The organism is Nocardiopsis sp. NPDC006139, assembly GCF_040614155.1.
Classification (GTDB): domain Bacteria; phylum Actinomycetota; class Actinomycetes; order Streptosporangiales; family Streptosporangiaceae; genus Nocardiopsis; species Nocardiopsis changdeensis.
Window position 1 is genome coordinate 1 of the sequence record NZ_JBEXTT010000018.1, and the last position, 115,343, is coordinate 115,343.

Sequence of the window (115,343 nt, forward strand, 5' to 3'; positions counted from 1 at the left end):
CTCATGCTGCTCGCCGCGGCCGGGGCCGCCACGCTCCTGAAGACGAACCCGGTCGCCGGGCGCTGAGCGCCCGGCGGGCCGCCGTCGCCGTTCCCGGGCCCGATGGCGCCCCGCCCGGCGACACGGGCCCCGCGCGGAGCGGCCCCGCCCCGTACAGGCCCTACGCTGGTGCACCATGGTCGGCAACGATGCGCACCCGGTGTTCCGCGAACTCCTCCCCTCCCCCGGCGGGGAGGTGGACCTGGCCGCCGCCTACGCCCACCCGGTCGGCCTGGACCGGCCGTGGGTGCGGGCCAACATGGTGGCCAGTGTGGACGGCGGGGCCATCGGCCCCTCCGGGCACAGCCGCGACCTGTCCTCGTCCGCCGACCGCCGGGTGATGGGCGTCCTGCGCGGGCTGTGCGACGTGGTGCTGGTGGGCGCGCGGACCGCCCGGGTGGAGGACTACGGCCCCGTCAAGGACCGGGCCTCCTGGGCCCCGCTGCGCGCCGGGCGCCCGGCGACCCCGGCCGTCGCCGTCGTCTCGCGGACCCTGGACCTGCCCGACCGCCTGCTCACCGACGCGCCCCCGCACGCGCGCACCATCGTCTTCACCGTCGCCTCGGCCCCCGCCGGGCGCCGCGCGCACGTGGCCCGCCACGCCGACCTGGAGGTCGTCGACGGGGAGTCGGTCACCCCGGTGCACATCGTCAACGCGCTGGCGGGCCGGGGCCTGTACCGCGTCCTGACCGAGGGGGGCCCGCACCTGCTGGCGGAGTTCACGGCCTCCGGGCTGCTGGACGAGCTGTGCCTGACGGTGAGTCCGCACCTGCTGGGCGCCGGCGCGCCGCGCATCGTGGCCGGGGGGCCGGGCACCCCCGGGGCCCCCGAGTTCCTCTCCGTGCAGAGCACGCCCGTGCGGATGGCGCACCTGCTGACCGCCGACGACGCCCTGTTCGCGCGCTACGTGCGCTGACGGCGCAGGCCGCGGTCGCTGACCATAACCGGTCGGTTTCGGCCACCACTCAATCACGCATGAACCTTCCCGCAACCGGACATACCCGAGATGTGCCACCCAGTGGTCACAACGCATCAGCGGGGCTGACCGGGCCTGGCCCCCGGCCGAGAGGAAGAACGTGGTGCCGACGTCCGAAAACGGACCCCCTCCACCGGTCTACAGGGAGATAGCCGAGGAACTACGCGAGCAGATCCGCTCCGGGCGGTTCGCCGACGGCGACCGCCTCCCCGGAGAGAACGTCCTCATGGAGCGCCACGGCGTGGCGCGGGCGACCGCGCGCCAAGCGCTCTCCGTGCTCATCAACGAGGGCCTGGCCGTGGCCGTGCGCGGCTCGGGCGTCTACGTCCGCCTGTTCCGCCCGGTGCGAAGACACGGGGCCCGGCGCCTGGCCCGGGAGCTGTGGGGCAACGGACGGGCCATCTGGCAGACCGACAGCGACGACCGCGGCTACGAGGTGGACCGCCTGCGGGTGGAGGAGGCCGCCGCCCGCGACCACGTGGCCCGGGTCCTGGGGCTGGCCGAGGGCGAGCCGGTCCTGGTGCGCTCGCGGCGCTACCTCGTGGACGGCCGCCCCGTGCAGACCGCGGTCTCGCACCTGCCGCTGGCGGCGGTGGGAGACGAGCCCCGGTTCCGCGAACACGACACCGGGCCCGGCGGAATCTACGCGCGGCTGGCCGAACGGGGGCTGGCCCCGGCGCGCTTCACCGAGGAGATCCGGGTCCGCATGCCCACCCCCGAGGAGACCGGCGCCCTGACCCTGGCGCCGGGGACACCGGTGCTGGAGGTGGCGCGCACCGCGCTGACCGCGGAGCACCGCCCCGTGGAGTTCAACGCGATCACGATGGACGGCTCGGCCTACGTCTTGCAGTACGACTTCGAGGCCTGACCGGCCCCCACCCCGGCGGTGGGGCGCTCCCGGAGGCGCCCCACCGGGGTGTTCACTCCCTCTCCCCGGCCCGGGAACGGCGCTGCCGGGAGGCGAACACCACGTAGGCCAGGCAGGCCAGGACCACCCCGACCGCCAGCGCACCCACCCCGACGATGGGCAGCGCGCCCGCCTCCGTCCGCATCCACTCGGCGACCCCGAACCCCAGCAGCAGGGCGAGTGCGAGGGCGACGACGGAGAACGCCGTCAGCCCGACGAAGAGCCTCCGGTCGTCCCAGGGCTCCGCCTCCGCCTTCTCCAGGCCGGCCGGGAGGGCCCCCGCGGTGAGCCCGGCGGCCCGCCGCATCTCCTTGCCCGCTCCCCTGGCCAGGGAGCGGATCCCGCCGCGCGCGCCCGCGGCGGCCTGTTCGAACCACCACAGTCCGTACCGCATCCATCCGACGCGCCGCGGTCGTTTGTTCACTGTGAGTGACTGTTGCGCTGTAGCGGCCATGTCACCTGCCTTGTTGCGCTTCGACCACTGAACCCTGCTCCATGCCCTACCCTCACGGACGGACACCGAACGCGACCGTTGGTGAAGTTAGAGGTATGTCGTGGCTAAGGACGATTTACCGAAAGCGGCGCCCCGACGGCGCGGGGAGACACCGGTGTCCGATTCCGGATAACGTCGAAGACATGGCTGATACAGCGGACAGGGCCCCGCAGGGCGGGACCGGAGACATCCCGAAGACCGACCGGGAGTGGCGCGAGCGGCTGGACGAGCAGGCGTACGCGGTCCTGCGCCTGGGGGCCACCGAACGGCCCTGGACCGGGGAGTACGTGGAAACGAAGACCGAGGGCGTCTACCGCTGCCGCGGCTGCGGGAGCGAGCTGTTCCGGTCCACCGAGAAGTTCGACTCGCACTGCGGGTGGCCGAGCTTCTTCGACCCGGCCGACTCCGACGCCGTCACCCTGGTCGAGGACCGCTCGCTGGGCATGGTCCGGACCGAGGTCCGGTGCGCCACCTGCGACTCGCACCTGGGACACGTGTTCCACGGTGAGGGATACGCCACCCCGACCGATGACCGGTACTGCATCAATTCCGTGGCCCTGACCCTGGAGCCTACGGAGTAGGTTGGCGTAGCATCCTGGTTCCGGGCGTACGCCTGCGGGTCGCCCGAGGGCGGCCCGGTGTTCACCCGATCACCGCCCTCGGCGGATCAGGGATAATCGCATGCAGCGTTCCGGCGGGACGGTCCCCCGCCGCCCCCGGAGCAGAATCACCCGCGACGAAAGCGCTCGATGACCGACGACTCACCTTCCACATCCGTCTCTCACCGGCCCGCGGCCCGTCCGCGCCTGGGCATGGCCCAGGGATCGGCCCCCTGGCTGGTCCCCGCGCTCGGCGCCGCCGGCGTCGCCGCTCTGGCGGCCCGCGGCTCCCGGGCCCGCACGGCCCTGGCCGTGCCGGTGGTGGCCCTCGCCGCCGGGATGGCGTGGTTCTTCCGCGACCCCGAGCGGGGTCCGGCGACCGGGCGTGTGCTGTCCGCGGCCGACGGCGTCGTCCAGAGCATCGACGTCCGTCCCGACGGCCGGACCCGGGTCGCGGTGTTCATGAACCCCCTGAACGTGCACGTGAACCGTGCCCCCCTCGCCGGCGTGGTGACCCGTGTCGAACACCGCCCGGGGGGCTTCCGCCCCGCATTCGACAAGGACAGCGAGCGTAATGAACGCGTCATCTGGACCCTTGAAACCGAGATCGGTGAGATCACGGTCGTTCAAATCGCCGGCGCGATGGTCCGGCGTATCATCCCGTATCTCGCTGCGGGGCAGAAGGTCGAGCAAGGCGAGAGGATCGGGCTCATCCGGTTCGGGTCGCGCGTCGACGTCCATCTTCCGGCCGGGATCACCCCGGCGGTGGAGGTCGGCCAACGCGTCCGCGCCGGGGAAACCCGCCTTGACGCCGACTGACGGCCCGCTCCCCGGCTCCCTCGCCTCCTCCGCCCCCGACACCTCCCGCATCCGGCTGGCCCTGGCCGACTACCTGACCCTGGGCAACGCCCTGTGCGGGTTCCTGGCCGTGTGCGCGCTGGTCGCCGCGCTGTCGACGCACCTGGCCGCCGGGGCCGGCGGGCCGCTGCCGCGCAGCGCCATGGCCACGGTCGTGGGGCTGATGCTGGTGGCGGCCGCGCTGGACCTGCTCGACGGGCGGGTGGCCCGCAAGCTGGGCGGCAGCGGCATGGGCGCCGAGCTGGACAACCTGGCCGACGTCATCAGCTTCGGGTTCACCCCGGCGTTCCTGTTCGTCGTCTGGGGCACCCAGGGCGGCGGCGGGGCGCTGTCGCTGGCGGCCGGCGGCGCGGTGCTGCTGGCGGTGATCGTGCGGCTGGCCCGGTTCTCCCTCCAGACGCCGGGCACCGGCTACTTCACCGGCCTGCCCTGCCCGTTCGGGGCGATGGCGGTGGTGACGGTCGTGCTGCTGGACCCGCCCCCGACGATCGCCGCGGTCGCGGTGCTGTTCATCTCCTGGCTGATGGTGAGCCGCATCGAGTACCCCAAGCCGCGCGGCCGCAAGGCGTACATGGTGCTGGGCATGCTCGGCGCGGGCGTGGCGCTGGTGGTGTCCTGGGGCATGGGCCTGCCCGCCGGGCAGTGGCTGGTGTACCTGGTGAGCGCCCTGGTCCTGCTGTTCATCGTCACCGTCCCCTTCCACGTCCTGGCCACCCGGCGCGCGGCCGCCGAGCCGGTCCCCGCCCCGGCCGAGCCGGTCGAGGAGTAGGAGCGCGTACACGAAGGGCGCCCCGGCGGTCATCCGCCGGGGCGCCCTTCGTTGTACCGGGCCCCTGGGGCGTGTCCGGCGCCCGCGCCGACGGCCGGGATCGGCCGCGGGGCGCTCTCCCGCGAGGCGACGAGCGCGGGTCGGGGTCGGCCGTCCGCGCGCAGGCGGCGCGGAGAGGGGCGGCCGCGCGGCCGCACCCCGGACCGACCCGTCGACCGCGCCCTAGGCCAGGGACTCCACCAGCTGGGCCACGCTCTTGCGGCGGCCCGTGTAGAAGGGGATCTCCTCGCGGGTGTGCAGGCGGGCCTTGGCGCCGCGCAGGTGGCGCATGAGGTCGACGATGCGGTGCAGCTCGTCGGCCTCGAAGGCCAGCAGCCACTCGTAGTCGCTCAGCCCGAACGTGGACACGGTGTTGGCGCGCACGTCCGGGTAGGGGGCGGCCATGCGGCCGTGCTCGGCGAGCATCGCCCGGCGCTCCTCGTCGGCGAGCAGGTACCACTCGTAGGAGCGGACGAAGGGGTACACGCAGATGTTGTCGCGGGGCTCCTCGCCGGCCAGGAACGCGGGCACGTGGCCGCGGTTGAACTCGGCCGGGCGGTGCAGGCCCACCACCGACCACACCGGGGTGGCGGCGCGGCCGACCGCGGTGCGGCGGAACGCGCTGTAGACGTCCTGGAGCCGTTCGTGGGTGTCGGCCACCCACCAGAACATGATGTCGGCGTCGGCGCGGAAGCCCTGCACGTCGTAGCCGCCGCGGGTGGTGACCCCCTGCTCGGCCGCCTTGTCGAGCAGGCCCTGCAGTTCTTCCGCCGCCGCGGCGCGGTCGACGCCCTCCAGGCTCCCGACCTTGAACACCGACCACATGGTGTAGCGGATGAGGGAGTTGAGGTCGACGCCGTCCTCGGCGATGGCTCCGCTGTGCTGGCCCGTCACGGGTTGACTCCTTGCTGTTCGGTGCCGTCGGCTCCGTCGCCGCGGCTGTTACGGCTGTCGGTCTGGAGGGCGGCGGCCAGGTCCCGGGCCTGGCGGTCCGCGTCGGCGATGCAGGCGGGGATGCCCACGCCGCCGTAGGCCGCACCGCACACGGCCGGCCCGCCGTGGCGGGCCAGGGCGTCGCGGATGCGGGTGACGCGGGCGGTGTGCCCGACCGCGTACTGGGGCAGGCCGCCGTCCCAGCGGGTCACCCGGGCCTGGACCGGGCGCCCCGCCAGGCCGGTGACGCGGGAGAGGTCGGCCAGGGCGGCCGCGGTGAGCTCCTCGTCGGAGCGGTCGAGCACCCCGGACTCGCCGAACCGGCCGATGGAGCAGCGCACCACGACCAGGTCCTCGCCCGCCGCGGCCAGCTCCTCGGCGATCCAGGGCCACTTGTTGGAGGAGAAGGTGGCCGCCTTGACGGTGAGCCCTCCCTCCCCCGCCGGGACGAGGAAGCCGGTGCCGGTGAGCGGGGCGGGGAACGCCGAGGCGGGCAGGGCGAGGGTGACCAGGGCCATGCTCGCGTACTCGACGGCGCGCAGCTCGCGGGCGGCCTCGGGAACGTGGTCGGCGAGCAGCCGGGCCGCCTCCGGGGCGGGGCAGGCGAGCAGGACTCCCGCGGCCCCGATCCGGTCGCCGGTGTCGAGGTGGACGCGCCAGCCCTCGGGGAGGCGCTCCAGGGAGCGGACGCGGGTGCCGGTGCGCACGTCCCCGCCGTGGCGTTCGGCCAGCGCGCCGGCGAGCCCGGCGATACCGCCGCGCAGGGAGGCGAACACCGGGCCGCCGGAGGGGCCGCGGGCCCCGGTGGCGGCCCGGACGCCGCGGACCAGCGAGCCGCCCTCGCGGGCCATCGGCGCGATCTGCGGCAGGGCGGCCTCCAGCGAGAGCTCGTCGGCGCGGCCCGCGTAGACGCCGCCCAGCAGCGGCTCCACCAGGCGCTCGACGACCTCGTGCCCCATGCGCACGCCCACGTAGGAGGCGACCGGGAGGTCACCGCGCACCGGCGTGCGCGGGCGCACCAGGTCCAGGGCGGCGCGGGCGGTCCCCCACGGGGAGAGCACGCCGCTGCGGGCCAGCGCCCGCAGGTCCCCGGGCACGCCCATGAGCTGGCCCTTGGGCAGCGGGCGGACGCGGCCGCGGCTGTAGACGGCGGCCGCCCCCGGCCCGGGGTGGACCAGGCGGTCGCCCAGGCCCAGCTCCTCGATGAGGGCGAGCGCCTCGGGGCGGCGGGCCAGGACGGATTCGGCCCCCGCGTCGACGGACACGCCCGCCACCGGCGAGGCGCGCAGCTTGCCCCCGGGCGCGTCGGCGGCCTCGACCACGGTGACGGAGGCGCCGAGCCCGGCCAGGCGGTGCGCGGCGGTGAGTCCGGAGATCCCGCCCCCGACCACGACGACGTGCGGTGCTTCAGGCATACTCCCAGCTTCCCAGATGCCGTGGGTCACAGCGTCCCGCCGTCCCCGTGACGTCCGGCGCACCGCGGCCCTCCCCCTCCAGGATCGCGGACGCGGGGCGCGGGAGCCGCGGGGAACGTCCCGTGTCGGCAGAGTCCTTCCGCCCGATTCGGACCGTTGCCCGGTCGTTACCAGCAGGCCGAAACGCCGGTGACGGGTGCCACGTCCAAGGTGCATGGCTACTTCGGGTTCTTCCCCGGCGCGGCGTGCCGCCGGGGTCTTGCTGTCCACGGGCTTGGCTGCCCTCCTGGTGACCTCCTGTGCGTCACCCATGACCGCCTCCTACGACGCGGGCGGGGGGTCCGCGGGCACCGAGGCGGCGCCCGAGGCCGCCGCCCCGCAGGACTTCGCCGCCGAGGCGGACCGGTCGCAGGAAGAGGCCGCCGAGGAGGGCGGCGGGTCGTCGGTCGTCGACGCCGAGGCGGAGGTGGCCGACCGCAGCCTCATCCACATCGCCGACCTCACGGTCCGTGTGGACGACGTGGCCGAGGCGGCCCAGGAGGCCAAGGAGCTGGCCGCCGCGTCGGGCGGCCACGTCGCCTCCGAGTCGCTGTCCACCCCCACCGGCGGGACGCCCGAGGCGTACCTGACCCTGCGGATCCCCAACGAGGGCTACGAGGGCGCGCTGGAGGACCTGGCCGGGCTGGGCGACCGTTCCGACCTCAACCGGTCGGTGGAGGACGTCACCGGCGAGGTGGCCGACGTCGAGAGCCGCATCGAGTCGGCCGAGACCGCCCTGGAGACCCTGCGCGGGTACCTGCAGGAGGCCGACGACGTCGACGAGCTGCTGCGGGTCGAGCGGGAGATCCAGGACCGCCAGGCCGAGCTGGAGGCCTTCCAGGCGCGCCTGAAGACCCTGGAGGACCAGACGACGCTCTCGACGGTCAATCTCACGCTGGTGCCGCCGCAGACCTACATCGAGGAGCCGTCGGAGGACAGCATCGGCTTCCTGGGCGGTCTGGAGCGCGGCTGGCGGGCGCTGGTCTCGGTGTTCGAGGGCCTCGCCGTCGCCCTGGGCTGGCTGCTGCCCTTCGCCGTGGTGCTGGCCGTGCCGGTCACCGCCCTGGTCTGGTGGCTGCGCCGTCGCCGCCGCTCCGCCGCGCAGGCCCCGCGCGTCCCCGTCCGCGCCGGTGCTCCGGGCGCTCCCACGCCGCCCGCGCCCGGAACCGCCGCCGCTGGGACCCCCGCGCCCGCCGAGGCCGCTGGAACCGGCGAGGCCGCCGAGGACACCGCGCCCGACGAGACCGACGAGGCCTCGGGCACCGGCGAGCCCACTGGTGGCGCCGGGACCACCGGGCCCGCTGATGGCACCGAGGCCACTGGGACCGGCGAGGCCGCCGGTCGCATCGAGGGCCCCGAGGCCACTGGGACAGCCGGATCCGACGAGACCGATGGGTCGGAAGAGGACCCCAAGGACCGGTGACCTCCGCCGATGAACGGGCCCCGGGACCGGTGGCGGTCCCGGGGCCCGGCCGTGTCGGCGGTGCCGCGGAAGGGGGACGGCGCCCGGCCGGGTGGGCCGGGCGCCGTCGACGGGCGCGGGAGCGCGGTCCGGCCGCGCCGCGTCCGCGGATCAGGCGGAGGTCTCCTCGTGGACGAACTCCGTGAGGCGCTGGAGCATGTCCGGGTCGGTCTCCGGCAGGACCCCGTGGCCGAGGTTGAAGATGTGGCCGTCGGCGGTGCGTCCGCGGGACAGGATGTCGCGGGTGCGCTCGGCGACGACCTCCCACGGGGCGAACAGGGTCGCCGGGTCCAGGTTGCCCTGGAGCGCCGTGCCCGGCTGGACGCGCTGCACGGCCTTGTCCAGCGGCACCCGCCAGTCGACGCCCACGACGTCGGCGCCGGCCTCGCTGAGCAGGCCCAGCAGCTCTCCGGTACCCACGCCGAAGTGGATGCGCGGCACCTCGTACTCGCTGAGCTGGCCGAAGATCCAGGACGTGTAGGGCAGCACCGAGGCGCGGTAGTCCTCGGCGCTGAGCGCGCCCACCCAGGAGTCGAACAGCTGGACCGCGCTGGCGCCCGCGTCGATCTGGGTGCGCAGGAAGCCGAGCGTGATGGCCGACAGGCGGCGCATGAGCTCGTCCCACAGCTCCGGCTCGCCGTACATGAGCGCCTTGGTGTGCTCGTGGTTCTTGGAGGGCCCGCCCTCGATGAGGTAGGAGGCCAGCGTGAACGGGGCTCCGGCGAAGCCGATGAGCGGCTTGTCGCCGAGCTCGCCGGTGAGCATGCCCACGGCCTCGGTCACGTAGGGCAGGTCGCCGGGCTCGATGTCGCGCAGCCGCTTGACCCCGTCCGCGTCGCGGATCGGGTCGGCCACCACCGGGCCCACACCGGCCTTGATGTCGAGGTCGATGCCGATCGCCTTGAGCGGGACGACGATGTCGCTGAAGAAGATGGCGGCGTCGACGTCGTACCGGCGGACCGGCTGCATCGTGATCTCGGTGATCATGTCGGGGCGGGCGCACGCCTCCAGCATCGGCACGTCGGCGCGGACCCGTCGGTACTCGGGCAGGGAGCGCCCGGCCTGGCGCATGAACCACACCGGGGTGTGGTCCACGGGCAGGCGCCGGCAGGCGCGAAGGAAAGGAGAATCTTGCAGCGTCACCCTTCGATCGTGCCATGCCCCGGCCGGTGCTCTCACGCGGATCGCCCCGAACGGTGACCGTGCGCAGCGCCCCGGGGGCGGTGCCCGGTCCCAAGATCATCACAAAACCCCGACACGCCGGGGTATCTGCGTCCCGGGGGCGGCGAGTCGTGCCACGGTCGTTGGCGTGCCCACCCTCCTGCGCCGGGGGGAACCGCCCCCTGTCGGGCGACACCCCGCCAGCACGCGATCACACTCAATGAAGGCTGACTTTTCCACCATGCCCGATGTCGGTAGCGCCGCGGACGCCGGCGACACGTTCCGGCGAGCGGTCGAGGCCCTGAACGGCCCCTCCCTCCGGTCAGAGATCACCGTCCGGGAGATCCCCGCCCCGGGACGGCTGGCCCCCCATGCCGCCGCCGTGTCGGCGCAGGTCACCGTGCACGGCGAGGAGATCGCCTGGGGGCGCCTGATCGTCCTGTACGACCCCGAGGGGACCCGGGAGTGGCCCGGCCCGTTCCGGGTCGTCTGCCAGGTCAACTCCGAGCTGGAGTCGGACATCGCCACCGATCCGCTGCTGGGCCCGGTCGCCTGGAGCTGGCTGACCGACGCCCTGGCCTCGTGCGGGGCCTCCCACCACACGCTGAGCGGCACGGTCACCCGTGCCACCACCGAGGGCTTCGGGACCAAGGCGGGCGAGGGGTCCACCACGGAGGTGGAGATGCGCGCCTCCTGGACCCCCGAGGCCGACGACCTGACCGCGCACACGGCGGCCTGGCAGACCCTGCTGGCGTCGGCCGCCGGGCTGCCGCCGGCCGACGTCGCGGACATCGCCCGGCAGCGTGCGCGGCCCTGAGCCCTCCCCCCGCGGGGGTTCGCGGGCTCCGAGAGGTCAGGTCCGGATCCGCGCGCGGTGTCGGCAGCGCATACCGTAGTGGTGTGGCGAACGCGTTGAACTCGAAGACAGAACCCCGTGAACCAGGTGACGACGACGCCGAGATGGCGCCTCTGCTACGGGAACCACGCGAAGGTCTGCCGGAGGTCACCTCCGACGCCGACGCCCTGGCCGGAGTCGTCGCAGCCGTCGCCGCCGGCAGCGGCCCGGTCGCGGTCGACGCCGAGCGGGCCTCGGGCTACCGCTACGGACAGCGCGCCTACCTGGTCCAGCTGCGCCGGGAGGGTTCGGGGTCGGCGCTGATCGACCCGATCGCCTGCCCCGACCTGAGCGGTCTGGACGAGGTCGTCGGCGACGCCGAGGTGGTGCTGCACGCCGCACACCAGGACCTGCCGTGCCTGAGCGAGGTCAACCTGCGCCCGCGGCGGCTGTTCGACACCGAGCTGGCCGGCCGCCTGCTCGGGTACCAGCGGGTGGGCCTGGGCTTCATGGTGGAGCGCATGCTGCACGTGCGCCTGGCCAAGGAGCACTCCGCCGTGGACTGGTCGCAGCGCCCTCTGCCGGAGGACTGGCTGCGGTACGCGGCGCTGGACGTCGAGATCCTCATCGAGCTGCGCGACGCGCTGGAGACGGAGCTGGAGGAGGCCGGGAAGCTGGAGTGGGCGCGCGAGGAGTTCGCGTCCGTGCTGGCCGCGCCGCCCAAGGAGCCGCGCGCCGACCCCTGGCGCCGGACCTCGGGCATCCACCGGGTGCGCAACCAGCGGTCCCTGGCCGCGGTGCGGGAGCTGTGGTACGAGCGGGACCGGATCGCGCAGGAGCGCGACATCTCCCCCGGCCGGGTGCTGCCGGACGCGGCGATCGTGGAGGCCGCGTCCACGATGCCCAAGAACTCCACGGAGCTGAACCGCATCCGCCAGTTCGGGATCAAACTGGCGCGCCGGTACCCGGGGACGTGGATGAAGGCGATCGACCGGGCCCGGGAGATGGCCCAGGCGGACCTGCCCCGGCCCAACGCCCCCGGTGACGGGCCGCCCCCGGTCAACCGGTGGGCCGACCGCGCCCCCGAGGCCGCACGGCGGCTGGAGGCGGCGCGGGCGACGGTCACGGGCATCGCCGAGGACGTCGTGATGCCGACCGAGAACCTGCTGCTGCCGGACACCGTGCGGCGGCTGGCGTGGGCGCCGCCGACGACCGTGGACCCCGACTCGGTGGGGGCGTTCCTGCGCGAGCGCGGAGCCCGGGAGTGGCAGATCGGACTTACCTCGGAACCCCTCGCGACCGCTCTGAGAACAGCCGAAGAAGGGTGAACCTTTACCCCTCTTCCGCGTCCTCAACCCCGGTGTGGCCGAAGTCACCGCACATAGGGGGCCCGGACCGCCTGTTCCATGGCCTCGTGTCCGTTTAAGTTATGGAACTGTGCCTTGGAATTTCAGGGCGCTGTGACCTCTTGACGGTGGAGAGGGAACGTTGCGACGGTGTGGGGGCACACCGCGCGAGGAGCACCGGCGGTCCGGCCCGGTGCGCGCGTGCACGAGGATGCGGTCAGGGAAAAGAGGTGAGTCCGCTGTCGTTCTGGCGTTCGCTGTTCGGTGGAACCGGACGTACGCGTACCGACCGGGTGCGCTCCGTCGACGGAGGTGTCCCCTCCGACGCCACCCCGGTGCGGGCGGACGTCCGGGGTGTGGAGGCCTCCGACGCCCTCCCCTCACGGATCACCGCCCCGACCGCTGTGATCACCGACCCCTCCCGCGAAGCACCCGGCGCCGGGTCCCCGGCCGCCGGCCCGGGCGGGTCCGGGTCCTCCGCACAGCCCGCCCCCACCGCCGGGATGCGCGCCGCCTCGCTGGAGCGCACCCTGCGGTCCCTGGTGGAGCGCCTGGGCACCGAGCACCCCGACACCATCACCGCCCGCAACAACCTGGCGACCAAGTACGCGCAGATGGGCCGCCGCCAGGCCGCCGTGCAGCAGTTCGAGCTGGCCCTGGACGAGGCCGTCGCGGTCTTCGGCACCGAGCACCCGCGCACCGAGATCATCCGGGAGAACCTGGCCTGGGCGTTCGAGGACGCCGGCCGCCCCGCCGACGCGGCCGCCCAGTGGGAGGTGCTGCTGCGGGACCGGGAGAGCGCGTTCGGGCCCAGCGACGAGGACACCGTGGAGGCGCGCAGCCGGCTGGCCGTGTGCTACCGGCGCAGCGGGCGGCTGGACGCCGCGATGGCGCACTACGAGCGGGCGCTGGCGGACGTGCAGGACGCGGAGCGCAGCGAGGACCTGCGGCTGGGGCTGAGCGCCGCGCAGAACATGGCGGGCCGCCACGACGAGGCCGTCCGCCAGCTGCGGATGGTCCTGGCCGGGCGGCGCCGCCGGATGGGCAAGGGCCACCTGGACACCCTGACCGTGCACCACCGGCTGGGCCGCGCCTACACCCAGGCGGGGCGCACCGACGAGGCGGTGGAGACGCTGCGCGACGCCTACCGGGTGGCGCTCAACTCCTCCGGCGACCCGGAGGTGCGCCGGCTGACGCTGCGGCTGCGCCGCGACCTGGCGGGCGCCTACAGCGCCGCGGGCCGCCACCGCGAGGCCGACGCCCTGTTCTGAGCCCGGCCCGCCGCGGCCCCCACGCCATCCACGGCCCCGTGCCCGGCCTCCCGCCGGGCGCGGGGCCTGCGTGTCAGTTCCCCTGGGCGGGGGCCAGCAGCTGTCCGGCGGCCAGGTCGCGGTACAGGTCGTCGCCCTCCAGGAGTTCGGCGTGGGTGCCCACCGCCCGGACCCGGCCGGCGTCCATGACGACGATGCGGTCGGCCCCGGTGACGGTGGAGAGCCGGTGGGCGACCACGATGACGTTGGTGGTGCGGGCGGCGTCCATCATCACCTCCTTGAGCGCCCCCTCGTTGGCGGCGTCCAGCTGCGAGGTGGCCTCGTCCATGAGCAGCAGGCGGGGCCGGCGCAGCAGCGCGCGGGCGATGGCCACCCGCTGGCGCTCGCCGCCGGAGAGGGTCACCCCGCGGTGCCCGATGACGCCGTCCAGTCCGCCGGGCAGCCGGGAGACCAGGTCGGTGAGGCGGGCCCGGGCCACGGCCTCGGCCAGGTCCGCGCCGGTGGCGTCCGGGGCGGCCAGGACCAGGTTCTCCCGCAGGGTGCCCTCCAGCACCGGCGCGTCCTGCTCCACGTACCCGATCCGGGCGCGCAGGTCGCGCAGCGGGAGGTCGCGGACGTCGGTCCCGTCGAGCAGGACGCGTCCCGAGGTGGCGTCGTAGAACCGCTCGATGAGGGAGAAGACGGTGGTCTTGCCCGCGCCGGAGGGGCCGACCAGGGCGGTGAGCCCGGCCCCGGAGGCGGCGAAGGACACGCCGTGGTGCACCGGTGGCAGCTCGGGCCGGTAGCGGAAGACGACGTCCTCGAACACCACCGAGGCGGGCTCCCCGGGAACCTCGGGCGCCCCCGCCGCGCCGCCGCCGGTGTCCTCCCGGTCGAGCCCGGCGACCTCGTCGATGCGCCGGACCGCGGCCAGCCCGGCCTGGAGGTCGGTGAGCGAGGTGACCAGCATCCCGATCGGCTGCATCAGGTAGAAGAGCAGCAGCAGGAACGCGATGAGGGTGGAGACCTCCAGGGCGCCCGCCGCCACCCGGCCGCCGCCCAGCGCCAGCACCACCAGGAAGGCGACGTTGACGGCCAGTCCGGTGAAGGTGCCCGACAGCGCGCTCCAGCCCGCGACCGCGACCCCCTTGCGCCAGGAGTCCACCGCGGCCTCGTCCAGGCGGGCGAGCTCGGTGTCCTCGGCGGAGGACGCCTTGACCGTGCGGAAGGCCCCGAACACCCGCTCCAGGCGGCCGCCCATCGCGCCCAGCGCGGCCTGGGCCTCCTGGGTGGCCCGGCCGATGCGCGGCAGGACCAGGGCCATGAGCACGCCGACCACGAGGATCATGCCCAGGGTGACCAGGAGCAGGACGGGGTCCAGGACCGCCATGACGGCGATGCCGCCCACCAGCAGCACCGCGCCGGTGACCAGGTCGGTGAGGCCGCTGGTGGTGACGGTGCGCAGCAGGGTGGTGTCGGCGGTCAGCCGGGCCACCAGGTCGCCCGGGGTGAGCCGGTCGACCTCGGCGACCCGCAGCCGGACCAGGGAGCCCGCCAGGCCGCGGCGCACGTCCAGCACGACGCCCTGGCCGGTGCGCTCCAGCAGGAAGGAGCCCAGGGCTCCGATCAGGGCCCCGACCACCACCGCGGCGGCCAGCAGCAGCACCGGCGCCAGCAGCGGCCCGCCCGCGCCCAGCGCGTCGATGACGTACCGGGCCGCCAGCGGCTGGGCCAGGCCGACCGCGCCGCCCGCCAGGGTCAGCGAGCCGCCCACCAGCAGGACCCGCAGGTGGGGGCGGGCGTGGGAGAGCAGTCGGTGCAGGGGGGGCGCGCGGTGCGGCGCGCAGCATCTCCCGGTGTTCGCGGTCGTCCGCCAAGGGTCGTCTCCCCGTCCGTGTCGGTTTCCCGTCGCGGCCCCCGAACCGTGCGAAAGTAGGCGCGGCGGGACGTCGCGGGCCGTTCCAGTCAACCGGCCCGGCCCGCCCCGCGCATCGGTCGAAAGTTCGAACCCGGCCCCATCGATCGTCAGTACCGGGCCACCGTCCGGACGTCGGGGAATCCGGCACTCGCACAATTTGTTACCGGCGAGTAGCATGGGCTCGAAAGTCCACCCACACCTTGGAGAAGGAGGGGCCATCGTGCCGCGAACCGCCCGCGATGTCGTATTCGTCGACGGGGTCCGCACCCCGTTCGGCAAGTCAGGCAAGGGCCTCTACGCCGAGACGCGCGCCGACGACATGGTCGTCCGCGTCATTCGCGAACTGATGCGCCGCAACCCGGGCCTGCCCCCGGAGCGCATCGACGAGGTGGCCATCGCCGCCACCACCCAGATCGGCGACCAGGGCCTGACCATCGGGCGCACCGCCGCGATCCTGGCCGGACTCCCGCGCAGCGTCCCCGGCTACGCCATCGACCGCATGTGCGCCGGCGCCCTCACCGCCGTGACCACCTCCGGCGCGGGCATCGCCTTCGGCGCCTACGACGTGGTGATCGCCGGCGGCGTCGAGCACATGGGCCGCCACCCGATGGGCGAGGGCGTCGACCCCAACCCGCGCTTCCTCTCCGAGAAGCTGGTCGACCCGTCCGCGCTGGTCATGGGCAACACCGCCGAGAACCTGCACGACCGGTACCCCTCCATCACCAAGGAGCGTGCCGACGCCTACGCGGTGCGCAGCCAGGAGAAGGTCGCCAAGGCCTACGCCGACGGCAGGATCCAGCCCGACCTGGTCGAGGTCGTCGTCCGCTCCCTGGAGCAGGGGTACGGCCTGGCCACCAAGGACGAGCCGCCGCGGCCGGGCACCACCATGGAGTCCCTGGCCGGGCTCAAGACCCCCTTCCGCGCGCACGGCAACGTGACGCCCGGCAACGCCGCCGGCCTCAACGACGGCGCCACCGGCGCCATCCTGGCCGCCGAGGAGGTCGCGCAGGAGCTGGGCCTGGACGCCAAGATGCGCCTCGTCGACTTCTCCTTCGCCGGTGTCGAGCCCGAGGTCATGGGCGTCGGCCCGGTCCCGGCCACCGAGAAGCTGCTGGCCCGCCAGGGCATCACGATGGACGAGATCGGCCTCATCGAGATCAACGAGGCCTTCGCCGTCCAGGTGCTCGCCTTCCTGGAGCACTTCGGCATCGCCGACGACGACGCCCGCGTCAACCCGTGGGGCGGCGCCATCGCGCTGGGCCACCCGCTGGCCTCCTCCGGCGTGCGGCTGATGATGCAGCTCGCCCGCCAGTTCGCCGAGCGTCCCGACGTCCGCTACGGCATCACCACCATGTGCGTCGGTATGGGCATGGGCGGCACCGTGCTCTGGGAGAACACCAACTACGAGGGGGGCAAGTGAGCACCGCACTGGACGCTGCGCGCGAGCTGTTCAAGGACGAGGTCGTCACCAAGGCGATCTCCCGTGACATCGAGCTCCCCTACGGTGCCGGCACCGCCGTCCTGATCACCCTGGACAACGGCCACGACCACACCCGGCCCAACACCTTCGGCCCCGGCGGCCTGCTCGCCCTGGACGCCGCCATCGAGGCCGCCCGCGCCCGCAAGGACATCGTGGCGGTGGCGATCACCGGCAAGCCGTTCATCTTCGCCGTCGGCGCCGACCTCAGCGGCGTGCCCGCGATCCAGAACCGCGAGCAGGCGCTGGCCATCGGCCGGCTCGGCCACGACGTGTTCCGCAAGCTCGGCGAGCTGGACGTGCCGACCTTCGCGCTCATCAACGGCGCGGCCATGGGCGGCGGGGTCGAGGTGGGCCTGCACTGCACCTACCGCACCATCTCCTCCGGCGTCCCGGCGCTGTCCCTGCCCGAGACCTTCCTGGGCCTGGTGCCCGGCTGGGGCGGCACCTACCTGCTGCCGAACCTGATCGGCGCCGAGAAGGCCCTCAAGGTCATCATCGAGAACCCGCTGGCCCAGAACAAGATGCTCAAGGGCGCGCAGGCGTTCGAGCTGGGCATCGCCGACGCGATGTTCGAGCCCGCCGACTTCGTCGAGGAGTCCCTGCGCTGGGCGGCCCGGGTCGTCAAGGGCGAGGTCACCGTCGAGCGCCCCGCGGTCGACAAGGGCGAGGCCTGGGACAACGCCGTCAACATGGCCCGGTTCGTGGTCGAGGGCAAGCTGCACGGCGCCGCCCCGGCCCCGGCCCGCGCCGTCGAGCTGGTGGCCGAGGCCAGGACCCGCACCCGGGACGAGGGCTTCGCCGCCGAGGACGAGGCGCTGGCCGACCTCATCATGAGCCCCGAGCTCAAGGCCGGCCTGTACGCCTTCGACCTGGTGCAGAAGCGCGCCAAGCGGCCCGCCGGCGCCCCGGACAAGTCGCTGGCCCGCAAGGTCACCAAGGTCGGCGTCGTGGGCGCGGGCCTGATGGCCGGCCAGCTGGCGCTGCTGTTCGCCCGCCGCCTGGACGTGCCGGTCGTCATGACCGACCTGGACCAGGAGCGCCTGGACAAGGGCGTCGCCTACGTCCACGGCGAGGTCGACAAGCTCCTCAAGAAGGGGCGCGTCAACCAGGACAAGGCCAACCACCTCAAGGCCCTGGTCACGGGTTCGCTGACCAAGGACGCCTTCGCGGACGCCGACTTCGTCATCGAGGCCGTGTTCGAGAAGATGGAGGTCAAGCAGCAGGTGTTCGCCGAGGTGGAGGCCGTGGTCTCCCCCGAGGCGATCCTGGCCACCAACACCTCCTCGCTGTCCATCACCGAGATGGCCTCGAAGCTGGAGCACCCCGAGCGGGTCGTCGGCTTCCACTTCTTCAACCCCGTCGCCGTGCTGCCGCTGCTGGAGATCATCCGCGGCGAGAAGACCGACGACGCCGCCCTGGCCACGGCGTTCGCCGTCGCCAAGAAGCTGAAGAAGACCGCCGTCCTGTGCAAGGACGCCCCGGCGTTCGTGGTCAACCGCCTGCTCACCCTGTTCATGGGCGAGGTCCTGAGCGCGGTGTCCGAGGGCACCGAGCCCGAGGTGGCCGACCGCGCGGTGGCCCCGCTGGGCCTGCCGATGTCGCCGCTGATGCTGCTGCAGCTGGTCGGCCCGGCCGTCGCGCTGCACGTGTCGGAGACCCTGCACGAGGCCTTCCCGGACCGCTTCGCGGTGTCGCCGCAGCTGGGCGAGATCGTCAAGGAGGGCAAGACCGCGATCTTCGCCCCCGACTTCAGCATCGACCCCGAGGTGAAGAAGCTGTTCGCGGGCGGGGACGCGCCGTCCACCGAGCCGGAGATCCTGGACCGCGCGCTGCGCGCGCTGGCCCGGGAGATCGGGATCATGCTGGACGAGGGCGTCGTGGCCGAGGCCGCCGACATCGACCTGTGCCTGATCACGGGTGCGGGCTGGCCGTTCCACACCGGCGGCATCACCCCCTACCTGGACAAGGTCGGGGTGTCCGAGGCCGTCAACGGCAAGCGGTTCCACGAGGGCGACCCGAAGGCCGTCTGACCTCCGCGGTGACCGCCCGAGAGATCGGGACGGGCCCGGCCCCGGGAAGGGGCCGGGCCCGTCGTGCGCCCGGGGTCAGCGGACGGATCCGGCGCGCGCCTGTCCGGCGGGCAGCATGCCGTGGGTCCGGTACCAGGCGCCCATGGCGGTGACCGTCTCGGCGACGGGGCGGAACCCCACGCCCAGTTCGCGGCGGGCCAGGTCGGAGCTGATGTTGCGCGCGTCCCCCTCCCGCAGCACCCGGACGCCCTCGCGGGTGGCCGTGGGCTCCCCGCCGCGGAGGCGGGCGCTGAGCTCCATGAGGGCGGCGGCCGCGGTGGCCAGGCCGGCGGGGACCGACCGGGGCGCCCGGGCCCCGGTCTCCGCGGCGACGGTGTCGGTCAGGGCGGGCAGCGACCGCTTCTCCCCGGCCACCACGTAGCGGTCGGCGGTGCCCACCCGGGCGGCGGCGACGCAGGCGTAGGCGACGTCGCGGGCGTCCACCACGTAGTTGTGCAGGCGCGGGATGGCACGGACCCTGCCCTTGGCGACGTCGAGGAAGAGGCGGCCGGCGGAGGTCGGTCCGGCGTCGCCCGGGCCCCACATCCAGCCGGGCAGGACGGTGGCCACCCGGGTGTCCCCGGTCCGGCCGGAGCGGACCATGGCGGCGACCGCCCGGTCGGCGCGCACCTTGCTGGTGGGGTAGGTGTCCGACACCGCGGGCCGCGCGTACTTCTCCGGGGGCGGGGTGGACTCGTCGGCGGGGCGCTCGGGGCCGCGCAGGGCCATGGTGTTGATGGACCCGGTGTGCAGGAACACGGGGACGCCGGAGGTGGCGGCCGCGCTCAGGACCTGCTCGGTACCCTGCACGTTGATCCTCTCCAGGGGCGCCGTGAGGGTGGGGTCCTGGAAGTACTCGCGGAAGTAGGCGGCGGTGTGGAAGACCTCGTCGACCCCGGTCAGGTGCCCCCGGTAGGTGGACGGCTCGGTGACGTCGCCGCGGACCAGGTGGAGGCGGGGGTCGTCGGGCAGCAGGCGGCGCGCCCGATCCATGTCCCGGACCAGGGCGACGACCTCCTGGTCCAGGCCGAGGAGGAGTCGGACGATGTTGCCGCCCAGCAGGCCGGTGGCCCCGGTCACCAGGGAGCGGTCCCGCTTCGGAAGTCGTGGCGTTTCCGTGTCCGCCATGATGTCACATCCCAACTATCATGTAACGAGATAATAATTTCGGCTTATGAATTTCTAAGGCGGTCCGGAATGGAGAACGCGTCGGGTTGGGAGACGCCCCTGTGGCACACGACCGGCTACCGGCTGATCAAGTTGGGCGAACTGGTCCAGGCCGTCACCCTCGACATCTTCGGGCCGCAGGAGATCACCGCCCGCCAGTTCCACGTGCTGGCCGCGGCGGAGGCGATGTCCGACCCCTCCCAGAAGGAGCTGAGCCGGGCCCTGGGGGTGGACCCCAACGTGATGGTCGGCCTCATCGACGACCTGGAGTCCCGCGGGCTGGCCGAGCGCAAGCGCAACCCGAAGGACCGCAGGCGCTACATCGTGACGCCCACCCCCGAGTCCGCCCTGCTGCTGCAGAAGGCCCGTGAGGCGGTGTCCACCGCCGAGGAGGAGTTCTTCGCCCCGCTCTCCCAGGAGGAGCGGACGGTGCTGCACGAGCTGTCGGGGCGGCTACTGGACGCCCACCCCCGGGTCACCAAGCACGAGTGACCCGGGGGTCCGCCGGGGGCCCGGGAGGGGCGGCCCCCGGCGGCACTCCCCCTACTCCGAGATGCCGAACCGGGCGTGCAGCCTCTTGAGCGGTGCGGGCGCCCACCAGTTGGCGTCGCCCGCCAGGCGCATGAACACCGGCACCAGCACACCGCGGATGAGCGTGGCGTCCACGATGATCACCACCGCCATCCCGATCGAGAGCATCATCAGGTAGAGCACGTCGGAGACCGCGTAGGTGGCGAACGACGCGGCCAGGATGACCGCCGCCGCCGTGACCAGCGGACCGCTCCGCTGCAGCCCGGCCGCGACCGCCCGGGTGTTGTCCCCGGTCAGGTCGTACTCCTCCTTGATCCGGGACATCATGAACACCTCGTAGTCCATGGAGAGCCCGAACGCGATGCAGAACATCAGGATCGGGAAGGTCGTCTCCAGGGTCCCGTTGGCGGTGAACCCGAGCAGCCCGGACAGGTTGCCCTCCTGGAAGATCCACACCATCACGCCGAACATCACCGCGAGGCTGAGCACGTTGAGCACGATCGCCTTGGCGGGCAGCAGCAGGCTCCCGGTCATGAGGAACAGCAGGACGAAGGTGATGGCCAGGATGAGCCCGAACACCAGGGGCACCTGCCCCAGCAGCGCCGCGCGGAAGTCGGCGAGGTCGGCCGGGTAGCCGCCGATCTCGGCGGCGGCCGGCGCGGGCACGTCCCGGATGCGCTCGATCAGGTCCTCGCCGTCGGAGATCGCCTCGGTCTCGGGCACCACGGAGAACCACGTGGCCTCGGGCGAGCCGAACCGCTCCTGCGCGCCCGGCTCGGGCCCCGCGACCTGCTGTCCGTCCACGTACCGACCGGTGAGCGCGTCGACCTGGTAGACGCCCTCCACCCGGGACAGCTCGGCGGCGTAGTCGCTCGCGGACGCGTCCTGGGCGTCGGCGCCCGGCAGGTCGACGACCACCTGGACGGCGTCCATCTCCTCCTGGGCGAACCCGGTCTCGATCTGGTCCTGGACGTCGCGGCTGGAGTTGCCCTGGGGCAGCACCCGGGCGTCGGGCAGTCCGAAGTTCAGTCCCACGGCCGGGGCGGCCAGCACCAGGACGACGACCAGGGCGGGCAGGCCCCACAGCACGGGGCGGCGCATCATCCGCAGGGCGGTGTCGTGCCACCAGCCGCGGTCGGGGTCGGGCTCGCGCTTGGGCCGGACCCGGTGGCCGACCTTGGCCAGCGCGGCGGGCAGGATGACCAGGGAGGCGAACACCGAGGTCAGCACCGTGCCCATGCCGGAGTAGGCGAAGGACTGCAGGAACGGGAACGGGAAGAGCATCAGGCACGACAGCGCGACGGCGACGGTGAGGCCGCTGAACGCGACGGTCCGCCCGGCCTTGGCGACCGCGATCGCGACGGCCTCGGGGACCTCCCGGCCGCGGGCCAGCTCCTCCCGGAACCGGTTGATGACGAACAGGCTGTAGTCGACGCCCAGGCCCACGCCCATGACCAGGGTGAGGTTGGCGGCGAAGGTGGACACATCGGTGATGTAGGTGACCCCGCGCAGCAGGGCCAGCGTGGTGATCACCGAGAACAGGCCCATGCCCAGGGTCAGCGCTGCCACCGAGAGCCGGCGGTAGATGACGAACAGCAGCACGAACACCAGCGGGAAGATGATCGCCTCGGCGAGCAGGAAGTCCGCCTGGGCCTGCTCGGCGGCCTGGCGGAAGATCTCGTCGCCGCCGCCGACCTCCACCCGCAGGACGTCGTCCTCGCGGGTGAAGTCCGGGGAGATCTCGCCCAGCGCGGTGCGGGCCTCGGTGACGGTCCCCTCCATGCGCACGGTGATGAGCGCCTGGGAGCCGTCCTCGGAGCGCATCGCCGGGGAGTCGCCGCGGCCCCAGTAGGAGGCGGTCTCGGCGACGCCCTCCCGGGAGGCCAGCTCCTCCTCCAGGGCGGTGGCGGCCTCGACCACGGCCGGGTCGTCCACGTCGCCGTTCTGGGCGGTGACCAGGAGCAGGAAGTGGTGCTTGCCGGTGCCGAAGCCCTCCTCCAGGCGCTGCTCCACCAGCGCCGACTCCGAGCCGGGACTCTCGAATCGGCTCAGCAGCAGCCGGTCCATCGTGCCGGCGGCCAGGAACACCCCGAGCAGCGTCAGGACGATCGCCAGGATGATGACCCGGCCCGGGCGGCGGGCCAGGCCCTCCCCCAGGCGGGCCAGCAGGGGCGGGCGCTGCGGCGGGCCGCCGGTGCCGCCGGCGCCCGGGGGTGAGGCGGTGGTCGATGAGGTTGCCATGGTGCTCTCGCCTTCCAGGGTCAGGTCGTGGGGGCGTGCCGGTCCATCCACTCGGCCGCCGTGTCGTACAGGAGCTCCGCGCCGGCGTCGATGGTGACGAAGTGCCCGGCGTCGGTGAGGGTCGTCTCGGTGACCTCGGGGCTGGAGGTGAACAGGCCCGGGTACCCCTCGACCCCCTGGCGCAGCACGTCGTGGGCGCCGAAGACCAGGTGGACGGGGACGTCGATCTCGCCGATCAGGTCGAGGTCGTAGAGGATCGCCATGGGCTCGGAGACCATGACCCCGCAGGGGTTGCGGCCCCACAGCCCCTCGATCTCGGCGACGACGGCCGGGTCGGCGTGCGGGCCGAGCCCGCCCTCGGTGAAGTCCTCCAGGGTGGGGTCGAAGTGCACGTAGCCGCGGGGGTCGCCCGGGGACCCGTGCTCCTCGCCGCCCTCCAGGCAGGTGCGGTAGGCGGTGAGGAACCGGCGGTTGGTGTCGTCGGTGATGCCGACGGCCGCCCAGCCGGTGAGCAGCAGGCCGTCGACGCCGCCGAAGGAGACCGCCACGCTTTCGGCGACCAGGGCGCCGCTGGAGTGGCCGCCCATGACGACGGTGTCGAAGGACACCGGGGCGTCGCCCTCGACCCGGTAGTCGCCCGCGCGCAGCTGTTCGACCACTTGGTGGGCGATGTCGGCGTGCGCCCCGCTGCAGCTGGCGAACCCCTCGGGGATGTCGCTGGAGCCGTAGCCGAGGCGGTCGATGGTGACCGAGGCGTGCCCGCGCTCGGCGAGCTCGTTGACGTAGTTGCGGCCCTCGACGTCCAGGCGCCAGATCCACTCGCCGGTGTTGGTGCCGTGGACGAGCAGGGCGACGGCTGGCGCGTCGGCGGCCAGGACCTCCTCGGGGGCGGTCAGGTGTCCCCGGACCGTGTACTCCTCGCCGTCGGCGGAGCACTGGCCGCGGGTGCGGTTGACGTTGTCGACGGTGAACTCGACGGCCAGGTCCACGACGCCGGGCGGGGTCACGGCCGGTTCGCGGGGGGTCCGGTGGGCGGCGGGGTCCGCCGCCGGGGCGGGCCCGGCGGCGGCCGCCGGGCCGGAGGAGGGTTCCGCGGCCGCCGCGCCCGTGGCCGCCGCGGCGGCGAGCAGGAGGGAGGCCGCCAGGGCCGCGGCGCGCAGGCGGCGCCGGGACGTGCGGTGCGGGGGTGCTCCGGTGGTGTTCACCGCTGTTCCTCCAGCCAGTCGGCCAGGGCCGTGCGCAGTTCGGCCGCCCCGGGTTCGAGGACGAGGTAGTGGCCCGCGTCGGCCACCGTGACGGTCTCGGTGTCGGGGGCCCCGGTGAAGAGCCCGGCGTGGTCGGCGCCGTCGGACACGCGGGTGTCGGCGTCGGCGAAGGCGAAGAGGACGGGCACCTCGATGCGGTGGAGGTTGCGGGTGTCGGTGGCCAGCGCCTCGACCTGGGTCCCCAGGTCGCCGCAGGGCGTGCGGTCCTGGAGGCCGGCGGCCAGTGCGGCCACCGGGGTCGCGGGGTCGCGGAAGTTGGCCCGGGTGTAGGAGGTGCGGCCGACGTCCACGTAGGTGTATCCGGCCGCGTCCGTGCCGTCGGGGTCGGGCGGTCCGGCCGCGGCCTCGGCGGGCACGCCGCCCTGCATGCAGGAGGCCAGGCCGCCGAAGAAGCGGGCGTTGGCGCGGTCGGTCACGCCGGTGCCGCTCCAGGCCATGAGGGCCAGCGCGTCGGGGGCGGCCGGTCCGTCGAACGAGTAGGCGGTGATCTGGGCGATCTGGGCGCCGCTGTGGTGCCCGGCCAGGACGACGGTGTCGAAGGCGGGGGGCTCGTCGGGCACCCGGTCGGAGCCGCCGGCCTCCCCCAGCGTGTAGTCGCCCGCGCGGACCTGTTCGATGACCTGGGCGGTCATGTCGGCCTGCGACCCCAGGCACATGGCCAGGCCGTCGGGCCGCCCGCCGCCGTAGCCGAGCCGGTCCAGGGTCAGGGAGACGTGGCCCAGCAGCGCCATCTCCTCGGTGTGGTGGTATCCGGGCTCGTCCAGCCGCCAGAACCACTCCCCCGCCGCCTGCCCGTGCTGGTAGACGGTGACGGCGGGGTCGTCCTGCTCCAGCGCGTCGGCGGGGCCGGTGAGGTGGCCCCGGAGGGTGTACTCCTCGCCGTCGCTGTTGCAGGGCAGCCGCGATCCGTTGCGGTTGGCGACGGTGAAGCTCACCGGGACGTCGACGATGTCCGCGGCGGCCATGCGCTCGGCGGTGGCCTGCGCGCGCTCCCGGGCGGTGGGCTCGGGCGCCGCGGACGGCCCGTCCTCCTCCGACGGGAGCAGGACCAGCGCGGCGGCGGCCACGGCGGCGACCGCGCCCGCGGCGATGAGGGTGTTCCTAGTCCCGGGCACGGGCCACCTCCGCGGTCTCTCGGGCGGGTGCGGCACCGTGTCCGGGTGCCGGGGTCTGCGCGGGCCCCTCGGGGTCCCGCCGGTCGGCGGCGGCGCGGCCGGGTTCGGCCGCGTTCTCGCCCAGGGTGGCGTCGAAGAAGCGGTGGAACCGGCGCAGCGGGCCGGGCGCCCACCAGGTGGCGGCGCCGGTCATGCGCAGGACCGAGGGCACCAGGAGGCAGCGCACGACGGTGGCGTCGGCGATGACGGCCAGGGCGACGCCCCAGCCGAGCATCATCGTGTTGGTCACCCGGGAGGCGCCGATGACGATGAGGACGACCGCCAGGGCGACCGCGGCGGCGGTGATGATGCCGCCGGTGCGCCGGAGTCCGAGTTCGACGGCCGTGCGGTGGTCGCCGGTGCGGTCGTACTCCTCGCGCATCCGGGACAGCAGGAAGACCCCGTAGTCCATCGACAGCCCGAAGGCGATGCAGAACATGAGGACGGGCAGGGCCGTGTCGATGAACCCCGTCGGGGTGAACCCGAGCAGTCCGGAGAGGTTGCCGTCCTGGAACACCCAGACGACGGCGCCGAACATGGCGGTCAGGCTGAGCGCGTTGAACAGCACCGACAGCAGGGGCAGCAGGACGCTGCCGGTGAGCAGGTAGACCAGGACCAGCATGGCGGCGACCACCACGGCCAGGGTGGCCGGGACGCGCTCGGCGATGGCCGCCTGGGCGTCCACGACCGCGGCGGCCTGGCCGGTGACCGAGACCTCCAGGGGCGTGTCGACCGCGCGGATGTCGCGGACCAGGTTCTGGCTCTCCAGGGAGATGTCCTCGACCTCCGCGTCCGGGATGACCTGGATGTAGGCCAGGTCCTCGGACTCGCGCAGGGCGTCCACGGGGGTGCGCTCGCGCAGGTGGCCGCCGTCGGTGTGGACGCCCAGCGGGGAGCGGACCTCCTGGACGTGGTCCAGGCGCGAGAGCGCGGCGGCGTAGTCGTCCAGCAGCCCGGTGTCGGTGTCCTGCGGGGCCTGGTGGACGAGCACGTCGACGGCGCCGGTGGCGGTGGAGCCGAAGTCCGTGCGGATGGTGTCCATGACCTCGCGCGACTCGACCCCGGCGGGCAGCTGGCGGTCGTCGGCCATGCCGAACTCCACCCGCAGGAAGGGCAGCCCGACCGCGACGAGCACGGCCAGGGCGGTCAGGGCGAAGACGGGTGCCCGCCCCATGACCGCGCGGGTCAGCCGGCCCCAGCGCCGGTCGGCCGCCTCCTCCGGGGGCGGGGCCGAGCCCCGGCGCAGCAGGCGGCGCGGGTCCAGCGCGTTGACGCGCGGGCCCAGCAGGGTGAGCACGGCCGGCAGCACGACCAGGGAGGTCAGGGCGGCCAGCAGCACCACGGTCACGCCGGAGTAGGCGAAGGACCGCAGGAAGTACAGGGGGAAGAACAGCATCCCGGCCAGGGCGGCCGAGATGGCCAGGGCCGAGAAGACGACCGTGCGCCCCGCCGTGCGGACGGTGGTGAGCGTGGCCTGTGCCGGCGTGGCGCCGGTCGCGAGCTCGGCCCGGAAGCGGCGGACCATGAGCAGGGCGTAGTCGATGGACAGGCCCAGGCCGAGCGCGATGGTGAGGTTCTGGGCGAACACCGACACGTCGGTGAACCCGGCGATCGCCCACAGCACCGCGTTGGTGCCGATGATGGACACCACCCCGACCAGCAGGGGCAGGGACGCCGAGACGACGCTGCCGAAGACCCACACGAGGATGAGCAGCGTCAGGGGCAGCGCGATCACCTCCGAGCGGACCAGGTCCTCGGCGATGGTGGTCTCGATGTCGTTGAGGACGGCGGTCTGCCCGCCGACGCCGACGGTGAGGGGCCCGTGGTCGCCGCCGTAGCGTTCGGCGAGGTCGGCCACGGCCGCGCCCGCCTCGGCCTCGGTGCCGGACACGTGCGCGGCGATGAGCGCGCGGGTGCCGTCGTCGGACTTCAGCTCGTCGGAGCCGGTCTGCCAGTAGGAGGTGACCCCGGCGACGCCGTCCTCGTAGGCCAGTCCCTCGGCCAGTCCCAGGGCGCGGGCGGCGGCCTCGCGGTCGTCCACCCCGTCCTCGGCGGTCACCAGGAGGATCAGGTTGGGCCTGCTGTCGGGGAAGTGCTCCTCCAGGATCTCGGCGGCCCGGGCCGATTCCGAGGAGGGGTCCTCGGTGCCCTGGCCCGCCCGGAGGCGGTCGGCGACACCGGAGCCCAGGACCACCGCGCCGATCACCGCGAGGAGCGCGGCCGCCAGGACCCACCAGGGCCTGCGCGTGGTGAGCCGGGTCAGTGCGTCGAGCATCGTGTCACCCCCGTTCGTCGTTCGCGGGCGGAACCGCCGATGGCGGCCGGAATCCTCCGGCCGCCATCCCGGGTGCCGTCGCCGCCACAATACTGTATAAACATGCGACGATCATCAACCTAAACGATAGGGTTCACATATCATTTACCTGAGGGACCGCTCGGCACCGGGCAGCAGGGCCCCGCCCAGGAACACCCCCGGCCTCCAGTCGGCGTCCAGCACGGCGACCGCGGAGACGACCGCGTCCGGCCGGACGTGGACCACCCACCCGGTCCCGGCTCCGGCTCCCCCGGTCGGGCGGGCGACGTCGTGGTCGCCCTCCGGCTCGGCCGGGGCGGAGGTGAGCAGCAGCACGTCCACGTCGTCGGGGACCTGCTCGCGCAGCGCGGCCGCCGCCTCCCGGACGCGCTCCGCGGGACCGCCGCCCACCAGCAGCGCGTGCCGCCCGGAGGCGAGGTACGCGTGCAGGCTCGTGGCGTCGGTCCCCCGGACCGGGGTCATGGGGGCGTCGCCGATGCGCCGCCCGGGCAGGGCGCCGCCCACCGCGTCGCGGGCCCGCCATCCGGCGGGGGGCGCCGTGACGGCGGGGCTCTCCGACAGGTCCGGGGAGATCTGCGCCAGCTGCGGCACCAGGCGCTTCTCCAGCAGCCCCGAGGCCGACAGGGTCCGCATCAGCGTGTCGCGCACCAGCCGGGCCAGCGGAGACCGCGCCATCCAGGTGCGGGTCTGCTGGTCGGCGCTGCGCACCACCGCCTTGGCGGTCGGACGGCGCTCCAGCGGGTAGCTGTCCAGCAGCTCCTCCGGCGCGCCCCGCAGCACCGCGGCGAGCTTCCAGGCCAGGTCGAACCCGTCCTGGATGCCCGTGTTGAGGCCCTGGCCGCCGGCCGGGCTGTGCAGGTGGGCGGCGTCCCCGGCGATGAGGACCCGGCCGCGGCGGAACTCGCGGGCCACCCGGGCGTGCACCCGGAAGCGGCTGCGCCACCACACGGTGTCCACGCGCAGGCCCCGCGGGCCGCGCTCGGCCAGCAGGCGGGCGATCAGCGCGTCGTCGGGCGGGGCGGTCTCCCCGTCCGGGGCGATGTCGAAGAACACCCGGTGCCCGCCGCCGGGCAGCGGCACCACCACGAGCACCCCGTCGGGGGTGAGGTGGTACTGGGCCTCCCGGGCCGGGGCCGGGCCGCTCACGACACCGTCCGCCAGCAGGAACACGCGGTCGTAGGTGTCGCCCTCGAAGGCCACCCCCAGGGACTCGCGGACCGTGCTGCGGCTGCCGTCGGCGGCCACGACCCAGGGGACGGCCACCTCCTCCGCCGCCTGCGGGTCGCCCTCGGGGCCCAGGGTGACGCGGACCCCGTCCCCGGCCGGCTCCACCGAGTGGACCCGGGTGGACCACTCGACGGAGCCGCCCAGGGCGAGCAGGCGGTCGTACAGGGCCTGCTCCACCCCGGGCTGGGGCAGGCAGATCGGTCCGGGGAAGGCCGTGTCGGCCAGCCCGCCGAAGCGGACCCCGCCGATGCGCCTGCCGGCGGAGAAGTAGGACGCCGACTCCAGCGGCAGGGAGCGGCCGACCACCTCGCGGTCCACACCCAGGCGGCGCAGGACCTCCAGGGCCCCGCTCCACAGGATGAGGGCCTTGGGCTCCTCGGCCACCCCCGCCCGGCGCTCGACCACGCGGCAGGGCACACCGTTCTGCAGCAGGGTGCAGGCGGCGGCCAGCCCCGTGGGGCCGGCGCCGACCACGAGCACCGGGGGGTGCGGGTCGGGGGTGCTCACCGCGCCCCCTCGGCCTTCGCCGGGGCCCCCGAGACCTTCAGGACCGAGGTGATCTCCTCGACCGCCTGGGCGTTGTCCTGGAAGCGGACGGTCGCCATGCCCAGCTCGGCGGCGGGCTTGAGGTTGTCCTCCAGGTCGTCCACGAACAGGCACCGGTCCGGGGTCAGGCCGAGCCGGGCCAGGAGGCGCTCGTAGATCTCGGTGTCGGGCTTGCGCACGCCCTCGTGCGCGGAGTTCACCACGACCTCGAACAGCTCGTCGGCGGGCACGGTCGCCCGCCACAGGTCCTCCCACTCCACGACGTTGTTGGTGAGCAGGGCCAGCCGGTAGCCGTCCATGCTCAGGCCGCGCAGGAAGTCGGCGAACTCGTGGTTGCCGGTGCGTCCGGCGAACCACAGCTCGCCGAAGGTGCGGTCCTCGGGCAAGGCCCATCCCCCCTCGGGCAGTTCGGCGGTGATGGAGGCGACCATCTCCGCCTCGGTGATGGCCCCGACCTCCAGCAGCGCCATGGGGTCGGCGCCGACCTTGGCCGCGGCGGCGCCCATCGCCGTGAGGATGGCGTCGGCGCTCAGGCCGGCCGTCCGGGCGAAGTGCTCCAGGGTCTCGTGGAGCGGGTTGGTGAGGACGCCGCCGTAGTCGCACACGACGGCCTCGATGCGGTTCACACCCACTGGGCCACCTCGATCCGGAACGAGCTGTTGGTGGTGCCCTGCTGGTTGACCCGGACGTCCACGCCGACGACCGGGCCGAACCGCTCGTCGGAGCGGAAGGGGGCCAGGTCGGCCTCCACCGTGGTGGGCAGGTCGTTCTCGCAGAAGGAGGAGAAGGACGCGTCCACCGAGACCGGGACCAGGGTCGCCGGGTCCAGGCCCGCGGAGCGGGCCACGGCGGCCACCGCCACCTGGCGGGCGGCCTCGATCAGGAGGTTGCCGGGCAGGTGGTCCAGCGGGTGGTCGAACAGGTGCGGGTGGTCGTGGTCGGGGACCACGGTGGCCCGCCAGCCCTCGTCGCCGCGCTGGACCGGGTCGGTGATGACGACGTTGCGCGGGTCGCGGCGGCCCACCACGGCGGGCGGGGCCGGGACCGCGCGGGGCGCCGCCGCGTCGCTCCAGTCCAGGGCGTCCCGGCCCTTGGTGCGCAGCGCCTGGTAGGCGGGGCGGCCCACGAAGATGAGCGCTCCGGTGGCCTTGGCGACCTCGGTCCCGTTGATGAGGACGTCGGCGCGGAAGTCGTAGCCGCGCAGCTTGCCCGCCTGGTTGCGGTAGACGTCGGCCTCGGTGCGGATCAGGGCGCGGCCCGGCTCGGGCCCCTGGCGCAGGCCGTCGAGGTCGCCGATGTGCAGCGACATGCGGTGCATGATGAACGCCCGGTCCAGGGGGACGTCCAGGTGCCGGTGCGAGATGAGCACCCCGGTCTGCCGGCAGGCCTCCAGGATCAGCGGGAGGTCGTAGGTGGGCGTCTCCAGCATGACGTGCCCGCGGGGCAGCTGGGCGGCGACGTCGAACGAGTTCTCGCCGGTCTGCCGGGAGTCGGTGACGAAGACCTCCGAGACGGCGTTGCGGTGGACCAGCCCCCGGGGGACGGTCGCGTCGTAGTCGAGTTCCCTGGGCTCCCCGAAGTCGGGGTCCAGGTGGACCAGGTCCCGGTCGGCGGTGTCGGCCGTCGCGGTGGCCTGCGGCCCGGTGGTCGTGCGGTTCATGTCTTCCCTTTCGTTCACGTCCCCCTCGGCGGGCGTTCCGCCGAGAGGACACGGGGTTCGGAACGGTGAGGAGGGCGACCCCTGTGGCGGAGGCGGACGGGGAACGGTCCGCCTCCGCCACGGCACCGAGTATCCGGAGGCGACCTGAAGGCGGCCTGGAGCACGACCTGAAGGCCCACCGTGAAAAAAATTCACTTCTGACTTCGCACAAGGCGTCCACATGGGAAAATGCGCGTGCAATTGATCATTTCGCCCGATCATCTGTGTTTTGTGATGATCGACACAGGAGATGGCTTCGGGGCCTGTGGTCCACGTTCCCGCCTGCGAAGGGCCGCCCCGTGATGGCTCAGGGAGACTTATCCGTCACTTACAGGTACAGGTCACGTGCTTATGATCGGCTCACCGCACACGCGCGGCGGGCAACTCGCCGCCGCGGAGCGGTACTCCGGCCCCCTTCGGAGCAAGGCCTCCGCCACCGACGCCGGAGAGCACCGAACGGGAACGGAGTGCACGAGAAGCTGGAGACGGGTAACGCAAGAATCGCCGGAAGGGCTCCGGAATGATCAGAACCACGCAGGCGGCACCGACGACCGTTTCCGTCCTGGGAGAACTGGAGGTCGTCGGAGAGCACGGTCCCCTGCCCCTGGGCGCCCCCCGACAACGCGCCGTGTTCGCGGCACTCGCGCTCAACGCCGAGCGTGCCGTGACCACCCAGCGCATCATCACGATGGTGTGGGGTCCGAGCCACCCGACCCACGCCGTCAACCTGGTCCACAAGTACGTTTCCGGACTGCGCCGCGCCCTCGCCGCCCTGCCCCCGCGCAGGAGGGTCGCCATCGAGAGCGGTCCCTCGGGCTACCGGCTCGTGCCCCAGGCCGGCCAGATGGACCTGGCCCTGTTCCAGACCTGGATCCAGACCGCGCGCGCGATGCGCGACGACGGCGAGGAGGTGCGGGCCGCCGAGCTGTTCGGCCGCGCCCTGGCCCTGTGGCGGGGCCCCTTCCTGGGCGAGCTGTCCGGCCCCGCGTTCGACGACGAGCGGGAGTTCATGGAGACCGTCCGGCTGGTGGTGCTCGAGGAGTACGCCGCCGTCGGCCTCCGGACCGGCCGCCGGGCCGAGGTGATGGGACCGCTGCGCGACGCGCTGCGGCATCACCCGCTGGAGGAGAACCTGGCCCGGCTCCTCATCCTGGCCCTGTACGAGGAGGGCCGTACGGCCGAGGCCGTCCGCGTGTACCAGGTGCTGGCCACGCGGATGCTGGGGGAGCTCAACGTTCCGCCCCGCCCCGAGCTGCACGACCTCTACCAGGCCATCCGCAGGCACCGGCCGATCGCCGGCGCACGGCGCCTGCAGAACGCCCCCTGATCCGCGTACGGCCGGGCCCGCCGGGAGGATTCGCCCCCCGGCGGGCCCGGTCCCGACTCAGACCCCCGCGGGCACGCGCCCGCCGTCGGCCCGCGCCGGGGCCGCGGGCTCCTCGCCGCCGCCCTCGGAGATGCCGATGCGGTCGTGCAGCCACCGCAGCGGCCGCGGCAGCCACCAGTTCACCCCGCCCAGCAGGCGCATCGCGGCCGGGACCATGACCGCGCGGACCAGGGTCGCGTCCACGAACACGGCGATCGCCAGGCCGATGCCGATGATCTTCAGGAACAGCAGGCCCGAGGTGCCCATCGCCAGGAGCACCACCACGAGCAGGACCGCCGCGCTGGTGATGATCCGCCCCGTGTGCTGGAGCCCCGCCGCCACCGAGCGGGTGTTGTCCCCGGTGCGCAGGAACTCCTCGCGGACCCGGCTCAGCAGGAACAGCTCGTAGTCCATGGCCAGGCCGAACGCCACGATGGTGATGAGCACCAGGTAGGTGGGGTCGATCGTGCCGACCGGCTCGAACCCGAGCAGGCCGGCGAAGCCGCCCTCCTGGAAGCCCCAGACCACCACGCCCAGCGAGGCGCCCAGGGACAGCGCGCCCATCAGGACCGCCTTGAGGGGCAGGACGACCGACCCGAAGGCCAGGAAGAGCAGGAACAGGGTGGCACCCGCGATGAACGCCACGGTGACCGGGGCCGACTCCACGATCGCGGCCACGTTGTCCTGCTGCATCGCCGCGACGCCCCCCACCAGGGTCTCCTCGGCCCCCTCCGGGGCGGGCTCGGCGCGGACGTCGGCGACCAGGCCCTTGACCTCGTCGGAGTCGGTCGCGCCCTGGTAGGCGACCAGGACGTGGGCGACGCCCTCGCCGGTGCGCTCCACCCGGGCCAGGGCGACCTCCGGCAGGCCCTCCAGGCGTTCGGCGTACTCCTCCAGCGCCTCCTCGGAGGGGTCGCCGACCACCGCCACGTGCAGCCGGCCCAGGCCGCCCGCCGGGAAGTCCTCGGCGACCGTCTCGGTGGCGATCCGGCTGCCCGCGTCCTCGGGCAGGTAGCGCTGGTCGGTGGTGCCCAACCGCGCGAAGGCCAGGCCGGAGCCGAAGACCACCAGGACGCTGAGGACCGCGACCAGGGACACCGCCGGGCCGCGCATCACGGTGCGGGCCAGGCGGGTCCAGCCGCCCTCCTGGAGGGTCCCGGTGACGGTGCGGCGGGGCAGCGGCAGCCGGAGCCGGTCGATGCGCCGGCCCACCACCGACAGCAGGGCCGGGAGGAACACCAGGGCCGCCAGCAGGTCGAACAGGACCACGGCGATGCCGCCGAAGCCGATGGACTTCAGGATCGGCTGGGGGAAGAACAGCAGGCCCGCGAAGGCGATGCCCACGGTGACCCCGGAGAAGGCGACCGTGCGCCCCGCGGTGTCGACGGTGCGGCCGACCGCGGCGGCCACCCCCCGGCCCCGGTCCAGCTCCTCGCGGAACCGGCTGACCATGAACAGGCCGTAGTCGATGGCCAGGCCCAGGCCGAGGATGGTGGCGACGTTGACCGCGAACACCGAGACGTCGGTGACGTGGGTGAGGGCGCGCAGCACCGTGAGGGAGCCGAGGATGGCCAGGCCGCCCACCGCCAGGGGGACCGCGCCGGCGATGAGGCCGCCGAAGATCAGCACCAGCAGGAACAGCAGCAGGGGCATGGTGATGAGCTCGGCGCGGACGATGTCGGACTCGGCGGTCTCGGAGAGCTCGTGCTCGACCGCGATGGGACCGCCCAGGTGGGTCTCCAGCGGGCCCGACTCCAGGTGCCCGGCCGCGGCCTCGTACTGCTCCAGGCGCTCGGTGTGGCTCTCCCCGGTGAGGGTGACGGGGATGTAGGTCGCGTGCATGTCCTCGGAGACGAGCATGCCGCGCTCGGTGTCGGACAGGTCCTCGTCGAGGTAGGTGTCGAAGTCGGCGACGACGTCCTCGGGCATGCCGTCGGCGAGGCGCTGGACGGCCGCGGCGAAGGTGGGGTTGTCGACCTTGATCTCGTCGCTGCGGTAGACGGCGACGATGTCGACGTCGTCGTGGCCCAGCTCGCCCTCGAGGAGGTCCATGGCCCGCGAGGACTCGGCGCCGGGGTCCTCGAAGCCGCTCTCGCTGACGTCGGAGAAGACGCCCGAGCCCCAGACCGCGGCGAAGGCCGCGAAGAGGGCGGTGGCGACCAGCACCGCCCACCGGAAGCGGTGGACGCCGAGCCCGAGACGACCGAAAAGCCCCGTGTGCGTTGGCATGAGCAGCCCTTTCGGCAAACGGCCTTCATGTCGGTTAACGGCGTTCACTAAAGCGTGCAGGCATTACGATGTCAATATCACCGACGAACGACCACAAACCGGGGTGTACCGCATCAGATGACGAAACCGCAGCTGGAGCAGGGTGAGCGGGTGCCGAGTCGGCGGGAGCGTGTGCGCGAGGCCACACTCGCCGAGATCAAGGGCATCGCCCGCAGCCACCTCGTCGAGCACGGGGCCGCGGGGGTGTCCCTGCGCGCGATCGCCCGCGAGATGGGGATGACCGCGCCGGGGCTGTACCGCTACGTGTCGGGCATCGACTCGCTGCTGGTGCTCATCACCGCGGACATGTTCGACGAGCTGGCGGCCGCGGTGGCCGCGGCCGACGCCAGCGTTCCGGCCGGGGACACCGACCGGCGGATCATCACCTCGCTCCGGGCGTTCCGGCGGTGGGCGCTGGAGCACCGGGCGGAGTTCGCCGCCATGTTCGGGCCGCGCGCCCGGCTGGAGCCCGGGGTGGACCTGACGCCGGCGGTGGAGGCGGGCAAGCGGTTCGGGGCGACCTTCTTCACCCTGTTCGAGCGGCTGGTCCGCGAGGAGAGGTTCGAGCTGCCCGACGGGCGGTCGATCACGCCGGAGCTGGAGCGGGAGCTGCGGTCCTTCGCGGACCTGTGCGGGTTCGGGGACTCGCGCACGCCGGTGGAGGCGGTGATGGTGCTCAGCTCGTGCTGGGTGCGGCTGTACGGGGTGGTGTGCATGGAGATCTTCCAGCACCTGGATTTCGTGATGCGGGACATGGAACCACTTTTCGAGTCCGAGCTTCAGAACGTACTGACAGGCCTGGGCGTTCGGTACGAATCACCCGAAAGCAGCAACACGGTTACTATGGGTAAGTCCGATTAAGCCCCATACTTAGAGGTCTGTGGCACTTGCCGGATTCGCCCCGGGTGGATCCGGTCCTGGCCGGCGCGCCATGGCATGAGAGCGAGGACCGACCCCGTGGAGAACCGACCCGGCGATGAGCGCTTCCGCCCGTCCACCGGCACCCCCTGGGTCCCCGGCACCACCGTCCACGCGTCCCCGCGGAACACACCCCCGGCACCCGATCACCGGAACGCCCCCGCCCCGGGCACCGCGGACCCGGCCACCCCTCAAGGAGCCCCCGCCCCGGGCACCCCGCCGCACCCCACGGCCTCAGACGGCCCCCAAGGCACACCTGCCCCCGGGCAGCCGAACACGCACGTGCCGCCGTACGCCGCGAACGCGGGCAACACGGGAACACCGCAGGGCACACCGGCACCGGGCAGCCCACCGCACACCACGGCCGCGGGCGGGCCGCAGGGCACGCCGGCCTCCGGGCACACCCCAGGAGCCCCGGCAACCCACCAGAACCCCCACGTGCCGCCGTACGCCGTGAACCCGGGCAACACGGGAACACCGCAGGGCACACCGGCACCGGGAGGCCCGCCGCACACCGGGGCCGCGGGCGGGCCGCAGGGGGCGCCGACGTACGGGCACACCACGGGGCACGTGCCGCCGTACGGCGCGGGGACGCAGGGCGTTGCGGTGCCGGGCGCGCCGCCGTACGCCGGGGCTCCGGTCCACGGCGGGCCGTGGCACGGCGCGGGCGTGCCGCCGTACGCGCCGGTGTACGCCGGGCCCCCGCAGTGGGGGCCGCCCGCGCCCCCGCCGCCGAGGCGGCGCGGGCTCGGGGTGCTGGCGGCGTCCGCGGTGGCGGCGACCGTCGCGCTGGCGGCGCTGGTGGCCAGCGTGGTCATCGTGACCACGACGCCGCGGCCCGAGCCGACGCCCACCGGCGAGAACCTCGCCGCCCACTACGACGACCGGCTGTCCGAGCCGCCCGCCCAGGTCGTGATCGACATCGCCGACCACCCCCTGTACGACGCCGCCACCCCCCAGGACGTCGCCTGCGACGTCCCCGAGCTGGACACGGCCTCCGACGACTCCTGGCAGGAGTTCGCCACCGCCACCGGCCACTGCCTTGACGAGCTGTGGGCCCCCGTCTTCGACGACCTCGGCCTGAGCGCGGACACCCCCGAGATCACCGTCACCCGGGAGTCCCCCGACTCCGGCGACGAGGAGGGGTACACCCTGGCCTACTACGAGAGCGACTTCGAGCGCATCACCGTGGTCCTGCCCAACGTCCGCACGCTCGGCGAGCAGATCCCCGCGCAGGCCCACGAGGACGTGTGGATCGCCCTCATGGGCCACGAGTACGGCCACCACGTGCAGTACGTGACCGGCATCCTCGACATCTCCCACGACCTGCGCCGCAAGTCCTCCAGCGAGGAGGAGGAGCTGGACACGCTGCGCCGCACCGAGCTCCAGGCCGAGTGCATGGCCGGGATCGGCCTGCGCGCCATCACCGGCTCCGACGAGCGGTCCCTGCGGTGGGTCAACGAGAACTTCAACGGCGGCGGCGACCTGCCGACCCACGGCACCGCGACCAACCGCGCCCACTGGCTGGAGCAGGGCTGGAGCGACGCCACCGTGGGCGGCTGCAACACCTACGACGCGGCCCCCGGCGAGGTCACCTGATGGCGTCCCGGTAGGCCGCCCAGCCGTGGAGTTTGACCCGTTCGCCGCGGTCCAGCTCCGCTGCGCGGCGGGCCTCGGCGGCGTCGATGCGCAGCCAGGCGCCGTAGTCGCTGCCCTCGACCACCTCCGCGAGGTCCACCAGGTCGGGGGCGGCCGCCAGCAGGGCGGGCGCGTCGTCGAGCAGGGAGCGCACCGTCGCCGCGGCGTCGGACTTGTTGGTGCCGATCACGCCCGTGGCGCCCCGTTTGGCCCAGCCCGCCACGTAGTCCCCCGGCACGACGCGGCCGCGGGCGTCGAGTACCCGGCCGTCGCGGTGGGGCACGGTGCGGGCCGCCTCGTCGAAGGGCACGCCCGGGATCGGCACGCCCGCGTAGCCGACGGAGCGCAGCACCATGCCCGCGGGCAGGTCGGCGGTCTCCCCCGTGCCGACCAGGCGCCCGCCGTCCTCGCGGGTGCGCTCCACCCGCACGCCGGTCACCCGGTCCGCGCCCAGGACCTCCAGGGGCCGGGACCAGAAGTGCAGGCGGACGGCGCGCGGGTGCCCCTTGGGCGGCAGGGCGGCGCGCTCGCTCAGCAGGCGCAGGTTGGTGCGGGCGGCGCGGGCGACCTCGCCGCGGATCCCCGTCGGGTCGATGTCGACCTGGGCGGGGTCCACCACGACGTCGACCTCGGGCAGTTCGAGCAGGTCCCGCAGCTCGGGCGCGGTGAACCTGGCCTGGAGCGGGCCGCGCCGGGCCAGCAGGTGGACCGTGCGCACCCGGCTGGCCGCCAGTACCTCCAGGACGGGCTGGGGGATGTCGGTGTGCCGCAGCTCGTCGGCGGTCTTGACGAGGATGCGGGCCACGTCCAGGGCGACGTTCCCCGCGCCCACCACCACGACCTCTTCGCTGTCCAGGACGAACCGGAGCATCTCGCTGTCGGGGTGCCCGCAGTACCAGTTGACGAAGTCGGTGGCGGCGACGCTGCCGGGCAGGTCCTCCCCCGGCACGCCCATGCGCCGGTCCGTGGCGGCCCCGGTGGCGTACACGACGGCGTGGTGGGTGCGGGCCAGGTCGTCCCGGGTGACGTCGGCGCCGAACTCCACACCTCCCGTGAACCGCACGTCGGGGTGCTCCAGGATGCGCCGCAGGGAGCGGGCCACGCCCTTGATCTTGGTGTGGTCGGGGGCCACGCCGTGCCGCACCAGCCCGTACGGGGTGTGCAGGCGGTCGATGACGTCGACGCGGACCGGCACCCTGCGCTGCCGCGTCAGGGAGTCGGCCGTGTACAGTCCGGCCGGTCCGGAGCCGATGACGGCCACCTTGAGCGGTGCGGGTCGTTCCCCGGCGCGGGGATCGTCGGGAGAGGTCATGCCCCCATTCTGGCAGCAGGACCCCTCCCGTCCGGGACGGTCAGGCCGACTTGTCGGCCAGCGCCGGGTCGGCGGCGCCCTCGGTGCGGCGCGAGACCGTCTCGGTGAGCCTGCGCGAGAGCTCCTGCGGGGTCAGGCCCTGCTCCTGGAGGATGGTGTCGCGCTTGGCGTGGTCCAGGAACTCCTGGGCGATGCCGAAGGTGCGCACCGGCACGTCCACGTCGTTGTCGCGCAGCAGGCGGGCCACGGCGTCGCCGACGGCGCCGGTGCGGCCGTTGTCCTCGACCACGGCGACGACGCTGTGCCGGGCGGCCTCGGCGATGAGCGCCTCGTCCAGCGGCTTGACCCACAGCGGGTCGATGACGGTGACGCCGATGCCCTGGTCGGCCATCCGGTCGGCGACCTCGCAGGCCACCTGGGCCATGGTGCCCACGCCCACGATGAGCAGGTCCTCGGAGTGGCCGCCGTCGGCGGCGCGGCGCAGCAGGTCCATGGAGCCGACCTTGCCCAGGGCGGGCAGCTCCTCGGCGACGGCGCCCTTGGGGTAGCGGACGACGGTGGGGGCGTCCTCGACGGCCACGGCCTCGCGCAGCAGGGTGCGCAGGCGCTCGGCGTCGCGGGGCGCGGCCAGGCGCAGGCCGGGGACCACCTGGAGGATGGACATGTCCCACATGCCGTTGTGGCTGGCGCCGTCGTTGCCGGTGACGCCGGCCCGGTCCAGGCAGAAGGTGACGCCCTGGCGGTGCAGGGCGGCGTCCATGAGCACCTGGTCGAAGCAGCGGTTGAGGAAGGTCGCGTACACGGCGACGACCGGGTGCAGCCCGTTCATGGCCATGCCGGTGGCGGCGGTGGCGGCGTGCTGCTCGGCGATGCCGACGTCGAAGATGCGGTCGGGGTAGGCGTCGGCGAACCTGTTCAGGCCGGTGGGGTGGAGCATGGCGGCGGTGATGGCCACCACGTCCTCGCGCTCGGCGCCGATCTCGACCATGGCGTCGGCGAACACCGACGTCCACTTGAGGGCCTTGGAGCCGGGCTTGGCCCGGCCGGTGGCGACGTCGAAGGGGCCGGGGGCGTGGAACTGGTCCTCGTCGTGGTTCTCGGCCGGGGCGTACCCCTTGCCCTTCTGGGTGATGACGTGGACGATCACCGGGCCGCCGAAGTCGCGGGCGCGGCGCAGCGCCTTCTCCAGCGCGGGCTCGTCGTGGCCGTCGATGGGGCCGAGGTACTTCAGGCCCAGGTCCTCGAACATCATCTGGGGCTGGATGGCGTCCTTGATGCCCTTCTTGAGGCCGTGCAGGGCCTCGTAGAGGGGCTGGCCGACCACGGGGGTGCGGTTGAGGGTGGTCTTGGCCAGGTCCAGCGCCTGCTCGTAGCCGGGGGCCATGCGCAGGGAGGCGAGGTGGTCGGCGAGGCCGCCCCGGGTCGGGGAGTAGGAGCGCCCGTTGTCGTTGACGACGATGACCAGGCGGCGGTCCTTCTTCTCCGCGATGTTGTTGAGCGCCTCCCAGGCCATGCCGCCGGTGAGGGCGCCGTCGCCGATGACGGCGACGACGGTGCGGTCGCGCACGCCGCGGACCTCGTTGGCCTTGGCCATGCCGTCGGCGTAGGACAGCGCGGTGGAGGCGTGGGAGTTCTCGATGAAGTCGTGCTCGGACTCGGCCCGGGAGGGGTAGCCGGACAGGCCGCCCTCGGACTTGAGGTTGCTGAAGTCGTGCCGGCCGGTGAGGACCTTGTGCGCGTAGGCCTGGTGGCCCGTGTCGAACAGGATGGGGTCCTTGGGGGACTCGAAGACCCGGTGCAGCGCGATCGTGAGCTCGACGACGCCGAGGCTCGGGCCGAGGTGCCCGCCGGTCTGCGAGCAGGACTCGACCAGGAAGTCCCGGACCTCCTGGGCCAGGACCGGGAGCTGATCGGCCGGAAGCCGCTTGAGAGCTTCCGGATTGTGCATCGACTCGAACAGTGTCACTGTCTCGTCAGTCCCCTCGTCCAGCGTGTCGGTTGAGTTTGCCGCACCGGGCCCCTGACATGGGCCGGGTTTGGCTACCGGCAGGTATACATACCCGAGTTTATGGTGCGGCGTCCACGGGTCCCGCCCGGCACCGGGCGTGCCGGTGCGGCGGGGTGCACGGGTCGCGCGTCCCCGGTGGGGCGGGCCTCGAACCGCGGGGACACCGCCCCCCGGCACGGTTTTCGGGGTAGATTACCCGTTCTCGGGGAAGTCTTTGCCGTTCCGCCGCCCCGCCGAGGTTATCCGAGGACCGCCTGGACCAGCAGGGCGACGGCCGAGGCCGCGACCACGGCGAGCATGCCCAGGCGCAGGGGCCCGGGCTCGACCCGGCTGCGCAGGGCGACGCCCGCGGCGAAGCCCAGGGCGACCAGCGGGATCCCCGCCGCCCCGACCACCACCGTGCGGGTGTCGAGCTGCCCGCCGATCCCCAGCGCGGTCAGGGAGAGGGCGCCGCCGAACAGGAAGAACGCGGCCAGGGTGGCGCGCACCCGGGCGGGCTCCTCGTACTGGTAGAGCAGGGCCATGGGCGGCCCGCCGATGGACGTGGCGGTGCCCGCGAACCCGGACAGGGCCCCCGCGGCGACCAGGGAGACCGGGGTGATGCGCACCCGGAAGGACCGCAGGGACAGGGCGACGGCGATGAGCACCATGGCGCCGACCGCCCCGGCCAGCGCCCGGGGCGGCAGGGCCGCGACCACCCACACCCCCAGGACCGTTCCCGGCAGGCGGGCGGGCAGGCCCCAGGCGATGCCCCGCCAGTCGACGTGCTCGCGCTCCTGGATCAGGGTCAGGGCCGGCAGGACGATGACGGCGACCAGGAGCGCCCCCGGCACGAGGGTGGGGTCGAGCAGGGACAGGACGGGGGCGCCGACCAGCCCCAGGCCCAGGCCGACGGTGCTCTGCACCACGGCCCCGACGACGATGGCGAGCGCGGCGACGGCGGCGAAGGTCCAGATGTCGCCCGCCGGGAGCACCCCGTGTCCGGAGGGCGAGAAGAATTCCGAGAGCACGGGGTGCGACGTTACATCCGCACCTTCCCGGTCGGGTTCGGGAGGTAGGGACATGGGATGTACCCCTCCCCCGGCCCGCCTGTACGGGGCCGCCGGCGCGGTCCGCCTCCCGCGGGCCCCCGCGGACACCGCGCCCGCGGGGGCGGCGGGGTCAGCGGGGGCGGCCGCCCGCGAACGCGGGCCGGGACACCCCGTCGATGTACTCCAGGGCCCGCTCCGGGTGCAGGAACCACTCGATGAGCCCGGTCGGGTCGGCGAAGGAGTTCGCGAACCGGTCGGCGGTCTCCTGGTGGCGGGCCGCCAGCCGGTACAGCTCCCACACGTGCGGCGGCCCCGAGAGCATCACCCGGCTCCACGCGGTGACCTGGCGCGCCCGCCGCCAGTACTCGGCGAACGCCCCGCGCATGAAGTGCTCGTCGAAGGGGCGCGTCCCGTGGTCGACGATGGCGCGCCGGTAGACGTCGGCGGCCAGCGAGGCCATGTTGGCGCCCTGGGAGGTGATGGGGTCGTTGGCGACCACGGTGTCGGCCATGCCCAGGACCGGCGCGCCCCCTCCGGGGCGGGCGACGGGCTCGCGGACCGCGGGCGCGTACCCGCCGGTGAGGGCGGCCATGGGGTCGGCCGGGCGGGCCCCGGCGAACCGCTCGTACTCCCAGGGCGCGTGGCGGCGCACCACGCGCAGCAGGTGCTCCAGGACGTCCCCGGCGTGGGCGGTGGCGGGCAGCGGGCGGTCCAGGGGACCCCCGGGCACCGCCTCGACCATGAGCGCGTCACAGGGGCCGTTCAGGGACAGCACGGGCAGGCTGAACACCTCGCCCGCGCCCGGGACGGCGGTGCGGGAGAGCGCCGGGCCGTCGGGGTGGGGGGCGGCCCCCGAGGCGTAGACCAGGGCCAGCGAACGCTGGGGGGCGTCGTGCGGGGAGCGGGCGGTGTCCCGGGGGAAGACCTCGGCGAGGCCGCCGCGGCCCGTGGCCACCACGACCAGCTCGTACTCGGCGGCGAGCGCGGACAGCTCGGTCGGGTGCACCCGGTGGCGGACCAGGCGGCCGCCGCCCTGGACGAAGAGGTCCAGCCAGGCGGAGAGCTTGAGGCGCTGGTCGACGGAGCGGGCGGGCTCGTCCAGGCGCCCGAGCCAGGACGGCCCCGGCACGCCTCCCTCCCGGGGGGCGACGCGCAGGCCGACGCCGAGGATCCGCGGGGCCCGGTCCTCCCAGAGGGAGAGGCCGTGCCGCCGCTCGCGGCGCAGGGCGGGCCCGAAGAGGCACTGGGTCGAGGTGATGCGGCCCGCGCGGATCTCCCCGGGCCCGTCGGGGCCGACCAGGGTGACGTCGTAGTCCTCGGCCAGCAGGCCGAGGGCGAGCTGCAGGCCGGACTGCCCGGTGCCGACGACGAGGATTCTGCGCATGTGCCTTGCTCCGTGGTTCGGGCCCGCGCGGGGCCCGGACGGTTCCGGGGCACGACGAGGAGGGGGCGTACACGTGGCGGTCCGTGTGCGACCCCGGGCGGGCGGTGGTTTCGCGGCGAACCTAGCAGCGCGCCCGCGGGCCCCTCGGGCACCCCCGCCGACCGGGACCTTCGCCCCTGCGCGCCCGGGACCTCCGGCCGTGCCGGGCCTCCGGGGGGCCGGAAGGCGTCCGCGGTCCCGCGCCGGCGGCCCCGGACGGGCGTCCGCGCAGCTCACCGCCGTGGCGCACCGCTCCCGCCCCGTCCGCCGCCGGACCGGCACGCCCTCCGCCAGCCTCCACGCCGGCTCCGCCCCCGCGCCCGCCGGGCCGCCCCGCGCGCCCTCCGCCCGAAGCGACGCACATCACAGGCGGGCCGGCCCGCGGCCTCCTCCCCGGGACGGCCGGGTCGGGCACGCGAAGGGCCCCGGTCCGGCTACCGGGGCCGGACCGGGGCTCGGAGGCGGCGGGGAGTGAGCGCCGCCTCCTTCCCGGGAGAGGGTCTGGGTACCGCGGGTGTCAGGCGCCTCCCCTGGCGTTGGTCTTGCGACCGTTGCGGGAGACGGCGTCGATGATGACCGCGATGAGCAGGACGGCCGCGGTGATCATGAAGCGCACCGAGGTGTCCATCTGGAGCAGCAGCAGGCCGGAGGTGATGGCGCCCAGGACCAGGCCGCCCAGCAGCGCCGAGTAGGCGTTGCCGCGGCCGCCGAAGAGGCTGGTGCCGCCGATGACCGCGGCGGCGATCGCCATCATGAGCTCGGCGCCGCTGCCGGTGGACACGCTCGCCGCGAAGTTGCGGGAGACCAGCATGATGCCGCCCAGCGCCGCCAGGGTGGAGGCGATGCCGAACACCGAGATGCGGATCAGGTCGACGTTGATGCCGGCGCGGCGGGCCGCCTCGGCGTTGCCGCCGACCGCGTACACCATGCGGCCGTAGCGGGTCTTGCGCAGGACCAGGTCCAGGACGACCACGAAGCCCACGAAGATCAGGAAGGCCAGCGGCACGCCCTTGTACTGGTTGAGCACCCACACCCCGCCCAGGATCGGCAGGGCCAGCAGTGCGGCGCGGAACGCGATCTCGCTCAGCGGCTTGTAGGGCAGGCCGGCCAGGCGGCGCCGCCGCTCGACCACGGCCACCGACACGACGTACAGGCCCACCGCGATGGCCGCGATGGCCCAGCCCACGAACGGCACGAAGTAGGTCTGGGTGAGCATCGCGATCGCCCCGTTGGGGCTGATGTTGATGGTGCCGTCGGCGCCCATCAGGTACAGGTGCACGCCCTGCCAGCCCAGCAGGCCCGCCAGGGTGACCACGAACGCCGGCACCCCGACCTTGGCGAAGACCGTGCCGTGGATCAGCCCGATGACCAGGCCGACGCCGACCGCGGCGGCGATGGCCCCCCATTCGGGGACGCCCTGTTTGACCGCCAGGACCGCCAGGACGGCCGCGGACAGGCCGGCCACCGAGCCGATGGACAGGTCGATCTCGCCCAGCAGCAGGACCATGATGACGCCCGTGGTCATCAGGCCGATGGCGGCGATCTGCAGGGTCAGGTTGGACAGGTTCTGCGGCGACAGGAAGCGATCGTTCATCGACTGGAAGACGACGGCGATCAGCAGCAGCCCCACGATGACGGGGATGGGTCCCAGTTCACCGCTGCGCAGGTTGCGGCGCAGGGCCTGGAGCCAGCCCTTGGGCGAGGCGACCGTGGTCAGCAGCCGGGGGTCGCGCGCGGGCTCGCCCGAGGCGGCCGCACCCTCTCCGGGTGCCTTGGAAACCGGGGTCTGCTGGGTCATCACTTGTCCTCCGTGGCCAGGGCCGAGGAACCGGTGCGCTGCGTGCGGCGGCTCACCGGGTTGTCGGCTGCACCGGTGATGGCGGCCACGATCTCCTCGTAGCTGGTCTCCGCGATGGGGAAGTCGCCGGCGTTGCGGCCCAGCCGCAGCACCACGGCGCGGTCGGCGACCGCGCGGACGTCGGCCATGTTGTGGCTGATCAGGACGACGCCGTGGCCCTGGTCGCGCAGGCGCTCGATGAGGTCGAGGACCTGGGCGGTCTGGGCGACGCCCAGGGCGGCGGTGGGCTCGTCGAGCATCACCACGCGGGGCTGGCCCAGCAGGGAGCGGGCGATGGCGATGATCTGGCGCTGGCCGCCGGAGAGGGAGGCCACCGGCACGCGCAGGCTGGGGATGCGCACCGACAGGGAGTCGAGGAGCTCCCGGGCCCGGCTCTCCATCTCGACCTCGTCGAGGGTGCCGGGGAAGTGGAGCTTCTCGTTGCCCAGGAAGAGGTTGGCGACGATGTCCAGGTTGTCGCACAGGGCGAGGTCCTGGTAGATGGTCGCGATGCCCAGGCGCTGGGAGTCGGCGGGGGCCCCGATGGAGACCGGTCGGCCGTCCCAGCGGATCACGCCGCCGCTGTCGGCGGGGTGGGCTCCGGAGATGACCTTGACCAGCGTGGATTTACCGGCGCCGTTGTCCCCCAGGAGGGCGACGACCTCGCCCTCGGCGACGTGGAAGTCCACGTCGCTGAGCGCGCGGACCGCCCCGAAGGTCTTGGAGATCCCGGACAGTTCCAGGACTGGTGTACTCATGCGTTCGTTATCTCTTCTCTCGTCCCGGGCCGGTGCGGGCGGGCGGCGGGGGCCCGCCCGCACCGTCGGGGCGTCGCACCGTGCCTAGAGGGCTTCCTGGCAGAAGTCGGTGTCGGCGTAGTCGTCGGTGCAGATCTCCTCGATGGAGTAGATCCCGTCCGAGACCACGGTGTCACCGACGTTCTCCTCGGTGACCGCGATCGGCTCGAGCAGGACGGAGGGGACCGTCTCGCCGTTGGCGTCCTCGACGTCGACGAGGTTGTACTCGCCGAGCTCGGGGTCGGTGCCGGTGGCCAGGGCGACGGCCATGGCGGCGGCGACCTGCGCCTCGGGCTGGATGGCCTTGTAGACCGTCATGTACTGCTCGCCGGCGATGATGCGCTGGATGCCGGCGAGTTCGGCGTCCTGGCCGGTGACCGGCGGCAGGTCGTCGACGTCCACGCCGGCGCTGCGCAGCGCGGCGATGATGCCCGAGGCCATGCCGTCGTTGGCGGAGTAGACGCCGACGATCTCATCGACGCCCAGGGCGGTGATGGCGCCCTCCATCTGGCTGTTGGCCTGGTCCGGGGACCAGTCCGGGGTGTCGAACTCCTGGCCGATCTCGACCTGTCCGTCGAAGATCTCGTGGGCGCCGGCCTTGAAGTCGGCGGCGTTGGGGTCGGTGGGCGAGCCGTTGATCATGACGATCTGGCCCTCGCCGGCGGTGCCGCGCTCCTCCAGGGCCTCGATCAGGGCCTCGGCCTGGACCTGGCCGACGCGGTGGTTGTCGAAGGAGACGTACATGTCCACGCCGCCCTGGGCGAGGCGGTCGTAGGCGACCACGGGGACCCCCTGGGCCTGGGCCTCGCTGACGGTGCCGGCCGCGGCCGCGGAGTCGACCGCGTCCAGGACCAGGACGTCCACCCCTTCGGTGAGCATGGCCTGGGCCTGGGTCTGCTGCTCGTCGACGTCCTGGTCGGCGTTGGCGTAGGACAGCTCGCAGTTGGGGCACAGCTCGGCGAGCGCTTCTTCGAAGAAGGGCTTGTCGAACGCCTCGTAGCGGGCGGTCTGGAGCTCGGGCAGGAGGAGGCCGACGTGGAAGCCCTCCTCGATGCTGTGGGTCTCCCTCTCGGCGTCCTCGCCCGAGGTGGTGAGCGAACCACAACCGGAGACGAGAAGGGTGAGGGCGGCGCCGGCGGCGGCGAAGCCTCCGGCGACCTTGCGCTGGTGTGCGGTGCGTGTACTCAACGCTGCACCTTTCTGACGTGCGGGGGACGGATGTGAACTCGCGAGTGATGTTGTGAAGTAGACCCCTCCGCAGGCTTGTCGTCAACTCCTGAACACATAACTGAAACATCACGGACTTTGCGTTCAGCAGTTAAAATCAAAGAAACCGCAGGTCAGGGCGCATTCGTGAAGAAGGGCGCCCCTCCAGCATGCGCGGAAGGAACACGGACGACCACGTACGGGCAACACAAAGCTTCACCACGGAAAGGTCAAGGAGAGGCCCGTGGGCACTCTGCGTGGCTCAGTGGATGCTCTGCGCCGCCATGCGCAGGGCCCCGTACAGGGAGGCGTCGCGTCCCAGCGCGCTGGGCAGCAGCTCCAGCCGGGACAGGGCGCTGCCCAGCGCCCCCAGTTCCATGGCCCGCCGCATCGGGTCGAGCAGCAGCTCGCCGGCCTCGGCCAGGTCGCCGCCGACGATCACCCGGTCGGGGTTGAACAGGTTGGCCATGATCGCCACGCCCTGGCCCAGCGCCGTGCCCGCCTCCGCGAGGATGCGCCGGCACCCCGGGTCGCCCGAGCGGGCGGCGCCCACCAGGTCCTCCACCGCCGCCGGTCCGGGGCCGTGGGAGACATAGGTGTTCTGCGGCAGCATGTCCAGCAGGTACCCGGCCCCCACGAACGTCTCCAGGCACCCCCGGTTGCCGCAGCGGCACACCTGGCCGCGCGGGTCCAGCGCGATGTGCCCGACCTCGCCCGCGGTGCCGCCCGCCCCGCGGAACAGTCCGCCCGAGACGATGATGCCCGCGCCCACCCCGTCGCCGATGACCAGGTGGATGAGGTGCTCGGCGCCCTGGCCCGCGCCCCGGTGGAGCTCGGCCAGGACCGCGAGGTTGGCGTCGTTCTCCGCGATGACCGGGACGCCCAGCCGCTCGCCCAGCGCCTCGGCCGGCCGGAAGCCCGCCCAGCGGGGCAGGCAGGAGATGCCGCCGACCTCGCCGCCGTGCGGGTCGATCGGCCCCGGCACCGACGCCACCACCGAGCCCACCGTGGACAGGTCGATGCGGGCCCGCAGCAGGGTGGTCTCGGCCAGCCACGAGGCCCGGCGCACCCCGCGGTCGGGGTCGGCGGCCACGTCGTAGTCGATCTCCTCGCGGGCCAGCATGTTGCCCTCGCTGTCGCCGACGGCGACCGTGACCCGCTCGGGGGCGAAGTCGACCGCCACCACCGTCCCCGGCGGGCGCACCAGGGTGACCGCGCGGGCCCGGCGGCCGTTGGAGGAGGTGTCGTGGACCGCGACCGTGCCCGCGGCGCGCAGGCCGCGCACGATGTTGGAGACGCTCGCGGCGGACAGGCCGGTGGCCCGGGCCAGTTCGGCCTGGGTGCGGGTGCCCTCGCGGCGCAGGACGTCCACGACCCGCTGCTCGTTGGCCTGCCGGAGGGCGGACTGGGACCCCGGCGTCACTGCGGTGTCGGTCACCGGGCGTCCCTTCCGGTCGTTCGCGGCACGGTCCGACCGTGCCTTCTGTGTCGAATGCTACAAGGATTGAACGCAAGCGGAAACCGCCCACCCGCGCACGTTAGGGTCCGAACGTGACCGCTCTGTATGTGGAGACCGACCGGGCCGGCTGGGACGACCGGCTGGCCGCGGCCGTCCCCGGCGACCGCGGGCGCGTGCGCGTCGTCACCGTGGAGGGGCGCTCCGGGTCGGGCAAGAGCACGGTGGCGGAGCGGCTGCGTGCGGCGCTGGCGGCACGGGACACCGCGGTCGCCGTGCTGCCGATGGACGACCTGTACCCGGGGTGGCACGGACTCGCGCGGGCACCGGAGCTGCTGGTGGAGTGGGTGCTGGAGCCGCTGGCCCGCGGGGGCGCGGCGCGCTGGCGGCGCTACGACTGGGCGCGCGGCCGGTTCTCCCGGGAGGAGTACTCGCTGCCGGGGCCGGTGGCGGCGGGCGGGGTCCTGGTGGTGGAGGGGTGCGGCTCCGGGGCTCGGATCGTGCGCCCCCGTGTGGACCTGTCGGTGTGGGTGGACGCGCCCGACGCGGTGCGCGCCCGGCGGCTGGACGCGCGCGGGGACGCCGGGCTGTACGCCCCCTTCCGGCGGGTCTGGGCCGATCAGGAGGCGGTGTTCTACGCGGCCGAGCGCCCCCGGGAGCACGCCGACGCCGTCGTCGGCAACACGCGGGGGACGGACCTCACCACACCTCGGCCCTGACCGGGGCGACGAACGCGGTGAGCCGCTCCAGCACGTCGGGGTCGGCCAGGATGCGGTTGTGCCCGAGGCCGACCGTGCCGACCATCCTGGCCCCCGCCCCCATCGCGGCGAGGATCCGCACGGACTCGGCGTGGGGGATCAGCGGGTCGTCGACGTCGTGGAACAGCAGCACCGGCACGTCCAGGGCGTCGGCGTCGCGGACGGTGGCGTAGCGCTTCCACAGGTCCCGGTCCCCGTCGAAGAGGTCGTCCTCGATGGCGCGGCGCAGTGCCCGGTTCACCCGCGGGCCCCAGCCGTGGGCGGCTACGAAGCCGTCGACGGTGCCCTCGAAGTCGGCCATCGCCGACAGCAGGGCCAGCCGGTCGGTCCGGATCCCCTCGCGCACCAGGTGGGTGGCGAACAGCGCGCCCAGGGAGTGGCCGATCACGGCCGCGAAGTCGCCGTGCCGCTCCTGGAGCAGGCGTGCGACGGCCAGCGCGTCCAGGACGGTCCCGGCGGGGCCGCCGGTGGCGCCGTGCCCGGGGGCGTCCCAGGAGACGACGGTGTGCCCGCGGGCGGTGAGGGCGCGCACCAGCGGGGCGAGGCGGGCGGCGCGCGAGCCCCAGCCGTGGACCAGCAGGACGGGGCGCGCGCCCTCGCCCCACGTGTAGGCGGCGACCCGCCACCCCCGGTGGCCGAGGTGGTCGACGCGGGCGCGTTCGTGCACGTCGCGGTCGCGGTCGACCGCGGAGGTGTCGCCCGGGTCGGTCCACAGGCGCAGGGCCCGCCGGCCGGCCACACGCGGCGCGGTGACGGCCAGGACCTCCAGGTCGATCGGATGGGGGGCGGTGGTCACGGTGGTCTCCTTCTCGGGTTCGCCGGGGGTCATGCGGTGCCGGTCCGGTCCCCGGGGGCGGGCACGGGCAGGTCGGCGCCTTGGACGAAGGAGGTGATGGCGTCCAGGTGCTCCCGTTCGAAGAGGGCTCCGCTGTGGCCCAGGCCGGTGGTGGCGATCATCCGCCCCCGCCCGCCGAGGTGTTCGAGGGTGCGCAGGGAGTGCGCGAAGGGCACGACCTCGTCGGTGTCGTCGTGCAGCAGGAGGAACGGCTGCTCCAGGGTGTCGATCCGGTGGGTGGTGGAGAAGCGTTCCCACACCGTCGGGTCGGCGTCGAAGTAGTGGCGCTCCACGTCCGCGCGCAGTGCGGCCAGGGCGCGGGGCCCCATCCCCAGGGCGTCGGTGAACGCGGTGAGGAGGAAGCCGAAGTCCGACACCCCGGCGAGGAGGACCGCCCGGTCGGCCTCGACGCCCTCGCGCAGGGCGTGGACGGCGAAGGGCGCTCCCATGGAGTGGGCGACGACGGCGTGGAAGCGGCCGTACCGCTCCTGGAGGAGGCGCTGGATCCGCAGCGCGTCGAGGATGGTGCCCACCGGTCCGCCGGTCGCCCCGTGGCCGGGGGCGTCCCAGGACACCGGGCCGTAGCCGAGGTCGACCAGGCGGCGGACGAGGGGGGCGAAGCGTGCGGCGCGCGAGCGCCAGCCGTGGACGAGCAGCACCGGGCGGGCGGTGTCGCCCCAGGCGTAGGCGGCCACGTCCCAGCGGCCGACGCGGACCGTCGCGGTGTCGGCCGCCTCGTGCAGGTCCCGGTCCCGGTCGGGGACGGCCCGGGGCGGGGGCGGGGAGGCCCACAGCCGTCTGGACAGCGACCCGGCCAGGCGCGGGGCGGGCAGCGCCAGTGCGTTGACGGCGGCACCGAGCAGGGGAAGCGGTTCGAACGCGCCCATGGGTCTCCTTCTTCACAAACTATACGAACGATCGTATTATTTGTTTGCGAGAGGTCAGGCGTCAAGTAGCGGCTATGGTGTCCTGACGACCGACCTGTCGTTCGGACGAGGGCCACCCGGCGGGGGTGGTGCGGGAGGTGCGCATGACGACCCGGACCGACGGCCGCGTGCAGCGGGGCGACCAGACCCGGCGCGCCGTGCTGCGCCGCGCGGTGGACATCGCCTCGGTGGAGGGGCTGGAGGGGCTCTCCCTGGGCCGCCTGGCCAAGGAGCTCCAGGTCAGCAAGAGCGGGGTGTTCGCCCACTTCGGCTCCAAGGAGGAGCTCCAGCTGGCCGCGATCCGCGCCGGTCGCCGCATCTTCGCCGACCACGTGGTGGACGGAGCCCTGGAGGTCCGGCCCGGGCTGTCCCGCCTGTGGCGCCTGTTCGAGAACTGGGCCGTCTACTCGCAGGGGCGGGTGTTCCCGGGCGGCTGCTTCTTCTACACCGTCAACGCCGAGTTCGAGTCGCGTCCCGGCCGGGTGCGCGACGCCCTGGTGGCGACCCGCCGCGAGTGGCGCGACCTGCTCACCCGCAGCGCCGCCGACGCCGTGCAGCTGGGCGAGCTGTCCCCCGGCACCGACGTGGAGCTGCTGGTGTTCGAGCTGGCCTCGTTCCTGGAGACCGCCAACTCCGACTCCCTGCTGGAGGACGACCTGGAGCGCCCCTACAGGCTGGCGCGCGCCGCCGTCGTCGCCCGCCTGTCGGCCCTGGCCGCGCCGGACGCCCCCCGCCCCTGGGAAGCCGAGGACTGAGCGCCCCTCACCGCCGGGGCGGGGCCGCGGCCAGCGCCCCGGCCTTCTCCAGGTCGGCGCGCATGGTGTGCAGTTCCCGCACCAGGGCGGCCTGGTCCTCCTCCAGCCCCCGCAGCCGTTCCCGGAGCCTTCGGCGCCGCTCGCCGTTCCCGACGCGGACGCGGGCCTGGATGTGGGCGAACACCACGAACAGGGGGGAGAGCAGGCCGACCATGAGGCAGAGCCCGACGAACCCGGCCCACCCGGAGCCGCTCCCCTCCGTCATCCCCGGCAGCACCACGAAGGCGAGCACCAGGCAGGCGAGCGCCGTCCCGCCCAGCCGGACCAGGCGGCTGGACGTCTTGTCGTAGAACGCCAGGTCGCCCCGGAGGGTCCGCAGCTCCTGTTCCCGCTCCGCCCCGTGCCGTTCCCGTTGCTCCCGCCGCCGGACCAGCCCGTCGATCAGGGGCAGTGCGCCGTGGACCACGGCCGCGCACCCGGCCCGCGCCGCCCCCTCGGAGGCGTCCACCCGCTTCCACAGCGCGTCGATCCACTGCGCGGCCGCGGTGCCCGGGGGCGCGGCCGGGCGGCGCACGCGCCCGGGGTCGAGCACGAAGGCCAGCAGCAGGGCCGGGTCCGCTGCCGCGTGCCGCCCGCCCTTCCAGCCGTCGAGGTGTTCGGCCAGCTCCTCCCCGAACGAGGCGGCGGCGCGCGCCGCCGCCTCGAGTTCGGCGGCCGGCGCGGCCAGGCCGCGCGCCGCCTCGCCGTGGTGCAGCGACAGCTGGCGCAGTATCCCCGGGCGGGCCAGGCCGCCGGCCTCCGCGGGCGCGGCGGGCGGCGCGCCGGCGAAGAAGGACCGCAGGGTGTCGGGTGAGACGTCGTGGCCGCGGAAGCGCGGGGGCAGGTCCGGGCGGGTCTGGGCCACGAAGGTCGCCACGGCCAGGTCGGCGTCGGTCCGCCGGGTGCGGAACAGCGCGCGGTCCACGGTCGTGTCCCGCAGGTCGTCCGTGATCCAGGTGCCCAGGGCCGCCCTGGCGTCCGGGTCCTCGAAGACCGCCGCCGCCTGCGCCCACTGCTCCTGCATCGCGGCGGCCAGGTCGCCGGGCCGGGTGTACCGGACGCCCGCGAAGTGGTACGGCGGGGCCTCCCCCGGGGGCGACGGGGTGTGCGGGACCGGAGCGGGCGCCGGGGCCGCCGCGGTGTAGGCCAGGGTGGGCGGCAGGGGCCCCTCCCCCGGGTCGACCACCGTGGGCTCGGGCGCCTCCACCAGGGGCGCGCCGGTGATGAGGTGGTCCACCAGGGTGCGCGCGTCCGGGCGGCGGCGGGGGTCCCTGTCCAGGCAGGTCCGCACCGTCCCGCGCAGCTCCTCGGGCACGCCGTCCAGGTCGGGCTCGCCCGACAGGACCCGCGCGATGCGGGAGGCCCGGGTGGGGCCGGGGAACGCCTCGCGCCCGGTGGCCGCGTGGACCATGACCGCGCCCCAGGAGAACACGTCCACGGCCGAGGTGAGACGGGCGCCCTCCAACTGCTCCGGGGCCATGTACCCGACGGTCCCGATGATGCCGCTGGCGGTCACCGAGGTGGTCTCGACCGCGCGGGCGATGCCGAAGTCGATCACCCGCGGCCCGTCCGCCGCCAGCATGATGTTCTCCGGCTTCAGGTCCCGGTGCACCACACCGGCGGCGTGGATCGCGGCCAGCGCCGTGGCGGTGTTGACCGCCAGCCGCTGCAGCTCCGCCCCTCGGCGCGGCCCCTCCTCGGCGACCGCCCTGTGGAGGGTGGGGCCGTCGATGAACTCGGTGGCGATCCACGGCTGCTCCGCCCCGGGGTCGGCGTCCAGGATCGCCGCGATGCAGAACCCGCTCACCCGCCGCGCCTGCTCCACCTCCGCCGCGAACCGGCGGCGCATCTCGGCGTCGCCCGCCCAGGAGGCGTGCAGCACCTTCACCGCGGCCCGGCTCCCGTCCCGGGCCTCTCCGAGGAACACCTCGCCGAAACCGCCGCGGCCGAGCGAGCGCACCAGGCGGTAGCCGCCCACGGTGGAACCGTCCGTCTCCCAGGTCTCGTGCACGCCGTACCTTCCTGGTCTGCCGTCGGGGGTCGGGGGCGTCCGGTCAGCCCCCGGTGATGCGGCGCGCGTGGACCAGGTCGGCGCGGATGCGCTCCACGCCCGAGGTCAGCTCCGGCAGCTGGGCCGCGGCGTTGTTCAGCTCCATCACCCGCTGCCCGCGGCGCACCACGTCGCCGTAGCCGACGCGCAGGACCACCGAGAGCACGACCGAGGCGGCCAGGGCCAGGACCGACAGCGTCACCAACAGGTCGCCCAGCCACTCGGCCTGGCCGGACATGCCGATGACGATCCCGATCGGGAAGCCGAAGAGCGCGTAGTTGCAGTAGCGGCGGATCTGGAAGTAGCGCTGCTGCTGCACGACCTTGCCGTGCAGCGACTCGTGCTCCGTGGCGACCTTGGTGTAGCGCTCCTCCCAGTAGCGGCGCTGGCGGGAGAGCGCCTGGAGGGTGGGGACGGCGCCGTAGATCGCCGCGGCGTGCCCCACCCCGGCCGGGCCGGGGGAGGCGTCCACCCGGCGCCAGAGGATGTCGATCCACTCCCCCACCCCGGAGTCGCCGCCGTCGTGGGGCGGGACCATCAGCTCGGGGTGCAGCAGGAAGGTGAGGATGAGCGCCGGGTTCACGTTGGGGCTCGCCGACCGCCACCCGGCGAGCCGGCCGGACAGCTCCTGGTGGAAGGTGTTCCCGGCGTGCTCGGCGGCGTCGAGGGAGTCGGCCAGGCGCTGGTGCGCCGCCGGGTCGGGAGCGTGGTGCAGGCCCATGGTCCGCAGCACCTCGGGGCGGGCCAGCAGGGCCATCTCGTTGGACATCGGCGCCCCGGTGATGACGGGTCGCGGGTCGGAGAACAGCCCGCCGAGGTCGGCCATGGTGGCGCCGCGGCCGCGGAAGACCGGCGGCAGGTCGGGGCGGGTCTGGGCGATGAAGGAGGCCAGGGCCAGGTTGGCGTCGTCGGCGTGGCGGCGGAACAGGGAGCGGTCGACGAGGGTGTCGCCGAGGTCGTCCATGAGCCAGGCGCCCAGGGCGGCGCGCTCGGTGGCGTCGCCGAACACGCGGACGGCCGCCGCCCAGTTGCCCTGCATGGCCTCGGCCAGGGCGCCGGGGTCGGTGAAGCGGACACCGGCGAAGTGGTACGGGGGGACTCCGCCGACACCGGTGTGGTACCCGGAGGCGCCGGTGTTGCCGGGGGCGGGCCGCGGGGCGGACACCGGTCCCGGCGGCGGGGCGGCCGTCCCGGCGGCCGCGGGCGCGGCGGGCCCGGCCGGGGCCAGGCCGGTGTAGGAGCGGGTGGGGTCCACGCCATGGGGCGGGGCCACTCGCGTGGGGTCCACACCGTGCGCCGGAGCAACCCGCGTGGGGTCCACGCCATGGGGCGGGGCCACCCGCGTGGGGTCGACGCCATGGAGCGGGGCCACCCGGGTGGGATCCACGCCGGAGACGGGAGCCGGCGCCGGGTGCACGGCGCCGTCCGGGGCCGGGCCTCCGCCCTGGGGGCCCGCGATGAGCAGGTTGAGCAGGGAGGAGGCGTCCGGGCGCCGGTCCGGGTCCTTGTCCAGGCAGCGTTCGACCACGCTCCGCAGGGGTTCGTCGATGTCCCCCAGATCGGGGCCTCCGCTGAGGATGCGGGCGATGCGCGACGCCTGGGTGGGCGCCTGGAAGGCCTCGCGCCCGGTGGCGGCGTAGACCATGACCGCGCCCCAGGAGAACACGTCCACGGCCGAGGTGAGTCGGGCGCCCTCCAGCTGTTCGGGCGCCATGTACCCGATGGTGCCCACGACCCCGCTGGCGGTCACCGAGGTGGTCTCGACCGCGCGGGCGATGCCGAAGTCGATCACCCGCGGCCCGTCCGCCGCCAGCATGATGTTGTCCGGCTTGAGGTCGCGGTGGACCACCCCCGCCGCGTGGATCGCGGCCAGCGCCGTGGCGGTGTTGACCGCCAGCCGCTGCAGCTCCATCCCGCGGCGCGGTCCCTCCTCGGCGACCGCGCGCTGCAGGGTGGGGCCGTCGATGAACTCGGTGGCGATCCACGGCTGCTCCGCCTCCGGATCGGCGTCCAGGATCGCCGCGATACAGAAACCGCTCACCCGCCGCGCCTGCTCCACCTCCGCCGCGAACCGGCGGCGCATGTCCGCGTCACCGGACCAGGAGGCGTGCAGCACCTTCACCGCGGCCCGGCTCCCGTCCCCGGCCTCTCCGAGGAACACCTCACCGAAACCGCCGCGGCCGAGCGAACGCACCAGGCGGTAGCCGCCCACGGTACGCGGGGCGGATGCCTCTGCGGGGTCGTCCAAGGTCATGCCTTTCACGGATCTCACGGGTCGGCGGCGGTGCGCCGGGGTGACGGGGCGGGGCCGTCGGCGTGATGCGCGGGGCAGGGGCATCGGTGACGCGCGTGTGCGGTCATCGCGGTGCGGCGACGGCCCGGGGCCGAGGGGCGAGGGGGGTTCCGCCCCGCCCGAATCGACCGCTTCTCCAGGACCACCTTACGACGGAACACCTCCCCCGTCGCAACGGCGGCCGCCCGGCCCGCCCCCGGTCCGCGTCCCCGCGGCGGTCAGCGGGCCGCCCGGTGCCCGCCGCTCAGGACCCGCTCGACCAGGTCGTCGGTGAGCGTCCCGTAGCCGGTGGCCGCCCACACGCTGTGCTCGGCGGGCACCTCGTAGTAGGGGACCGAGCGGCCCTCGTGCTCGGCGGGCAGCACGGTGGGCCGCAGCCGGTCGCGCACGGCGCGGGCGCACTCGGGGCACAGCGGCACGCGGATGGTGCGCAGGCCGCCGAACTCGCGCCACTGGGTCTGCCGGGTGTCGTTGCCGTGCAGCGGGTTGGCGTAGCAGGGGCGGCGCGGGGTGCGCAGTCCGGCCAGCGCGTCCTCTGCCAGGTCCAGCAGGACGAGCACGCCGACCGCGTCGGCCAGTGTGGCGCCCTCCCGGGCCATCCGGTCGTGGACGCGGGCGGCGGCGTCGCGGGCGTCCAGGGCCCGGGACAGGTTCTGCGGGGCCACCCCGGCGTCCTCGCTGAGCCGCTCCCCCAGTTCGATGAGGTCGCGCTCGCCGCGTTCGACCAGCGACTCCAGCTGGGCGCGGTCGGCGTTGTCGAACGCCGCGTGCTGGGCGATCGGCGCCGCCGGGCGGCGGCGCAGCAGCCCGCCGGGACGGGACCGGCCCAGGCGCCGGTACAGCGGGACGCCGATCCCGGCCAGCAGGGCGAGCACCAGCGCGCCGATGACCCAGGGGTTCCACCACCGCGCGGGCATGAGCGCCCCGCTCGGGGGCTGGCCCGTCCGGTCGTAGTAGGCCTGCTGCGCCGTCTCATAGGCGGCCTCGGGGTCGTCGGACAGGGCGGCCTCGACCGCGGCCTCCACGAGGGTCGGCAGGGTCTTCTGCCCGTCCATGGTCTTGTAGCTCGCGGCCAGGGCGCCGTAGAAGGCGGGCTGGGACCAGTCGTCGGGGGCCGAGCCCAGGTCGTGGCCCTCCAGGTCGCCGCGGCGGTCGTAGACCAGGAAGTGGCGCTCGCCGCCGCCCATGCGGTCGTGCACGGCCGAGGCCAGCGCCTCGCCCTCCCCGCTCCACTCGTCGCCCTCGACCAGCGGGACGACGATGACGTACAGGTCCAGGTCGTGCTGTTCGAGCACCGTCACGACGCGCTCGCGGGCCTCGGCCGAGTAGGCGCCCTCGTAGGAGGAGTCGACGTAGACGGGCGACTCGGCCAGGGCGTCGGCGATCACCTGGGCCGGGCTGGCGGTCTCCTCCGCCGCGGTCTCCCCCGCCGCGGTCTCCCCCGCCGCCGGGGACGCGGTGTCGGCCGGAGGTGCGGTGTCGGCCGGGGACGCGGTGTCCGCCGGAGGTGCGGTGTCCGCCAGGGCCGGTGCGCCGGCCAGGGCCGCGGACAGGACCGCGGGCAGGGCCAGGGCCGCGACCGTCACGCGGGCCCGCCGGCGTGCGGGGGTGCGGGGGTCAGTGGACACGGTTCTCCTCGAGCAGCAGGTCGACCAGGCGGCGGGGCAGGTGCGCCCCGAAGGAATGACGGATCCACGGGTCCTCCGGTTTCGCCCGGTAGGAGCGGACCGTGCCATCGGTGCGCAGCCGCAGGACGCGCTCGGACCGGGCGGCGTCGCCGAGCCGCGCGCACTCCTCGCACAGGGGGACCCGGCCGCCCAGGAGCCGGGACTGAACCTGTTCGGCGGCGAAGGGGTGCAGCGGATCGACGGCGCAGGGCGTGGTGTCCGCGCCGGGGTCGGCCACCGCCGCCAGCACCCGGCGCGACAGCACCGCGGCCCCGAGCAGGTCGAGCCCCTGCGGGTCGCGGCCCATGACCATGAGTGCGGCCTCGGCCTGGGGCATGAACTCGGCGGGGATCCGGCCGGGCTCCCCCTCCACCAGGGCCCGCACCCGGTCGGTCTCCTCCACGGCCAGGCGCCGCAGGACCCGGTCGTTGAGGGGGACGCCCCGGACCCGTCCCCGGGAGAGCCGGAACAGGAAGACGGCGAGGTAGCAGGCGCCGACCACGGCGGCGGCCGCGAAGGGGCCCACCAGCAGCAGGCCGCCGAAGAATCCGCCCGACCAGTAGCGCTCCGCGCGGGGCCCGGGCAGGTTCACCTCGTCGTCGGCGAACAGCGGCCGGTACCCGTCGCCGGGGGTGAACTCCATCTCCGACACGGCGGCCACCGCGGCCTCCAGGGCGGCGGCCGGGGTCTGCGACTCGTCGTAGGCCAGGGGGGACCACAGCTCGTAGGCGTCGATCTCCAGCCCGCGGGCGGCCGCCCCGAGCTCGGGGACGCCGTTGCCGGAGCCGACGACGATGTAGACGCCGTCCTCGCGGGCGACGGAGGCCAGCGCCGCGGCCAGGATATCGGGGTCCCCCTCGGCCTCGTCCTCGTGGTGCAGCGGGACCACCGCCGCGAAGACGGGGACGGGCGAGCCGGCGAGCAGGCCGGGGGCGTCCTCCAGGCCCTCGCGGCTCAGCGGCATGATCGGGTCGACGTAGAGCGGGTCCTCCGCCAGGGCGGCGGCGACGTGCTCGACCCGGCCGGTGGAGACCACGTACGGCGGCTCCAGCCGGACCAGCTCCTCGGGGTCGGGGACCTCGTGCCCGCCCACGGGGGCGTTCACCGTGTAGGTGTAGGTGGTGGCGACGAGGAGGCCGGTCGCCGAGGCCGCCGCCAGCACGGCCGCGACGGGCAGGAACCGGTGGCCGCGCCGGCCGGCGCGCCAGGTGACCCACCCGGCGCAGCACAGCAGGGCGCCGGCCACCGTGCCCACCAGGAAGCCGAGGTTCTCGGGGCCGTTGAAACGGGTGGGGTCGGTGTCGTCGCGGAACTCGGCGAGGAAGCCCTCCCCCGCTCCGGCCTCCGCCTCGGCGTACTCCGCCGGGGGCTCGGCGCCGGTCAGCCCGGCGACCAGGACCCGGGCCACCTCGTGGGCGGGGACGTCGTAGAGCTCGGCGTCGTAGACGGCGTCCCGGCCGCCGTCCACCGACAGGTCGGCCCCGTAGACGCGCAGTTCGGTGACCCCGCCCGAGGCCGGGAGGACGGCGTAGACGCCGTCGGTGCCGAGCCGGTCGTGCACGGCGGGCATGATCTCGTCCATCCCGGCGTCGCTGCCGGCGCCCAGGAAGGGTGTGACCACGACGTGGTAGGGCACCCCGAGGGGCGCGAACGCCTCGTGGATCCCGCGTTCCATCTCCTCGGGCGGGACCGGGCCGCCGATCGCGCCGTCCACCACGACCGCGGAGCCCTCGGGCTCGGCGGCGAGCAGTCCGGCGAAGTGTTCGGCGTAGGTCGCCTGGGGGGCGACCGCCGGGGTGTCGGCGCCGTCCACCGTGTCGGCGCCGCCGGGGGCGGGGGCGGTCAGGAGCAGCAGGGCCGGGGCCACCGTGAGGAGCAGGGCGCGGAGCGGGCCGCGGGCACGGTGAGGGTTGGGCATGGGCAGAGCATAGTACCCCGCTGCGGGCGCCTTCGACCCGGTTCCACCTGCTTCTTCGGCGGCCGTCGCGCCCGGGGCGGCTCCTCCCCGGGAACACGGAGGGGGCCTCCGCCGTCGGTCGGACGGCGGAGGCCCCGTGAACCGCGCGCCGCGCCGGTCGGGCGCGGCAGCGGAGTCCGGATGGCTACCCGGCGATCAGCTGGCGCAGCACGTACTGCAGGATGCCGCCGTTGCGGTAGTAGTCCGCCTCACCGGGGGTGTCGATGCGCACCACGGCGTCGAACTCGACGCCGGTGTCGGTGCTCACCTTCACCGTGGCAGGGATGCGGCCCTCGTTCAGCTCGGTCACGCCGGTGATGGAGAAGGTCTCCTCGCCGGTCAGGCCGAGGGAGTCCGCGCTCTGGCCCTCGGGGAACTGCAGGGGCAGGACGCCCATGCCGATGAGGTTGGAGCGGTGGATGCGCTCGTAGGACTCGGTGATGACGGCGCGCACGCCCAGCAGGCTGGTGCCCTTGGCGGCCCAGTCGCGGGACGAGCCGGAGCCGTACTCCTTGCCGCCCAGGACGACCAGCGGGGTGCCCTGCGCCGCGTAGTTCTGCGCGGCGTCGTAGATGAACGACACCGGGGCGTCGGGCTGGGTGAAGTCGCGGGTGTAGCCGCCCTCGGTGCCCGGCGCGATCTGGTTGCGCAGGCGGATGTTGGCGAACGTACCGCGGATCATCACCTCGTGGTTGCCGCGGCGGGAACCGTAGGAGTTGAAGTCGCGGCGCTCCACACCGTGGGCCTTGAGGTACTCGGCCGCCGGGGTGCCCGGCTTGATGGCGCCGGCCGGGGAGATGTGGTCGGTGGTGACCGAGTCGCCCAGCTTGGCCAGGACGCGGGCGCCGGTGATGTCGGTGACCGGGGACGGCTCCTGCGCCATGCCCTCGAAGTACGGGGGCTTGCGGACGTAGGTCGACTCGCTCTCCCACTCGAAGGTGTTGCCGGTCGGGGTGGGCAGCGAGCGCCAGCGCTCGTCGCCGGCGAAGACGTCCGCGTAGGCGGCCTCGTACATGTCGGCGGCGATCGCGGAGTCCATGACCTCCTGGATCTCCTCGGCGGTCGGCCAGATGTCGGCCAGGTAGACCGGCTCGCCGTCCTTGCCGATGCCCAGGGGCTCGGTGGTGATGTCCACGTCCAGGGACCCGGCCAGGGCGTAGGCGACCACCAGCGGCGGCGAGGCCAGGTAGTTCATCTTGACGTCCGGGTTGATCCGGCCCTCGAAGTTGCGGTTGCCGGACAGCACCGCGGTGACGGCCAGGTCGTTGTCCTGGACGGCCTTGGAGATCTCCTCCGGCAGCGGGCCGGAGTTGCCGATGCAGGTGGTGCAGCCGTAGCCGACCAGGTTGAAGCCCAGCTTGTCCAGGTACGGGGTCAGGCCGGAGCGCTCGTAGTAGTCGGTGACGACCTTGGAGCCCGGGGCCATGGAGGTCTTGACCCACGGCTTGCGGGACAGGCCCTTCTCCACCGCCTTCTTGGCCAGCAGGGCGGCGCCCAGCATGACCGAGGGGTTGGAGGTGTTGGTGCAGGAGGTGATCGCGGCGATCACGACGGCGCCGTGGTCGATCTCGGTCTCGGTACCGTCGGCCATGGTGACCTTGACGGGCTTGTGCGGGCGCGCGCCGTTGGCGGTCTGCGCGGGGGCGTCGGAGGCCGGGAAGGACTCCTCGACGGCCTCGTCGACGCCGTCCTCGACGTAGTTGCGGACGTCGTGGCGCCAGGTCTGCTTGGCCTGGGCCAGGACGATGCGGTCCTGCGGGCGCTTGGGGCCGGCGATCGACGGGACGACGTCGCCCAGGTCGAGCTCCAGGTACTCGGAGAACTCGGGCTCGTTGGCCGGGTCGTGCCAGAAGCCGTTGGCCTTGGCGTAGGCCTCGGTCAGGGCGACCTGCTGCTCGGAGCGGCCGGTCAGGCGCATGTAGCGGATGGTCTCGTCGTCGATCGGGAAGATCGCGGCGGTGGAGCCGAACTCGGGGCTCATGTTGCCGATGGTGGCGCGGTTGGCCAGCGGCACGGAGGTGACGCCCTCGCCGTAGAACTCGACGAACTTGCCGACCACACCGTGCCGGCGCAGCAGCTCGGTGATGGTGAGCACCAGGTCGGTGGCGGTGGTGCCCGGCTTGAGCTGGCCGGTGAGCTTGAAGCCGACCACGCGCGGGATGAGCATGGAGATCGGCTGGCCGAGCATGGCGGCCTCGGCCTCGATGCCGCCGACGCCCCAGCCCAGGATGCCCAGGCCGTTCTGCATGGTGGTGTGCGAGTCGGTGCCGACGCAGGTGTCGGGGTAGGCCTGGCCGTTGCGGCTCATGGTGACGCGGGCCAGGTGCTCGATGTTGGCCTGGTGCACGATGCCGGTGCCGGGCGGGACGACCTTGAACTCGTCGAACGCGGTCTGGCCCCAGCGCAGGAACTTGTAGCGCTCCTGGTTGCGCTCGTACTCGATCTCGACGTTGCGCTCGAAGGCGTCGGGGCGGCCGAAGAGGTCGACGATCACGGAGTGGTCGATCACCAGCTCGGCGGGGGCGAGCGGGTTGATCTTGTCCGGGTCGCCGCCCATGTCGCGGACGGCCTCGCGCATGGTGGCGAGGTCGACGACGCAGGGGACGCCGGTGAAGTCCTGCATGATCACCCGGGCGGGGGTGAACTGGATCTCCTGGCTGGGCTGGGCCTTGGCGTCCCAGCCGCCCAGGGCGCGGATGTGGTCGGCGGTGACGTTCGCGCCGTCCTCGGTGCGCAGAAGGTTCTCCAGGAGGACCTTCAGGCTGTAGGGAAGTCGGTTGGAGCCCTCCACGGCGTCCAACCGGAAGATCTCGTACGACTCGTCGCCAACGCGCAACGTGTCACGGGCGCCGAAGCTGTTCGCGGACACGGTGTCTGCCTCCTGATCTCGCCACTTTGTCCCTGGCATCCTGCCCCATCGGGTGGATGCGGGACCCACTGAGGCCGCCCTAACCGGTCGCCGGGTGGACGGAGGGCCGCGGGGGCGCCCTCCGACCGTATCCGACCTCTCGGAAGCGGCCATGGCCTGCGACGACACCACTCGCCACAGGCCAGGCGGTCCGCTGCGCGCGGACGCCCGTGATACTCGGGGCCGGGGACGCCGAGAGGTCGACGTCACACTCCCGGGCCCGGCCCGGGTCGGGGGGAACCCTCTTTTATCTTGACATCAAGCTATCCCACTTGTATCTCGATATCAAGTTATCGCGGGGGCGCCGCGCCCCGGGCCGCGGCCCCGTGTTGTTCTGAACCTCCGCTTCGCTTCGGTCCGTGCTCAGCGCCCTTTGAGGGCGGGAACCTTCGCCCCTACATCGACATCCTCGTTCCTCGGACGTCTCCTCCGGGCCTCCAGAACCCCGCCGGCGCTTCGCGCATCCTCAGTCCAGCTGCCGGGCCACCTCCGCGGCCACCAGCTCCAGGTGCTCCAGGTCCGCCATGTCCAGCAGCTGGAGGTACATGCGCTCGGCGCCCAGCTCCGCGAACCGGCCGATCTTGTCGACCACCTCGGCGGGCGTCCCGGCCAGGCCGTTCAGCCGCAGCTCGTCCACCCGGCGGCCGATGCGCTCCGCCCGGCGGGCGATCTCGGCCTCGTCGCGGCCCACGCACAGCACCTGCGCCGCCGAGTAGACGATCCCGTCGGTGCGGCCCACCGCCGCCGCAGCCGCCCGCGTCCGGTCGAACGCGGCCCCGGTGTCGGCCACCGACGAGAACGGCACGTTGTACTCGTCGGCGAACGTCGCGGCCAGCCGCGGGGTGCGGCGCAGACCGGTACCGCCGATGAGCACCGGCGGGCGCGGGCTCTGCTCCGGCTTGGGCAGCGCGGGCCCCTCCGCCAGCCGGTAGTACTTGCCCTCGTAGCGGAACGTGCCGCCGACCGGCGTGGACCACAGGCCGGTGATGATGTCGAGCTGCTCCTCGTAGCGGTCGAAGCGCTCCCGGGCCGTGGTCGGGAAGGGGATGCCGTACGCGGCGTGCTCCTCCTCGTACCAGCCCGCGCCGAACCCGAACTCCACCCGGCCGCCGCTCATCCGGTCCACCTGCGCGACCGCGATCGCCAGCGGCCCCGGGTAGCGGAAGGTCGCCGCCGTCATCAGCGTGCCCAGCCGGATGCGCGACGTCTCCCGGGCCAGACCCGCCAGGGTGATCCAGGCGTCGGTCGGCCCGGGCAGGCCGCTGGTGCCCTCCCCCATGTGCAGGTAGTGGTCCGAGCGGAAGAGTGCGTCGAACCCGAGCTCCTCGGTGGCCTTGGCCACGGCGAGCTGGTCCTCGTATGTGGCCCCCTGCTGGGGCTCAAGGAAGATCCTCAGGCGCATAAACCCCATTTTCGCCCACCCGCGGGGGCGATCTCCCCCCGGCGCGCGGGTAGCTTCGAAAAGGCCGCACACCGATGAACCGCCCTTCGGGCCCCGAGCGATAGACCGACCGTGAAGCTGTTCCGACGCGCGCACCGCCGCGCACCCTCCTACGGCCCCGAGAGCGCCGACCCGGTGCTGCTGACCGCCGTCGCGGCGGGCGAGGCCGAGGCCCTGGAGATCCTGCACCGCAGGCACGCGCCCTGGCTGCGGGCGCGTCTGAACTACCGCTGTTCCGACGCCGACCAGGTCGACGCCGCGCTCCAGGAGACCTTCCTGGCCGTATGGAGGAACGCGGGCTCCTTCACCCCCCGCCCCGGCGACACCGACGCCGGGGCCTGGCTGTGGACCATCGCCATCCGCCAGCTCATCTCGCAGCTGCGCCGGCGGGCCAACCGGTGGATCTCCGACATCGAGGCCGAGCCCTACGAGACCATCGGGGACGCCTCGGCCGAGGACACCGTGCTGCTCAACATCGAGCACGGCCCCCTGGGCGCGGCCCTGCACACCCTGTCCCCCGAGCTGCGGGCCGCCATACAGGCGACCGTGCTGGACGGGCTCACGGTGCGCGAGGCCGCACAGATTCTCCAGATCCCCGAAGGCACCGTGAAGACACGGGTGATGCGCGCCAAGGCGCGCCTGCGGGAGGCATTGACGTCATGAGCGGTTGGCACCTGACCCCGGCCCAGGCCCACGACTACGCGGCCCGGAGAAGCGACGAGATCACCGCGATGTCGGTGGAGGCCCATCTGATGCACTGCGCGCCCTGCCGGTCCCTGCTGCCAGCGGACGAGTCGTGGCTGGCCGACAGCTGGGCGTCGCTGCGCGACGTCGTCGACCGGCCCCGGCGCGGCCCGGTCGAGACCCTGCTGGCCTCCGTCGGCCTGCGCGCGGAGACCGCCAAACTCCTCGCCGCGACCCCGCGGCTCTACCAGGCCTGGCTCGTCTCCACCGTGGTGGTCCTGGGGGCCGCCCTGCTGGCCGCGCACCTGCTGCCGCGCGGCTCGCTGATGTTCTTCTTCCTGGCGCCGGTGGTCCCGCTGGTCGGCGTGGCCCTGGCCTACGGGCGGGGGGTCGACCCCGCGCACACCCTGGCCTCGGTCACGCCCATGGCCGGGCAGCGGCTGCTGTTCCTGCGCACCTGCGCGGTCCTGGTCCCGGCCCTGCTGCTGTGCACCGGCGCGGCGCTGATGCTGCCGCACACCACCACCGCCTGGGACGCGGTCTTCTGGCTGCTGCCCTCCCTGACCCTGGTCGCGGGCTCGCTCCTGCTGGGCCACTGGATCCACCTGAGCGCGGCCTCGGGGATCGTGGGCGTCCTGTGGCTGGCGGTCCTGGGCCTGGTGTCCCTGTCCGGGCAGACGGTCCCCGTCGGGGTGTTCGCCCCCCAGGCCCAGGCGTGCTGGGGCGCGGCCCTGGCCGCCCTGGTCGGCCTGCTGCTGCTCCGGGTGAGGATGGCATGACCGCGGTCCCCGACGGCCGGGTGGTCCTGCGCGGGGTGACCCGCAGGTACGGCACCCGGACCGCCCTGGACGGGGTGGACCTGGACCTGGGTCCGGGGGTGACCGGCCTGCTGGGCCGCAACGGCGCCGGCAAGACCACCCTGATGCGCTGCCTGGCCACCGACCTGGACGCCGGCTCCGGGGAGGTGCGCCTGCTCGGCCTGGACCCGTCCCGGGCGCCCGAGCGCACCGACATCCGGCGGCGGCTGGGCTACCTGCCGCAGAACCCCGACTTCTACCCGCACTTCACCGCGTTCGCCCTGCTCGACTACATGGCCGTGCTCAAGGAGCTGGGCGGCCGCCGGGCCCGGCACGACGAGGTGCGCCGGGTGCTGCGCCAGGTCGGGCTGTACGACCGGCGGCACAGCCGGGTGCGCCGCCTGTCGGGCGGCATGCGCCAGCGCCTGGCCCTGGCCTCGGCCCTGATGGGCGACCCCGACCTGCTGCTGCTGGACGAGCCGACGGTGGGGCTGGACCCCGAGCAGCGCATCCGGTTCCGCAACCTGGTGTCCCGCCTGGCCGTGGACAGCACCGTCGTGCTGTCCACCCACCAGATCGAGGACGTGGCCGCGCTGTGCGGGCACATCGTGTGCCTGGACAGGGGGCGGGTCGTCTTCGACGGCGCCCCCGGCGCCCTGCTGGACCGCGCCCGCGGGCACGTGTGGGAGGGCCCCGGCGACCCGGGCAGCGGCCTGACCTCCTGGCGGCTGCCCGACGGGCGCCACCGGGTCCTGACCCCGGGTTCGCCGCTGCCGCCCGGGGACGCCTTCGGCGCGGTGGAGCCCACCCTGGAGGACGCCTACCTGCTGCTCGTCGGCGTTTCGGGGACCGAGCCCGCCGGGGCCGCGCGGTGAGGCGCACCGCCACCTTCGTCCGGCTGACCCTGTTCAACGCCGCGCGGCTGCTGCGCGGGCCGTTCCTGCTGCCCGCCTCGGCGCTGTTCCTCGCGTACTTCGTGTGGTCGGGCTCCTACCCCGGCCAGTCGGTGGACTCCTGGTACGGCGACATGTCCACGTCGGCCCTGTTCATCGCCGCGATCGGGTTCGGCGCCGTGACCCCCTCCGCCGTGCGCGAGGCCCGCCACCCGGTCGTCTCCGCGACCCCGCTGGGCCGTACCGGCAGGCTCATGTCCCTGGCGCTGTCCGCCGTGCTCCTGCTGTGGGCGATCCTGGCCGGGCTGGGGCTGTGGCTGTGGCTGGCCGCCGAACCCCTGCCGCCCGCCGGGATCATGAGCCCGCTCGCGCTCCCGGTGCCCTTCCTTGTGACGGCCGCCGGACCGTTCGGGGCGCTGCTCCTGGTCCTGTGGACCCGGTCGTACCTGCCGCTGGTCCTCCTCGCGCTCTGCCTGCCGCTGTACCTGGTCTACAACGGCATCCTGCTCTCGGAGCGGCTCAACAGCGCCGTGTCGCGCGCGACCATGGCCCTGCAGCAGGTCGTCAGCCCCTTCCCCGGCTTCTCGGTGTCCCTGTCCCTGGTGACCCTCTACTCGCTGGCCTACACCTGCCTGCTGACGGCCGCGCTGGTGGTGCTGACACTGGGCGCCCGGCACCGCGTCCGGGTCGTGGTCGCCACGTCGGTCACCGCGGCCCTGCTGGCGGCCGGGGCCCTGGGGGTGGCCGTCCACGGCAACGCGACGGTGTGGCGCGACGGGATGCCGGACCCGCAGGGGTACGCCGACGACGAGGTGTACGGGGTGGAGGGCCCCTGGCCCTGCCGGGAGGTCGAGGGCGTCACCTACTGCCCGCTGCCCGGCTACGACTCCTGGGTCGCCTCCTGGCACGACACCCTGGAGCCGGTCCTGGACGAGCTGCCCGAGGAGGCGCGGGCCGACGCCCCGGTGGTGTGGCAGGACGCCGGCTGGTACACCCGCGAGTTCGACGTCCCCAGGCCGGCCGTGACCGTCCACGAGTACATGGACCCGGAGATACAGCCGTGGCAGTCGTACCTGTACTCGGCGTTCGCCCGAAAGACGCTCGGGATGTCGCTCGACCCGCCCTCCCCCTACGGGCTGGACGACTGCCGGGGCACCGGGCAGGCCCGGACCGTCGTGGTCGCCTGGGTCGTGGACCGCGCCGTCGCCTCCCACCGCCCCGACGACCTCTACCTGCGGATCGACACGATGGCGATCACCCTGACCGACCTGGCACCCTCCCCCGCCGACCTGGTCCTGGGGCGGCGGGTCGTCTCGGTGCCCCCGGAACGGATGCACGCGCTGCTGGAGGAGCACTGGGAGCGGATCTCCTCCGGCGAGATGAGCACCCTGGAGCTGGCCGCGCTGCTGGAGATCCCCATCGCCCAGGAGCAGGACCGGCCCGCCGAGACCGCCGAGTGGAACACCGCGTTCTCCGACGTGGAGCCCAACCTGTACGAGCCCTGGAACCTGCACGCCCCGCTGTGCCCCGCGGGCGGCTGACCGGCCGGCGCCCCGCGGACCCGGGGGACACCGTTCCCCGGGCGGGTGCGCCCTTTCCCGTCGCTTTGCCCGCCGATGCCTAGACTCGCGATCATCCCTGGCTTCCCGGCCGCGCGCCGGCTCCTTCGCGAGGTGGGCACCCGTTGAGTCTTCGCCGTACCGTCTCCTGCGCGATCGCCCTGGGCGTCGCCGCCGCCCCGGCGGCGGCCGTACCCGCCCTCGCCGCGCCGGTGTTCCCGGCGACGGCGGGCGCCACTCTGGTCGGCCTGTCCGTGGCACCCGAGGCGGGCGGCGCCGAGGGGCTGTGGGGCACCGTCTACGTCAGCTCCGAGGTCGGCGGGGAACGGCTCGCCGCCGACACCGCCAGCGACCCGAGCGGGCTGCTCGAACCGGTGTCGGTGGTGGGGCCCGCCGAGGCGACGGTCAACACCACCGCGCGGGACGGGGGGCGGGCCGAGGCCGTGGCCGAGCTGGGCGGGCTCACCCTGACCCTGTCCGGCACCGACACGCCCGCGGTCGAGGTCGGGCCGCTGCGCAACTCGATCACCTGCGACTTCTCCGGGAACCTGGAGTGGGAGAGCGGGCCGGACCCCGAACGGGTCGTCACGGTGTTCGGGACCGCGCTCACCCCGTCCGGCGGCGAGGCCTCCGCCGAGGTCGAACTGGCCGACGGGAGGACCGCCGAGGTGACGGTGACCGACCACGCCCCGGCCGAGGGGGACACCGGCGAGGGCCGGATGTACACCGGCGTCACGGCGACCGTCGACGGCGCCGAGCTGTTCGACCTGACGATGGCGGCCGTGTCGGTGGAGTGCCCCACCGACGGCGGGGCCGAGGACGCCCCGGCCTCCGGGGAGCGGGGCGGCGGGGACCCGTCGGAGGAGGCGTCCTCCCAGGAGGAGGCGTCCCCGGACCCGGACACCGAAAGCCCCTCCCCGGAGGGCGGGACCCCCGGCGCCGACGCCCCCGACGAGGGCACCGGCCCCGGGACGGACGGTCCCACTCCGACCTCCGCCCCGGCGGCCGACGACGGGGGCGCCGGCCCGGGGGGCCTGCCGATCACCGGCGCCGCCCTGGCCGGGCTGGTCACCGCCGGCGTGCTGGCGGTCGGCGGCGGCGCGGCCGCGGTCTACCTGGCCCGCCACCGTTCCCACGGCCACGGCGACCGGGACACCCGGCCCCCGTCGGAGGAGCCGTAGGACTCGACGAAGCGCTTCTGGCGGCGGGTCTCGACGGCGTGCGGGGAGTAGTGCTCGCGCACGTAGGCGACGGCGTCGGCGGCCGGGACCCCGTCGAGGACGGCCAGGCAGGCCAGGGCGGTCCCGGTGCGGCCGCGGCCGCCCAGGCAGGCGAACTCCACCCGCTCGTCGGCGGCGCGCTCCAGGGCCCCGGCCAGCTCCCGGGTCAGGGCCTCGGGGTCGGCGGGCAGCCGGAAGTCGGGCCAGCGCACCCAGCGGGACTCCCAGGGGACCGGCGGCGGGGCCTTGTGGAAGAGGTACACGCCCAGGTCGGGCACGGGGCCCTCCGGCAGGGGACGGGCGAGCGGGCGGCCCCGGACCAGGCGGCCCGAGGGCAGGCGCAGAACGCCCGCGGCTCCGGGGTTCCAGGTGGTGGTCATCCGGTGAGACTAGCGTCCCGTCCGCCGCCCCGGAAAGAGTCCGATGACCGGAGGTGTACTAGGCTGCCCCCGTGAAGAACACGCACTGGCACGTCGTGCTGCCACCCCCGTGCGCCTGACCGGGCGCACCGCACTCCCGAGCTGAGCGAGTCCCGACCGCACCGCGGTCGGCCGCCGTCGTGCGCCCGCACCGGACGTCCCCAGACGCACGATGACGGAGAGAAACACGACCGTGTCGCACGACCTTTCTTCACCGACCCCCGCCCTCACCCTGCTCCGGGGCCCGCTGCCGATCCTGGCGGCGGCCGTCCTGTGGGGCACCACCGGCACCGCCGCCACCCTGGGCGCCTCCCACGCGCCCGCCGCCGCGGTGGGCTCCGCCGGGCTCGTCCTGGGCGGGTTCCTGCTGTTCCTGACCGGCCGGGGCGCCTGGGCGCTCCTCGCCCGCGGGGACCGGTCCACCCGCCGCACGCTGGCCCTGGGCGCGGTGGCGGTGGCCGGATACCCGCTGACGTTCTACCCGGCCGTGTCCGAGGCCGGGGTGGCGGTCGCCACCGTGATCACCCTGGGCTCCTCGCCGGTGTTCTCCGGGCTGCTCGCCTGGTGGGCCGACCGGCGGCGGCCCGACCCGCGCTGGACCGTCGCCACCGCCGCGGCCGTGGCCGGCTGCGCGGTGCTGGTCCTGGGTTCTGAGGACGGGGGCACCGACCCGGTGCGCCCGCTGGGCGTGCTCGCCGCGCTGGCGGCCGGGTTCTCCTACTCCGCGTACGCCCTCATCGCCGAACGCCTCATCCGGCGCGGCCACGGGTCGTCCGCGGTGATGGGCGCCCTGTTCCTGGGCGGCGGGCTGCTGGCGCTGCCGGTGGTCGCCGCCCTGGGCGCGGGCTGGCTGGCCACCGGGAGCGGCGCGGCGGTCGCCCTGTACCTGGCGGTGTTCACCGTGTTCCTCGCCTACCGGCTGTTCGGGCAGGGACTGCGGCACACCCCGGCGGTGGTGGCCACCACCTTGACCCTGGCCGAACCGGCGGTGGCGGCCCTGCTGGGCGTCCTGGTGCTGCACGAGCGCCTGGCCCCGGCCTCCTGGACCGGCCTGGCCGTCCTGGTGCTGGGCCTGGCGGTGCTGCGCGCCCCCTCCCCGCGCCGTCCCTGACGCCCGGCGCACCCGCGGCACCCGGACGGCGGGGCGGCCCGCCGTCCGGGTGCCCGCGTCAGTCCTCGCCGGATCGGTCCCCGACGGTGACGTCGACCTTGTCCGGGTAGAAGGCGGCGTGGCCGGCGATCCGCGCGACCGCCGGGTAGGGCTCCTCGTAGACCCACAGGGCGTCGGCCAGCTCCACCCCGTCGACCGTGAGGGCGCGGTAGGTGGCGGTGCCCTTGTAGGGGCAGTAGGTGGTGGTCGGGGTGGGGCTCAGCAGCGCGGGGTCCACGTCGGCCAGCGGGATGTACTGCACCGGCGGGTAGGAGGCCTCCCTGAGCGTCAGCGCGGCCGCGGTGTCGGCGACGACCCGGCCGCCGACCCGCGCGACCACGCGCGCGCCGGTGGGCTCGATGGTGATGGGGTGGTCGGGTCCGGGGACCCGCATCCGTCCGGTCATGTGCGTCCTCCCTCTCGCCGCCGAGACTACCCCGCGGCCCCGGCGGACCGCGGGGTTATCGAACCACCTATGGTCCTACCTCTGGATCGTCCGGTGCGGACGTCAGTACGCTGCCGGGCACCCCCGCTCCCCCGACCCGGAAGGGCCCTCCCCTTGCGCAGTACCCCGGCGGCCCGAGCCGCCCGACTCGCCGTACTCCCCCTGCTGGCCGCGGCGATCGCGGTCCCCGCCCCCGCCCAGGCCTCCCCGCTCGCCGAGGACGGCACCGTCGTCCCGATCCAGGTGACCGGCGACCCCTCCGAACGGTTCAACCTCGTCATCCTCGGCGACGGCTACACCGCGGAGGAGATGCCCCTGTTCCGCGAGCAGCTGGCCGCGCACCTGAACGTCCAGTGGAGCATCGAGCCGTTCCGCTCCTACCGCAACTACTTCAACGTCTACGCCGTGGAGACGCCCTCGGCCGAGTCCGGCGTCGACTGCGACCCCGCACTGGACGGCGGGACCCGCGACACCGCCCTGGGCATGGGCTTCTTCAACGGCTGCGACGACACCTCGCTGGAGCGCCTGCTCACCGTGGACGAGGCCGCGGCGAACACCGCCGCCGACCTCGTGCCCGGGGTCACCGCGGACAACCGGCAGATCCTGGCGCTGGCCAACAGCACCACCTACGGCGGGCGCGGCGGGCGCACCGCCACCGCGTCCTCGGGCAACGCGCTCTCGGCGCTGATCAGCCCGCACGAGCTGGCGCATTCGCTGGGGCAGCTCCAGGACGAGTACCCGTACTACTTCCGCGACACCAGCCTGGGCCGCTACCCCGGCCGCGAGCCCTCCTCGGTGCACCACACGCTGATGACCGCCGAGGAGATGACCGCGGCCGAGGCCAAGTGGTGGCGCTGGCTCGGCGAGGAGAGCGAGTCCGGGGGCGTGATCGGCGCCGCCGACCCCGGCGGCAACGAGGGCGGCCTGTACTACTCCGAGGGCGTGTGGCGGCCCAGCCGCCATTCGATGCTCAAGACCCTGGGCTACTACTTCGACCAGGTCGGCCGGGAGGTGATGACGCACCGCATCTCCGGGCTGCGCGACCAGCGGACCCTGCCGGTGACGTCCACTCCCGAGGGCGAGGTCGGCCCGCGGGACGTGCTGTGGGCCGAGGGCCCGCACCCCGCGTACCACGAGCTGGAGTACACCTGGTCGGTCGACGGCGAGGAGCTGGAGGAGGCCGCCGGGGCGCGCGCCCTGGAGCTGGCCGGGCTCGACCTGCCCGCCGGGACCGAGGTCGGCCTGCGGATCCAGGACCCCACGGAGTTCGTGCGCGACCCCGAGATCCGCGCCTCCTCCGCGATGACGCGGACCCTGGAGTGGACCGTCGGCGAGGCCCTGGAGCCCGACGACCCCGGCGCCGGCTTCACCCGGTTCCGCGACACCGGACGCGCCGTCGGCGCCGACGAGGTCGTGTACGTGGAGACCACCCACCCCACCGACCGGGTGCCGCAGGTGTCCTGGACGCTGGACGGCGAGCCCGTGTCCACCTCGGCCGACGGGCGCACCCTGGACCTGGGCGCGCTCGACCCGGCGCCGGGGACCCGTGTGCTGTCGGCGACGGTCACCGACCCGGCCGACCCCGGCGGGGACTCCGAGACCCTCACCTGGACGGTGGACGCCGCCGACCCGACCGCGCCGCGCGAGCTGTCCGCCCCCGCGGCCCGGGTTCCGGGTCAGGAGCACCACCTGTACTTCAACGAGTTCTCCATGCGCCTGTCCCCCCAGGACGACGGCGAGGGGCACGTGGTCGGCGAGTTCCGCGTGGACGGCGACGGCTGGCACCACTACTACGGCTGGCCCTCGGACTCGCGGGCGCCGTTCCTGTTCACCCCCGACGGCACCAACGTCGACGACCTGGTCTACGGCAGCCTGGGCAGCGGCGGCCTGTCCATGGCGGTGTTCGAGGTGGACGGCCACGAGCCCGGCTGGGGCACGCACGAGGTGGAGCACCGGGCGATCGACGCGGCCGGGAACATCGGCGAGCCCGAGTCCTTCCGGGCCACCGTCGTGCCCGGCGCCGACCTGGAGTGCACCGAGACGGTGACCGGCACCGTCACCGGCGGCCTGCGGGTCGAGGAGGGCGTGGTCTGCCTCGACGGCGCCGACGTGCGGGGCCGGGTCACCGTCGCCTCGGGCGCCTCCCTGGCGGTCTCCGGCGGCACCCTGCGCGGCGGGCTGGCCTCCTCGGGGGCGCACACCGTGCGGCTCACCGGCACGGAGGTGCGCGGTTCGGTGTCCGTCACACGGACCTCGAACGAGGTGGCCGTCCTGGGCTCCGTGCTGACGGGCTCGGTGTCGCTCACCGGCAACACCCAGGTCCCGTCCGACACCTGGACCGGCGGCGCGGAGGGCTACGGCCCGGTCCTGGCGGGCAACGAGGTCCGCGGCTCCCTGTCCTGCTCGGGGAACACCCCGGCGGTCGGGGACTTCGGGGCGGACAACACGGTCGCCGGCTCCGCCTCGGGGCAGTGCGCCGACCTGTGACACCCGTCCTCCGGCGCCCGCGCCGGAACGGCCGGGGGCGGGACCGCGCGGTCCCGCCCCCGGCCGCGGTCACTGCTCGCGGGCCTCGCGGTGGCGGCGGGCCGGGTTGACCGGCTCCAGCACCGCCAGGCACTCGACGTGGTGGGTCATCGGGAAGGCGTCGAAGGCCCGCAGGTCGACCAGCCGGTACCCGGACCGGTCGAACTCGGCGAGGTCGCGGGCCAGGGTGGCCGGGTCGCACGACAGGTAGGCCACCGCCCGCGGCCGGGTCCCGGCGATGGAGCGGACCACCTCGGCGCCGGCCCCCGCGCGGGGCGGGTCCAGGGCGACCACGTCGGCGCGCACGTCGGCCCACTCGCGCATCTGCGCGGCCACGTCGTGCTGCTCGATGCGCGCCTGCTCCAGGTCGCGCAGGTTGTACCGGGCGTCGCGCACCGACTCGGCGCCGCTCTCCACGCCCAGGGCGCGCCCCTCGGGGCCGACGGCCTCGGCCAGGGCGGCGGTGAACAGTCCGGCGCCGCAGTACAGGTCCAGCGCGGTCTCCCCCGGCTTGGGGGCCAGCGCGGCCAGGATCGCCTCGGTGAACACCCGGGCGGCGGCCGGGTGGACCTGCCAGAAGCCGCCCGCGCCCACCCGGAACTCGCGTTCGCCGACGATCTCGCGCACCCCGCGGCGGCCGCGCACCTGCTGGACGCGTCCGCCCTTGAAGCGGCGCAGCACGGCGCTGGACGCCTTCAGCTCGGGCAGGGTGCCCAGCTTGGCCCCGGTGGGGGTGACCACGACCGCCCGGTCGGCGCGCTCGGCGGCGGCCACGGCCTCGACCTCGCGCACACCCGGCCAGGGCAGCTCGGTGACGCCCAGCTCGGTGACGCCGGGGTGGGCGATGAGGCAGCGGTCCACCGGCTCGATGTCGTGGGAGCGGTGGCGGCGCAGGCCGGGGACGCCGTCGGCGTCCACCGCGAACCGCACCCGGGTGCGCCAGCCCAGGTTGTCGGGGGTGCCGGGCAGCTCCTCGACGACGACCTCGCGGTCGATCCCGGCGATCCGGCGCAGCTGGTCGGCGACCACCCGAGCCTTGAGCAGCCGCTGGGCCTCGGGGGTGGCGTGCTGCCAGTCGCAGCCGCCGCAGGCGCCCGGGCCGGCGAACCGGCAGGGGGCCTCGACGCGGTCGGGGGAGGCGGTGAGGACCTCGACCGCCTCGGCGCGCAGCAGGTTGCTGGTGCGTTCGGTGACGCGCACCCGCACCCGCTCGCCGGGCAGGGCGTGGCGGACGAACACCACCTGCCCGTTGTGCCGGCCCACGCACCACCCGCCGTGGGCGACGTCGTCGACGGTCAGCTCGAACTCGGTACCGGCACGGGTCATGGCGGAGTTCCTCCGGGGATCGCGGATGTGGTGCGGCTGCGTCCACGGGGCGTCGCCCGTCGCGGGAGGAGGCTGAGGCGGGGCGCTGCGGGGCGCCCCGGGGTGCGCGTCGGCGCACGTCCCGCGGGTGACCTGCGCGCACGGCCACCGACCGCCCCAATCTACCGCCACCGCGGGCCGGATCCGGTCACGCCGGGCGCGCGGGGGCCCGGCCGGCCCCGCCGGTGTCGGCCCGAGCGCACGGGACGGTGGCCCGATGTGCCAAGGTGTCACTGAGAGGGCACGGGCGACCCCCGGGCCCGGGAGGCGCTGTTTCGACGGGAGTGCGGGCGAGGTGCACATCGTGATCATGGGGTGCGGCCGCGTGGGGTCCACGCTGGCGCACACACTGGTGGACCTGGGGCACACGGTGGCGGTGATCGACCAGGACCCCGAGGCGTTCCGGAGACTGCGCGGGGACACCGCCAAGCACGCGGTCCGGGGGCTCGGGCACGACCGGGAGGTGCTGTTGGCCGCCGGTATCGACCGAGCCCGGGCGTTCGCCGCCGTGAGCAACGGGGACAACTCCAACATCATCGCGGCCCGGGTGGCGCGCGAGACGTTCGGGGTGGAGCACGTGGTGGCGCGGATCTACGACCCGCGCCGCGCGGAGGTGTACCAGCGGCTGGGCATCCCCACCGTGGCGACGGTGCGGTGGACGGCGGACGCGATCCTGCGCCGGATGGTGCCGGGGGACGACCGCCTGACCGCGGGCCCGGAGTGGCAGGACGCCTCGGGGACGCTGGCGATGACCGAGGTCGCCCTGCCCGACGGGTGGGCGGGGCGGCCGGTCGCCGAGGTGGAGCGGAGGGCGCCGCTGCGGGTGGTGTACCTGGCCCGCAGCGGACGGATCGTACTGGCCGGCGCGGAGGTGGTCCTGGAGGAGGGCGACGTGCTGCACGCCGTGGCCGACACCCGGGATCTGGACGGCCTGGCAGCGCGGCTGCACGGCGACGGGGAGGTGTAGCGATGCGCGTCGCGATCGCGGGTGCCGGGAGCGTGGGGCGCTCCATCGCCACGGAGCTGGCGGGCAACGGGCACGACGTCCTGCTCATCGACCGGGACACCCGGGCGATCGGGGTGGACGACCTGCCGCAGGTGGAGTGGCTGCTGGCGGACGCCTGTGAGCTGTCCACGCTGGAGGACGCCCGGCTGGGCGACTTCGACGTGGTGGTCGCGGCCAGCAGCGACGACAAGGTGAACCTGGTCGTGTCCCTGCTGGCCAAGACCGAGTTCGGGGTGGGCCGGGTGATCGCCCGGATCAACGACCCCGTCAACGAGTGGCTGTTCAACGACTCGTGGGGGGTGGACCTGGCGGTGTCGCCGCCGCGGCTGATCGCGGACCTGGTCGAGGACGACCCGCAGGAGGAGTCCTTCGACGAGGACGCCCTGCCGCCGCTGCCGGGCGCGGAGATCGCCGAGTCGGTGCTGCACGCGCGCAGCCCGTTCGCGGGCCGGTCCGAGAGCGAGCTGGCCGCGGTGCTGCCCGAGGGCGTGGCGCTGGTCGCGGTGGTGGGTCCGGGCGGGGTGCGCGCGCCCGAGCCCGAGCGGGTGCTGTCGGTGGGCGACACCGTGGTGTTCCTGGCCGAGCCCGACGCGCTGGGACCGCTGGAGGAGCTCCTGGACCCGGCGGGCGAGGGGTCCGGGACCTGAGCCGGGGCGCGCCCGGCGGGCGCGCCCCTGTGCCCGCGCCGACCTGGGCCCGTGTCGGCCCGGCCCGGTCAGTCCCGGTCGGCGGGCCGCCCGGACAGCGGGGTGCGGCCGCGGGCGAGCACCCACACCATCGCGGCGAACGCCGCGACCTGGAGCGGCCAGCCCATGGCGACCTTGGACAGGCCCAGCGCCGCGAAGGTGTTCGCCCCGCCGTAGGTGGCGGCCGCCCACAGGGGGTACTGCACGGCCACGCGCAGGACGCAGGGCAGGACCAGGAGCCAGGTGAGCTTGGAGGCCAGTGAGACCACCGCGGGGTTCTCCCGCCAGGAGGTGAAGTCCTCCTTGTGCCCGATGAACGGGCCGATCATCAGGCCGATGGCGGGCCAGCGCACCAGTACCGACAGGCTCAGCACCAGCGCGTAGACGGCGTTGTAGATGATGCCGGGCAGGAAGGCGTCGGCGGCGTTGCCGCTGCGCATCGCGAAGACCGCGGCGATGCCGATGCCGAACAGGCTGGTGACGACGTACTGCACCGAGGAGCGCTGGACCAGCCGCAGCACGCCCAGCAGCAGGGCCGCGACCACCCCCAGGCCGATCGAGAGGCGCAGGTCCGAGCCGATGATGTAGGAGACGGTGAAGGTCAGGGTCGGGACGGCCGCCTCGACCATCCCCCGCTTGCCGCCCAGCGCCTTGGCCAGCTGGGAGCGGACCAGCGCCTCGACCGTCTCCTCGGTCACCGCCGGGGGCCGCTGCTCCTCGGGCTCCCGTCCGGTGTCCCCATCGGCGCGCTGCTGCTCAGTCATCTGCTCCCGGTCCGCTCCGCGTCGTCGGTGCCGCCCCCGGGCGGGGGACGCACGGTCATGATGCCCCAGACTACGCGACGCCCGTCCGCTCCCCCGGCCCCGGCGGGGCGGCTATCGGCCGTTTCGTCCGTGTGAGCGGCGTTTGGTCCGCGGGGCTTCTCACCGATTTCTCACCGGCCGGGGGCGGCCCCTCCGCCCGGCCCGGACGGGCGACCCTGGCCTGCGGCGTCGGTACTCCGTACGCTGGCCCCGGAGAACCACCGATCCGAGGAGCCCGATGTCGCCCATCCCCCTCCCCCGGAGGGACCACCTGGAGTTCGCCGCCGCCATGGACCGGGAACTGATCCATCCCGGCACCTCCCACGTGTGGTCGCCCCACTCGGTCGGCACCGTGTTGGCCCTGCTGGCCTCGGGTTCGTCCCACCGGACCCTGGCCCAGATCGTCTCCCTGATCGGCCGCGACTTCGCCGGGCAGCTGCTCGACCTGGACTCCTCGGTGGCCCCCGAGCCGGGCCTGGACCTGGCCGTGCTCAACGGCCTGTACGTCCCCCGGGACTTACCGCTGCGCCGGACGTTCGTGGACCACGTGCGCGCCCGGGGCGGCGCGGAGATCGCCAACGTCGACTTCCGGGGCGACACCGAGGGGGTGCGCCGGTACATCAACGGCCGGGTCGCCCAGGTGACCCGCGGCCTCATAGACCAGCTGCTGCCGCCGGGGCTGCCGCCCCCCGACGTCCGCCTGCTGCTGGTCAACGCCCTGTGGGTGAAGATGGTCTGGCAGGAGTCGTTCAAGCCCTCCCGTACCAAGCCCGTGCCGTTCCGGGCGCCGGGCGGGAGCAGACCGGTGGCCACCATGCACCGCACCGCCAGGCTGCCGCTGGCCCGCGCGCACGGGTGGAGCCTGGTCAGCCTCGCCGGGGGGCACGGCCTGTACCTGGACGTGCTGCTGCCCGACACCGCCGCCCCCACACCGCCGCCGCTGGCCCCGGAGCTGCTGTCCGCCCTGTACCGGGCCCAGGCCCCGACGATGACGAAGCTGGCCCTGCCCCGGTTCACCGTGCGCACCAGCGTGTCCCTGCTGGGCCCCCTGACGCGGCTGGGCCTGGAGGAGATGGTCGGCGGCCGGGCGCGGTTCGACGCCATCAGCCCCGAGCCGCTGGCGGTGAGCGAGATCCTGCACCAGGCCGTGCTGCGCGTGGACGAGAAGGGCGCCGAGGGGGCCGCCGCCACCGGCGTGATCATGATGCGCGCGGGCCTGCCCTCCCGGCCGGTGGAGTTCACCGTGGACCGGCCCTTCGTGTTCGCCCTGCGCCGCGGCGCCTCGATCCTCTTCATGGGCCGGGTCACCGACCCCGTCGACCCCGGACCCGCCGCCTGACCCCGCCCGCCGCCCGACCCCGTCCCTCCCCACGAGAAGGCCCGCCATGACACCGGAGCTCGACCCCGACCACCTCCGTTTCGCGCTGTCCCTGGAGGACTCCCTGGCCGAACCGGCCGCCTCGCACGTGTGGTCCCCGCACTCGGCGGCCACGGCGCTCTCCCTGCTCGCCGCCGGGGCCTCCGGGGAGGTGCTCGCGGCACTGACCCGCCTGCTGGCGGGGGCCGGCGGCTCCCTGGGAACGCACACCGCCGCCCTGGACGCGGCGGTGTCGGCCGAGGCCGCCGGCGAGGGTCCGCCGGACGGGTGGACCCCTCCCGGGCAGGAGGTCCCGCCGCTGGAGCTGGTGTCGGTGAACGACCTGTACGTGCGGGCCGGGCAGACCGTCCTGCCCGGGTTCGCCGCGGCGCTGGCCGAGCGCCCCTCCTCGGCGGTGCGCCACGCGGACTTCGCCGGCGCGCCGGAGAAGGTGCGCCAGGAGATCAACGCCTCCGTCGCCGAGACCACCCGGGGGATGATCCCCGACCTGCTCCCGGCCGGGTCCGTCACCGCGGGAACCCGGTCCGTGCTGCTCAACGCCCTGTGGGCGCGGCTGGTGTGGATCTCCCCGTTCGACCCGGAGAACACCGCGGAGCGGGTGTTCCACACCCCCGGCGGCGACCGGCGGGTGCCCACCATGCGGCAGACGGAGCACTTCCCGGTGGCGGAGGCCGCGGGGCTGCGCATGCTCACCCTGTCCGGGCACCACGGCCTGCACCTGGACATCGTCCTGTCCGGTGACGGCGCCGTCGCGGCCCCGGTGCTGACCGCCGGAACGTACCGGGCGCTGCTGGAGGCACGGCGCCCCGAACGGGTGGAGGTCACCCTGCCGCGCTTCCGGGTGGAGAGCGGTTTCGAGCTGCTGCCGCTGCTGCCCGGCCTGGCGGCCGTCGCGGGCGGCCCCGGCGGCGATCTGAGCGGGATCACCGGCGACCCGCTCCAGGTGGACGCGATCATCCACCGGGCGGTGCTCAACGTGGACGAGGTCGGCGCGGAGGGCGCCGCGGCGACCGCCGTGATGATGGTCCTGGGGGCGATGCCGCAGCGGCCCCGGGAGTTCCACGTGGACCGGCCGTTCGCGTTCGTCCTGCGCCGCGGATCCGCCGCGCTCTTCCTGGGCCGGATCACCGACCCCGAGGACCCCGGGCCGGCGCGGACGCCGGACCCCTCCCTGTGAACGCGGTCCGGCCCGCACGGCGCGGGCCGGACCCGCCTCAGGCCTCGAACACCTCGAACCCGGTGGCGAGCGGCACACCCGCCCACTCCCCCGCCATCGCGGCGGCCTGCGGCAGGAACGACTTCTGGTCGAAGCCGTCCAGGTTGGCGAGGTAGACCTCGTGGGCGTCCAGGGAGGCCACCCCGGCCGCCAGGTCGTCCTCGCTCAGTTCGACGAAGTGCCCGGCCCGCGGCGAGGCGCCGAAGGCGACGAACCGCACCCCGGACCAGGGCTCCAGCCCGTCGGTGAGCTGCTCGGTGAAGACCCACCGGTTGGCGGCGTCGCGGACGGCGTCGAGCAGGGCGGGGCCCAGCACCCGGTGGTCGGCGTGGTTGAAGCCGCTCCCCCCGGCGAAGTGCTCGCGGAAGTTGATCGAGACGATCACCTCGGGCCGGTGCCTGCGGATCGTCTCGGCCAGGGCGCGGCGCAGCGGGAGCCCGTACTCCAGCAGGCCGTCGGGGAAGTCGAGGAACTCCACCTCGGCCCCCACCACGGCCGCCGAGGCGCGCTGCTCGGCCATCCTCAGCGGGGCGCACTCCCGGGGCGCCAGGCTGTCGATGCCCGCCTCCCCGCGGGTGACCATGAGTTCGGTGACCTCCTTGCCCTGGCGGGTCCAGCGGGCGATCGCCGAGGAGCAGCCGAATTCCAGGTCGTCGGGGTGGGCGACCACGGCCAGGGCCCGGGTCCAGTCCTCCGGCAGGGGCACGGGTGCGCTGTCGTTCGTCATGACCCCACCCTACGGCGGCGCGGCCCCGGACACGGGAACGCCCCGGAGCCGGGGCTCCGGGGCGGTTCCGTGGTGCCCGTCAGGCCTGCCCGGAGCCGTTGGGCGAGGCGCCCGGGGCGTCGGGCCGCGTCCCGTTGGGCGTGGTCCCCGGCGTCCCCTGCCCGGCGGCCCGGCGGGCCTGGGCCTGCTGGGCGGCGCGCGCCTGGGCGACCTTGGCCATCTGCTCCTGAACCTGCTTGGGCACGGTGATCGGCAGCAGCTCTCCGGGCGGGACGGGCTGGTCGCCGCGCACCACGACGACGTCGGAGAACAGCTTCTCCACCTCCGCCATCACCTCCGGCTTGGCGGCGCCCTCACCGCGGATCACACCGCGCAGCACCCAGCGCGGCCCGTCCACGCCGATGAACCGGACCCGCTGGGCCAGCTGGCGGCCGTCCTCGGTGGTCCGGCCGGGCACCGGGACCAGGGCCTTGAGCTCGGGGCCGAAGGTGCCGTCGTGGTCCTCGACCTTGCCGCCCTGCTTCTGGACCTGTTCGCGCAGCTCCTCGCGCATCTCGTCCCACAGGCCCGACGACTTGGGGGCCGCGAAGGCCTGCACCTGGACGGCGCTCTTGCCGCGCACCAGGGTCACGCCGATGGCCTTCTGCTTGCCCTGGGCGTCCTGGGCCACGTTGACCTGGATCTCGGTGCCCTGCTCCTGGGGCACCCGGATCCCGCCCAGGTCCATGCGCTTCAGCTCGGGCGCCTCCTCGGCGGCGTCCCACGGCCCGTTGGACCGGTACCGGTCGGCCTCCTTGACGGGTTCGCCGCCGGGATCGGCCGCGGCCCCGGGGTGCACCTCGTTGTCGAAGGAGACGGCACCGGCCGCGCCCTGACGGGGAGCACCGGCTCTGCCGTCCTCTTCTTTCCGCTTCTTGCGGCGGCGTCCAAACACGCCCTCACCTCTTCGTTCTCCGTTGGTCCCGGGGTCGCACCGGGTCGGGGACGTACGTCACCGCAGTGCGGCGCTGCCCCCGGTCGAACCGAAACCGCCCGCTCCGCGCGCCGATCCGGGCAGCGTGTCCGCCTCAACGAACACGGCCCGCTCCACGCGCTGGACCACCAACTGCGCGATCCGGTCGCCCCGGGTGAGTTTCACGGGGTCCGCGGAGTCGGTGTTGAGCAGGGTCACCTTGATCTCGCCCCGGTATCCGGCGTCCACGGTGCCCGGGGCGTTGACGATCGTGAGCCCGCAGCGCGCCGCCAGGCCCGACCGGGGGTGCACGAAGGCCGCGTACCCGTCCGGCAGGGCGATGGCCAGGCCGGTGGGGACGGTGGCCCGCTCCCCGGGCGCGAGGACGACGTCCACGGCCGTGTACAGGTCGGCTCCCGCATCCTGGGGATGCGCGTACTCGGGCAGGGGAAGGCCGGGGTCGAGGCGGTGGACCGTGATCGGGATCCGGCCGCCCTCCGGGGATGCGCTACTCACATTCGCCGAGCCTATCGCCCCCGGGGCGCTGCCCCGGCGTTCGACGGCGCCCCCGGGCGCCTTCCGTCCCGCTCCGGCGGGACAGCCGCCGCCGGGAACGCGTCGCGGCCGGGGCGGGAACCGCCCCGGCCGCGACGACGCACACCGTGTCCTTCCGACCTCCGCCGCGCCCCGGCTCGGCCGCCACCGCCCCCACGGACGGCCCGCGGCCGCGGCTCGGGCGCCCCGCCCGGCGCCCCCGGCGGCGCGGGGGCGCCGGCGAGCGGGTGTTACGCCTCGGGCTCCCCGGTGGTCTCGGGGAGGGTGACCTCGACGGTCAGCTCGGCGTCGTCGGTGGGCTGGAAGTCGATCCCGGAGGCCCGGCCGGCGGCGGCGATGTCGGCGGCCGCGGCCCGGGCGGCCTCGACGCGCTTGCCGGTGACCCGGACCCGCTCGACCTCGGCCCGCATGGACAGCTTGGCCTCGGACTTGGCCTTGCGGACGGCCCGCAGGACCTCGGCGGTGGCGGTCAGGACGACGGGGTCGCCGTCGGCGGCCGCGGCCCGGTACTCGGCGGCGTCCGGCCAGGACTGGGCGTGCAGCGAGCCCTCCTGCCACCAGCTCCAGACCTCTTCGGCCACGAAGGGGACGAAGGGGGCGAAGAGCTTGTGCAGGGCGCCCAGGGCGATGAGCAGCGCCGAGCGCGCGGACGCGCCCTCGGCGGACCCGGTGTCGTAGGCGCGGGCCTTGACCAGCTCCAGGTAGTCGTCGCAGAAGTCCCAGAAGAACCGCTCGGTGCGCTCCAGGGCCCGGGTGTGGTCGTAGGCGGTGAACGCCGCGGTGGCGTCCTCCACGACCTCGGCCAGGGTCGCGAGCATCGCGCGGTCCAGGGGCTCGGTGACGCTCGCCGGGTCGGCGACCGCGCCCTCGCCCGCGACGGACATGACGAACTTGCTGGCGTTGAGGATCTTGATGGCCAGCCGGCGGCCGACCTTCATCTGCCCCTCGTCCATGGCGGTGTCGGTGCCCAGGCGGCCGCTGGCCGCCCAGTACCGGACCGCGTCGGAGCTGTACTTCTCCAGCAGCGCCAGCGGGGTGACGACGTTGCCCTTGGACTTGGACATCTTCTTGCGGTCCGGGTCCAGGATCCAGCCGGAGATGCCGGTGGTGTGCCAGGGCAGCGTGTCGTTCTCGAAGTGGGCGCGCACGACCGTGGAGAACAGCCAGGTCCGGATGATGTCCTGGCCCTGGGGGCGGTAGTCCATCGGGAAGACGCGGCGGAACAGGTCCTCGTCGCGCTCCCAGCCGGAGGCGATCTGGGGGGACAGCGACGAGGTGGCCCAGGTGTCCATCACGTCGGGGTCGCCGGTGAACCCGTTCGGCCGGCCGCGCTGGTCCTCGGTGTACCCGGCGGGCGCCTCGGAGCTGGGGTCGACGGGCAGCTGCTGCTCGGTGGGCAGGAGGGGCTCGTCGTAGCGCGGGTTGCCGTCCGCGTCCAGCGGATACCAGACCGGGAAGGGGACGCCGAAGAAGCGCTGGCGGCTGATCAGCCAGTCGCCGTTGAGGCCCTCGACCCAGTTCTCGTAGCGGGAGCGCATGTGCTCGGGGTGCCAGGTGAGCTGGCGGCCCCGCTCGACGAGCCGCCGGCGCAGGTCCTCGTCGCGGCCGCCGTTGCGGATGTACCACTGGCGGGTGGTGACGATCTCGAGGGGCTTGTCGCCCTTCTCGTAGAACTTGACCGGGTGGGTGATGGGCTTGGGGTCGCCGACCAGGTCGCCGCTCTCGCGCAGCATCTCGACGACGCGCTCGCGGGCGGTGTGGACGGTGGCGCCGACCAGGCGGTCGTAGGCCTCGCGGGCGGCGCCGGACTCCAGGCCCGCGGGCGGGTCGGCGAGGATGCGCCCGTCCCAGCCGATGATGGGCCGGGTCTCCAGCTGGAGCTCGCGCCACCAGGTGACGTCGGTGGTGTCGCCGAAGGTGCAGATCATGGCGATGCCGGACCCCTTCTCGGGGTCGGCGAGCCGGTGCGCCTTGACGGGGACCTCGACGCCGAAGACCGGCGTGGTGACGGTGGTGCCGAAGAGGTCCTGGTACCGCTCGTCGTCGGGGTGGGCGACCAGGGCGACGCAGGCCGCGAGCAGCTCGGGGCGGGTGGTCTCGATGTGGACCGGGGTGCCGTCGGGCCTGTGGAAGGCGACCTTGTGGTAGGCGCTGGGCCGCTCGCGGTCCTCCAGTTCGGCCTGGGCGACCGCGGTGCGGAAGGTGACGTCCCACAGGGTGGGCGCCTCGGCCATGTAGGCCTCGCCGCGGGCGAGGTTGCGCAGGAAGGCGCGCTGGGCCGCGGCCCGGGAGTTGTCGTCGATGGTCGCGTAGGTGTGGCGCCAGTCGACGCTCAGGCCCAGGCGCCGCCAGATCGACTCGAAGATCTTCTCGTCCTCGGCCGTGAGCCGGTCGCACAGCTCGATGAAGTTGCGGCGGGAGACGGGGATCTGCCGCTTGGGGTCGGGCTTGGCCGGGGGCTCGAACTCCGGGTCGTAGGCGACCGACGGGTCGCAGCGGACGCCGTAGTAGTTCTGGACCCGGCGCTCGGTGGGCAGGCCGTTGTCGTCCCAGCCCATGGGGTAGAAGACGGCCTTGCCGTTCATGCGCTGGAAGCGCGCGACGGTGTCGGTGTGCGTGTACGAGAAGACGTGGCCGATGTGCAGCGACCCCGAGACCGTGGGCGGCGGGGTGTCGATGGAGTAGACGTCCTCGCGTTCGGCCGTGCGGTCGAAGTGGTAGACGCCGGACTCATCCCATACGTCGACCCACTTCGCCTCGATACCGTCCAGCGAAGGCTTGTCGGGCATGCGGAAGGAATGAGAGCGGTTGGTCATGGGGCAATGGTAGTGCGCTCCGGAGCGTGATCGCTCCTGGTTTCACGGCACGGTACGCCCTGGTGCGTCACGCTCCGGCCACCCCCCTGGGGTATCCCGTTCCGGGGCCGGGGTGCTCCCCCGGCGGGGGCCGCTCGCGTGAAAGGATCGTTGCGGTAGACCATGGGGTGGCGGGCGGTCCTCCGCCCGTGCCCGTGCACTCGACAAGAACGGTGAACGATTCATGGCTAAGAAGGACGGCGGTGAGGTCACCCCGGTCCTGTTGGGCTTCGTGGCCGGGTTCGCGGCCGAGTTCGTCATGCGCAAGGCGCTGACCTTCGCGTGGACCCGTGCGACCGGCGAGGAGCCGCCCACGGACCTGGAATCCCCGGACGTGAGCCTGGGCCGCGCCCTGGGCTGGGCGGTCGTCGCCGGCGTCGGCGTCGAGGTGGCCCGTGTCCTGGCCGTGCGCACCGCCCGCAAGGGCCTGCAGCGTACGGCCCCCGAGGTCCTGGAGGCCTGACCCTCCCCCGGGAAAGGACGACGGTGGGCGGCCCACCGCACCGTGTGATCCGTGCGGTCGGCCGTCCACCGTCGTCGGTCCGGCTCCCCGTGCGTGCGCGCCCGTCAGGGGAGGGCGCGCCGGACGCCCGTGGACGGGACGGCGCCTCGTCCGTCCCGACCTGTCAGGCGCATTCCTTGCAGACCAGCTGCCCGGCCCGCTGCTCGGCGAGCTGGCTGCGGTGGTGCACCAGGAAGCAGCGCGAGCAGGTGAACTCGTCGGCCTGACGCGGCAGCACCCGGACGGCGAGTTCCTCGCCCGACAGGTCGGCACCGGGCAGTTCCATGCCCTCCGCGACCTCGTCGGGGTCGATGTCGATCGTGCCGGTGCCCTTGTCCACGCGCCGAGCCTGCAGCTCCTGAAGGCTGTCCTCGTTGATGTCCTCGTCAGTCTTGCGCGGGCTGTCGTAGTCGGTGGCCATCTCTGCTAACTCCATCCCCCTCGTTCAGTGCCTCGTCGCGCGGGTAGTAACGCTTGAGAGACCTCGGTTGTGCCCGGTTCGGCCGATGAGTTTCCCGATCACCGGTGAACCGTGCCCCCTCCCGGGCCACCGCTCACAGGTCGGTAGCACTTTTTGCGGGACCGTGTCCGAAGGCGGCCAGATAGAGTCGCCGCTTTCGAGCCGGTTTCCCCTGGAGTACTACCCGGTATCGGGTGTCCCGTAGACCTGGAAAAGCCGTTTCGCCCACCCCGGACAAAGCGCGGATCACTCCCTCACCGCGGGCGAAAACCGAAGACATGCCCACGTCAGGAGGGATTCCCTCCGTGTCCACGCCCGAGGCAGCATACCCACCCGAGGTCGGCGCACGTGACCCGGATGGGCGTGTCTTCGGACACGTATAGATACCACGAAGCGTGGCGTGACGCAGCTTGGGCCCTATTTACCGGGCCCCGGGCGATATGTTCGGCGGGTCGAAAGGGCCCGGTTCAGCGCCGCTCGGGCGTCTCGCCCGACGGGACGGGAAGGCAGACGGTGATCACCAGTCCGCCGCCCGAGCGCGGCCACGCGGTGACCACGCCCTCGTGGGCGCGCACCACCGAGCGGACGATGGACAGGCCCAGCCCGGCGCTGCGGCCCGAGCCCACCCGGTCGCCCGAGCCGCGGCGGAACGGTTCGAAGAGGCCCTCGATCTCGTAGGCGGGGATCACCTTGCCGGAGTTCTCCACCTGCACGGCCGGGAGCCCCTCGTACAGGCCGCTGCGGACGGTGATCTCGCCGTCGGGGACGTTGTACTTGAGGGCGTTCTCCACCAGGTTGGCGACCAGGCGCTCCAGCAGGACCGGGTCGCCGACGACCACCGCCGGGCGCAGGTCCTTGCGCAGCCCCAGCTCGGAGTCGGCGATCTCCGAGGCGAACTGGCTGAGCACCGTGCCGGCCACCTCCCCCAGGTCGACGCGGGCGCGCACCTCCAGCTCGCGGTCGCTCTTGGCGAGGAAGAGCAGGCCGTCGATGAGGCGCTCGTGGCGGGCGTTGGTCTCCAGCAGGGTGCGGCCGACGGACTTCAGGTCCGGGGAGACGTCCGGGGCGCTGAGCGCCACCTCCAGCAGGGTGCGGTTGATCGCCAGGGGCGTGCGCAGCTCGTGGGAGGCGTTGGCGACGAACCGGCGCTGGCCGTCGAAGGCGCGGTCCAGGCGTTCGAGCATGCCGTCGAAGGTGTCGGCCAGCTCGCGGATCTCGTCGTCGGGGCCGGACAGGGCGATGCGCTCGTGCAGGTCGCGTTCGGAGAGCCGGCGCGCGATGCGGGTGATCTTCTGCAGCGGCGACAGGGCCCGGCCCGCGACCGCGTACCCCAGGGCCACCGCGAGCAGCCCCACCAGGAGCAGCGCGAGCAGCGAGAACCGGGTGACGTGGGTGAGGACCTCCTCGATGAGGTACCCGTGCGCCGCCAGCTCGGCCGCGCTGTCCTCGCTGAGCAGGGCGTTGAGCAGGACCGCCACGATCAGGTAGTTGACCAGGACCAGCACCGAGCCCGCGGCGAAGAACAGCATCCCGTAGATGAGGGTGAGCCGTGCGCGCAGGCTGAGGTTGTCGGCGAACCGGTGGACCCGCTCGGAGGCGGCCGAGCGCTCGGCCCCCGCACGGGCGGGGTCGGCCGCGCCCAGGCGGCGCCAGGTGCCGGTGTCCCCCGGGCGGGTGGGCTCCACGCCGCCGTTGTGGTCGGCGCCCGCGGGCCGCGCCCCGACGGACCTGCCTCCGTCCGGGCCGGAGGGTCTCACAGCCGGTACCCCGCGCCGGGCACGGTCTGGATGACCGGGGGCGCGCCGAGCTTCTTGCGCAGGGTCATGACGGTGACGCGCACGACGTTGGTGAAGGGGTCGGCGTTCTCGTCCCAGGCCTTCTCCAGCAGGCCCTCGGCGCTGACCACGGTGCCCTGGGCGCGCATGAGGACCTGGAGCACCGCGAACTCCTTGGGGGTCAGGGCGATCTCGCGCCCCTCCCGGTGGACGCGGTGGTTGGCCGGGTCGAGGGTGATGCCGTGCCGCTCCAGGACCGGGGGCAGCGGCGGGGTGGAGCGCCGGGCCAGCGCCTGCACGCGGGCCACCAGCTCGGGGAAGTGGAAGGGTTTGGCCAGGTAGTCGTCGGCGCCCAGGCGCAGGCCCTCGACCTTGGCCTGGACGGTGTCGGAGGCGGTGAGCATCAGGATGCGCCCGTTGTAGCTCTCGCCCACCAGGGTGCGGGCGACGTCGTCGCCGTGGGTGCCGGGCAGGTCGCGGTCCAGGACGACCACGTCGTAGTCGTTGACCGCGGTGTGCTCCAGGGCGGTGTCGCCGTCATAGACCACGTCCACGGCCATGGCCTCGCGGCGCAGGCCCACCGCGACGGCGTCGGCCAGGACACGCTCGTCTTCGACCACGAGTACACGCAACGTCAAGTCCTCTTCGGTACCTGGGAAAAAGGGGCCGCTGCCGGCGCATCCCCCAACACACCGGCAGCGGCGTTCTCGGTCCCGGCCGCGTCAACCGTTCTCTCACGGCGGGGGTAAGGAGACGGTAAACCCGCCGCGCCGTCGGCGCGAACCGGACCTCGTCCTCACCCCGCGCCGGGACGGGCGCTGGGCCGGGAGTCTCGCGACCCCCTTTGTGCGCGGGGCGTCGCCGTCGGCGAATCCCCCAACCGCCGACGGCGACGTAACCCCGCACATCTCGAATCTGACACATCAAGAATAAGAAACAAGTAAGCACCGGGCTTTACCCGCGGATGTGTCATGGGACACGTCGCGCGGGCGGCCGGGAGAGCGGTCCGGCCGTGCGCGGCGGCCGCCGCGGGACACCCGGCTCCACCCCTGCCCACAGGGGCTTTTCCATCCTACGGAAGGCCCCCGCGACCGCGGGTCCGATCACGGAAACATCACGCGCGGGGGCCGGTGGTTTGACGTGGGTCACAGTGCGGTAGACGTAAGTGGCACGCGCGGAACCGGGCCGGGAGGCCGGGCCGCGACGTGTTCGCATGTCACAGGGACGTGACCACATCACATTGCGCACGCACGGCGACGTGCGCGACACCGAACGCGACCGGAGTGCGGGAGTCCTCCGGTCCTACCCCTGGAAGAGGTGCAATGGGCGAGTTCTTCGCGGAGATCAAGGTCCGTATCAACGAGACCCGCGGTGCGCTCCAGTCGGCGCAGGCCGTCGGCGACGAGTTCCTCATCGACACCCACACGTCGGAGCTCGAGGACCTGTACCGCATCGCGGCTCGCAACGGCATCGACTGCGCCTGAGCCGACGCCCGGATCCCCCCGGACCGGGACGCGGCCCGTCGGGTCGACGGGGGCGCGGCGGAACACCCGTTCCGCCGCGCCCCCGCGCGCGTTCGCCGTCAGTCGCGGTCGGCGCCCAGCGGCGCCAGCAGGGCGTCCAGGGCGTCGTACAGCTCCGGGCGCGCCGCGATGACCAGGTCGTTGGCGGGCGGGCCGCCGTGCAGGCCGCCCACCCGGATCCCCGCCTCCGAGGCGATCAGGCCGGGCGCGGCCCAGTCCCACGGGTTCAGTCCGCGCTCGTAGAACGCGTTGGCCCGCCCCGCCGCCAGCCCGGTGAGGTCGACGGCGGCCGAGCCGCCGCGGCGGATGTCGCGGATGTGCGGGACGACCTCCACCAGCACGCGCGCCTGCTGCACGCGGCGCTCGGGGAAGTAGCCGAAGCCGGTGGCCACCAGCGCCTGTTCCAGGGGGACCGCCGGCGGGGCCTGGAGCGGTTCGCCGTTGCACCGCGAGCCCTCGCCCAGCACGGCCTCGTACAGCTCGCCGCGCCGCGGCACGTTCACCGCGGCCGCGACCACCACGCCGTCGACCTCGGCGGCGATGGCCACACCCCAGTCGGGCTGTCCGTACAGGTAGTTGACGGTGCCGTCGATGGGGTCGACCACCCAGCGCACCCCGCTGCCGCCGTCGCCGCCCGCCTCACCGCCCTCCTCGCCCAGGATCGCGTCGTCGGGGCGGACCGCCAGCAGCCGGGAGCGGATGAGCTCCTCGGTGGCCCGGTCCATCTTCGTGACGACGTCGGTGGGGCTCGACTTGGTGTCGAGCACGGTGACTCCCGCCTGCCCCTCGGCCGCGAGCCCGCCCGCCTCGGTCGCCACCCGCACGGCCAGGTCGCGCAGGGCCCTCGGGTCGGGTGTGGTGTGGATACCGGTCACTGCTCCGCTCTCCGCATTCGGCTGTGGGTCGGTCCGCACTCTACGCCGCCCGGGCGGACTCCGCCGAACGCCGCGTGCGGGCGGTCCCGGGGGCCGCGGAAAACCGGTTGCCCCGGCGCCGCCGCCGTCGGTAGGACGGTCCGGACGACCGAGGGGACGGGACCGCGATGTTCTGCTGGATGGATCTCAAGACGCACGACGTCGGGGCGACGGCGGGGTTCCTCGCGGCCCTGCTCGGCTGGGAGTGCGCCGTGGCCCGGGAGGACCCCCGCCGGGCGACGTCGGTGTACGCGGAGGGGGTGCGGATCGGCGGTGTGAGCGACCTGTCCCGGCCGCCGTACCCGCCGGGCCTGCCCGCCCACGTCGCCTACTACGTGGCGGTCGACGACGCCGACGGGCGCACGGCGGCGGCCGAGGCCGCGGGGGCGCGGGTGGTCGTCGAGCCGTTCGACGCGGGCGGCCTGGGGCGCGTGGCCACGCTGGTGGACCCCGTGGGCGCGGCGGTGTCCCTGTGGGAGGGACGCTCCTTCCGGGGGTGGACCCGGCCCCGGAACATGCTGCTCACCTGCGCCGAGCCGGAGCGGGCGGCGGACTTCTACACCCGCGTCCTGGGCGGGGTGCCGCGCGGGGCGTCGATCGCGCGCGGGGACGCCGCGCCCGCCTGGGAACTCGTGCTCGCCGATCGGGACCCCGCGGCCCTGGCCGGCCCCGCCCGCGAACGGGGCGGCTCGGTCGTGCGGGAGGACGGCGTGGCCCGCCTGCGCTCCGCCGAGGGGCTGTCCTTCGTGCTCGGCGCTCCCGGCACCGCTCGGAGCGCGGTATGAGCGGCGGGGTGGTGCTGAGGCGTGCGGGGGCCGCCGACGCGGAGGCCATGGCGGGGGTGTGGCTGCGCTCCTTCGCCGCGGCCCTGCCCACGGTGCGCCGCGCGCACGGGGACGACGCGGTACGCGCCTGGTTCGCGCAGGTGGTGGTGCCCGGGCGGGAGTGCTGGGTCTGCACCGCGGACGAGCGGGTCGTGGGGCTCCTGGTCCTGGACGGCGACGCGCTGGACCAGCTCTACCTGGACCCCGAGTGGCGGGGCCGGGGCCTGGGCGACCGGCTGGTGCGCCTGGCGCAGCGGCGCCGCCCCGGGGGCCTGGAGCTGTGGACGTTCCGGGTCAACGGGCCCGCGCGGCGCTTCTACGAGAGGCACGGCTTCACGGCCGCGGAGGAGACCGACGGATCGCGCAACGAGGAGCGCGAACCCGACGTGCGGTACGTCTGGCGCCCCTGAGGGGCCGGGCGGCCGGGGTGGGCCGGCCGCCCGGGGGTCGGTCAGAGGTGCTCGGGCCTGGCCCATTCCTTGCCGTGGACGTGGTGGTCGAGGAACGCGAAGACCGTCTCGTACCAGACCTGCGCGTTGCCCGGCGTGAGGATCCAGTGGTTCTCGTCCGGGAAGTACAGGAACTTGGACTCCACCCCGTACAGCTGGAGGTCGCGCCACAGGCGCAGCCCCTCGCCGATGGGGACGCGGTAGTCCTTGTCCCCGTGGATCACCAGCATCGGCGTGGTGATGTTCGGCGCGTGCAGGTGCGGCGAGTTGAGCAGGTAGCGCTCCGGCTGCTCCAGCGGGGTGCCGAACTCGTGCTCCCACACCGGCGGGTAGTCGGTGGTGGCGTTGAAGCCGTCCAGGCCCCACAGGGAGGCGTGGGAGACGATGGCCTTGAAGCGGTCGGTGTGCCCCGCGATCCAGTTGGCCATGTAGCCGCCGAAGGAGCCGCCCATCATGGCGGTGCGCTCGGCGTCGATGTCCTCGCGGGCCTCGGCGGCGTCGGTGATCGCCATGACGTCCGCGAACACGCGCGGCCCCCACTTGCCCCAGGCGCGGCGCAGCATGTCCTGGCCGTACCCGGTGGACAGGGCCGGGTCCGGGAGCAGGACGGCGTAGCCGCGGGCCGCGAGGATCCACGGGTTCCACCGCCACGACCAGCCGTTGAAGCTCATGTACGGGCCGCCGTGCACCCACAGCACCAGCGGGGCCGGGGCGTCGGCGGACGCCTCCTCGGGCAGGACCAGCCAGGAGCGGATCCGGGTGCCGTCGTCGGCGGTCGTCTCGATCTCGGTGAGGGTGCCCGGCATGGTGAGCTCCGAGCCCGGCGTGCGCAGGTACGCGGGCCCGCCGTCGACGGCGGCGGCGTCCAGGCGCACCGGCGCGGGCGGGGCGTCCCAGGCGTCGCGCAGCGCGTACACGTACCGGCCGTCCGGGGACGGGTTGAGCTCGCTGTAGGCGCCGTCGTCGCCGGTGATGCGGACCACCTCGCCCGAGCCCAGGTCGGCGCGGAAGACCGGGCGGCGGCCGTTCTCGTCGGCGGCGATGAACAGCGACCCGGAGTCGGCCGACCAGGCGAAGTCCCGGGCCCACAGCTCCAGGCCCGGGTGGACCGGGGAGGTCTCGCCGGTCTCGCGGTCCAGTACCCACAGCTGGTAGTCGCGGGGCTCGCCGTCGTAGTCGCCCTCGAAGCCGAGCGAGTAGGCGACGCGGCGGCCGTCCGGGGAGACCAGCGGGGAGCCCAGGTCGTACCCCTCCCGGCTGAGGAGGGTGGTGCGCTCGCCGGTGGCGGTGTCGACGGAGACCAGGACGCTGCGGTGTCCTCCCTTGCCGACGGGCACGTCCCACGTGGTGATGAGGGCCGTGCCGTCCGGGGTGAGGGAGCCCTGGGCGTTGATCAGGGCCTTGCCCGCGTCCGGGGTGAGGTCGCGGGGCTCGCCGAGGCCGTCCTCGGGCCCTGCGGGCGGGGTCGCGGCGAAGTAGCGCGGGTGGTCGGGCCCCAGGTCGTGGTCCCAGTAGCGGACGGGGAGGGACTCGTGCAGGATCGCGGTGACACCCGCGTCCGCACGGGCCTTGCGCGCCTCCGCCTCGTCCTCCCCGTCCTGGCTCCCGGGCAGGGTCGCCGAGGCGAAGGCGATCAGGCCCGCGTCCCGGGCGACGGTGAAGGCGCCGATGCCGCCGGGCCGGGAGGCCACGCGGCGGGCCTCGCCGCCTCCGGCCGGCAGCAGCCACAGGGCGGCCTTGGGCTTCTCCTCCGGTTCGGCGTCGGGGTCGGGTCGGGCGCTGGTGAACAGGACCGAGCCGTCGGGCAGGAAGCCCGCCGAGCTCTCGCCCTTGGCGCTGCGGGTGAGGCGGTGCGGGGCGGTCCCGCCCTCGGCCTCGGGGCGGACGTCGATCTCCCACAGGGCGCTGTGGAAGGTCTTGGCATCGGGTGCGATACCGCTGACGGGGGCGACCAGACGGGTTCCGTCGGGGGACAGGCGCAGCCCGTTGACCCGCTTCAGTCGGACGTATTCCGGCAGTTCGTACCAGGAACGGACCAAGGCAGTTACTCCTGAGAGGGGAGGATTCGTGATCTTCCCCGCACCTTATCCGCATCCGGTGTCAGCAGCGTTTACGGAGGGGCCCCGTGTGGCGTCCGGGGCCCCCGGGGGTCAGTCGCGGCAGTGGCAGCCCGCGCACCGGGGCACCGTGCTCAGGCGCTGCGGTTCGCGGCCCTCGGTGTACTCGCGGACCAGGTCCGAGACCATGGCGACGAACGCCGGGTGGGTGCCGGGGCTGAGCGCGCGCTCGTACCCGATGCCCAGCTTCTCGGCGGTCTGCCGGGCCTCCACGTCGAGGTCGAACTTGACCTCCATGTGGTCGGAGACGAACCCGTGCGGGACGACGACGACGGCGGGCACCCCCTCGCGGGCGAGCTCCTCCATGCGGTCGTTGACGTCGGGCTCCAGCCAGGGCTGGCTGGGAGGGCCGCTGCGGCTCTGGTAGACGACCTCGAAGGGGTACTCGCGGTCGAGGCGGTCCACGACCAGGCGGGCCACCTTCGCGAGCTGGGAGCCGTAGGCGCCCTCGGGGCCGAAGCCCAGCTCGGGGCCGCCGCTCTCCTCGGCCATCTTGGTGGGGATGGAGTGCGCGGAGAACAGCAGGTGGGCGCCCTCGCGCTGCTGTGCGGGCAGCGCGTCCAGGGCGGCGCGGGTGTGCTCGACCAACGGCTCGACGAACCCGGGGTGGTCGTAGAAGGGGCGGATGAGGTCGACCTCGGGTGCGTCCTCGCCCAGTGCGGCGCGGGCGCGGTCGATGTCCTCCAGGTAGGCGGTGCGGCTCGACCAGTTGCAGTAGGCGGAGGTGGGCAGCGCCAGTACGCGCCGCACCCCGTCGTCCCGCATCCGCTCCAGGGTGTCGGCGAGCATCGGGGCCCAGAACCGGTTGCCCCAGTAGATCGGCAGGTCGATGCCGTCGGCGGCGAACCCGTCGGTGACGGCGGCGAGGAGGTCGCGGCACTGTTGGTTGATCGGGCTCACCCCTCCGAAGAGGAAGTAGTGCTCACCGACCTCCGCGAGCCGCTCACGCGGGATGTTGCGTCCGCGCGTGACGTTCTCCAGGAACGGGATGACCTCGTCCTCGCCCTCCGGGCCGCCGAAGGAGATCAGCAGAAACGCGTCGTAAGGCCTCATGCACTTCATGAAACCAGCTCCTCCGGACCCCTGGGCCTCACCCCCCGGTCAGCGGGCCTGTGGCGTCGGACTCCCCCGACCAGGACCTTTCGGCCCGTTCTCCCCCTGGCCAGACAAGTGACCGGCGAGTAATGTCCCCTGGCATGACAGATGTGTTGTGGCACACATGGGCGGACACCTACCGGGCCCGTCCCAAGCGGACGGCCTCCCCCAACAGCACCGCCGAGGTCGCGGCGGCCGTGGCCTCCGCCGCGCAGGAGGGCCTGCGGGTCCGCATGGTCGGGTCGGGGCACTCCTTCACCGACGTGGCCGTCACCGACGGGCTCCTGCTCTCCCCCACCTCGCTGACGGGGGTGCGCTCGGTCGATCCGGCCGCGGGCACCGCCACGGTCGAGGCCGGGCTGCCCCTGTGCGACTTCAACGACGCACTGGCGGCGCACGGGGTGGCGCTCGCCAACATGGGCGACATCGCGGTGCAGACGGTGGCCGGAGCGGTGCAGACCGGCACGCACGGCACCGGCCGGGACGCGGGCGGGCTGGCGAGCCAGGTGGTCGGCCTGGAGATCGTGCTCGCCGACGGCTCCGTGGTGGAGTGCTCGGCGGAGCGCGAGCCCGAGCTGTTCCACGCCGCCCGGGTGGGCCTGGGCGCGTTCGGCGTGGTGACGGCGCTGACGATGGCGGTGCGCCCGGCGTTCCTGCTGCACGCGCGGGAGGAGCCCATGCCCCTGGACGAGGTGCTGGAGCGGCTGCCGGAGCTGCGGGCCGGCAACGACCACTTCGAGTTCTACTGGTTCCCCCACACCGGCAACACCAACACCAAGCGCAACAACATCACCGACGGTCCGGCGCGGCCGCTGTCGCGGTTCAAGGAGTGGCTGGACGACGACTTCCTGTCCAACACCCTGTTCGAGGGCGTCAACCGGGTGTGCCGCCGCTTCCCCGGCGCGGTCCCGGCCGTGAACCAGGTCAGCTCGCGGGCGCTGTCCGCCCGCTCCTACACCGACGTGTCGCACAAGGTGTTCACGTCCGTGCGGGACGTGCGGTTCGTGGAGATGGAGTACGCGATCCCCGCCGAGCACCTGGTGGACGTGCTGCGCGAGGCGCGCCGGATCGTGGACGCGGGCGACCACCGGGTGAGCTTCCCGGTGGAGGTGCGGTTCGCCCCGGCCGACGACGTGTGGCTGTCGACGGCCTACGGGCGCGACAGCGCCTACGTGGCGGTGCACATGTACAAGGGGACGCCGTACGAGGCGTACTTCGCCGACCTGGAGGCGGTGTTCACCTCGGTGGGCGGCCGGCCCCACTGGGGCAAGATGCACACCCGCGACCGCTCCTACCTGGAGGCGGTGTACCCGCGCCTGGGCGACGCCCTGGCGGTGCGCGACCGGGTGGACCCGCTGCGGCGGTTCGGCAACGACTACCTGGACCGCGTCTTCGGCTGACCGGCGCGGACCGGACCGGGTTCCGGCGCCGCTGCGGGCCCCGTCGGCGACGGGGCCCGCAGCGGTGTCCGGGTCAGCCCGCGGGGGCCTCGGGGACGGCGTCCCCGGTCCCGCCCGAGCCGCCGAGGGAACCGGTTCCGCCCGTGCCCCCCGTGCCGCCCGGTTCCTGGGTACCGCCGGTGCCCGGTCCCCCGCCCCCGGCGCCGGGGTCGGTCTGGCCGTCCCCCGGGTCGGTGGTGGCGCCGTCGCCCGGGTCGACAGGGTCGGTGCCCCCGTCGCCGCCATCCGTGGGCGGCTCGGTGGCCGGGGCGGTGGGGTCGGGGGTGGAGGACCCCTCCGCGGGGTCCCGGGACTGCTCCCCCGTGCCGTCCTGCCCGTCCTGCCCCCGGTCCTCCTGGCCTGCGGGTGCGTCACCGGTCCCCTCGTCCTCCGGGACCCGGGGCGCGGAGCTGCCGCCGCCGAGCAGCGTGGGCGAGGTGTGCTCGTCCTGCCCCTGCGTCCACGCGGTCAGGGAGCGCCCGGTGAACAGCTCGAACAGCAGGATGACGAGCATCACCAGGCCGAACACGACGGCGGCGGGCACCGCGTAGGCGCGCCATCCGCGCCGGGCCGGCTCCTGCTCCTCCTGTTCCCGGGCGCCGTAGGGGTCCTCCGGGTGCCCGGGGATGCCGGGGACGACGGGCATGCGCACCGTGGCGTCGGTCCCCCGCACGGGCAGGGCCATGGTGCGGGTGGCGTCGGGCTCCTCCGGCAGGCCGGGGATCGGCCCTGTCGGCGGCACCCCGGGCACCGGGCCGGTGCCCGGCGGGTCCAGGGGGTGGGAGCCGGCGCGGCGAGAACCTGTTCCCGCCGGCTCGGTGTGGCCGACGGCCTTCTCGGCGAACTGCCGCGCCTGGTCGCCCCCGCGCGAGAACCAGTCCTGAAGGAAGGGGCTGACCACCGTGCTCAGGGTGGCCATGACGGCCGCCCCGACGACCGTCCCGTAGACGTTGAGGTAGGAGGCGGCGGTGGCGGCGGCGAGGGTGGCCACGCCCGCCCCGACGACCTGGGACAGGCTCAGGTCGATGCGCTTCTTCCCGGCCTCCTCACCTTCTTCCGCGTCCCGTTCCCCACGGTGCTCGGCCCTCCCCATGCGGCCGTCCCCCTTCGTGCTCCGTCCCGTCCGGAGGGCGCGCGAGACGGCGCGCCGCGCTCCGGGATGGGCGTGTGTCGGGCATGTGGCCCCAGACGCCCCAAAGTTCACATACGACTCATGTACGGATAACTCAGACTAAGGGCGGCAGGGTTCCGATAACGCCATCAATGAAGATGCATCACTCTTCGGCACCCATCGGCGTGTCGAGTTGCGTCCGAGAGGATCCCCCTCCCCGACGAAGCGACCGAGATCGGAGTTTTTCCCGGACCTGGGGCGATTCGGGGGGCGCGGGATACCATCACGGCGGAGCCTTCGCACGGGAACCGCGACATTCGCCCGTGACAGCTCCCGGTCGTGGAAGGGTCAGCGTGCCAAGATTGGCAAAGGAAGCGACCGTGAGGACCCCGGGGACGGCCCGGGGCGCTCCCACCGTGGCGATACGCGTCGCGGATCGGGAGGCGGGCACACATGTTCGGGCGCGCCGGGCGCGGTAGTGGCCGAACCGTTGTCGGCCGACCAGACTTGGAGAACGCGGGGGTCGGTCCCAGGACCTGTCCTCGACGGGACGCGAAAGGGAGGGCGATGCACGAGCTTCGCCTCGTGGCCGTGAGTGAGGACGGCACCTATCTGGTGCTGGCCAGCACCGGCCGTGGAACCCGTTTCATGCTCCCTGTCGACGACCGCCTCCGCGCCGCAGTACGCGGCCAGTTCTCCCGGCTCGGCCAGTACGAGATCGAAGTGGAGAATCCGTTGCGCCCCAAGGAAATCCAGGCCCGCATCCGGTCCGGCGAGACCGCGGAGGCCATCTCCGAGATCTCCGGCATCCCCATCGAACGGGTGCGCTGGTTCGAGGGCCCGGTCCTCCAGGAACGGGAGTACATCGCGCAGCAGGCCCAGCGCGCCGCGGTGCGCATCGCCGGCGAGGCCGCGCCCGCGGGGAACCTGGAGGAGCTGGTCACCCGCCGGATCGGGGCCCACCAGCTGGAGACCGGCGACGCGGTGTGGGACTCCTGGAAGCGCGAGGACCGCACCTGGCAGCTCAAGCTCGTCTTCCTCGACGGCGGCGAGGAACGCGTCGCCCACTGGCTGTACGAGCCCAGACACAACACCGTCACCCCCGCCGACGAGGAGGCCGCCCGGTTCTCCTCGTCAGAGCCCGCTCCCTCCCCCACCGCGAACGTGACCCCTTTCGCCCCCCGGCGCTCCGAGTCCGAGGCGCCGCGCCCCTCCGTGCGCCCCGCCCCCGAACGGGTCGGCGGAGCGCGGCGCGCCGACGGCCCGCTGGACGACCCGCTGCGGCCGTCCGTGCCGCGCGGCGAGGAGGACGGCGCGGGCCGGCGGACCGGCGAGCGGCGCGAGGAGCCGGCGAACCGGTGGACCGAGGAGCCGCGCGGGCACCGCGGGTACGACGCCCCGCCCGCACGGCCGCAGCGGCCCGCGACCCGGGACGCGGAGCGGTTCGAGCGCGCCTCCGAGCACGACGGGCGGCCGGCGTACCGGGAGGCCGAGCAGGACGGGCGCCCGGCCTACCGCGAAGCCGAGGCGGGCGTACGGGCCCCGGAGCGGACCGGGCGCCCCGCGTACCGCGACGAGCACGAGGACCGCGAGGGCCGCGAGGAGACCGTCCGCCGGGACGGGTACGGGGAGCGCACCGCCCCCCGCTACGAGGAGCCCGCGGGGCACGGGCGCGAGGAGTACCCCGGGCACGGGCGCCCGGACACCGGGCCGCGCGCCCCGCACACGGCCCCGGCCGACGGGCCCGCCCGGCCTGCCTCCCCGGTGTTCGAGGAGGAGGGCGAGCCGTACGGCGGTCCGGCCGCCGCGCCGGTCGCGCGCCCGGAGCCGTCCCGTCCCGAGCCGCGCCCCGAACCGCTCCCGGCCGAGCGGCCGCGCGCCGCGCCCGCTGCGGAGGAGCGGCCCGACCGCCGGGAGCGCCCGGCCTGGTCGGCCGCCGCCGACCAGGTGCCGCCCGCGGCGCCCCTGAGCCAGCCCGCGCCGCGCCGGCGCCGGGCCACCATCGACCTCAACGACACCGGGACCCCGCGCCGGGCCGCCGACCCGTCCCCGGCCGCGCCCTCGGCGCCGCTCCCGGCCGCCGCGGCGGGCGGGGACCGGCCCGCGCCCAAGCGCAAGGGGCGCGGGCGCCGCGCCTCGGTGCCGTCCTGGGACGAGATCATGTTCGGGGCCAAGAAGGACGACTGACCCTCCGGGGTCCCGCACCGCTTCCCACGGGGGCGTCCGCCGCGGCGGACGCCCCCGTTCCGCGTGTCAGCGGGACGCGTCCACGCGGCGGGCCGCCAGGGCCATGGCCGCCAGCGACCGGTGGGACTCCCGGGACAGGTCCAGGCCCAGCAGCGCGGCCGCGCGCCCCAGGCGGTAGTCCACGGTGTTGGGGTGGACGTGCAGCCGCGCCGCGGTCCCCCGCCGGTCCCCGTCCGACCCCAGGTACTCCTCCAGGGTCCGGTACAGGTCCGGGTGCCCGGCCAGGGGGTCCAGCAGCGCCGCCAGCAGGGCGCGGGCCGCGCCCGGCCGGGTCGCCTGGTACTCGAACAGCAGGTCGTCGAGCATGTACAGCCCCGCGGGCCGGTCCAGCGCGCGGGCCAGGGACTGCAGCTCGTCGGCCAGCGCCAGCAGGTCGGGCACCCGTTCCGGCGGGCCGACCGCCCCGCCCGCGGTGACCGGCGCCCCCGCGGCCCCGCCCAGCCGGGCGACCAGTTCCGCCGCCCCGGGGGCGCCGTCCGCGTCGGCGGGCAGCGGCACCAGCGCCGTCCCGCCGCCCCCGCCCAGCAGGGCCAGCACCGGGCCGTCTGCGTAGGCCTCCAGCTCCCGCCGCAGGCGGTGGGCCCGGCGGCGGCGCGCCACCTCCTCGCTCACCCCCCGCTCCTGTGCCGGGGGAGCCGTCGGGGACAGGCTCAGCACCAGGTAGGAGTCGGGCAGCGGCACCCCGGCCCGGCGGGCGGCCGTGCCGGGGTCGGCGCCCGAGACCAGGGCCGAGTAGAGGGCGAAGCGGGCGCCCTGCTCATCGCCCGAGATGTGCTCGCGCTCGTCCAGGTAGCCGCGGGCGACCACGGTGGTGATCCGGCCCAGGTGGGCGATGAACAGGGCGGCCACCCGGGCGAGCGCGTCGAGGTCGCCGGGGCCGGCACGGGTGTGCAGGCGGTCCCAGACGGCGGAGAATCCCCGGTGGTAGGCGTCCAGCAGGGACTCCAGGCTCGCGCCCTCGGCCGCGCGGCGGGCCGCCGAGGCGGCCAGCAGTTCGGCGTCGTCGGGGCCGAGGGTGTCCCCGGCCTCCCCGTCGGCACGGCGCAGCACGGAGACGCACAGGCGCAGGTTGTGCTCGACCACCCAGCGGATGTCGGGGGCGAGGGACCGCGCGCCGCCGCCGTGGTGGTCGGGGTTGGTGGCGGTGAAGGACGCGATGACCTCGTCGACCAGCGCGGGGTCGCCGGGGGCGATCCAGGTGTGCGCCGGGCGCCCGCCGATCATCGGTACGCCCCCGGATTTATGACGGGTCACAATCCCTCGCCTCCCCTTCCTGGTCCCTGTCCACTTCCACCGGGCCCCCGAACGGGACGAATGTGGTGGTGGAGGCCGTTGTCGCCGGCCGCGCCCGAGCCTAGGGCACGGGCGGGTCCCGTGCGCGTCACGAACCGGCCTCCGCCGTGTCCCTTCTCCCAAAGGCGGTCCCATGGCCACCACCCCCGCGCCCGGGGCCCCCGGGTCGACCTCCCTGGCCGAGCGCGCCAGCTACCTGGCCGGGAACCTGGGCGACATCGTGCCGAGCACGGTGATCGGCTCGTTCCTGCTGCTGTACCTGACCGACGGCGTCGGGCTGGCCCCGGCCGCGGTCGGCACGCTGCTGCTGGTGGCCCGGCTCGTGGACGCCGCCACCGACCCGGTCATGGGCTACGTCGTGGACCACCTGCCCGCCACCCGCTACGGCCGGTTCCGCCCGTACCTGCTGGTCGGGTCGCTGCTGGCCGCCGCGAGCTTCGCGGCTCTGTTCCTGGCCCCCGCGCTGGCCCCGGACCCGCTGGTCGCGGTGTGGGTCGCCTACCTGGTGTGGGGACTGGCGTTCGACTTCATGGACGTGCCCCTCAACGCCCTGCTCCCCGCCATGACCGACGTGCCGCGCGACCGCGCCCGCCTGGCCGGGATCAAGGGGCTGACCTACCTGTTCGGGGCCGGGGCGGTCACCGCCGCCGTGCTGCCGGCCGTGGACGCCCTGGGCGGCGGCACCGCCGGGTGGGGCTCGTTCGCGGTGCTCGTGGCGGCGGGCTCGGCCCTGCTCATGGCGGTGTCGGCCGCCGGGGTGCGCGAACGCGTGCGGCCGGTGCGGGAGGAGCGGTACGGGCCGCGCGACCTCGGCCGGATGTTCCTCACCGGACGCGCGGTGCCGCTGCTGCTCGTCGCCAAGGTGGCGGTGTCGGCGGCCAGCGCCGCGATGCTCGCCTGCATGCCGTTCTTCTTCACCTACTACGCGGGCTCGGCGGCGCTGGTGAGCGCGGCGGCCGTGGTGATGATCGGGCCGATGATGGCGGGCAGCATCGCGGGCCCGGTCCTGGCCGGCCGGCTGGGCCCCCGCAACGGCTACCTCGTGAGCGCCGCCGTGGCCGTCGGCGGGTTCGCCACGATCGCCCTGGCCCCGGGGATGCCCGGGGCCTACTACCTGGCGGGGTTCGCGGTGGCGGGCCTGGGCGCGGGCGGAGCGGTGGCGCTGAACTACGTGCTGGTGGCCGAACTGACCGACGTCACCGAGTGGCGCACGGGCTTTCGGGCCGAGGCGGCGCTGGCCTCGCTGTCGTCGTTCGCGGCCAAGGCCGGGGGCGGCATCGGCGGCGCGCTGACGGCCTACTCCCTGGCCTTCTCCGGGTACCGGGCCGGCCGGGAGCAGACCGAGGCGGCACTGAGCGGCCTGCACCTGACCCAGTCGCTGCTGCCCGGGGGCCTGCTGCTGTTGGGCGGCCTGGTGCTGCTGGCCTACCCCGTCGACCGCGCCATGGCCGTGGAGGCGATGAGCGCGCTGGCCCGGCGCCGGTCCCTGTCCGCGGACCGCGCCGCGAACGGGACGCCGTGAACCCCCGGGCGTCCGACGCACCGACACGAGAGGAGAACGCCGTGCACGCACCCGCCGCCGCCCCGACCGGGGCCGCCCCTCCCGGCTTCCGCGCCGAGCCCCGGGCATGGACCGCGGAATGGATCTGGTCGGACCGGCCCGCGCTGGCCCCGCCGGGCCCCGACAACCCGTTCGGAAGGCACGACCCCGGCCGGTTCGACCACCGGGTCCTGTTCCGGACCGTCTTCCGCGTGGCCGGACCCGTACGCGGGGCACGCCTGTTCATCACGGCGGACTCGCGCTACACCGCCTACCTGAACGGGGTGGAGGTCGGCGACGGCCCCGTCCGCCACGGGCCCGGCACCCTGTACTACTCCGTCCACGACCTGGCCGGCGCGCTGGTGGAGGGGGAGAACGTGCTGGCCGTGGCGGCCCGGTTCTACGGCCATCCGACGCCGTGGTGGGAGCCGACCCCGCCCACGTTCACCCAGGGCGGCGGCTCGCTGGTGGCGGAGGTGGAGGTGGACGGCTCCGTGGCGGCGGCCAGCGGCCCCCACTGGCGGGTCCGGGAGGGCGACGCCTGGGAGCGGTGCCGCCCCATGGGGCTGCTGAACTCCCAGATCCCCGAGGCGTTCGACGCGCGCCTGCTGGACCCGGGGTGGACCGGGGCCGGGTTCGACGACACCGGCTGGGCCCCGGCGACGGTGCAGGCCGCGCACGCCGTCACCGGTCCGCGCGGGCGCACCCGGCCGGGCGGGCACCCGTACGGGGTGCTCCTGCCCCATCCGCTGCCGCCCCCGGCGGTCACCCGGCACGCCCCGGTCGGGCCGCCCCTGTGGTACGCGCTGCCCCCCGGCGCCGACCCCGACGTGCACACCGCGCTGGCGGCCGACGCGGCCGTACTGGAGGACGGGACCCCGGCCCGCCCCGACCGGCCCGGGGGGCGGGCGCTGGCCGTGTTCGACCTGGGCCGGATCGTGTCCGGGCGCACCCGGCTGACCCTGGACGGGCCCGCGGGCCGCACGGTCACCGGCGCCCTGGTGGAGGCCGTCACACCGGTGGCCCTCGGCTCGGCCGCGCCGTTCCGGATCCGCACCCGGAACGGCCGCACCCGGTTCACCGCCTCGGACCCCTCCGGCGGCCGGTACCTGGTGCTGTCCGTGGACGGCCCCGACGTGGAGGTGGCGGTGGCCGTCCGCGAGGCCCTGCGCCCGCGCCCCGCGGGGGCCGGGTTCGAGTGCTCCGACCCCTTCCTGGAGCACCTGTTCGCGGTGGCGCTGCGCACCGTCGACCTCACGGCGCAGGACGCCTACCTCGACTGCCCCACCCGGGAGTCGCGCGCCTGGGTCGGCGACGCCGTCGTGCACCAGGCGGTGGACCTGGCGACCTCGCCCGACTGGTCGCTGGCCGTGTGGAACCCCCGGCTGCTCGCCCGGGCGCGCCCCGACGGCATGCTCCCCATGGTCGTCGCCGGCGACTTCGCCCGCGACGGGGTGCCGCCCATCCCCGACTGGGCGCTGCACTGGATCCGGTCGGTGCACCTGCTGTACCGGTACACCGGCGACCGGGAGGCGGTCGCGGAGCTGCTCGGCACCGCCGAGGGGGTGCTGCGCTGGTTCGCGCGGCACGCGCGCCCGGACGGCCTGCTGCACGACGTGCCCGGATGGGTGCTGATCGACTGGTCCCCCGTCCAGGTGGCCGGGTGCTCGGCCGCGCTCAACGCCCTGTGGGGCCGGGCCCTCGCGGACTTCGCCGAGATGGCCGCCTGGTCGGGAGACCCCGGGCGGGCCCTGTGGGCGCGGGACGCCCACGCGCGCCTGGCCGAGGGGTTCGAGGCGTTCTGGGACGAGGAGCGCGGCGCCTACCGCGACACCCTGGGCCCCGCGGGCCCCGGGCGCGGGGTCAGCGAGCACACGGCCGCGGCCGCGGTGTGCGCGCGCCTGGTGCCGCCGCGGCGGCGGGACCGCGTGCGGGACCTGCTGCTGGACCGGGACGCGATGTTCACCCGCAGCCCGCTGGCCGACCACGGGGTCGACGAGCGCGGCGCCTACGACGGCACCCCCGTGCACCTGCGGGAGGCGCCCGACTGGGACACCGAGGCGCGGGTGGTCGGCGCCCAGCCGTTCTTCCGCTACGTCGTGCACGACGCGCTGGCCGAACTGGGCGCGGCCGACGCCCTGGTGGACCTGTACCGGGACTGGGCGGTCCTGCTGGAGAGCGGCCCGAGCGCGCTGCGCGAGTGCTGGGAGGGCGGGTCGTTCGCGCACGGGTGGTCGGCGACGCCCGCCCGCGACCTGGTCGTGCACACGCTCGGGGTGTCGCCCGCCGAGCCGGGGTACGCGTCGGTGCGGGTGGCGCCGCGGCCGGGCCGGCTGGAGAGGATCGCCGGACGGGTGCCCACCCCGCACGGGTTCGTGGAGGTCGCCGTGGAGAACGGGCGGGCCCGGGTGGACTCCCCCGTGCCGGTGGAGTTCTCGCACCCCTCGGGCCGCGTGGACCGGTTCCCCGCCGGGGAGCGTACGATCACCCTGCACCACGCCTTCCCCCGAGGAGACCAGCCATGACGGACGGACCCACCGCGCACGTCGGAGCCGGGGCGCTGCGCGGCACCGCCGACGGGGGGATCGTCCGCCACCTGGGCGTCCCCTACGCGGCACCGCCCGTCGGGGAGCACCGCTTCTCGGCGCCCGCCCCGGTCACCCCCTGGGAGGGGGTGCGCGACGCCACCGCGTACGGACCCGGCGCCCCGCAGGCGCCCTACGAGGGCGCCGTCGGGGAGATCCTGCCGTCGGTGGACGCCTGGGGGGACGACTGCCTGCACGTCAACGTGTGGGCGCCGCGGGGCGCCGAACCCGGTTCGCTGCCGGTGCTGCTGTGGTTCCACGGCGGGGCGCTGGTGCGCGGGGCCAACTCCCTGAGCGCTTACGACGGGACCGCCTTCGCGCGCGACGGGATCGTGTTCGTGTCCGCCAACTACCGGCTGGGCTCGGAGGGGTTCTCCGTCCTGGAGGACGCCCCGCTCAACCTGGGGCTGGCCGACCAGCTGGCCGCGCTGCGCTGGGTGCGGCGGGAGATCGCCGCGTTCGGCGGCGACCCCGGGCGCATCACCGTCGCCGGGCAGTCCGCGGGGGCGGGCACCACCGCCGCGCTGATCGCGCACCCCGAGGCCGGGCGGCTGGTGCGGCGGGCGATCGTCCAGAGCGGGCCGCTGAGCGCCGCCGCCCCCGGCCGGGCCGGGCGGATCACCCGGCTCATCGCGCAGGACCTGGGGATCCCCGCCACCCGGGACGCCTTCGCCGGGGTGGGGCCCGAGGACCTCGTCGCCGCCCAGCACCGGGCGATGGCGGCGGGGAACCCGCTCGCGGGCGGCCCCGCGTTCTCCCTGGCCGTGGACGGCGACCTGGTACCGCGCACCCCCTACGACGCGTTGCGCGCGGGCGCCGCCGACCACCTGGACCTGCTCATCGGCACCACCCTGGAGGAGCACCGGCTGTGGCTGGCCCCCGGCGGCGCCGACCGCGCCCTGGGGTGGCCGCTGCTGGCCCTGGGCGCGCTGCGGTTCGGGGTGGGCCCGGCGACGCTGCGCAGGCTGCGCTCGCGCCGCCCCGGGATGAGCACCGGGATGCTGGCGGGGGCGCTCGTCGGCGAGGTGCTGCTGGAGCGGCCCGCGCGGCGGGTGGCGCGGGCCCGCGCCGCACGGGGCGCCGCCACGCACGTGTTCGGGTTCGCCTGGCGCAGCCCGGTCGCGGACCTGGGCGCGGCGCACTGCATGGAGCTGCCGTTCGTGTTCGACCGGCTGGGCACCCCCGGCGCCCTGGCCCTGACCGGCCCGGACGCCCCCGCCGAGCTGGCCCAGCGGACGCACCGGGCCTGGGTGGGCTTCGTCCGCGACGGCGACCCCGGCTGGCCGTCCTGGGCCGAACGGCCCGAGCCGCACGTCCTGGACGCGGGCTGACACGGCCCGGCCCGGTCAGGGGCGCGGGCCGGCCAGGAAGGGGCGGACCATGTCCGGGGTGATCCCGGCGGCGAAGCCCACCGACTCCTCGAAGGAGGCGTCGGTGGCGGTGTAGCCCCCGGCGCCCGCGCCCACCGTCACCTGGAGGTCGGCCAGGCCGGGACGGCGCTGGAACAGGGTCTGCCTCCAGGTCCAGCCGATCACCGCCGACCGCTCCACCGTGGCCTGGGACCGGGACAGCGAACCCGAGCGGACGCTCACCCGCTCCCCGTCGTGCCCGTGGCCCAGGGAGCGGTAGCGGTCCACGCCCAGGGGCACCGCGGCGACCGTGAGGACCAGGGCCACGGCGGCGATCCAGCCGGGGGCGAACGCGGCCGCCAGGGCCAGCGCCAGGGCGGGCGGACCCACCGAGCGCAGCAGGCGGCGGCCCAGGGCGGCCCGGGGGTGGCGGCGCAGCGTTCCGGTGTAGCGGCCCAGGGCGTGGTCCACGACCTCCTCGACCCGGTCCCGCGGGCCGATCGGCAGCAGCACCGAGCGCCCGGCCGTGTCGCCCAGACCGGTGACGATCGCGCGCAGGCGCACCGCGCCCCGCAGGCGCTCCAGGGGGTTGTCCAGCAGCTCGTACCCGCGGATGCGCCGCTTCTCCAGGGTGACGCTGCGCCGGGTGAACAGGCCGCGCTCGGCCACCAGGGAGCCGTCGCGCTCGCGCAGGGTGAACCCCCAGTGGGTGAGGGCGTAGGAGACCACGGCGAACACCGGCATGAGGAACACGATCACCACGGCGGCCGCGACGGCCGCCGTCAGCAGGCCGTTGCGGTCGGAGGCCTGCACCCAGTCGATGAACGCGTCCGTGGCCCACTCCCCCGCGGTCTGCTGGACCGCGCCGAACAGGGCGGACAGCACCGCGAAGGGGGTGAGCAGGTAGCCCAGGCTCAGTGCCCCGTACAGGTACCAGGAGCGGGGGATGGCGAAGTGGACGGTCCCCTCGTCGGCGGCCGGCCCGTCGTCGCCGGGGGCCGGGCTCTGCCCGTCCCCGGCGGGGGCCGCGTCGGCCGCTTCGGTCCGGCCGACCAGCACCGCCTTGCGGTGCAGCAGGACCCGGCGCAGCCGCTCGGCCTCGGCGGTGTCCACGGCGTCGAGCTTGCCGTCCTCGCTGCCGCCGGCGGCCCCGGCCGCCGCCTCGATGCGCACCACCGCCACGCCCAGGATCCGGTGCAGGAGCGTGCTGGTGACGTCCACGCCCCGGATGCGCTCCAGCGGAATGGTGCGCCGGGACCGGCTCAGCAGGCCCTTGCGGATCTCCAGGTGGTCCCCGGCCACCTCGTAGCGCGTGGTCCGCCAGGTGACGAAGCCGCCGACGAGCAGGGCGACCACGCCCGCGCCGGTCGCGCCCAGCACCCACGGGTTGAACCCGCCCACGACCAGGCCCGCGACGATGGGCAGCAGCAGGCTGCGCAGCTGGTTGACGGGCCCCACGACCATGGTCCGGGCGCTCAGGCGGCGCGCCCGCTCCACCCCGAGCGCGTCCGCCGCAGGAGGCACAAGCCCCCCGGCGCCCTCGACCGCGCCTCCAGCCCCATGAACCTCCATGGAACCGGGCACACCCCCGGGTGCATCCGCCCCCGGGTGCGTCGCACCGCCACCGGAGCCGGACACCGCAGGGGGCACAGTCGTCCCTCCGGCCCCCTCCGCCTCCGGCGGCACAAGCCCCTCGGCGTCCTCGGCCTCGTCTCCCGTCCCAGGGGCATCAGCGGAACCGGGGGCATCGTCGGACACGAGCGGCTCCTCGGGGGCGCCTTCCGGGGCGCGGGCATCCGTGGGAACGGGCGCGTCCGGGTCCGGGCGCGCAGGGCCGGGGGGCTCGGGGATGTGCGGGGTCGTCCGGTCGTCGTCACCGGTGCCGTCGGTCACGTGGCATCGTCCCGCAGGGTTCCGGCGCGCACGGCCAGCTCCTCGCTCAGCCCGCGCGCCTCGTCGGCGTCCAGCCCCTCGATGGTCGACGAACCCGCGTAGGAGGCCGTCTGCACCTCCAGGGTCGCCACGGAGAAGAGGCGTTCCAGCCACCCCTGGGTGTGGTCGACCGTCTGCAGGCGGCTCACCGGCACCAGCTGCCAGGTCCGGCTCACCCACCCCGAGCGCGTGTAGATGACGTCTTCGGTCACCTCCCAGCGGTGCACCCGGTAGCGCCAGGAGGGCACCACCGCCACCCGGAGCAGGGCGTACACACCGTAGACGACGGGTACGAACGGGGCGTACTCGCGCACCCACACGGGCGGCCAGCTCCATCCGAGGGAGGTCAGCGCCCACGCGCCCGCGCTCAGCAGTGCAGTGAGGAACAGGCCGCCCAGCAGCAGGCGCACCGTCCACACGCCGATCGCGCGCCTGCTCACCCTGCGCTCCGGCGGCCGCAGTCCGGTGGCGGGCTCCGCCTCCGGCGGGGAGGGATCCAGTGGGGCGTCGGTCGGGGTGTCGTTCACGGACTCGAGTCTAGGGTCGCCCCGGTGCCGCGAACCCCTGCGTGTCAGCGGTTGCGGAACGGCGGTGTCAGCGGGGTGTGGGCGGTGCGGTCCCGCATGTCAGCGTTCTGTCAGAACCGCCGACGAGACTGGTCATCGAACGTGCGAACGGAGGAGTGGGATGACAGACGCCATACGCGCGGAGGGCCTGGTCAAAGAATTCAAGGGCAAACGCGCCCTGGACGGGGTGGACCTGACCGCCAGGACGGGGGCCGTGCTGGGTGTCCTGGGCCCGAACGGCTCCGGCAAGACCACGACGGTGCGCATCCTGGCCACCCTGCTGCAGCCGGACGCCGGCCACGCCGAGGTCTCCGGGTTCGACGTGGTGCGCGAGCCGCACGAGGTCCGCCGGCTGATCGGCCTCACCGGCCAGTACGCCGCCGTCGACGAAGAGCTGACCGGCGTGCAGAACCTGGCGCTGATCGCCCGGCTGCTGGGCTTCGACCGGGCCGGCGCCCGGGCCCGGGCGGACGAGCTGCTGGAGCGGTTCGCGCTGTCCGACGCGGGCGGCCGTCCCGCCAAGACCTACTCGGGCGGCATGCGCCGCCGCCTGGACCTGGCCGCCAGCCTGGTCGGCCGGCCGTCCCTGCTGTACCTGGACGAGCCGACGACCGGCCTGGACCCGCGCAGCCGCAACGACCTGTGGGACGTGGTCCGCGACCTGGTGGGCGACGGGGTCACCGTCCTGCTCACCACCCAGTACCTGGAGGAGGCCGACCGGCTCGCCGACGACCTGCTGGTGCTCGACCACGGCCGGGTCATCAGCCGGGGCACCCCGGAGGAGCTGAAGAACCGGACCGGCGGCCAGGTCCTGGAGCTGCGCACCGTCGAGTCCGGCCGGCTGCCGCTGGCCACCAAGATCATCGAGGCGGTCACCAGCACCCCGGTCACCCAGGACGGCCTGGTGGCCAGCGTGCCCGTCACCGACGCGGGCGTGCTGCCCGAGGTGGTGCGCCGCCTGGACGAGCAGGGGGTCGCCGTCGCCGAGCTGTCCCTGCGCAAACCCAGCCTTGACGAGGTGTTCCTGGCCCTGACCGGGCACACCGCCGAGAGCGACACCGAGGAGGTGCCCGCATGAGCGCCGTGACGACACGGGAGCCGTCGGCGCGGACCGGGGACGCGCCCCGCGTCCCCCGGCACATCACGCCGCTGACCACCGTCCGCAACGGGCTCCAGCTGGCCTGGCGCAGCATCCTGAAGATCAAGGCCAACCCCGAGGAGGTCTTCGGGCTCATCCTCCAGCCGGTCATGTTCGTGACCCTGTTCGTCTTCGTCTTCGGACAGGCGCTCATGGGCGACTGGCAGGCCTACCGGGACTTCCTGATGCCCGGCATCGTGGCGCAGTCGGTCATCTTCGCGACGCTGGGCACCGGGTTCACGCTGAGCCAGGACGTGGAGAAGGGGATCTTCGACCGGTTCCGCTCGCTGCCCATCGCGAGGTCGGCCCCGCTGATCGGCGCGATCCTGGGCGACCTGGTGCGGTACGCGATCACGGTGGTGATGGTGCTGCTGGTGGGCGTGCTCATCGGCTTCCGGCCCGAGGGCGGCCTGGTGGGCGTGGTCGCCGCCGGGGCGCTGGTGCTGCTGTTCGCGTTCGCCCTGTGCTGGATGTCGGCCTTCGTCGGCATGATCGTGCGCACGCCGATGGCCGTGCAGGCGTTCGGCATGATCCTGATGTTCCCGCTGACGTTCGCCAGTTCGGCGTTCGTCGACCCGGAGAGCATGCCGTCCTGGCTGCGGGTGATCGCCGCGAACAACCCGGTGACGCACATCGTGGACGCCATGCGCGGGCTGATGATCGGCGGCGACGTCGCCGGGCCGGTGACCTGGACGCTGGTGTGGGCGGCGATCATCACCGCGGTCTTCTTCCCACCCGCGGTGTGGGCCTACCGGCGCCGCACCTGAACCGCGCCCTCCGGGCCGCGGGCGCGACGGAGGGCGCGTGCCCGGGCGGCAGCACCGTCCGGGGCGCGCCGCCCGCCGCTCGGGCCGGGGCGCCCCGGCCCGCCGGGGCCCGGGCTCAGCGGCGGTCGGCCGGGGCCTCCTCCGGGACGGCCTCCGCCAGCCACCGGGAGGCGGAGGCGAGCACCTCGTCCGGCGGCGGGGCCGCGGCCTCCTCGACCAGGCGGTCGTACTCCGGGGCGCCGAGCTTGTCGCGGAGACGCGCGACGGTGTGCGCCAGGTACGGATCGGTGTCGTCGGGGACGCCGCGCAGCGCCCACGCCCACCCGACCAGCCGGGCCGCCAGGTGCGGCTCCTCCTCCGCCGACACGGCCGCCAGGACCTCGAGCAGCTCCGCCCGGATCGGTCCCATGGTGCCGATGACGCCCCACCACGACCTCGCCGCCTCCCGGCGGGCCCGCGCCGGGTCGCCCTCGTCCCAGGAGATGGTCGCCGCCAGCGCGCACGCCCCGACCTCGACGTAGGCGGGCGCGAACCCGCCGAGCGTCTCCATCGTGACCCGGAGCCGCTCCACCAGCTCCCTGGCCCGCGCGAGCTCGCCCACCTCGCGCTGCCACTGGGCCTCGGCCAGCAGTACCAGCACCGCGTGCTCCGGCTGGGCGGGGCACCCCCGCACCGCCAGCAGGTCCAGTTCCGCACGGGCCGCCGCCGTCTCCCCCCGGAAGATGAGGACCTGGACGCGGCGCACCCGGAACACCGTCGCCATGCTCTCCAGCCCGTGGGACTCGGCCAGGGCGACCGCCTCCCGCAGCATGTCCTCGCAGCGTTCGAGGTCGTCGAAGCGGTGCGCGTCCACCACCTGGGCCAGGGTCTGGCACACCCCCCAGACGTCGCCGAGGGCGCGGAACTCCGCCAGCGCCGTCTCCGCCTGCTCCAGGGAGGTCCGGAAGCGGCCCTGGAGCATGTCGACCAGGGACAGCATCATGCGCACCATGGCCCGCATCCACGGGTCGGGCTGTTCCAGGGCCCGGACGATCCGGTCCCGGGCCTCCCCCCGGCCGTCCTCCGTCATCGCCCGGTACATGAGGGTGTAGACGAGCAGGGGGTGCTCCTCCGGGAGGCGGCCCTCCCCCGCGAGCACCTCCTCGATGGCCCGGACATGCCCCTGGATGTCGTCGAGGGAGTCCGTGGTGGCGGCCGCCCGGTGGAACAGGCAGCTGGCGCGGCCCACGGCGCGCCCCTCGGGCGTGGCGTCGCCCATCATGTCCAGGGCCTGGCCGGCCCAGCGGGCGAGCGGCTCCCAGGAGTCGCTCAGGGTCCAGTACCACTGGGAGTACTCGATGAGGTCCAGGACCAGGTGGACGTCGCGGCGCTCCGCCGCCCACCGCACCGCCGCGGCGAAGCCGTCGTTCTCGTCGTGCAGCCGGGCGATCGTCTCGGCCTGGCGGGGGCCGCGCAGCAGCGGGTCGGCCTCCTTCCACAGGTCGCGGACGCGGTGGGCGTGGGCGTCGCGGACGGCCGCGGCCTCCCCGGCGTCGGCGAGGCGCTCGGCGGCGTAGGCGCGGACGGTCTCCAGCAGCCGGTAGCGCGGTGGGGCGTCGGCCCGGCGCGGCTCCTCGGCGACCGCCAGGGACTTGTCGACCAGGGCGAACAGGACGGTCCACACGTCGCGGCCGGCGACCGTGCCGGGGGTGCCGGGGTCGGCGCAGACGTGTTCCACCGATTCCAGGTCCGTGCCCCCTGCGAACACCGACAGGCGGCGCAGCAGGCGGCGTTCGGCCTCGTCCAGCAGCTCCCAGCTCCAGTCGACGACCGCGCGCAGGGTGCTGTGCCGCGGCGCGTGGCGGACGCCGCCCCCCAGCAGGCGGAAGCGGTCGTCGAGCCGGGCGGCGAGCTGGGCGGGGGTCATCGCGCGCAGGCGGGCGGCCGCCAGCTCCAGGGCCAGCGGCAGGCCGTCCAGGGCGCGGACGATGCGCACCACGTGGGGGGCGTTGTCGTCGGTGACGGCGAAGCCGGGGCGGACCGCGCGGGCGCGCTCGGCGAACAGGACGACGGAGGGGGCTGCCGCGGCCTCGGAGGCGCGGGAGTCCTCGGCCGGCAGGGGCAGGGAGGGGACGGGCAGGAGGTGCTCGCCGGGGGTGCCCAGGGGTTCGCGGGAGGTGGTCAGCACGCGCAGCCGCGGGCACCGCTCCAGCAGCAGGGAGGCCAGGCGCGCGGCGTCGTCGACGAGGTGCTCGCAGTTGTCCAGGACCAAGAGCACGGGGTGGTCGGCGATGAACGCGGCGACGCGCTCGACGGGCGGCGGGGGCGGGGCGGAGCGGGGCTGGAGGAGGGCGTGCTCGCGCAGGCCCAGGGTGTCGGCGAGGGCCTCGGGCAGCGAGGCGCCGTCGGTGAGGGGGGCGAGTTCGACGAACCAGGCGCCCCGGGACGCCAGGTCCGGATGCCCGGCGGCGAAGGCCGCGGCGCCCTCGACGGCCAGCCGGGTCTTGCCCGCCCCGCCCGGTCCGGTCAGGGTGACCAGGCGGCCGTGGGCGAGCAGGTCGACGGTGATGCCGACCTCGGCACGCGGCACGAACCCGGTGAGCGGCACCGGCAGGTGCAGCGGCGTTCCGACCGCCCCCGCCGCGCCGCCGCCGGTTCCGGCGCCGCCCGGCGCGGCGGCTCCGCCGCCTGCGGAGGCCCGGAGACCCCGGGAGGGGGCCGACTCCGAAGAACCGGTACCGGGACCGTCGGCCTCCGGCGCGGCTCCGCCGCCTGCGGAGGCGGGGGCCCGGAGACCCCGGGGGAGGGCACCCTCCGAGGAACCGGCACCGGGACCGTCGGCTTCCGGCGGGGCACCTCCATTGTCTGCGGGGGCGGAGGTCCGAAGGTCGCGGGAGAGGGCAACCTCCGAGGAACCGGGACCGTCGGCTTCCGGTGCGGCGCGGTGTCCCCGCCCGGCGGGGGCCGGGGAGCCCCAGCGGCCGGAGGGCCCCGGGCCGACGGGCCCGTCGGGGTCCGCGGGGGCGGACAGCTGCCCGCGGAGCAGGCGCAGGTGGACGTCCTCCAGGTGCGGGGAGGGGTCCAGGCCCACGTCGTCGGCCAGCCGGGCGCGGAAGCCCTCGTAGGCCGCCACCGCGTCGGCGGTGCGCCCGGCCGCCGCCAGGGCGCGCAGCAGCAGCTCCACCGGCCGCTCCCGGTGCGGCTCGATCCCGGCCAGGGCCCCCGCCTCGGCCACCGCGTCGGCGGTGCGGCCCAGGTCGAGCAGGGCCGCCAGCCGCTCCTCCCGGGCGGTCAGGTGCGTCTGGTCCAGGCGCGCGGCGACGCCCTCGGCCAGCCCCTGGGCGGTCAGGTCCACCAGGGCCGGGCCCCGCCACAGCCCCAGCGCCCGGTCCAGGTCCGCGAGCGCGGGCCCGGGACGGCCGGCCGCGCGGTGGCCGCGGCCCGCGCGGACCAGGTCCTCGAACACGCACAGGTCGACCCGGTCCGGCGCCACGTCCAGCCGGTACCCCTCCGGTCCGCCCTCCACCGCCGCCCCGGCGCCCAGCGCCCGGCGCAGCCGGGACACCAGCGCCTGCAGGGCGTTGGCCGCCCCGGCCGGCGGGGCGCCCGACCACACGGACTCGAGCAGGTGGTCGGCGGCCACCCACTGGCCGGGACGGAGCAGCAGCAGGCCCAGGAGGGTGCGCAACCGGGCACCGCCGATGGTCACGGGCTCCCCGGAGGCGTCGTGCACCAGCAGGGGGCCGAGAATGGAGAACCGCACCCCTCCATCATGGCCCCCCGCGGGCGGTGGGGGGCGTCGTCCACAGGGGCGATGCCGGACACGACGGGTCGCCCCGGGCGGCTCGGGTCCGCAGTAAGGTTCGCTGAGGAGCGTGTGCGGGTGCTCGCGCACGCCCCTCGCCGCGCCCGGCGCCGGGACCGTTCCGGACGCCGCGCCGCGGCCGCTTCCGTCCTGCGGTACGCCCCGTCCCTACGGCGTTCCGCGCTTTTCCAGAGTCCAGCAGGAGTCCCACATTGTTCCCGGCCCTCCCTTCCCTCCGGACGACCGGGGCGCGGCGCGCGCCCCGCACCTCCCCCGGCGCGCTCACCGGCGCCCTGGTGGCGGGGACGGCGTTGACGCTGACCACCGGCTGCGGCCTGTTCGCCCCCGGGCAGAACGGGGACGTGCCCGACGACATCAACGTCGTCAGCCCGATGATGCAGGAGGGCCGCCCGCTCCCCGACCCCTTCACCTGCGTCGGCTCCGAGCCGGGCGAGGACGGCGAGCGCGAGTCGTACTCGCCGCCGCTGAGCTGGTCGGGACTGCCCGAGAACACGGAGTCCCTCGCGGTGGTGGTGGACGACCCCGAGGCCGCCGAGGTCTTCTGGGTGCTCTTCGACCTGGACCCGCAGTCGGGTGAACTCCGGCAGAACACGGTGCCCGCGGACGCCCGCCAGGGGCTGAACAGCACGGGCGAGGCCGCCTACCAGCCGCCGTGCCCGGAGGAGGACGACCCGCACAACTTCCGGTTCACGGTGTACGCGCTGAGCGCCCCGCTGGACCTGCCCGAGGGCGCGGAGCTGTCCTCGGCGCTGGAGGCGATCGCCGACCGCGCGATCGCGCGGGGGTCCCTGGTCACCGGCACGGAGTGATCCGGGCCGCCCCGTGCGCACCGTCCCGGGTCACCCACAGGTATCCCGGGATGGCCGGTCTTTTCCGGATTCCCCGAGGAAGCTCCCATCGCCCTCTGCACACAGGGCGCGACAGCGCATACAGTGGGGCATGCCCCCGCCCCTTTTCAGATGACCGTTATCCGTCCACTCGCCGCGCGGCACGCTGACCTGAGACCGCACAGGAGTCGCCTGCACCCCTCCCGCTCCGCAGGCCGCCCCTCCGCG

Annotated in this window: 89 protein-coding genes; 40 read left to right on the forward strand and 49 right to left on the reverse strand. The window is 74.5% G+C overall.

All coding sequences use genetic code 11. From position 1 onward, the window contains the following. Positions 1 to 175 precede the first annotated feature (175 nt). Entirely contained in the window at positions 176 to 955 is a 780-nt protein-coding gene (locus tag ABZ249_RS22200) for a dihydrofolate reductase family protein (protein WP_355266034.1), read from the forward strand. A gap of 163 nt (positions 956 to 1,118) precedes the next feature. Next, a complete protein-coding gene (locus ABZ249_RS22205; protein WP_355266037.1) occupies positions 1,119 to 1,883 on the forward strand; it encodes a GntR family transcriptional regulator in 765 nt (254 codons plus the stop codon). Between the two features lie 52 nt (positions 1,884 to 1,935). Here ABZ249_RS22205 and ABZ249_RS22210 read toward each other — a convergent pair whose 3' ends face one another. Continuing rightward, positions 1,936 to 2,316, reverse strand: coding sequence for a hypothetical protein (locus ABZ249_RS22210; RefSeq protein WP_355266040.1), 381 nt, complete (start codon positions 2,314 to 2,316; stop codon positions 1,936 to 1,938). A gap of 242 nt (positions 2,317 to 2,558) precedes the next feature. Between ABZ249_RS22210 and msrB the strand changes: the two genes are divergently transcribed. The 3 genes from msrB to pssA all read left to right on the forward strand — a co-directional run bounded on the left by msrB (position 2,559) and on the right by pssA (position 4,641). Then, the gene (gene msrB, locus ABZ249_RS22215) at positions 2,559 to 2,996 is read left to right on the forward strand and encodes a peptide-methionine (R)-S-oxide reductase MsrB (RefSeq protein WP_355266043.1); all 438 of its coding nucleotides are present in this window, start codon (positions 2,559 to 2,561) and stop codon (positions 2,994 to 2,996) included. Positions 2,997 to 3,164: 168 nt separating this feature from the next. After that, positions 3,165 to 3,833: a phosphatidylserine decarboxylase gene (locus ABZ249_RS22220; protein ID WP_220560234.1), complete on the forward strand. Its 669-nt coding sequence runs from the start codon at positions 3,165 to 3,167 to the stop codon at positions 3,831 to 3,833. Beyond that, positions 3,820 to 4,641, forward strand: coding sequence for a CDP-diacylglycerol--serine O-phosphatidyltransferase (pssA, locus tag ABZ249_RS22225; RefSeq protein WP_255646452.1), 822 nt, complete (start codon positions 3,820 to 3,822; stop codon positions 4,639 to 4,641). The genes ABZ249_RS22220 and pssA overlap by 14 nt, the downstream gene beginning before the upstream one ends. Positions 4,642 to 4,863: 222 nt before the next feature. Here the strand turns inward: pssA and hemQ are convergent, their stop codons facing one another. Both hemQ and hemG read right to left on the reverse strand, forming a co-directional pair. Then, entirely contained in the window at positions 4,864 to 5,574 is a 711-nt protein-coding gene (gene hemQ, locus ABZ249_RS22230) for a hydrogen peroxide-dependent heme synthase (RefSeq protein ID WP_220560233.1), read from the reverse strand. Further along, entirely contained in the window at positions 5,571 to 7,028 is a 1,458-nt protein-coding gene (gene hemG, locus ABZ249_RS22235) for a protoporphyrinogen oxidase (RefSeq protein WP_355266048.1), read from the reverse strand. The genes hemQ and hemG overlap by 4 nt, the downstream gene beginning before the upstream one ends. 310 nt (positions 7,029 to 7,338) lie before the next feature. Between hemG and ABZ249_RS22240 the strand changes: the two genes are divergently transcribed. Then, positions 7,339 to 8,490: a DUF4349 domain-containing protein gene (locus ABZ249_RS22240; RefSeq protein WP_355266051.1), complete on the forward strand. Its 1,152-nt coding sequence runs from the start codon at positions 7,339 to 7,341 to the stop codon at positions 8,488 to 8,490. A gap of 150 nt (positions 8,491 to 8,640) precedes the next feature. Here the strand turns inward: ABZ249_RS22240 and hemE are convergent, their stop codons facing one another. Then, positions 8,641 to 9,666, reverse strand: a complete 1,026-nt coding sequence (gene hemE, locus ABZ249_RS22245) for a uroporphyrinogen decarboxylase (RefSeq protein ID WP_220565680.1) — start codon at positions 9,664 to 9,666, stop codon at positions 8,641 to 8,643. 265 nt (positions 9,667 to 9,931) lie between these two features. Between hemE and ABZ249_RS22250 the strand changes: the two genes are divergently transcribed. From ABZ249_RS22250 to ABZ249_RS22260, 3 genes are all read left to right on the forward strand, one after another. After that, complete coding sequence (locus tag ABZ249_RS22250; protein WP_355266054.1) at positions 9,932 to 10,507, forward strand: DUF3000 domain-containing protein; 576 nt, start codon at positions 9,932 to 9,934, stop codon at positions 10,505 to 10,507. Between the two features lie 95 nt (positions 10,508 to 10,602). Next, entirely contained in the window at positions 10,603 to 11,853 is a 1,251-nt protein-coding gene (locus tag ABZ249_RS22255) for an HRDC domain-containing protein (protein ID WP_355266342.1), read from the forward strand. A gap of 257 nt (positions 11,854 to 12,110) precedes the next feature. Continuing rightward, positions 12,111 to 13,142, forward strand: coding sequence for a tetratricopeptide repeat protein (locus ABZ249_RS22260; RefSeq protein ID WP_355266345.1), 1,032 nt, complete (start codon positions 12,111 to 12,113; stop codon positions 13,140 to 13,142). A 73-nt stretch (positions 13,143 to 13,215) separates the two neighbouring features. Here ABZ249_RS22260 and ABZ249_RS22265 read toward each other — a convergent pair whose 3' ends face one another. Then, the gene (locus ABZ249_RS22265) at positions 13,216 to 14,895 is read right to left on the reverse strand and encodes an ABC transporter ATP-binding protein (protein WP_355266057.1); all 1,680 of its coding nucleotides are present in this window, start codon (positions 14,893 to 14,895) and stop codon (positions 13,216 to 13,218) included. Positions 14,896 to 15,259: 364 nt separating this feature from the next. Between ABZ249_RS22265 and ABZ249_RS22270 the strand changes: the two genes are divergently transcribed. Further along, positions 15,260 to 16,459: an acetyl-CoA C-acyltransferase gene (locus tag ABZ249_RS22270; RefSeq protein WP_355266060.1), complete on the forward strand. Its 1,200-nt coding sequence runs from the start codon at positions 15,260 to 15,262 to the stop codon at positions 16,457 to 16,459. Then, positions 16,456 to 18,549, forward strand: a complete 2,094-nt coding sequence (locus tag ABZ249_RS22275) for a 3-hydroxyacyl-CoA dehydrogenase NAD-binding domain-containing protein (RefSeq protein ID WP_355266063.1) — start codon at positions 16,456 to 16,458, stop codon at positions 18,547 to 18,549. Before ABZ249_RS22270 ends, ABZ249_RS22275 begins: the two co-directional genes overlap by 4 nt. A 75-nt stretch (positions 18,550 to 18,624) precedes the next feature. Here ABZ249_RS22275 and ABZ249_RS22280 read toward each other — a convergent pair whose 3' ends face one another. Next, positions 18,625 to 19,716 (reverse strand): NAD-dependent epimerase/dehydratase family protein, encoded by a 1,092-nt coding sequence (locus tag ABZ249_RS22280; protein WP_355266066.1) that lies wholly within the window; start codon positions 19,714 to 19,716, stop codon positions 18,625 to 18,627. 69 nt (positions 19,717 to 19,785) lie between these two features. On the opposite strand from ABZ249_RS22280, the gene ABZ249_RS22285 reads away from it, so the two are divergent. Then, complete coding sequence (locus ABZ249_RS22285) at positions 19,786 to 20,247, forward strand: MarR family transcriptional regulator (protein WP_220560226.1); 462 nt, start codon at positions 19,786 to 19,788, stop codon at positions 20,245 to 20,247. A 51-nt stretch (positions 20,248 to 20,298) separates the two neighbouring features. On the opposite strand, the gene ABZ249_RS22290 is transcribed toward ABZ249_RS22285, so the two are convergent. The 7 genes from ABZ249_RS22290 to ABZ249_RS22320 form a co-directional block, all read right to left on the reverse strand. Continuing rightward, positions 20,299 to 22,527: an MMPL family transporter gene (locus ABZ249_RS22290; protein ID WP_355266070.1), complete on the reverse strand. Its 2,229-nt coding sequence runs from the start codon at positions 22,525 to 22,527 to the stop codon at positions 20,299 to 20,301. A 20-nt stretch (positions 22,528 to 22,547) separates the two neighbouring features. Then, on the reverse strand, positions 22,548 to 23,732 hold the full coding sequence (locus ABZ249_RS22295) for an alpha/beta fold hydrolase (protein ID WP_355266073.1): 1,185 nt from the start codon (positions 23,730 to 23,732) through the stop codon (positions 22,548 to 22,550). Next, positions 23,729 to 24,907: an alpha/beta hydrolase gene (locus ABZ249_RS22300; protein ID WP_355266076.1), complete on the reverse strand. Its 1,179-nt coding sequence runs from the start codon at positions 24,905 to 24,907 to the stop codon at positions 23,729 to 23,731. Before ABZ249_RS22300 ends, ABZ249_RS22295 begins: the two co-directional genes overlap by 4 nt. Beyond that, positions 24,894 to 27,221: an MMPL family transporter gene (locus ABZ249_RS22305; protein ID WP_355266079.1), complete on the reverse strand. Its 2,328-nt coding sequence runs from the start codon at positions 27,219 to 27,221 to the stop codon at positions 24,894 to 24,896. The genes ABZ249_RS22300 and ABZ249_RS22305 overlap by 14 nt, the downstream gene beginning before the upstream one ends. Before the next feature lie 144 nt (positions 27,222 to 27,365). Continuing rightward, positions 27,366 to 28,994 (reverse strand): FAD-dependent monooxygenase, encoded by a 1,629-nt coding sequence (locus ABZ249_RS22310; RefSeq protein ID WP_355266082.1) that lies wholly within the window; start codon positions 28,992 to 28,994, stop codon positions 27,366 to 27,368. Beyond that, complete coding sequence (locus tag ABZ249_RS22315; protein ID WP_355266085.1) at positions 28,991 to 29,659, reverse strand: HAD family phosphatase; 669 nt, start codon at positions 29,657 to 29,659, stop codon at positions 28,991 to 28,993. Before ABZ249_RS22315 ends, ABZ249_RS22310 begins: the two co-directional genes overlap by 4 nt. After that, entirely contained in the window at positions 29,656 to 30,693 is a 1,038-nt protein-coding gene (locus ABZ249_RS22320; protein WP_355266088.1) for a ScbA/BarX family gamma-butyrolactone biosynthesis protein, read from the reverse strand. The genes ABZ249_RS22315 and ABZ249_RS22320 overlap by 4 nt, the downstream gene beginning before the upstream one ends. A gap of 559 nt (positions 30,694 to 31,252) precedes the next feature. On the opposite strand from ABZ249_RS22320, the gene ABZ249_RS22325 reads away from it, so the two are divergent. Further along, positions 31,253 to 32,059 (forward strand): AfsR/SARP family transcriptional regulator, encoded by an 807-nt coding sequence (locus tag ABZ249_RS22325; RefSeq protein WP_355266091.1) that lies wholly within the window; start codon positions 31,253 to 31,255, stop codon positions 32,057 to 32,059. A 57-nt stretch (positions 32,060 to 32,116) separates the two neighbouring features. On the opposite strand, the gene ABZ249_RS22330 is transcribed toward ABZ249_RS22325, so the two are convergent. Then, entirely contained in the window at positions 32,117 to 34,327 is a 2,211-nt protein-coding gene (locus ABZ249_RS22330) for an MMPL family transporter (RefSeq protein WP_355266094.1), read from the reverse strand. A 117-nt stretch (positions 34,328 to 34,444) separates the two neighbouring features. On the opposite strand from ABZ249_RS22330, the gene ABZ249_RS22335 reads away from it, so the two are divergent. Together ABZ249_RS22335 and ABZ249_RS22340 are read left to right on the forward strand one after the other, a co-directional pair. Further along, a complete protein-coding gene (locus ABZ249_RS22335; RefSeq protein WP_355266097.1) occupies positions 34,445 to 35,227 on the forward strand; it encodes a TetR/AcrR family transcriptional regulator in 783 nt (260 codons plus the stop codon). A gap of 627 nt (positions 35,228 to 35,854) precedes the next feature. Then, positions 35,855 to 36,883 (forward strand): neutral zinc metallopeptidase, encoded by a 1,029-nt coding sequence (locus ABZ249_RS22340; RefSeq protein WP_355266100.1) that lies wholly within the window; start codon positions 35,855 to 35,857, stop codon positions 36,881 to 36,883. Here ABZ249_RS22340 and ABZ249_RS22345 read toward each other — a convergent pair. The 8 genes from ABZ249_RS22345 to ABZ249_RS22380 form a co-directional block, all read right to left on the reverse strand. After that, positions 36,876 to 38,234 carry an FAD-dependent oxidoreductase gene (locus ABZ249_RS22345; protein ID WP_355266103.1) on the reverse strand — a complete coding sequence of 453 codons (1,359 nt, stop codon included), beginning with the start codon at positions 38,232 to 38,234 and terminating at the stop codon, positions 36,876 to 36,878. The genes ABZ249_RS22340 and ABZ249_RS22345 overlap by 8 nt on opposite strands. A gap of 40 nt (positions 38,235 to 38,274) precedes the next feature. Further along, complete coding sequence (gene dxs / locus ABZ249_RS22350) at positions 38,275 to 40,200, reverse strand: 1-deoxy-D-xylulose-5-phosphate synthase (protein WP_355266106.1); 1,926 nt, start codon at positions 40,198 to 40,200, stop codon at positions 38,275 to 38,277. 281 nt (positions 40,201 to 40,481) lie between these two features. Beyond that, a complete protein-coding gene (locus ABZ249_RS22355) occupies positions 40,482 to 41,252 on the reverse strand; it encodes a sulfite exporter TauE/SafE family protein (protein WP_355266109.1) in 771 nt (256 codons plus the stop codon). Positions 41,253 to 41,403: 151 nt separating this feature from the next. Beyond that, positions 41,404 to 42,657 carry a styrene monooxygenase/indole monooxygenase family protein gene (locus tag ABZ249_RS22360; protein WP_355266112.1) on the reverse strand — a complete coding sequence of 418 codons (1,254 nt, stop codon included), beginning with the start codon at positions 42,655 to 42,657 and terminating at the stop codon, positions 41,404 to 41,406. 556 nt (positions 42,658 to 43,213) lie between these two features. Beyond that, positions 43,214 to 44,494 carry a sugar ABC transporter permease gene (locus tag ABZ249_RS22365; RefSeq protein WP_355266115.1) on the reverse strand — a complete coding sequence of 427 codons (1,281 nt, stop codon included), beginning with the start codon at positions 44,492 to 44,494 and terminating at the stop codon, positions 43,214 to 43,216. After that, positions 44,494 to 45,291, reverse strand: a complete 798-nt coding sequence (locus ABZ249_RS22370; protein WP_220560207.1) for an ATP-binding cassette domain-containing protein — start codon at positions 45,289 to 45,291, stop codon at positions 44,494 to 44,496. The genes ABZ249_RS22365 and ABZ249_RS22370 overlap by 1 nt, the downstream gene beginning before the upstream one ends. An 84-nt stretch (positions 45,292 to 45,375) precedes the next feature. Further along, positions 45,376 to 46,518: a sugar ABC transporter substrate-binding protein gene (locus tag ABZ249_RS22375; RefSeq protein ID WP_355266118.1), complete on the reverse strand. Its 1,143-nt coding sequence runs from the start codon at positions 46,516 to 46,518 to the stop codon at positions 45,376 to 45,378. Positions 46,519 to 46,798: 280 nt separating this feature from the next. After that, entirely contained in the window at positions 46,799 to 47,974 is a 1,176-nt protein-coding gene (locus tag ABZ249_RS22380) for an ROK family transcriptional regulator (protein ID WP_220560205.1), read from the reverse strand. 161 nt (positions 47,975 to 48,135) lie between these two features. Here ABZ249_RS22380 and ABZ249_RS22385 point away from each other — a divergent pair, with 161 nt between their 5' ends. Then, positions 48,136 to 48,711: an AAA family ATPase gene (locus ABZ249_RS22385; RefSeq protein WP_355266348.1), complete on the forward strand. Its 576-nt coding sequence runs from the start codon at positions 48,136 to 48,138 to the stop codon at positions 48,709 to 48,711. On the opposite strand, the gene ABZ249_RS22390 is transcribed toward ABZ249_RS22385, so the two are convergent. Together ABZ249_RS22390 and ABZ249_RS22395 are read right to left on the reverse strand one after the other, a co-directional pair. Then, positions 48,692 to 49,546 (reverse strand): alpha/beta fold hydrolase, encoded by an 855-nt coding sequence (locus tag ABZ249_RS22390; RefSeq protein WP_355266122.1) that lies wholly within the window; start codon positions 49,544 to 49,546, stop codon positions 48,692 to 48,694. The two genes, ABZ249_RS22385 and ABZ249_RS22390, sit on opposite strands and share 20 nt — an antisense overlap. Positions 49,547 to 49,575: 29 nt before the next feature. After that, entirely contained in the window at positions 49,576 to 50,472 is an 897-nt protein-coding gene (locus ABZ249_RS22395) for an alpha/beta fold hydrolase (RefSeq protein ID WP_355266125.1), read from the reverse strand. A gap of 143 nt (positions 50,473 to 50,615) precedes the next feature. On the opposite strand from ABZ249_RS22395, the gene ABZ249_RS22400 reads away from it, so the two are divergent. Continuing rightward, positions 50,616 to 51,266 carry a TetR/AcrR family transcriptional regulator gene (locus ABZ249_RS22400; protein ID WP_355266128.1) on the forward strand — a complete coding sequence of 217 codons (651 nt, stop codon included), beginning with the start codon at positions 50,616 to 50,618 and terminating at the stop codon, positions 51,264 to 51,266. A gap of 7 nt (positions 51,267 to 51,273) precedes the next feature. Here ABZ249_RS22400 and ABZ249_RS22405 read toward each other — a convergent pair whose 3' ends face one another. The 6 genes from ABZ249_RS22405 to ABZ249_RS22430 all read right to left on the reverse strand — a co-directional run bounded on the left by ABZ249_RS22405 (position 51,274) and on the right by ABZ249_RS22430 (position 63,582). Beyond that, complete coding sequence (locus ABZ249_RS22405) at positions 51,274 to 53,316, reverse strand: serine/threonine-protein kinase (protein WP_355266131.1); 2,043 nt, start codon at positions 53,314 to 53,316, stop codon at positions 51,274 to 51,276. A 43-nt stretch (positions 53,317 to 53,359) separates the two neighbouring features. Beyond that, positions 53,360 to 55,603, reverse strand: coding sequence for a protein kinase (locus ABZ249_RS22410; protein WP_355266134.1), 2,244 nt, complete (start codon positions 55,601 to 55,603; stop codon positions 53,360 to 53,362). A 263-nt stretch (positions 55,604 to 55,866) separates the two neighbouring features. Continuing rightward, positions 55,867 to 57,276 (reverse strand): hypothetical protein, encoded by a 1,410-nt coding sequence (locus ABZ249_RS22415; protein ID WP_355266137.1) that lies wholly within the window; start codon positions 57,274 to 57,276, stop codon positions 55,867 to 55,869. Further along, positions 57,266 to 59,233, reverse strand: a complete 1,968-nt coding sequence (locus ABZ249_RS22420; RefSeq protein ID WP_355266140.1) for a hypothetical protein — start codon at positions 59,231 to 59,233, stop codon at positions 57,266 to 57,268. The genes ABZ249_RS22415 and ABZ249_RS22420 overlap by 11 nt, the downstream gene beginning before the upstream one ends. Positions 59,234 to 59,417: 184 nt before the next feature. Beyond that, complete coding sequence (acnA, locus tag ABZ249_RS22425; RefSeq protein WP_355266143.1) at positions 59,418 to 62,141, reverse strand: aconitate hydratase AcnA; 2,724 nt, start codon at positions 62,139 to 62,141, stop codon at positions 59,418 to 59,420. Positions 62,142 to 62,646: 505 nt separating this feature from the next. Then, the gene (locus ABZ249_RS22430) at positions 62,647 to 63,582 is read right to left on the reverse strand and encodes an LLM class F420-dependent oxidoreductase (RefSeq protein ID WP_355266146.1); all 936 of its coding nucleotides are present in this window, start codon (positions 63,580 to 63,582) and stop codon (positions 62,647 to 62,649) included. A 111-nt stretch (positions 63,583 to 63,693) separates the two neighbouring features. Here ABZ249_RS22430 and ABZ249_RS22435 point away from each other — a divergent pair, with 111 nt between their 5' ends. From ABZ249_RS22435 to ABZ249_RS22455, 5 genes are all read left to right on the forward strand, one after another. Next, positions 63,694 to 64,284 (forward strand): RNA polymerase sigma factor, encoded by a 591-nt coding sequence (locus ABZ249_RS22435; protein ID WP_355266148.1) that lies wholly within the window; start codon positions 63,694 to 63,696, stop codon positions 64,282 to 64,284. Then, complete coding sequence (locus ABZ249_RS22440; protein WP_220560192.1) at positions 64,281 to 65,084, forward strand: zf-HC2 domain-containing protein; 804 nt, start codon at positions 64,281 to 64,283, stop codon at positions 65,082 to 65,084. Before ABZ249_RS22435 ends, ABZ249_RS22440 begins: the two co-directional genes overlap by 4 nt. Next, the gene (locus tag ABZ249_RS22445) at positions 65,081 to 65,977 is read left to right on the forward strand and encodes an ATP-binding cassette domain-containing protein (protein WP_355266152.1); all 897 of its coding nucleotides are present in this window, start codon (positions 65,081 to 65,083) and stop codon (positions 65,975 to 65,977) included. Before ABZ249_RS22440 ends, ABZ249_RS22445 begins: the two co-directional genes overlap by 4 nt. Continuing rightward, the gene (locus tag ABZ249_RS22450) at positions 65,974 to 67,536 is read left to right on the forward strand and encodes a hypothetical protein (RefSeq protein WP_355266155.1); all 1,563 of its coding nucleotides are present in this window, start codon (positions 65,974 to 65,976) and stop codon (positions 67,534 to 67,536) included. The genes ABZ249_RS22445 and ABZ249_RS22450 overlap by 4 nt, the downstream gene beginning before the upstream one ends. Before the next feature lie 143 nt (positions 67,537 to 67,679). Next, positions 67,680 to 68,735: a hypothetical protein gene (locus ABZ249_RS22455; protein WP_355266158.1), complete on the forward strand. Its 1,056-nt coding sequence runs from the start codon at positions 67,680 to 67,682 to the stop codon at positions 68,733 to 68,735. Here the strand turns inward: ABZ249_RS22455 and ABZ249_RS22460 are convergent. Next, entirely contained in the window at positions 68,666 to 69,154 is a 489-nt protein-coding gene (locus ABZ249_RS22460) for a protein phosphatase (protein ID WP_355266161.1), read from the reverse strand. The two genes, ABZ249_RS22455 and ABZ249_RS22460, sit on opposite strands and share 70 nt — an antisense overlap. Before the next feature lie 211 nt (positions 69,155 to 69,365). Between ABZ249_RS22460 and ABZ249_RS22465 the strand changes: the two genes are divergently transcribed. Then, positions 69,366 to 70,304 carry an EamA family transporter gene (locus tag ABZ249_RS22465; RefSeq protein WP_355266164.1) on the forward strand — a complete coding sequence of 313 codons (939 nt, stop codon included), beginning with the start codon at positions 69,366 to 69,368 and terminating at the stop codon, positions 70,302 to 70,304. A gap of 58 nt (positions 70,305 to 70,362) precedes the next feature. On the opposite strand, the gene ABZ249_RS22470 is transcribed toward ABZ249_RS22465, so the two are convergent. Then, a complete protein-coding gene (locus ABZ249_RS22470) occupies positions 70,363 to 70,749 on the reverse strand; it encodes a DUF427 domain-containing protein (protein WP_355266167.1) in 387 nt (128 codons plus the stop codon). A 153-nt stretch (positions 70,750 to 70,902) separates the two neighbouring features. Between ABZ249_RS22470 and ABZ249_RS22475 the strand changes: the two genes are divergently transcribed. Next, positions 70,903 to 73,275 (forward strand): M64 family metallopeptidase, encoded by a 2,373-nt coding sequence (locus tag ABZ249_RS22475; RefSeq protein WP_355266170.1) that lies wholly within the window; start codon positions 70,903 to 70,905, stop codon positions 73,273 to 73,275. 69 nt (positions 73,276 to 73,344) lie between these two features. Here the strand turns inward: ABZ249_RS22475 and ABZ249_RS22480 are convergent, their stop codons facing one another. Continuing rightward, positions 73,345 to 74,640, reverse strand: coding sequence for a class I SAM-dependent RNA methyltransferase (locus ABZ249_RS22480; protein WP_355266173.1), 1,296 nt, complete (start codon positions 74,638 to 74,640; stop codon positions 73,345 to 73,347). 334 nt (positions 74,641 to 74,974) lie between these two features. Between ABZ249_RS22480 and ABZ249_RS22485 the strand changes: the two genes are divergently transcribed. Both ABZ249_RS22485 and ABZ249_RS22490 read left to right on the forward strand, forming a co-directional pair. Then, the gene (locus ABZ249_RS22485; RefSeq protein ID WP_220560181.1) at positions 74,975 to 75,646 is read left to right on the forward strand and encodes a TrkA family potassium uptake protein; all 672 of its coding nucleotides are present in this window, start codon (positions 74,975 to 74,977) and stop codon (positions 75,644 to 75,646) included. Between the two features lie 2 nt (positions 75,647 to 75,648). After that, complete coding sequence (locus ABZ249_RS22490; RefSeq protein WP_355266176.1) at positions 75,649 to 76,332, forward strand: TrkA family potassium uptake protein; 684 nt, start codon at positions 75,649 to 75,651, stop codon at positions 76,330 to 76,332. A 68-nt stretch (positions 76,333 to 76,400) separates the two neighbouring features. On the opposite strand, the gene ABZ249_RS22495 is transcribed toward ABZ249_RS22490, so the two are convergent. Beyond that, a complete protein-coding gene (locus ABZ249_RS22495) occupies positions 76,401 to 77,135 on the reverse strand; it encodes a DUF3159 domain-containing protein (protein WP_355266179.1) in 735 nt (244 codons plus the stop codon). 277 nt (positions 77,136 to 77,412) lie between these two features. On the opposite strand from ABZ249_RS22495, the gene ABZ249_RS22500 reads away from it, so the two are divergent. Both ABZ249_RS22500 and ABZ249_RS22505 read left to right on the forward strand, forming a co-directional pair. Beyond that, positions 77,413 to 78,513: a serpin family protein gene (locus ABZ249_RS22500; RefSeq protein WP_355266182.1), complete on the forward strand. Its 1,101-nt coding sequence runs from the start codon at positions 77,413 to 77,415 to the stop codon at positions 78,511 to 78,513. Between the two features lie 46 nt (positions 78,514 to 78,559). Next, positions 78,560 to 79,729, forward strand: a complete 1,170-nt coding sequence (locus ABZ249_RS22505; RefSeq protein ID WP_355266185.1) for a serpin family protein — start codon at positions 78,560 to 78,562, stop codon at positions 79,727 to 79,729. 37 nt (positions 79,730 to 79,766) lie between these two features. On the opposite strand, the gene ABZ249_RS22510 is transcribed toward ABZ249_RS22505, so the two are convergent. The 4 genes from ABZ249_RS22510 to valS all read right to left on the reverse strand — a co-directional run bounded on the left by ABZ249_RS22510 (position 79,767) and on the right by valS (position 84,818). After that, the gene (locus ABZ249_RS22510; protein ID WP_355266187.1) at positions 79,767 to 80,495 is read right to left on the reverse strand and encodes a PIG-L family deacetylase; all 729 of its coding nucleotides are present in this window, start codon (positions 80,493 to 80,495) and stop codon (positions 79,767 to 79,769) included. A gap of 79 nt (positions 80,496 to 80,574) precedes the next feature. Continuing rightward, on the reverse strand, positions 80,575 to 81,429 hold the full coding sequence (locus tag ABZ249_RS22515) for a DUF3710 domain-containing protein (protein WP_355266190.1): 855 nt from the start codon (positions 81,427 to 81,429) through the stop codon (positions 80,575 to 80,577). A 57-nt stretch (positions 81,430 to 81,486) separates the two neighbouring features. Next, positions 81,487 to 81,963 (reverse strand): dUTP diphosphatase, encoded by a 477-nt coding sequence (dut, locus tag ABZ249_RS22520; RefSeq protein WP_220560175.1) that lies wholly within the window; start codon positions 81,961 to 81,963, stop codon positions 81,487 to 81,489. A gap of 269 nt (positions 81,964 to 82,232) precedes the next feature. After that, on the reverse strand, positions 82,233 to 84,818 hold the full coding sequence (gene valS / locus ABZ249_RS22525; protein WP_355266194.1) for a valine--tRNA ligase: 2,586 nt from the start codon (positions 84,816 to 84,818) through the stop codon (positions 82,233 to 82,235). Positions 84,819 to 85,041: 223 nt separating this feature from the next. On the opposite strand from valS, the gene ABZ249_RS22530 reads away from it, so the two are divergent. After that, complete coding sequence (locus tag ABZ249_RS22530; RefSeq protein WP_220560173.1) at positions 85,042 to 85,320, forward strand: DUF4235 domain-containing protein; 279 nt, start codon at positions 85,042 to 85,044, stop codon at positions 85,318 to 85,320. A 163-nt stretch (positions 85,321 to 85,483) separates the two neighbouring features. Here ABZ249_RS22530 and ABZ249_RS22535 read toward each other — a convergent pair whose 3' ends face one another. The 3 genes from ABZ249_RS22535 to ABZ249_RS22545 all read right to left on the reverse strand — a co-directional run bounded on the left by ABZ249_RS22535 (position 85,484) and on the right by ABZ249_RS22545 (position 88,226). Beyond that, positions 85,484 to 85,780, reverse strand: a complete 297-nt coding sequence (locus ABZ249_RS22535; protein WP_220565672.1) for a DUF4193 domain-containing protein — start codon at positions 85,778 to 85,780, stop codon at positions 85,484 to 85,486. A 506-nt stretch (positions 85,781 to 86,286) separates the two neighbouring features. Beyond that, positions 86,287 to 87,504 carry an ATP-binding protein gene (locus tag ABZ249_RS22540; RefSeq protein WP_355266197.1) on the reverse strand — a complete coding sequence of 406 codons (1,218 nt, stop codon included), beginning with the start codon at positions 87,502 to 87,504 and terminating at the stop codon, positions 86,287 to 86,289. A gap of 68 nt (positions 87,505 to 87,572) precedes the next feature. Then, the gene (locus tag ABZ249_RS22545; protein ID WP_220565670.1) at positions 87,573 to 88,226 is read right to left on the reverse strand and encodes a response regulator transcription factor; all 654 of its coding nucleotides are present in this window, start codon (positions 88,224 to 88,226) and stop codon (positions 87,573 to 87,575) included. Positions 88,227 to 88,916: 690 nt separating this feature from the next. Here ABZ249_RS22545 and ABZ249_RS22550 point away from each other — a divergent pair. After that, positions 88,917 to 89,078: a hypothetical protein gene (locus tag ABZ249_RS22550; RefSeq protein ID WP_220560172.1), complete on the forward strand. Its 162-nt coding sequence runs from the start codon at positions 88,917 to 88,919 to the stop codon at positions 89,076 to 89,078. A gap of 98 nt (positions 89,079 to 89,176) precedes the next feature. On the opposite strand, the gene ABZ249_RS22555 is transcribed toward ABZ249_RS22550, so the two are convergent. Beyond that, positions 89,177 to 89,992 (reverse strand): inositol monophosphatase family protein, encoded by an 816-nt coding sequence (locus ABZ249_RS22555; RefSeq protein WP_220560171.1) that lies wholly within the window; start codon positions 89,990 to 89,992, stop codon positions 89,177 to 89,179. Positions 89,993 to 90,171: 179 nt separating this feature from the next. Here ABZ249_RS22555 and ABZ249_RS22560 point away from each other — a divergent pair, with 179 nt between their 5' ends. Further along, entirely contained in the window at positions 90,172 to 90,816 is a 645-nt protein-coding gene (locus ABZ249_RS22560) for a VOC family protein (protein ID WP_220560170.1), read from the forward strand. Further along, positions 90,813 to 91,265 (forward strand): GNAT family N-acetyltransferase, encoded by a 453-nt coding sequence (locus ABZ249_RS22565; RefSeq protein WP_220560169.1) that lies wholly within the window; start codon positions 90,813 to 90,815, stop codon positions 91,263 to 91,265. Before ABZ249_RS22560 ends, ABZ249_RS22565 begins: the two co-directional genes overlap by 4 nt. 41 nt (positions 91,266 to 91,306) lie before the next feature. On the opposite strand, the gene ABZ249_RS22570 is transcribed toward ABZ249_RS22565, so the two are convergent. Both ABZ249_RS22570 and ABZ249_RS22575 read right to left on the reverse strand, forming a co-directional pair. After that, positions 91,307 to 93,343 carry a S9 family peptidase gene (locus ABZ249_RS22570; protein WP_355266202.1) on the reverse strand — a complete coding sequence of 679 codons (2,037 nt, stop codon included), beginning with the start codon at positions 93,341 to 93,343 and terminating at the stop codon, positions 91,307 to 91,309. A 111-nt stretch (positions 93,344 to 93,454) separates the two neighbouring features. After that, complete coding sequence (locus tag ABZ249_RS22575) at positions 93,455 to 94,474, reverse strand: ferrochelatase (RefSeq protein WP_220560166.1); 1,020 nt, start codon at positions 94,472 to 94,474, stop codon at positions 93,455 to 93,457. Positions 94,475 to 94,617: 143 nt separating this feature from the next. Between ABZ249_RS22575 and ABZ249_RS22580 the strand changes: the two genes are divergently transcribed. After that, positions 94,618 to 95,916 (forward strand): D-arabinono-1,4-lactone oxidase, encoded by a 1,299-nt coding sequence (locus tag ABZ249_RS22580; RefSeq protein ID WP_220560165.1) that lies wholly within the window; start codon positions 94,618 to 94,620, stop codon positions 95,914 to 95,916. A 73-nt stretch (positions 95,917 to 95,989) separates the two neighbouring features. On the opposite strand, the gene ABZ249_RS22585 is transcribed toward ABZ249_RS22580, so the two are convergent. Next, positions 95,990 to 97,048 carry a hypothetical protein gene (locus tag ABZ249_RS22585; RefSeq protein WP_220560164.1) on the reverse strand — a complete coding sequence of 353 codons (1,059 nt, stop codon included), beginning with the start codon at positions 97,046 to 97,048 and terminating at the stop codon, positions 95,990 to 95,992. Positions 97,049 to 97,633: 585 nt separating this feature from the next. Between ABZ249_RS22585 and sepH the strand changes: the two genes are divergently transcribed. Beyond that, the gene (gene sepH / locus ABZ249_RS22590; protein WP_355266207.1) at positions 97,634 to 99,253 is read left to right on the forward strand and encodes a septation protein SepH; all 1,620 of its coding nucleotides are present in this window, start codon (positions 97,634 to 97,636) and stop codon (positions 99,251 to 99,253) included. Positions 99,254 to 99,319: 66 nt separating this feature from the next. On the opposite strand, the gene ABZ249_RS22595 is transcribed toward sepH, so the two are convergent. After that, positions 99,320 to 100,537 (reverse strand): helix-turn-helix domain-containing protein, encoded by a 1,218-nt coding sequence (locus ABZ249_RS22595; RefSeq protein ID WP_355266210.1) that lies wholly within the window; start codon positions 100,535 to 100,537, stop codon positions 99,320 to 99,322. Positions 100,538 to 100,739: 202 nt separating this feature from the next. On the opposite strand from ABZ249_RS22595, the gene ABZ249_RS22600 reads away from it, so the two are divergent. From ABZ249_RS22600 to ABZ249_RS22610, 3 genes are read left to right on the forward strand one after another with little or no spacing between them, the layout of a single operon-like run. Further along, complete coding sequence (locus ABZ249_RS22600) at positions 100,740 to 102,128, forward strand: glycoside-pentoside-hexuronide (GPH):cation symporter (protein ID WP_355266213.1); 1,389 nt, start codon at positions 100,740 to 100,742, stop codon at positions 102,126 to 102,128. Positions 102,129 to 102,169: 41 nt separating this feature from the next. Further along, entirely contained in the window at positions 102,170 to 104,671 is a 2,502-nt protein-coding gene (locus ABZ249_RS22605) for an alpha-L-rhamnosidase N-terminal domain-containing protein (RefSeq protein WP_355266216.1), read from the forward strand. Continuing rightward, a complete protein-coding gene (locus ABZ249_RS22610; protein ID WP_355266219.1) occupies positions 104,668 to 106,062 on the forward strand; it encodes a carboxylesterase family protein in 1,395 nt (464 codons plus the stop codon). The genes ABZ249_RS22605 and ABZ249_RS22610 overlap by 4 nt, the downstream gene beginning before the upstream one ends. Before the next feature lie 15 nt (positions 106,063 to 106,077). Here ABZ249_RS22610 and ABZ249_RS22615 read toward each other — a convergent pair whose 3' ends face one another. Then, entirely contained in the window at positions 106,078 to 107,838 is a 1,761-nt protein-coding gene (locus ABZ249_RS22615; protein ID WP_355266222.1) for a PH domain-containing protein, read from the reverse strand. A 131-nt stretch (positions 107,839 to 107,969) separates the two neighbouring features. Beyond that, complete coding sequence (locus ABZ249_RS22620; RefSeq protein ID WP_355266353.1) at positions 107,970 to 108,512, reverse strand: PH domain-containing protein; 543 nt, start codon at positions 108,510 to 108,512, stop codon at positions 107,970 to 107,972. A gap of 187 nt (positions 108,513 to 108,699) precedes the next feature. On the opposite strand from ABZ249_RS22620, the gene ABZ249_RS22625 reads away from it, so the two are divergent. Both ABZ249_RS22625 and ABZ249_RS22630 read left to right on the forward strand, forming a co-directional pair. Next, the gene (locus ABZ249_RS22625; RefSeq protein ID WP_355266225.1) at positions 108,700 to 109,656 is read left to right on the forward strand and encodes an ATP-binding cassette domain-containing protein; all 957 of its coding nucleotides are present in this window, start codon (positions 108,700 to 108,702) and stop codon (positions 109,654 to 109,656) included. Further along, complete coding sequence (locus tag ABZ249_RS22630; protein ID WP_220560156.1) at positions 109,653 to 110,483, forward strand: ABC transporter permease; 831 nt, start codon at positions 109,653 to 109,655, stop codon at positions 110,481 to 110,483. Before ABZ249_RS22625 ends, ABZ249_RS22630 begins: the two co-directional genes overlap by 4 nt. Before the next feature lie 115 nt (positions 110,484 to 110,598). Here the strand turns inward: ABZ249_RS22630 and ABZ249_RS22635 are convergent, their stop codons facing one another. Continuing rightward, complete coding sequence (locus tag ABZ249_RS22635; RefSeq protein WP_355266229.1) at positions 110,599 to 114,225, reverse strand: BTAD domain-containing putative transcriptional regulator; 3,627 nt, start codon at positions 114,223 to 114,225, stop codon at positions 110,599 to 110,601. A gap of 254 nt (positions 114,226 to 114,479) precedes the next feature. Here ABZ249_RS22635 and ABZ249_RS22640 point away from each other — a divergent pair, with 254 nt between their 5' ends. Further along, on the forward strand, positions 114,480 to 115,097 hold the full coding sequence (locus tag ABZ249_RS22640; protein ID WP_355266232.1) for a YbhB/YbcL family Raf kinase inhibitor-like protein: 618 nt from the start codon (positions 114,480 to 114,482) through the stop codon (positions 115,095 to 115,097). Positions 115,098 to 115,343 lie beyond the last annotated feature (246 nt).

What these genes read in the sequence shown, in the direction of transcription:
- ABZ249_RS22200 (WP_355266034.1), top strand. Translation starts at nt 176, where the DNA reads ATGGTCGGCAACGATGCGCACCCGGTGTTCCGCGAACTCCTCCCCTCC.
- ABZ249_RS22210 (WP_355266040.1), bottom strand. Translation starts at nt 2,316, where the DNA reads ATGCGGTACGGACTGTGGTGGTTCGAACAGGCCGCCGCGGGCGCGCGC.
- msrB (WP_355266043.1), top strand. Translation starts at nt 2,559, where the DNA reads ATGGCTGATACAGCGGACAGGGCCCCGCAGGGCGGGACCGGAGACATC.
- ABZ249_RS22220 (WP_220560234.1), top strand. Translation starts at nt 3,165, where the DNA reads ATGACCGACGACTCACCTTCCACATCCGTCTCTCACCGGCCCGCGGCC.
- hemG (WP_355266048.1), bottom strand. Translation starts at nt 7,028, where the DNA reads ATGCCTGAAGCACCGCACGTCGTCGTGGTCGGGGGCGGGATCTCCGGA.
- ABZ249_RS22240 (WP_355266051.1), top strand. Translation starts at nt 7,339, where the DNA reads ATGACCGCCTCCTACGACGCGGGCGGGGGGTCCGCGGGCACCGAGGCG.
- ABZ249_RS22250 (WP_355266054.1), top strand. Translation starts at nt 9,932, where the DNA reads ATGCCCGATGTCGGTAGCGCCGCGGACGCCGGCGACACGTTCCGGCGA.
- ABZ249_RS22280 (WP_355266066.1), bottom strand. Translation starts at nt 19,716, where the DNA reads ATGGCGGACACGGAAACGCCACGACTTCCGAAGCGGGACCGCTCCCTG.
- ABZ249_RS22285 (WP_220560226.1), top strand. Translation starts at nt 19,786, where the DNA reads ATGGAGAACGCGTCGGGTTGGGAGACGCCCCTGTGGCACACGACCGGC.
- ABZ249_RS22290 (WP_355266070.1), bottom strand. Translation starts at nt 22,527, where the DNA reads ATGGCAACCTCATCGACCACCGCCTCACCCCCGGGCGCCGGCGGCACC.
- ABZ249_RS22305 (WP_355266079.1), bottom strand. Translation starts at nt 27,221, where the DNA reads ATGCTCGACGCACTGACCCGGCTCACCACGCGCAGGCCCTGGTGGGTC.
- ABZ249_RS22320 (WP_355266088.1), bottom strand. Translation starts at nt 30,693, where the DNA reads ATGAACCGCACGACCACCGGGCCGCAGGCCACCGCGACGGCCGACACC.
- ABZ249_RS22325 (WP_355266091.1), top strand. Translation starts at nt 31,253, where the DNA reads ATGATCAGAACCACGCAGGCGGCACCGACGACCGTTTCCGTCCTGGGA.
- ABZ249_RS22330 (WP_355266094.1), bottom strand. Translation starts at nt 34,327, where the DNA reads ATGCCAACGCACACGGGGCTTTTCGGTCGTCTCGGGCTCGGCGTCCAC.
- ABZ249_RS22335 (WP_355266097.1), top strand. Translation starts at nt 34,445, where the DNA reads ATGACGAAACCGCAGCTGGAGCAGGGTGAGCGGGTGCCGAGTCGGCGG.
- ABZ249_RS22345 (WP_355266103.1), bottom strand. Translation starts at nt 38,234, where the DNA reads ATGACCTCTCCCGACGATCCCCGCGCCGGGGAACGACCCGCACCGCTC.
- ABZ249_RS22360 (WP_355266112.1), bottom strand. Translation starts at nt 42,657, where the DNA reads ATGCGCAGAATCCTCGTCGTCGGCACCGGGCAGTCCGGCCTGCAGCTC.
- ABZ249_RS22365 (WP_355266115.1), bottom strand. Translation starts at nt 44,494, where the DNA reads ATGACCCAGCAGACCCCGGTTTCCAAGGCACCCGGAGAGGGTGCGGCC.
- ABZ249_RS22370 (WP_220560207.1), bottom strand. Translation starts at nt 45,291, where the DNA reads ATGAGTACACCAGTCCTGGAACTGTCCGGGATCTCCAAGACCTTCGGG.
- ABZ249_RS22395 (WP_355266125.1), bottom strand. Translation starts at nt 50,472, where the DNA reads ATGGGCGCGTTCGAACCGCTTCCCCTGCTCGGTGCCGCCGTCAACGCA.
- ABZ249_RS22400 (WP_355266128.1), top strand. Translation starts at nt 50,616, where the DNA reads ATGACGACCCGGACCGACGGCCGCGTGCAGCGGGGCGACCAGACCCGG.
- ABZ249_RS22420 (WP_355266140.1), bottom strand. Translation starts at nt 59,233, where the DNA reads ATGCCCAACCCTCACCGTGCCCGCGGCCCGCTCCGCGCCCTGCTCCTC.
- ABZ249_RS22430 (WP_355266146.1), bottom strand. Translation starts at nt 63,582, where the DNA reads ATGCGCCTGAGGATCTTCCTTGAGCCCCAGCAGGGGGCCACATACGAG.
- ABZ249_RS22440 (WP_220560192.1), top strand. Translation starts at nt 64,281, where the DNA reads ATGAGCGGTTGGCACCTGACCCCGGCCCAGGCCCACGACTACGCGGCC.
- ABZ249_RS22445 (WP_355266152.1), top strand. Translation starts at nt 65,081, where the DNA reads ATGACCGCGGTCCCCGACGGCCGGGTGGTCCTGCGCGGGGTGACCCGC.
- ABZ249_RS22460 (WP_355266161.1), bottom strand. Translation starts at nt 69,154, where the DNA reads ATGACCACCACCTGGAACCCCGGAGCCGCGGGCGTTCTGCGCCTGCCC.
- ABZ249_RS22465 (WP_355266164.1), top strand. Translation starts at nt 69,366, where the DNA reads ATGACGGAGAGAAACACGACCGTGTCGCACGACCTTTCTTCACCGACC.
- ABZ249_RS22470 (WP_355266167.1), bottom strand. Translation starts at nt 70,749, where the DNA reads ATGACCGGACGGATGCGGGTCCCCGGACCCGACCACCCCATCACCATC.
- ABZ249_RS22480 (WP_355266173.1), bottom strand. Translation starts at nt 74,640, where the DNA reads ATGACCCGTGCCGGTACCGAGTTCGAGCTGACCGTCGACGACGTCGCC.
- ABZ249_RS22490 (WP_355266176.1), top strand. Translation starts at nt 75,649, where the DNA reads ATGCGCGTCGCGATCGCGGGTGCCGGGAGCGTGGGGCGCTCCATCGCC.
- ABZ249_RS22495 (WP_355266179.1), bottom strand. Translation starts at nt 77,135, where the DNA reads ATGACTGAGCAGCAGCGCGCCGATGGGGACACCGGACGGGAGCCCGAG.
- ABZ249_RS22500 (WP_355266182.1), top strand. Translation starts at nt 77,413, where the DNA reads ATGTCGCCCATCCCCCTCCCCCGGAGGGACCACCTGGAGTTCGCCGCC.
- ABZ249_RS22505 (WP_355266185.1), top strand. Translation starts at nt 78,560, where the DNA reads ATGACACCGGAGCTCGACCCCGACCACCTCCGTTTCGCGCTGTCCCTG.
- ABZ249_RS22510 (WP_355266187.1), bottom strand. Translation starts at nt 80,495, where the DNA reads ATGACGAACGACAGCGCACCCGTGCCCCTGCCGGAGGACTGGACCCGG.
- valS (WP_355266194.1), bottom strand. Translation starts at nt 84,818, where the DNA reads ATGACCAACCGCTCTCATTCCTTCCGCATGCCCGACAAGCCTTCGCTG.
- ABZ249_RS22530 (WP_220560173.1), top strand. Translation starts at nt 85,042, where the DNA reads ATGGCTAAGAAGGACGGCGGTGAGGTCACCCCGGTCCTGTTGGGCTTC.
- ABZ249_RS22535 (WP_220565672.1), bottom strand. Translation starts at nt 85,780, where the DNA reads ATGGCCACCGACTACGACAGCCCGCGCAAGACTGACGAGGACATCAAC.
- ABZ249_RS22550 (WP_220560172.1), top strand. Translation starts at nt 88,917, where the DNA reads ATGGGCGAGTTCTTCGCGGAGATCAAGGTCCGTATCAACGAGACCCGC.
- ABZ249_RS22560 (WP_220560170.1), top strand. Translation starts at nt 90,172, where the DNA reads ATGGATCTCAAGACGCACGACGTCGGGGCGACGGCGGGGTTCCTCGCG.
- ABZ249_RS22565 (WP_220560169.1), top strand. Translation starts at nt 90,813, where the DNA reads ATGAGCGGCGGGGTGGTGCTGAGGCGTGCGGGGGCCGCCGACGCGGAG.
- ABZ249_RS22575 (WP_220560166.1), bottom strand. Translation starts at nt 94,474, where the DNA reads ATGAGGCCTTACGACGCGTTTCTGCTGATCTCCTTCGGCGGCCCGGAG.
- ABZ249_RS22580 (WP_220560165.1), top strand. Translation starts at nt 94,618, where the DNA reads ATGACAGATGTGTTGTGGCACACATGGGCGGACACCTACCGGGCCCGT.
- ABZ249_RS22585 (WP_220560164.1), bottom strand. Translation starts at nt 97,048, where the DNA reads ATGGGGAGGGCCGAGCACCGTGGGGAACGGGACGCGGAAGAAGGTGAG.
- sepH (WP_355266207.1), top strand. Translation starts at nt 97,634, where the DNA reads ATGCACGAGCTTCGCCTCGTGGCCGTGAGTGAGGACGGCACCTATCTG.
- ABZ249_RS22595 (WP_355266210.1), bottom strand. Translation starts at nt 100,537, where the DNA reads ATGATCGGCGGGCGCCCGGCGCACACCTGGATCGCCCCCGGCGACCCC.
- ABZ249_RS22600 (WP_355266213.1), top strand. Translation starts at nt 100,740, where the DNA reads ATGGCCACCACCCCCGCGCCCGGGGCCCCCGGGTCGACCTCCCTGGCC.
- ABZ249_RS22610 (WP_355266219.1), top strand. Translation starts at nt 104,668, where the DNA reads ATGACGGACGGACCCACCGCGCACGTCGGAGCCGGGGCGCTGCGCGGC.
- ABZ249_RS22625 (WP_355266225.1), top strand. Translation starts at nt 108,700, where the DNA reads ATGACAGACGCCATACGCGCGGAGGGCCTGGTCAAAGAATTCAAGGGC.
- ABZ249_RS22630 (WP_220560156.1), top strand. Translation starts at nt 109,653, where the DNA reads ATGAGCGCCGTGACGACACGGGAGCCGTCGGCGCGGACCGGGGACGCG.